This is a genomic window from Planktothrix paucivesiculata PCC 9631, from assembly GCF_900009265.2.
Classification (GTDB): Bacteria; Cyanobacteriota; Cyanobacteriia; order Cyanobacteriales; family Microcoleaceae; genus Planktothrix; species Planktothrix paucivesiculata.
In genome coordinates, this window is record NZ_LR735025.1 from 1 (window position 1) to 107,385 (window position 107,385).

The following is a 107,385-nucleotide window of genomic DNA, read 5'->3' on the forward strand; positions in this document are numbered from 1 at the left end:
CTATCAATAGTAGGGGTAATTCATGAATTACCCCTACATCTAGGGTTACATCCCCAAATTTGCGTAAGTCCTGTTTAAATTTGTTATATTGACTTAAAATAAAAGATCTGTACAGTCTGGGGAATAGGTCATCCCTGAACCCTTCGGGGGCTATTTATCTCTGACTGAGGGAAATCAGAATCTCAAAAACACAGGTAAGTAATTTTACGGATGCTCCATTTAACTCGGTAGCAAAACTACTATGAGTTTTGTCTATCCTCGGATGACAACCGCGAATTTTAGTAGCTCGATAAATTACAGATTTAGAAAATTATGATAAATTGCTTGCAGTACACCTATGAAAACTGAATGTGGTTAAAAATGTAACAAATGAAGGATATATATAGTAATGCACTTAAACAAACCCTCTATTTCAGAATTTCCTAACTCATCATTGGTTGCTCTGTCTCAGGGAAAAAAATCAGAACAGCCCAACCTCTCTGACGCGATGGGAAAAAAATATGACCGAGAACTATCATGGAAAATCGCTTCTAATTTATGGGTTAGCTTTAAATATGCTTGGACAGGAATTAGTTATGCTTTTAGAACCCAAAGAAACTTTCGGATTCATACTATCATAGGAACCCTAGCAATTGGCTTGGGTCTTTTTTTGCAGTTAACCCGGGTGGAAATTGCCATTATTGGCCTGACCATTGGTGCGGTTATTACTATGGAATTATTGAATACAGCCATAGAATCGGTGGTTGACTTAACCGTCGGTCAGTCTTATCATGATTTAGCCAAAATTTCTAAGGATTGTGCGGCGGCGGCGGTTTTAATCTCCGCTTTAGTGGCATTATTTGTAGCGGTAATCTTACTTTTCCCCCCGCTATTCATCTGGATTCAAGTTATAGTTTCAGGAGTTTAACCATTGATTATTGTTATTGATAATTACGATAGTTTTACATACAATATTGTTCAGTATTTAGGCGAACTAGGGCAAGAATTACCGATTGCGGCTGAAGTTCAGGTATTTAGAAATGATCAGATTTCCCTAGAACAAATCCGTCAGATGAAACCCGATGCAGTAGTTATTTCTCCGGGGCCAGGTCGTCCCGAAGATGCCGGAATTTCCCTAGAATTAATTCGAGAATTGGGGCCGACTTTACCCATTTTGGGCGTATGTTTAGGTCATCAAAGTATCGGTCAAGTATTTGGGGGTAATATTATTTCTGCACCCGAACTAATGCACGGAAAAACTTCTCCTATCCATCATACAGGTGTTGGTGTGTTTGAAAATTTAGAGAATCCCTTAACCGCAACTCGCTATCATAGCTTAGTAATTGAACGAGAAACCTGTCCCGATGTTTTAGAAATTACCGGATGGGTAGAAGATGGGACAATTATGGGGGTTCGTCATCGGGACTATCCCCACATTCAAGGCGTACAATTTCACCCAGAAAGCGTTTTGACCCAGAATGGAAAACAACTTCTAAGAAACTTCCTAGAACGAATATAATTGTCATTTAATCTATTGATAGGTCAACCTAAATAATATGAAACGGCGAAAATTAATTCAATTAACAACTACAACACTATTAACCACCTTAGCAACTGGGTTAACGTCTCAATGGCAAAGTTCTTCCGCACAATCTACTTCTGAAAATACCTTAACTGTAAAATCGTTAGGACATACTTCTTTTTTATTTACCGGAGGAGGATTAAGAATTTTAGTTAATCCTTTTCGCCCAATTGGATGTACCGCAGGTTATCGCAGTCCCCAAGAAGTTCAAAGCGATTTAATCTTAATTAGTAGCCGTCTTTTAGATGAGGGCGTGACCGAAGGATTTACAGGAAATCCAGCTTTATTATATGAACCTGGGGTTTATCAATTTAATGGGAATCAAATTCAAGGAATTCGCACAATTAAAGACAGATTTAATGGCCGACAATTTGGCGTAAATGTAGCTTGGTTGTGGAAACAAGCGGGAATTAAAATTTTACATTTAGGTGGATTAGCTGGGCCATTGGGAATGGAAGAACGCATTTTAATCGGTCGTCCTGATTTAATGTTGATTCCGGTGGGAGGAGGAACAAAATCCTATAATCCAGAAGAAGCTAGAAAAACCATTGAATTTCTCAATCCTAAAATAGTTATCCCCACCCATTATCGCACCTTGGCGGCCGATGTAACGGCCTGTGATCTTGAATCCGTTGATAATTTTTTATCTGTAATGGCCGGAACATCAATACAAAGGAAGGAAACCGATACACTGACATTAACAGCAGATAATTTACCGAAACAAGGGCCGATAATTAACGTCTTAAATTATAACTTTGATGTTACTCCTAAAAGTTAACTGAAAGTTGCCTTAATAATTTTGACTGTCTATACCCTTTTAAAAAGGAAAAAAATAGATTCTTATTCCTTTTGATATAGGGAAAAATAGACAGTTAAGGTTACTATCCCTATTGATGTTTTGTAACTATTATGACCACTCAAAATTACTCGCAAAAATTAATCGCTGGGTTTGTAGGTGTTGTTGGGTTGACGCTATTCGGGATTTTACCTGTTCAAGCTCAACTGCATAATTACACCTTAACAAACTCAACCAAAATTACTCAAATTCCGACTACAACTTCCCTGGATATTGTTGATACTATTGTTAGCGCGGGTGAGTTTACAATTCTAACCCAAGCATTACAAGCGGCGGACTTAGTAGATACGATTAAAGGGGACGGGCCATTTACCCTATTTGCACCCACTGATAAAGCCTTTTCCGAACTTCCCACAGGAGTTTTAGAAAACTTACTCAAACCGGAAAATAAAGAACAATTAGTTAAAATTTTGACCTATCATGTGGTCGCCGGAAAAGTATTATCAACTGACCTGAAATCTGGAGAAATTAAAACCGTAGAAGGAGATACGGTTGAAATTCAAGTAGGTTCATCGGTAAAAGTTGATAACGCAACGGTAATTAAAGCCGATGTTCCTGCTAGAAATGGTGTGATTCATGTGATTGATACCGTGATTTTACCTGAATAATTTCAATAATTCACAGATGATAAAACCATGAAAACGTTAACACAAAATCAAACCCAAGGCAAAAGTTTAAGAATTATCAGTCTTTTGGGTTTATTGACATTAGGAACTATTTCCCCCGGAGTCGCCGCAGAAGTTCAAATGTCTGCTAATTCCGAACTAATTTGTCGCCAACCTAGCCAAGATTTAGCTCAAATTCCTATTTCTCCGAAAGTAATTCAAGGTGTGGTCGGAGATTTAGCCACGGTTATTTTATCCGATGGGCGCTTTAAAATCCTAGGGATGATTTTACAATCGATTGGATTATTAGATGCTTTAAAAAAAGGAGAATTTACCATTTTTGCGCCCACAGATGAAGCTTTAGCCAAGTTACCGCAACAAATTTTAGATGCTATTCTAAAATCGCAAAACCTCAACCGATTTACGGAATTATTAGAATATCATGTAATTCCGGGTAAAGTCACAACAACGGAGTTAAAATCAGGGAAAATCAAAACTTTGGAAGGAGATTCTGTTACTATTAAGACAAAGCAAAATCAAATTAAGGTAGGAAATGCCACGATAATTGATTCTGATATTCCGGCAAGTAATGGGGTAATTCATGTCATTGACCAAATATTAATTCTACCTCAATAAGTTAAAATAGTTATCAGTTGTAGGGGCGGGTTAGCCTTCACCTTCGATATGTACAATAAATCTACCTAAACCCGTCCCGAATTAACCTTGGATATGTACAATAAATCTACCTAAACCCGTAGAATTAATTATCAATTGAATATTAATGGTGGGGTGGGGCGGGTTTTTCAAGCTGATATGTGGGAAATACAAATCAATACAGAACCCACCCCTACAAATGATAAACTGATGACATATTGAGGCGGAGTGGGACGGGTTTTTCAAGATTATCTGCGGGAAACAGAAATCAATACAGAACCCGCCCCTACAAATCCTTCTATCTACTAAATAACCAAATTTATATTTATGAAATTAAGCCTTTGCATGATTGTTAAGAATGAACAAGAAACTTTAGCAAAATGTTTAAACAGTGTTAAAGGAATTGTTGATGAAATTATTATTGTTGATACGGGGTCAACGGATAAAACCCCAAAAATTGCTCAACAATTTGGGGCCAAAGTTCATTCCTTTAATTGGTGTGATGACTTTGCCAAAGCCAGAAACGCGGCGCTAAGTTATGCCACCGGACAGTGGATTTTAGTATTAGATGCCGATGAAGTTTTAGCCCCTGGAATTGGGGCGCAACTGCATCAAATTATGGAAAATCGTAATTTAATTGTAGTTAACTTAATTAGACAGGAAATTGGCGCCAGTCAGTCCCCTTATTCCTTAGTTTCTCGACTGTTTAGAAATCATCCGCAAATCTGTTTTTCCCGTCCCTATCATGCCATGGTAGATGATAGCGTAACCGAATTAATTCGCCAAAAACCGCAATGGCAAATCGGAACATTACCCCAAGTTGCTATTTTACATGATGGATACCAAGCCGAAGCGATCGCCAAACGGAATAAATGGCAACTGGCAAAAACAGCCATGGAGCGTTACTTAGCAGAACATCCAACGGACGCCTATGCTGCGAGTAAATTGGGGGCTTTATACGTTGAAATAGGCGACTTAGAGCGCGGAATTGAACTCTTGAAATTAGGATTATCTCAAGAGAGTAATGGAGAAGATGGGGTTTTATATGAACTCCATTATCATTTGGGAATAGCCTATAGTAAACAAGGACAATTTACCCAAGCCAAACAGCATTATCAAACCGCCGTTGATATTAATATTATACCACAATTAAAGCTAGGAGCCTATAATAATTTAGGCAATATTTTCAAACAAGAAGGGGAACTAGAATCAGCAAAAATTGCCTATCAAACCGCCATAGAAATTGATCCAAGTCTAGCGATCGCCTATTATAATTTAGGCATGACCTTGAGGGCAATGGGAGCCTATCGGGAAGCGATCGCCGCCTATCAAAAAGCCCTAGAATTCAATCCCAATTCAGCCGAAACCTTCCAAAATTTAGGAGTTCTATTACTACAAATTGGGCAACTCAACGATAGCTCAATGATGTTTAAAGCCGCCATAGAATTACACGAACAAAATAACTCCCCAGAAGCCCAACGTTTGCGTCAGGAACTCGGGGAAATGGGTTTTCGAGTTTGAGAGATCCTAGAGAAATTCCAAAACATTTTTCCAAACTTTTCCATAATCAGCTATCATGCAGCAAAAGCTTGTCCTGAGCCATGTCCTGAGCCATGTCGAAGGATTGTCGAACGGATTAGATCATTTTTCTAGGAGTTAGGTAATATGGTTAATGCAGAACGGATTCCCGTCGGTATTGTGGGGGCGTCGGGCTACGGTGGTGTGCAGTTGGTGCGTTTGTTACAGGATCATCCCCTGGTCAGAATTGCTTATTTAGGCGGGGATAGTAGCGCCGGAAAACCCTTTTGTAGTCTCTATCCCCATTTGAATGAATCTGTGGATTTAGTGATCGAACCTATTGATATTGATAAAATAGCCTCTAAATGTCAAATTGTTTTTCTATCCTTACCTAATAATTTAGCCTATACCATGGCGCCACAATTAATAGAAAAAGGATGTAAAGTATTAGATTTATCGGCGGATTATCGATTTTCTAATTTAGACATTTATAAAAAATGGTATGGGGGAGAACGCACGGATCAAGCGATCGCCGCAACGGCCGTTTATGGCTTACCTGAATTGTATCGCGATCGCCTATCTACAGCCCAATTAGTTGGTTGTGCGGGGTGTTATGTAACAGCAAGTTTATTAGCTATTTCTCCTCTATTAAAACAGGGATTAGTTGATCCCCATACCACAATTATTGACGCTAAATCAGGCACTTCTGGCGGAGGAAGACAGGCTAAAGTTAATATGTTATTAGCCGAAGCTGATAGTTCAATCGGGGCTTATAGTGTCGGTGGTCATCATCGTCATACCCCAGAAATTGAACAGGTTTGTAGTGACTTAGCCGGACATGATATTTTAGTTCAATTCACTCCCCATTTAATGCCCATGGTCAGGGGAATTTTAGCCACGGTTTATGCAACTTTACGAGATCCAGGGTTAGTTAGAGAGGATTTAATTACCATTTATAAAGCCTTTTATCGCAATTCTCCCCTGGTTAAAATATTACCTGGTGGCACTTATCCCCAAACAAAATGGGCTTGTGGAACTAACCTTTGTTACTTAGGAATTGAAGTTGATCAACGTACCGGACGAGTGATCGTTATGTCGGCTATTGATAACTTAATTAAAGGTCAAGCCGGACAGGGAGTGCAGTGTATGAATATTATGATGGGTTGGGAAGAAACCTTGGGTTTACCCCAATTGTGTTTCTATCCTTAAGTCATACGTTGTTGGGCTTTAGCACAAAGATTGGAGGGCTAAAGCCCAACAACGGGATTATTTTTTCGGTTTCAACTGTTTTTCCAAGGGACGATCAATAAAGGCTCCATAATCTCCAAAACCAGCATTATTAATCAGTAAATCAATCGTTAATCCTTGTTGTTAGATAGCTCTTGTCAATAATTGTAACGCACTCTTAATATTCCGTCGCTGTTGAGATTGTTTTTATGATAACATAGCAATTATAAATTCAGTTGTAATATTTTCATTGACAATTCAGGTAGTCTAACTCATTTGGAATATAAAAAAATCCCTACTGAGCAAAACTATTATTTCTGCTTGAGTTAGTGTTTTGGGCGGTAATGTGGCGAATGCGATCGCCTTTTTTTTAGACTATTTCAATATTGATACTAATATATTTTTGGGATTAACTATTGCTTCGGTTATTCTGATTGGGTTTCTCAGCAGTCAATCAACTAACTCATTTTCTCCTGCCGAAACAAATAGTCCACATTGGTTAGTGGGTTTCGTGCCGATAATCGGTAGTGTAGTCTTATTTTGCTTACTAAAAAGTAGTCTTTTACCTACAAATTTAATTCAATATGTTGGTTTGGCTTTTTTATTCCTATTTGTTGCAGGAACTATTTTACCCGTATTGATAGTATGTCTTGATGTTTGGCGGGGTAATAAATCGCCTGCACCAGTAAACGGGGGGAAAGACTCGCGCCAAGTTTTGCTAAACGTGATGAAAACGGAAGTAGCGAAACGTTTGCAAGATAATCTCCATTATCAGACTAAGATTGATTTGTTAACAGAAGATCAACCCGAATTAGTTAATCGACCTCAAAATTTAAAACCCTTAAAACCTAAGAATAAACCAAAATGGAATATATTATCATTGTTTGGAAAAACTCAAACTGAAGTACCAGAAACAGAAAAAGTTATTAATATTTTTAACCGCTCTGACATTGCTGGCAGACTGTTAATTTTAGGCGATCCGGGTTCGGGCAAAACGACTACTTTATTAGAATTAGCTAAGGATTTGCTGGCAAAGACACAAGAACCTAATAATCAAATTATTCCCTTTATCTTTGAACTTTCTAGCTGGAAAGATGATAAATTATCGATTGCTGATTGGTTGGCGGCTGACTTAAACTCTCGGTTCAAGATTCCTGAAAGCGAGACTAAAAATTGGATTAAAACAGGTCAGTTATTGCCGTTGTTAGATGGTTTAGATGAATTGGGTTTAACGCAGCAAACTCAGTGTATCACTAAGATAGATCAATGTTTACAAGAACATCCAGATTTGCAAGTTGCGGTTTGTTGTCGAGTGCAAGAATATCAAACGGGTGAGGTAAATTTTGAGAAGTTACGCTGGGCGATTAGCATTCAGCCTTTGACCGATGCACAGATTAAAAATTACCTACAAGAACTGAATCGGGCTGATTTATGGCAATCAATTCAAACTGACCCCGAAGGTTTACTGAAATTAGCGAAAATTCCTTTATTGCTGCATTTAATTCCGGTGGCTTATCCAGAGGGATATTTGCAGCCGAATTTAGGGAGACAACGCCACAATCAACAATATTTAGAAGATAGTCGCAATCAATTATTAGCAGCCTATATTGATCGACAATTAGAAAAAAACCACAGTCGCTATTCTGCTAAAGATACCAAACGGTGGTTACAGTGGTTAGCGCGACAATTGAGAGAACGGAATCAAGCGGAATTCTTGTTGGAAAAAATGCAGCCTGATTTACTCGGATCGTCTAAATATAAATTAATTTATCGGCTGATGGTTGGGCTGATTTTGGGGCTGATTTTGGGGCTGAAGGTTGGGCTGATTTTCGGCTTGATTTTTAGCCTGATTTTGGGGCTGAAGGTTGGGCTAATGGTTGGGCTGATTTTCGGCCTGATTTCCGGGCTGAGTAATAGTGAAATAGAACCCGCAGAAACTAACAACACTATAGCTTGGAGTCTTCCTTTAATCAGTGGCTTTGGTCTGGCGCTAGTTTTCAGTATTTTTTTGGGTGGTGACATGGCTGTCATTGAACACTACACTTTGCGATTTGTCTTGTGGTGTAGTGGAGCTACTCCTCTCAACTACGTTGACTTTCTCAGCTACGCCGCCGAACGTCCCCTCATCCAACAAGTGGGAGGGCGGTATCGCTTCATTCACGACTTACTGCGCGAGTATTTAGCAGGGGTGCAACCTTGGCGATGTACCTGTACTCTCACAGGTCATGCTGATATTGTATGGGACGTTGCCCTCAGTCCCGATGGCAAAACTATCGCCAGCGCCAGCAATGACAACACCGTGAAACTGTGGCGTTTATCTGCGTAAGGGCTATTGTTTTTAGTCAAGATGGGAAGTTTATTATCAGTGGTAGTGAGGATAATACGATTAAAATTTGGCAGCAAGTTCCTCTCCCCAGTCAAACTAGAGCAATTTAAACAATCCAACATTCGCTCAAAATAAATCGTTGTTGGGCTTTAGCACAAAGATTGGAGGGCTAAAGCCCAACAACGGGATTATTTCTTAGGTTTAAACTGTTTTTCCACTAAACTAACAATAGTATCTCTAGGGAAAAATCGAGGTAAATTCACAATAAATTGATTAGTGAATCCTCCCGTTACTAAAGTTGAAAAGTCTTTTTCTAAGGCTTTTAATGTGTCTTGAACAACTTCCTCCGCCGTGGCATAATTTTGTCCAACGCCGGAAAGGGTTTTAGGAAATTCTGCCGCGACAAAAAAGTTAGATTCCGTAGGGCCAGGACAGACCACTAAAAGTCTCACGCCAGAGTCTTTATTTTCCGCCCATAATGCTTCAGTAAAATTCAAAACAAAGGCTTTTGTTCCCGCATAAACTGAACAATAGGGTAAGGGTTGATAACCTGCAATTGAAGCCACATTAACGATCGCACCTGAACGCCGTTTTTTCATATCATTTAAGAATAAATGAGTCAGTTCAACTAATGCCGTAATATTTAACTGAATCATTTCCACTTGTTTAGTTAAGGGACGATCGGCAAAGGTTCCATAATCTCCAAATCCCGCATTATTAATCAGTAAATCAATGGTTAATCCCTGTTGGGAAATACTATCAAAAACCGATTGTGTGGCCCCTGGTTGTGTCAAATCTTGAGGAATTATGTATGCTTTAATATTATATTGCGATCGCAATTGTTCAGCAAGTTGTTCTAATTTATCTTGAGAACGAGCTACTAAAACCACATCCATTTTCCGAGATGCTAATTCCTTGGCAAACGCCGCCCCAATACCAACAGACGCTCCTGTAATTAACGCAGTTTTCATTAATTTTCTATCCTAGAATCACTTTCTAGTCAATTATTGTAACGCATTCTTAATATTTTGTTGCTATTGAGACTGTTTTGATGATAAAATACCAATTATAAGTTCAGTTTTAATACTCTCAAATATTGGTTGATGCAAACCTGCTTTTATGCTCAGAACTGTGAAAATCGATAAATTCCGTGGGTTTCCATCTTTCGAGCTTCAAAACCTTGGTAGATTGAACCTATTAGTTGGTACTAATAACAGCGGCAAAACATCTATACTTGAAGCAATTCAACTTCTATGTTCACGCAGTAATCTTGAACCCCTGATCGAAACCATGAGAAAGCGGGGTGAATATTTTGTTGCCGAAGATATAAGGAGACCCCGACGAGAGCTTGATATACGTCACCTTTTCTATAATCATGAGATTGAGCCAGGTAGTCAGTTTTCAGTGTCAGGAGTGAATGCTAACATATCAGAAAGTTTTACTGCATCAATAAAACTTCAAATTCCGAGACGCGATGGTTTGCATACCGATGCTGCCGACCAGCTAACAATTTTTGAAAATGAAGATTTTGATGGTAGGCTAGATGATCGCGTACTAGAATTTACTATCAAATGGATGTATGGAGAAAATGAGGAAATTTGGGATCGCCCATTATCTATAAATGGGGGATTAGATGATGAATACATACGTCGTTTTAGAGCTATAGGTATTGCCAAAAAAAATCAAATAAAAACGCAATTTATTAACTCATCTGCATTAACAGCCCAAAAAATGATTGAGTTGTTTGAGGAGATTGTTTTAACACCTGAAGAAAACCTTTTACAAGAAGCACTTCAGATAGTTGATCCTAATATTGAGCGTATTGCTTCAGTTAGTTCTAAGAATATGCGTTTAGAATCCCGATTGCGTTTAGAATCGCGAGACGGATTTGTTGTGCGTCTCCGTGGTCAAGAGCAACGAGTACCTATTGGCAGTATGGGAGATGGCATCTGGCGAATGTTAGGACTTGCACTGGCAACTGTAGGCGCGGCAGATGGAGTTTTATTTGTTGACGAAATTGATACTGGATTACATTTCAGCACTATGTCTGATATGTGGAGGTTGATTTGGGGGGCAGCAAAAAGGCTGAATGTACAGGTATTTGCAACTACACATAGCAGTGATTGTTGGACTAGCTTGGCCAGTCTTGCCAGTCAAGAAGATACAGAAGAAAACGGGATTACAATTCAACGGATAGAGCGAGATAAGAGTGCAAGTATAGTTTTTAATGAGCGGGAAATTGTTATTGCTGCGAACAGAGGTATTGAGGTGCGTTAGTAATGGTAAGCAAATATATTCCTAAAAAACTTATTGTTGAGGGTGAGCAAGATAAAAGAGTGATCCCGGAGTTAATGGAAAAAAATGGGATTAAATGGGGAGAAAAAAAAGAAACGGCAGTGGTTTATATTGAACCGTATGGCGGTGATGAATTTATAGATATAGATTTTATTTCTACTGAATTGAAAGCATCTGGACTTACTGCACTGGGGCTAATAGTAGATGCAGATGATGATTTGAATGCTCGCTGGGCTAGTGTGAGAAATGCTTGTTTGAAAAGTATTCCTGATATTCCTCTACAGCTACCAAAATCAGGTTTAATCCATTCTACGAGTGCAGGAATTAAATTTGGAGTTTGGATTATGCCAGACAACGAAACAACAGGTATGTTAGAGACTTTTCTCGCCTATCTGGTTCCAGATGAAAGTGAATTGCTTTGGAATTATGCTCAAGAAGTTACTCAATTAGCTAAAAATAAAGATGCCAAATTTATCCCTTCTCATTTTGATAAGGCGTGTATATATACTTGGTTAGCATGGCAAGATGAACCAGGACAACAATTACATAATGCTGTTATGCAGAAAATTCTCGACCCAAATCATGCTAAAGCACAGCCTTTTGTGAATTGGTTCAAGAGCTTATATGACTTGTAATATAGGGCAACTTAAAAACCTTGAAAAATCAAGGAATATGGGATGTGTATTTAAGTATCTATCATGGTAGCTCCCACAAATAGAAAGCAAGATAAGTTCCAATCCTATTACACGAATTGTGATCATATTACTTCCTATATGGTAGGACTTCTCGAATGTGATTATAATATGTCCGTGCTTGAACCTTGTGCGGGTGAGGGTGTGTTTATTGATGAGTTATTAAAACAGCAATTAACACCAGAAATTACTGCTTATGAGTTAAATATTGATGCTGTAAATCAATTAAATATTAAATACAATAACTTCAAAAATATTGAAATTATCCATCAAGATTTTATTGTGGCAATCACTAACAAAAAATTCGATAGAGTGATTGCAAATCCACCCTATGGGGCTTATCAATCACCGGAAAAAAGAAAGCAATTAAAAACAGTCTATCCTAATATATACGCTAAGGAAACCTACAGTTTATTTTTAATTCGGACGCTGGAATTATTAAAACAGGGGGGACACCTGGTTTTTATTATTCCAGATACCTATTTATCACTCCATCATCATCAAGGTTTGCGAAAAGAAATTATTAGTAATTATAAAATAGAATCAATCACGCTTTTTCCTTCCGATTTTTTCCCGGGTGTCAACTTTGGCTATGCGGGTTTAAGTATAATATCTATTGTCAAGGAAAAACCCAATATTGACTATAATTTTCCTGTATATAATGGTCTGCATTCACCGTCAGAGCTTACAGAATTATTAACCAAAGCCAAGAAAAATTATGAAGTTTGTAGACTTTCCTACCATCAGCTTTTTAACAACCCATCCCATGCTTTTTTTCTGTCTTCGAAAGACTGGATTTCTCAAGCTCTGAGTTCTGATAGTCTAACAGTAGGTGATATTTGTTTTGTGGTGACGGGTTTTTATTCGGGTAATGATGGCAAGTATTTAAGGCGATCGCCATTTGTTACTAGGGGAACTAAAAAATATGCTATTATAGAGAATCAGAGAATCTGTAAAGATAATCTTTCTATTAATCCCCCCCTGAATGGCATCAAAAATAATTGTTATTGGGTTCCAATTGTCAAGGGTGGTAATCAAAGATTCTACAAACAATCAGAATGGTTTATGGACTGGGGAGAAGAAGCAGTTAATGATTATAAAGTTACTAATAAGCAGAAAGCCAGATTTCAGAACTCCCAATTTTATTTCCGTCAGGGAATTGCTGTACCGATGATCTCCTCCTCCTCAATTACGGGATCATTGATTGATGGGAGATTATTTGATCAGTCTATTGTGGGAATATTTCCGCGCCCAGATTACCAGGATTTAATTTACTATTTACTGGGTTTTTTTAATAGTAAAGTTTGCAATAATCTGATTAGAACCATCAATACAAGTGCCAATAATTCTGCAAATTATATCAAGAAAATACCTTTAATTATACCACAAAAACAGTTATTAATAACAATATCAAAAGAAGTAGAACGGCTAGTCGTATTATCTAAGTCTAATATTATTAATGATGAAGATTTGCAAAAATTGAATAAATACTTTTATGATATATACGGGGCAACAATATCCTAGATAGCAGTCTTGCCTTGAGTTTCACTTTTTCTAAAAAAAATTATGACTGATTTATATTTAATTCGTCATGGAATGGCGACAGAACGGGGAACTTACGAAAACGATGATCAACGTCCTTTAACCCCAGAAGGCGATCGCAAAACCCACCAAATTGCCGCTCGTTTAAAACAACTCAACTTACAATTCGATCAAATTCTCACCAGTCCCCTGATTCGCGCCCGTCAAACCGCAGATATCCTCAAAACCGTGGGATTATCCTCTCAAGTAGAAGAATTTGCCGCCTTAGCTCCCGAGGGCAATATTGAGGATTGGATCACTTGGTATCAAACGTGGCAGTCCACCGGGGGGAAAAGTTTAGCCTTGGTGGGACATCAACCCAATTTAGGACATTGGGCAGAATTATTAATTTGGGGACACGCCAAAGGAACCCTAATTGTCAAAAAAGCCGGAATTATAGGAATGACTCTCCCCCCCACTTCTCTCATCGGTAATAGTCAACTATTCTGGCTGACTCCCCCTAGATTTTTGTTACCTTAAACCACCGAGGGCAGTCCAGATGTCACCAGGGATATAACAAAATCCTTTGACACTCCTCGCGCTAAAGCGACGAGGATTCTTCGTTCAATGACTCGGCTTGCTGCAATAGGTTTACACCTAAAACAGTAGAGGCTAAGTCTCCCGAAGCGTTCGGATTAAAAATCCAGGTTCCGGTATGACCTACCGTACCCAAGGCTAAATTCAGAATATTAATTGCTGCATTCCAGTCTCTATCTAGTACAAATCCACATTGGCAAATATGTGTTCTAGTAGATAAAGATTTTTTGACTATAGTACCACAACTAGAGCAATTTTGAGAAGTATAAGATGGATTAACGGCAACAGTTATCCTACCAAATTTAACACCAAAATACTCTAACCATTTCCTGAATTGATACCAACCAGCATCATTAATAGATTTAGCAAGACAATGATTTTTGACTAAATTCTTAACCCTTAAATCTTCGTAGGCTACTAAATCGTTAGATTTGATCACGCAACGCACTATTCTCTTGGCGCGTTCTTCACGCTTCCTACTTATATTAAGGTGTGTCCTGCCTAATTTATTAATGGCTTTTTTTCGATTGGCAGAGCCTTTCTTTTTGCGAGAAACGCGACGTTGATAAAATTTCAACCGTTTCTCACCTGTTCTATAAAATCTGGGATTGGGTTCTGTATGTCCGTTACTATCTGTGTAGAACTCCTTAAGTCCTACATCTAAACCAATAGTTTTACCAGTTGGTTTAACCTCTACTTTTACATCAGTTTTAATTAAAAACTGAACATAGTAGCCATCAGCACGACGCACTAACCTAACTCGTTTTATCTGTTCTATTTGGTAGTAGTTTAAGTTCCACGTTCCTTTTAGTTTTAGCTTACCAATCCCTTTTTTATCTGTGAAAGTGATTTGCTTCCTAGTTTCAGAAAGTGACCATCCAGAAATTTTATATTCAACTGAACGGTTGTTTTTCTTAAATTTTGGATAACCTTTTTTACCGGAAACCTGCTTTTTACAATTGTCGTAAAAACGAGCAATTGAAGTGTATGATCTTTCAACCNATGAGCCTTTCTTTTTGCGAGAAACGCGACGTTGATAAAATTTCAACCGTTTCTCACCTGTTCTATAAAATCTGGGATTGGGTTCTGTATGTCCGTTACTATCTGTGTAGAACTCCTTAAGTCCTACATCTAAACCAATAGTTTTACCAGTTGGTTTAACCTCTACTTTTATATCAGTTTTAATTAAAAACTGAACATAGTAGCCATCAGCACGACGCACTAACCTAACTCGTTTTATCTGTTCTATTTGGTAGTAGTTTAAGTTCCACGTTCCTTTTAGTTTTAGCTTACCAATCCCTTTTTTATCTGTGAAAGTGATTTGCTTCCTAGTTTCAGAAAGTGACCATCCAGAAATTTTATATTCAACTGAACGGTTGTTTTTCTTAAATTTTGGATAACCTTTTTTACCGGAAACCTGCTTTTTACAATTGTCGTAAAAACGAGCAATTGAAGTGTATGATCTTTCAACCGCAACTTGGCAAGCGTGAGAGTTTAAGGCTTTAACAAACGGGTATTCGGCTCTTAATGCTGTGTTATGGCGATAAAGCTCTTTCTGTCCTACGCCTCGGTTATCCATCCAAAAACGGATACACTTGTTGCGTACAAACTGAGCAGTTCTAATCGCTTCATCTATAGCAGCGTATTGAGTTGTTTTCCCTTTTGCCTTAAACTCTAGGACTATCATTTGACGTGGAAAAACTCTACGGCAATATCATAACAAAAATAAAGTCGCCCTAGAAGGGCGAGGCTTGTATCCCATTTTTTTGGTCAAAACGAAAACACTATTAATGCTTCTGGTAATGTAGCTTGATAAATATCCACACACATACATAAACTTCTATGACTGCCCTTAGTGAATTTAAACCCGGTCTTGAGGGTGTTCCGGCTACCTTGTCTGGGATTAGCTACGTTGATGGACAAAAAGGAATTTTAGAATACCGCGGCATTGGTATTGAACAACTGGCTAACCAAAGTACCTTTCTGGAAACTTCCTATTTGCTAATCTGGGGAAAACTTCCTACTAAAGAAGAATTAGTCGAATTTGAACACGAAATCCGCTACCATCGACGGATTAAATATCGGATTCGGGACATGATGAAATGTTTCCCGGAAACCGGACATCCCATGGACGCCTTACAAACTTCGGCAGCCGCTTTAGGACTATTCTATTCTCGCCGGGCCTTAGATAATCCCGAATATATTCGAGAAGCCGTTGTCCGGTTACTGGCCAAAATTCCTACCATGGTTGCAGCTTTCCAACTAATGCGAAAGGGGAACGATCCCGTACAACCCCGGGATGATTTGGACTATTCCGCTAACTTCCTTTATATGTTGAAGGAACGGGAACCCGATCCCATCGCGGCAAGGGTTTTCGATGTTTGTCTCACCCTTCATGCGGAACACACGATCAACGCTTCTACATTCTCAGCCATGGTGACAGCTTCCACCCTCACCGATCCCTATGCGGTGGTGGCTTCTGCGGTCGGAACCTTAGCTGGGCCGTTGCATGGCGGGGCGAATGAGGAGGTTTTGACGATGCTAGAAGAAATTGGTTCGGTGGAAAATGTTGGCCCCTATGTGGATCATCTGATTGCCACCAAATCAAAAATCATGGGATTTGGACATCGGGTTTATAAAGTTAAAGATCCCCGGGCTACCATTTTGCAACAACTAGGAGAACAGCTATTTGAAAGGTTTGGCCATGACGAATATTATGAAATTGCTTTGGAATTAGAACGAGTTGTGGCCGATCGTTTAGGGGAAAAAGGCATTTATCCTAACGTTGATTTCTATTCCGGTCTGGTTTACCGCAAGTTAGATATTCCCTCCGATCTATTTACCCCGATTTTTGCGATCGCCCGGGTTTCAGGTTGGTTAGCCCACTGGAAAGAACAAATTACCAAAAACCGGATCTTCCGTCCCACTCAAATCTATACCGGTTCCCACAATGAAACCTATGTTCCGATTCATGAACGCACCTGTGCAATTAACCTAGAAGCAGAAACCCTGTAAACCCTTTTTATCGGCCTGTTCAAACTGAATTTTCACCCGATCAGGCTAAAGTTTTCAGGGCAGTCAAACGCTATACTGGTTTACGGCAAAGATTGATCGCTGATTATACGGATTAACTGATTACTTGATAACTGATAACTGATTTCATGAATCCAGGAATTGATTTACAAGCAAGTTTTGTAGAGGGCCTCACCGGTCTGGGCCTAACGTTAGAGATGGCTAAATTGTTTTGGCTCCCTCTACCCATGGGATTAATGATTGTCTCTGCCACCGTTGGTGTTTTAGGCACGGTATGGCTAGAACGAAAAATTTCCGCCGCAGCCCAACAGCGCATTGGCCCTGAATATATGGGCCCCATGGGGATTTTAGCCCCCGTAGCCGATGGTTTGAAATTACTGTTTAAAGAAGATACGATTCCCTTTAATGCCGACCCCTGGTTATTTACCTTGGGGCCGATTATTGTATCGATTCCCGTGTTTTTGTCCTATTTAATTGTCCCTTTTGGACAAAACATGGTGATTACGGATCTCAGTACCGCCATTTTTCTCTGGATTGCCCTTTCTAGTATTCAACCGATTGGGTTGTTAATGTCTGGTTATGCCTCTAATAATAAATATTCTTTATTAGGAGGCTTACGAGCCGTTGCCCAATCGATTAGCTATGAAATTCCCCTCGCCTTAGCGGTTCTGGCGGTGGTGATGATCTCCAATAGTATGAGTACCTTGGATATCGTGAATCAGCAGTCTGGCTATGGCATTCTAGGGTGGAATATCTGGCGTCAACCCGTGGGCTTCCTGATCTTCTGGATTGCAGCCCTGGCTGAGTGTGAACGCTTGCCCTTTGACTTACCGGAAGCCGAGGAAGAACTGGTGGCCGGTTATCAGACCGAATATTCGGGGATGAAGTTTGCCCTGTATTATTTAGCGTCCTATGTCAACTTGGTACTGTCGGCTCTAATCGTGGCGGTCTTATATTTGGGGGGTTGGGATTTCCCGATTCCTTTGGATGTAGTTGTCCGGGTCTTGGGATTGAGTGAAACCACACCCTGGTTACAGGTTATTTTGGCGATGTTAGGCATCACCATGACGGTTTTAAAAGCCTATCTATTAGTGTTTACGGCGGTTCTCCTCCGGTGGACATTGCCTCGGGTTCGGATTGACCAATTGTTAAATCTAGGCTGGAAATTCCTATTACCTGTTGGCTTAGTCAATTTACTATTAACGGCGGCACTCAAGTTGGTGTTCCCCGTTGCTTTTGGTGGATAAAGCGAGTAGCAGTTATCAGTAATCAGTTATCGGTAATCAGTGTAAGATTTTAATTTGAAAGCTACTGATTACCCACGCTCGTCTGAACTACTGATTGCAGATCACTTAAAACTGATTTTTTTCTTTACTGATAACTGATTACCGTTTACTGATAACTGTTAGAGGGAGACATCATGCTCAAGTTTCTGAACCAAGTCACCGATTACGCGAAGGAAACCTTTCAATCTGCAAAATATATCGGCCAGGGGCTTGGGGTTACGTTTGACCATATGCGTCGTCGCCCCATTACCGTTCAGTACCCCTACGAAAAATTGATTCCTTCTGAACGGTTTCGGGGACGGATTCATTTTGAATTTGATAAATGTATCTCCTGCGAGGTTTGTGTTCGTGTCTGTCCGATCAATTTGCCCGTTGTCGATTGGAACTACAACAAGGAAACCAAGAAAAAGCAGCTTAAACACTACAGTATTGATTTTGGAGTCTGTATTTTCTGTGGAAACTGTGTGGAATACTGCCCCACTAATTGCCTCTCGATGACGGAGGAGTATGAACTAGCTGCCTATGACCGTCATGAGTTGAACTATGACAGCGTAGCCCTAGGACGTTTACCCTATAAGGTGACTAATGATCCAATGGTCACACCGTTGCGGGAGTTCGCTTATTTACCCGCCGGGGAAATTGACCCCCATGATTTACCGGAAACGGCTGTTAGACCTGGGTTACGCCCGGAATCGATTATTGAACAACAGTTAAAAGACAATCAGGATTAACGCTGGTACATCAGTGCATCTAACCACTGATAACTAACTGATGATTGGTACAGGCGCGCCCGGGCGTGCGCGATGCCGAAGGCTATTGGCACGTCTCTACACTGATTAAACTCATTACTGATAAGGATGAAATTGTGAATTTAGCAGAAGGGGTTCAAATTGTTGCATTTGGCTTATTAGCCGTGATGATGATTGGCACAGCTTTAGGTGTGGTGCTGCTCAAAAATATCGTCTATTCTGCGTTTTTACTGGGGGGTGTATTTATTAGCATAGCGGGATTATATATTCTCCTGAATGCTGATTTTGTCGCCGCCGCCCAGGTTTTAATTTATGTGGGTTCGGTGAATGTTCTAATCCTATTTGGGATTATGTTAGTTAACAAGAGAGAAACCTTTAAAGAACTTCCTTTAAACTGGCTGCGTAAGGGGGCAACCGCCATTGTCTGCGGGGGATTATTTGCCCTTTTAGGAAGTATGGTCTTATCGACTTCTTGGTTAATTACTCCGATTGTTGAACCCGTGGGCGGTTCAGTTACATTAATTGGGCAACACTTTTTTAGTGATTTCCTGTTACCGTTTGAGTTAGCCTCGGTGTTTTTATTAATGGCGATGGTCGGGGCAATTATTCTTGCCCGTCGAGATTATATTTCTGATCTTGTACCCACCCAAAAAAGTGAACCTCCGGTTTTAACCTTACAGGAACGCCCCCGGGAGTTGATTTCCGTGGCCAGCGAGCGCGCTGAAAAAGCCGAGTAGGGGAGCATGGGAGCAAAGGGAGCAGGGGGAGCAGGGGAAGCAGGGGGAGCAGGGGGAGGCAGGGGGAGCAGGGGAAGTAAACTCTTTCTATTACCCATTACCCTGTTACTGAGCGAAGTCGAAGTATTACCCATTCGTAATTCGTAATTCGTAATTCGTAATTCGTAATTCGTAATTACCCATTCCATTTCCTTACTTTTGAATTAAAATAAAATCGGAGACAAATAGAGAGTTATGCAATTACAACTGGAGTATTTTTTATTAATAGCGGCGGCTCTGTTTTGTATTGGAATCTATGGGTTAATTACCAGCCGTAACGCCGTTCGAGTTTTGATGTCGATTGAATTGTTATTAAATGCGGTCAACTTGAACCTAATGGCATTTTCTAATTTTTTAGATTCTGCCAATATTCGGGGTCAAGTCTTCACCGTCTTTGTAATTACCGTGGCTGCGGCTGAAGCGGCCGTCGGTTTAGCCATTGTTCTGGCGATTTATCGGAACCGGGATACCATAGATATGGAAGAATTTAATATGTTAAAGTGGTAAACCTAATTAGGATTTAAGGATCAACAAAATCAATATGTTAATCTTTAAATCCTAGGCTTGAACCACCATCACGGCATAATTTTCTAAATTCAGCAGTTCCTTCAAAACAGCTTGCAATTCTAAAGGGTCAAAAGATTGTATTTGAGCCGGATAAGTTACCGATATCTCCGGTTCTGCGACGGTAAAATAATATCCATATAGTCCCGCTAATTGTCCGGGAGTCTCCGTTGAAAACGCATAGTCATTACAGAGAAACCGTTGACTTCTCCTCAATTCGGATTCGGAAATTAGCTCGTTTCTTAACTGATTAATTTCTTCACAAATCAAGGCTTCTACTTTTTTCAAATGTCCAGGTTCTAATAAAGCACTAATCGTAAATAAGCTGGACTCCCGTTGTAAGGAAAAGTCACTAGAAATATCATGGACAAGTTGGAGTTTTTCCCGGAGTTTTTGGACTAATCGAGAGGTTCTTCCTGAAGCAATCACCGAGGAAAGCAAATCTAGTCCATAGGCCTGTCTTAATTTTTCCACCCCTGGCCCAGTCCAAGCTAAGGTTAAACGGGCTTCTTCAACATAGGGTAAACGCAGTTCTCGTCGATGAATTCCCTTAATTCGGGGTTGCACCACTTCATAAAGATGGGTGTAAGTGGTTGGGGGTAAAAAATTACCAAAAGCCTGACTTACCAAATCTAGGGCTTGTTGTTCGGTCACATCCCCAATCATCACCACCGCCATATTGTCGGGTTGGTAGCGACATTGATGGAATCGTCGCATTTCATGGGGTGCTCGCTCCATTAATTTGGCTTCTGTTCCCAAAACCGAACGACTGTAGGGGTGACGTTCATATACCGTTTCCATTAAGACTTGAAAACTCAGCCAGTCGGGATCATCTTGGGCCTGACGAATTTCTTCTAAAACCACATCCCGTTCCCGATTAAACTCACCATCGGGAATACTAGCATGGAGCAGCAACTCCCCCAGGGCGTTTAAGGTTTCCTCTAAATACTGAACGGCGGTTGTAATATAAAAATGAGCATAATCGTGACTGGTAGCAGCATTGGCGACACCGCCGCAACTTTCAATCACTTGATCGAACATCCCCGGCCCAATCCAATCTGTGCCTTTAAAAATCATGTGTTCCAAAAAATGTGCCATCCCTGACCACATATCCGGTTCGTAAATGGCACCCGCCCTGACCCAAACATCCACAACCACAACCGGGGTAGCGGTCATCTGCTGATGAATCACCGTTAAACCATTGTTTAGCTTAAAAGTTCTGGCGGGAAACGTTGAAGTTGTCAAAACTTGAGACAAATTATTTTAAGTTAAACTCCACTTAATTTAGCCTACTCCAAATTAATCAGCAGTAGTAAACAAAATCTGAGTACCTGGATACAAAATTCCTATAGCGCTAGGGAACAGGGAACAGGGAACAGGGAAGACTTGTACCCTGCCAAAAAATATCATCCTAGAGAAGAATTTAACCACTTCTAAGGGTTATTGCTTCTCTAGGATGAAGATTAATTAAACAGATTGATCAATCAATCCATCACCCAATTTAGACAATTGGGAATGCCGGAGTCGGAACAAAGACGTTTTGGTTAACGACTGGAACTCCGGGAATAGGAACCAAAGCGTTTTGGTTAATAGCCGGATTCGGTTCAAAGGTAGACAGACCGATAGCAAGCTGTGAGGCTTGACCGGGGCCTAAGATGACATTAGGAACGGCGGTGGTGAGGAAATCATCCGTTGTCCGCACAACATAATCGTTAGGAGTGGGAAGGTTCAAGAAACCAAAGGAACCAGCCGTATCGGTAATTGAAGTCGGCTCACCAGAATCTAGCTTGGAGTTGTTGTTCAAGTCAACATAGATTTCGGCTCCAGAGCGGTTAGGTTCACCCGGTTGAACAATGCCATCACCATTGAGATCATTGAATACAAATCCGGTAATGCTGTCGGGTAAGACGGCAGTGGATGTCGGAGCAAATGTATACAGGAAGTTAGCCTGAGCCGAACCGCCTGGAATCACAGGAGCATCAATGGTGGCTCCGGGCAGCGGTGATGTTCTAACGTAGGCGGTGGTTGGGGGAACTGAAGCCACAGGGAAGGAGTTAGCTACAGAAAGAGGATCAACTAAAAGTTGGTAGGCGAGATAGGGATTTTGAGCCAAGACTTCGTTCGATTGCTGGCCAACGTCCGTATTTAAGCCTTTGATAATGTAGGCTCCATCAATACCACTGACCGTAGACTTTTCGCCTAAGTCAAAGAAGTTATTTCCGTTAGAGTCGACAAAGACGGTAATCCCGTTAATTCCGGGTTCTGTAGCTTCTGGGAAGCCATTGCCATTGAGGTCATTAATGACTTTACCGTAAACACTATTGGGAACCACAACTCCAAGATCCACTTGGTTGCGGGTTGCGCCGGCAAAGACATCAACAACTAATGGAGTATTGGTTGTTTCTAAATCACCCAGAATAGATATTCCTCCATCTGCCTTATCAAAAGGTTGAGCAATTCTCAACAGGTAGGAGCCAGCAGGTAAAGCGTTAAAGTTATAGAACCCGGCTTCGTTGGTGAGGGTTCTGGGTTCGTTAGCATTCAGGAAACCATCATTATTGAGGTCAATGTAGACCGGAACCCTGGGTAAGGTGGCATCCACTAAGGGATCGTATACCTGATTCAGAGCGGAAAACCCATTGGGATTGACAACCAGGTTGCCATTAACGTCGTAGACGTTGGTGTTGTTATAGGTAACGAGATTGCCCTTATCGTCATAGGCGTAGTTGTAGAGACCCAGTAGGTTGTTATCTACAAAGACAGCCCCACTAATGTTTCCGGTCAAAGACGGAACAATAGGAGTAAAGCCTCCGGTATTGGCAATATTAAATGTAGCTAGATCAGCTCCTCCGGTCAGGACAACTGGATTTGCCGGAGTTGAGCGAGTGAAACCTGGAGGAACAATTTGTCCTACGACGTAACTTCCTGCTGCCAGGTTAGGAAACGAATAAATACCATTAATGTCGGTGACACTAACCTGTTCTAACCCTTCAGGTAAACCATTGCCATTGCTATCTAAAAAGACAGTGACATTAGGCAGTCCCGCGTCTCCAGCATCAAAGATGCCGTTGAAATTAATATCATTAAATGTTGTACCGTTGAGAGTACTCACGATTTGACTCCTCCACCAGAGTGAATTGCGAAACGCATCGAAAACTTAGACTGATTCCGTTTGAATTAGGGTAGAACCCCGTGCTCAACCTTCAACTACAACCCTTAATCGGAATCACCAGGGTGTATCCAGTCCAAGCAAGATATGAATTCTACATTATCGTAGGCAACTATATCAGACTTCCTAGGGATCTGGCAATTTTGATCGCCAGATTGAATTACACCTTGCCCCTAATAGGCATCTTGCAACTCATGGAAATCAGGAGAGATATAATCTTTTCTTAAAGGCCAACCCACCCAATCTTCAGGCATGAGAATCCGTTTCAGATTAGGATGACCTTCGTAGACGATACCATACATATCGTAGGATTCTCGCTCCTGAAAATCGGCTGCTTTCCATATCCAGTAGACTGAAGGGACTCTGGGATCATCCCTGGGAACGAAGACCTTGACGCAGATTTCCTGCGGTTGTTCCACATCATCATCAATCTTGACTAAATGATAAACACTGACAAGGGCATCCCCAGGGCCAGCGTCGTAGGCACACTGACAACGTAAGCAGTTAAATCCGTAAGCATACAGGGCAGTGGCAAGGGGAATCAAGTAGTCTCGATCAACTTTAATGATTTCTACTCCCATGGCATTCGGGCCAAGGGATTCTTGCTCAAAACCATTTTCACTCAACCACTGGGAGACTTTCCCGACTTCAACGAGGGGAGCTTCAGGACTATCCACGTTTTTCCTCCCGGGCTGGTTCAGCAATTAAGGCTGGGGGAATTGCCCCTCCCATTGCTTCGGTCAACTGTTTGGGGGGAACCTGACGGGATTCGGTCACCAAATATTTACCCGTTAAAATCGGCTCCACAGGTTTCATGTTGTGGGGACGGGTGTAATAGCGATGGGTTTGTTGGAGATTGGCCCGCTCCTGGATGGAATCATTAGCCACTTTCTTCCGCAGTTTGATCACTGCATCAATAATGGCTTCAGGACGGGGAGGACACCCGGGAATATAAACATCTACGGGAATTAATTTATCCACACCCCGCACCGCCGAGGGAGAGTCCATACTAAACATCCCCCCGGTCACTGTACAAGCACCCATCGCAATCACATACTTAGGTTCGGGCATTTGATCGTACAAACGCACCAAAATCGGGGCGTATTTCATGGTAATGGTTCCGGCGGTAATTAATAAATCCGCTTGCCGAGGGCTAGACCGGGGTACTAGACCGAAACGGTCGAAGTCAAACCGAGAACCAATTAAACCCGCAAATTCAATAAAACAACAGGCTGTCCCGTACAACAGCGGCCATAAGCTAGACAGCCTGGCCCAGTTATAAAGATCATCCACCGTGGTCAGGATCACGTTTTCCGAGAGTTCCTGAGTCACTTGGGGTCGCTCAACGGGATTAATAATTTTTTCCATTTCGGGTGAAACGCTTTGAGTCATGGTTTTATCACTTTTTATGACCATTCCAAAGCACCTTTACGCCAGGCGTAAACCAGTGCAATGACTAGAATTGAAATAAAAATCAAGGCTTCAATAAAAGCCAAGAGTCCCAAATTGTGGAAGACAACGGCCCAAGGGTAGAGAAACACGGTTTCAACGTCAAAAATGACAAACACCAAGGCGAACATATAGTATCGGATGTTGAATTGAATCCATGCTCCTCCAATGGGTTCGTTTCCTGACTCATAGGTGGTGTGACGGACACCCCTGCGACTTTTAGGCCCTAAGACCTTGGAAGCGCTCAAAGCCAGGACGGGAACTAGGCTGCATAAGATTAGGAAGCCTAAAAAGTATTCGTAGCCACTAAGAACAAACACAATAAATCACAGATCGCTCTAGGTTTGTAACTGATTTTTTACATTTTGACATACTCCCACCGTTAATCTTCGATGTAACGGGGAAATCTTCAACGGGACTTAGGCAACTTTGGGGGTGTAACCCTATAGGTGGGGATAATTAATCCAAGTCGGTTGTTGATCCTAATGTCGGAAGGTCGGTTGTGATTTGCTCAAATTTTGTAATATTATTTAATAGTTATTTTAATAATCTCAAACTCATCCGGTTTTGAAGTTATGAGTGATCCAGCCACAGAAGTTAAGGTTCTTGATCGCCATGAGTGTAGGGCTTGTGGCTATGTCTACGAGCCAACTAAAGGGAGTTCCAATGTTCCGGCGGGAACAGCGTTTACCGATGTGCCGAAAAAGTGGCGTTGTCCGGTTTGTGGCGCTCCCTCCAGCCAGTTTATCAATATTGGTTCTCAGGAAAACCCCTCGGGGTTTGAGGAAAATCAAGGTTTTGGTTTGGGGGTAAATACCCTGACCGCCGAGCAAAAAAATCTCCTGATTTTTGGGGCATTGGCCTTAGGATTTTTGTTTTTTATGAGTTTGTATGGCTTAAGTTGAGGGAGTTAAAATTTCATTGAATCCGATGCACATTGTTAAATTTCTGAAAAAAATCGTTATAGTATTGACAGTATCTCTCATCTGTGTTAGCTGTCGATACTTACCCGAACTCAGTTACAACCCCTGGGAAGTGGTTGCCACGGGAACCCAAGCCAATTTAGCTGATATTGCCTTTACCGGAACTAATCCCCAACGGGGCTGGGTTGTGGGGAGTGATGCTACGCTACTGGAAACGACTGATGGCGGTGACCATTGGGACGTCAAACAACTGGATTTAGGCGGAGAAAAAGTTCGCTTTAACTCCATTAGCTTTAATGGGGCTGAGGGTTGGATTGTGGGACTTCCCTCGATTCTGCTCCATACGACCAATGAAGGTGAAACTTGGGATCGGATTCTTCTGAATGCCAAGTTACCCGGAGGCCCCTATAGTATTGAGGCCCTGAGTCCCAATACTGCGGAAATGACTACGGATTTGGGCGCAATTTACCAAACCGAAGACGGCGGGAAAACTTGGACAGCCCTGGTTGAAGATGCGGTGGGTTTTGTCAGAAATTTATCCCGGGCTGAGGATGGTCGCTATATCAGCGTTTCCGCGAAGGGCAATTTTTACTCGACTTGGGAACCCGGATCTCAAGCCTGGGAACCCCATAATCGTTTTAGTTCTAAGCGATTAGAGAAAATTGGTTTTGGTCAGGATGGTCGTCTGTGGATGATTGCCCGTGGGGGCGAATTGCGGTTTACTGACCCAGAAAATGCGACTGAGTGGGGTGAACCCATTAACCCTGAATATTCAACCAGTTGGGGATTTTTGGATTTAGCCTATCGCACCCCAGAGGAAATTTGGGTTAGTGGTGGTAGTGGAAACCTCCTCTGTAGTTTGGATGGGGGGAAAACTTGGCAAAAAGATGGGTCAGTGCAAAACGTCCCGTCTAACCTTTACAAAATTAAGTTCCTGGACTCGGAACAGGGTTATGTCCTGGGTCAACGGGGGGCTTTACTCCGTTATCAGGGTTCTACTCCGAAAACGGCTTAAACCGATTCGGAGGAAATCCATGGAGTAGGCTTGTTCCACATTCCCTGCTCCCGTATCATTAGATTTAAGTGTTAACCGTTCCTTGAGGAGATTTAACGATGTCAGGTACAACTGGAGAGCGTCCTTTTGGGGATATTATTACCAGTATCCGGTATTGGGTAATTCACAGTATTACTATTCCGGCTTTATTTATTGCGGGTTGGCTGTTTATCAGCACGGGTCTGGCTTACGACACCTTTGGAACTCCTCGCCCCGATGAGTATTTTACTCAACAACGGCAGGAACTTCCGATTGTAAGCGATCGCTTTAGTAGCAAATCACAAATTGGCGATTTTACGAGTAAATAGTTAACATAGGAGTTTAATAAGATGGCAACGGGTAGTAGTTCCAATGAACCCATAAGTTATCCAATTTTTAGTGTTCGTTGGTTAGCAGTTCATACTTTAGCAGTACCTTCGGTTTTTTTCCTAGGTGCGATCGCGGCTATGCAATTTATTCAACGATAGGAGACTAACTATGGATCGCAGTAATAATCCTAATCGCCAACCTGTGGAGTTGAACAGAACTTCACTCTATTTAGGTTTGCTGTTGGTTTTTGTTGTGGGTATTTTGTTCTCCAGTTATTTCTTTAACTAACTGGATTTTTTCTCGATTTAACGATTTTGGATTCACTTCGTGACGCTTCGCGAACGTTGATTGAAGAAACATATTTTTTCTAAAATATTTATCCTAAATCCCATATCCAAAATCTAAAATCCCGTGTCAATTAAACTTTGAATTCACGAGGTAATAATTGTGTTGCAATCAGGTAGACTTCCTTTGTGGTTAGTCGCCACTGTTGCCGGAACTGGCGTTTTAGTGGTAGTTGGTTTGTTTTTCTATGGTTCCTATGTGGGTATAGGTTCTTCCTTCTAAAACCGATGTAGGTGTAGAGGTGCGATATATCGCGTTTCTACCCTATTTATAGATCACTTTCATATTGATCAGAAAATCCCGCTCTTTTTAATTGAGTGGGATTTTTTGTGATTCCGCTACAATAAAAATATAGCTGTCGCGTAGGCGTAGCGGTTCAATGTTCTCTTTTCCGGTGTTCCGGTGTTCCCTGCTATACCTTTCAAGGAGTGTTTTTTGATTAATTCTGTGAGTGCTGCTGTCTTTGATGCTGAACGTTTACTTTTTACTCCGACGCCCTCTAATTTAGATGCTATTCCGATTATTTTTGCCTTTCCCAATGAATATACAGTAGGGATTACCAGTTTAGGTTATCAACTGGTTTGGGCAACCTTAGCCATGCGTTCCGATGTGGAAGTAAGTCGTCTATTTACGGATGTACATGAACCCTTACCCCAACAGCCTAAACTGGTAGGTTTTTCCTTTTCTTGGGAACTTGATTATGTCAATATTTTTGAGCGTTTAGAATTTTTAAATATTCCTTTACGTTCTATTCAAAGAACCGAAAAACATCCTTTAATTTTTGGAGGTGGCCCCGTATTAACGGCTAATCCCGAACCCTTTGCCGATTTTTTTGATATTATTTTACTCGGGGATGGGGAAAATTTATTAGGTGATTTCATCGACGCTTATCAACAGGTTCGTAATGAATCTCGCCTAACTCAATTACGACATTTAGCACAGGTTCCAGGAATTTATATTCCCAGTTTATATCAAGTATCTTATCACAGTTTAGAAGGCGAAATTCAAGAGATTAAACCCCTAGATTCTAGTATTCCTTCCCAAGTCCAAAAACAAACCTATCGGGGCAATATTCTATCCGCTTCAACGGTAGTGACAGAAAAAGCCGCTTGGGAGAATATTTATATGGTAGAAGTGGTTCGTAGTTGTCCTGAAATGTGCCGTTTTTGTTTAGCCAGTTATTTGACTTTACCCTTTAGAACTGCTAGTTTAGAAGCATCATTAATTCCAGCAATTGAAAAGGGACTACAAGTAACAAGACGCTTAGGTTTATTAGGGGCGTCGGTAACACAACATCCTGAATTTGATCAATTATTAGACTATTTAACCCAACCGAAATATGATGATGTGCGGTTAAGTATTGCTTCAGTTAGAACAAATACCGTTACCGAAAAACTGGCAAAAACCTTAGCAAAAAGAGAGACTCGCACCTTGACAATTGCCGTTGAAACTGGTAGCGATCGCCTGCGAAAAATTATTAATAAAAAATTAGAAAATCAGGAAATTCTGCAAGCGATTATTAACGCTAAAAATGGCGGTTTACAGGGCATGAAAATCTATGGGATGGTGGGGATACCAGGGGAAGAATTAGAGGATGTACAAGCCACCGTAGACCTAATGAAAGCCTTAAAAAAATCAGCCCCAGGCTTTAGATTAACCTTGGGTTGTAGTACCTTTGTACCGAAATCCCATACTCCCTTTCAATGGTTTGGGGTGAATCCAGATGCCGAAAAACGCCTGAAATTATTAGAAAAACAGTTAAAATCCCATGGGATAGATTTTAGACCCGAAAGTTATAAATGGTCAGTAATTCAAGCTCTACTTTCCAGGGGCGATCGCCGTCTTTCCCGTCTGTTAGAATTAGTTAGAAACTATGGAGAATCCCTAGGAAGTTATCGCCGCGCCTTCAAAGAATTACGGGGACAATTACCCACTATGGAATATTATGTTAACCAAAATTGGGATTTAGATCAAGTCTTACCTTGGGAACATCTTCAAGGGCCCTTACCCGTCGCCACCCTAAAAAAACACCTCGCAGATTCTCTATCTGGTTCATAAGCAAAGCCCACGCACTTCGGGCAAATCTAAAAGTATGTAATGAAAATTTTATTGATCTTCTTTACATACTTTTGTTTCTTCGTACCTACTGATGGGTAATTAGCCACCAGCCATGTTATTCATGGCGTCAAAGGCTTTGGCGAGACTGTTAACATCAGATGCACCATAAAGCCCGCCACCAAGAGTGAAAACATCTTTAACAGCATTGATCACTTCCAGAGAGCTAATGATGCTGTCTCCTCCAACAGTTTTACCCAGGTTTGCGTCGAAGATTCCATCTACTTTGGTGCTAAGAAATGTTACAACTTCTGGTAATAACAGAGTTGGATCAATGATGTAGTTAATATTAGAGCCTTTGACATTGTTATTTAACTCATCACTGGTAGCATTCAATAAAGCCGCCGTAGCTGAACGACCCAGAGCACTTACATTTCCGTTGAGCTTAACCGCATTAGAGCCCGTACTGCCTTTTAGGTCTTCTGCACTTAAAGCTCCTAACAGACTGTCATTAAACCAATCATAACCGCCATACTTGAACGTAGTAGCACTGGTTGTACTGACACCAAAGGTTGTACTAAATTTGTCGGTAGTTTTGTAAGGCACAGGCCAATACTGAAAATGTTGTGATTGTTTCCAGAAACCAGGGGTTTTACCTAAACCTTTTTCACTAGAGTAGCCACTACCATCAGCACCACTGACTGGTGTTGTATTGCCTAAACTATCGGTGAAACCACCTGTAACTGTACCAATATTGCTGTAGTTGCCTGGTATTGCAGTTCCAGTGGCTGTGTATTTCCAAACCTCGCCTGCATCAAAGATTTTATCACCATTACCAGAAAGTTCTGAATTAAATACGGGGTCATTGGCTGACTCTAACTTGTTATCATCTACATTTACACCAGAGAGAGCAACGTTACCTGTATTAGTAACAGTGTAAGTCCAAGTAATGGGACTACCAAGAAGAACATTTTGCAGATTGTCACCTGTTAGCACTCCAGTAGCAGTATTAGCAGTGGTGACTTTATTAATCTGAATTTGAGGATTAGCTCCAAAGTAATTACTGGGGTCTTGAGCGGTTACAGGTGTTCCGTTGTAGTCACCTGCGACTGTACCCGTATTACTGTAGTCACCAATACCAGCAATTCCTGTTGCTGTATAAACCCATGTTTCACCGGGATCTAATATTTGATTACCATCATCACCATCAGTTAAATTAGTGATTTGACCTTGTTGGTCATCTGTTAATGATACGTTAGACAATGGAACGTTACCAGGATTAGTAACTGTGTAAGTCCAGGTTACATCACTACCTGCTAAGACTTGTAAATTATCAACTCCATTGGTGACTTTATTAATGGCAATAGCGGGAGCCGGAGTAAAAGTACCAGGGGTAGGTATATCTCCAAGATGTCCACCCGTTTTGGCACTGGAACCTCCAGAATTTGTGGATTGTAGTCGTATCCACCAGTCTGTATTTTCGAGTAGTTGCTCTGCATCGAGGCTATTCGCACCTGATAATGATGTCAGAACAAATGTCGTACTCTGAACTTGACCATCTCCCAATCCCTGATTGTTAAGCTGAACACCAACATCATAGGGTGGTAATGCGTTGCCACCATTTGTGGATAAGTCAAAGTCATACAAATAACGATCGCCTACATTATTGGCAGCTATACCTTTTAATACTGGGGTGAGACTTAAAGAAGAAGTCGCGCCTGGAGTGAGAGCCGTTGTGATCGGTTCCACGATCTTCAAATCACTAACAGCATCGTTCTGAATGTCGAACGCCAAGCCAACTATATCCTCTGTACCAGACTGAGAGGTAGGGTCGAGGGCAAGTGTAATTTTGATGTCGTCGAATTGATCGCCCGTGAAGTCAGCACCGTATTCGATCTTAAGATCAATCAATTCGTTGCTAGAGCCATTTTGCTCTGTAAAAGTTGTGTTGTAGGTTGTTAAAGTCATGTTTTTATCCTCTAGTTATTATTTATCTTATTTATCGCTTCCGTATTTTTACGGAACCCTTTGATTATTAAGATTACGAAGCAACTGTGTAAACTTTGTGTAAATAGGGATAAATACAGAATTTTAACCAGAATTTAATAATTTTTTTATAATTTACAGGAATAAAAATCAGGATTTATGGGTTGCAATCTTGCCAATGTATAAGAAAGCACAAGAACACCGCAATCAAGTTAATATATCGGATTAAGTACAGATATTGCTTTAGAATTGAGTATATAAGTATTAGAAAATGAAGCCTAAAAAGTTTTTAGGTAGACCTAAACTTTCCAATTTTTATCAAAATCTTTTTTTAATTTATTTTTTTCGAGGATAAGAATATGTTATTACCTTGTCAAATCTCCGTAGATACGGATTCATGTAGAGTAACTTATCGGGGTGAAATTGTTGACTTATATCCCAAACAATACCAATTATTATTATTGTTTTTAAAAAACCCCAAGTATATCTTAAGCTATGATTTCATAATTGATCGGCTTTGGGATATGGATCATATTCCAACTTATAGTAGCATAAGAACTCATATCAAAGGTATCAGGAAAGCATTTAAAAAAGTCAAATATTCTGAAGATATCATAGAAAATGTTTATGGGATGGGCTATAGATTAAATCCGGCTATTAACAATACAAGTCAAGAACATAATTCCCCCATACCCTCAGTTTCTAGCTTCCAAAATCTCCTAAGTGTTAAAGGAATAGAGTATTTAGTGATCGATGATCAATTTATCATTCAATATCTATCACCCAATTTGATTTATTATTGCGATTATCCCCAACATCTTCAAGTGGGAGTTTATGTGGGAAATCCCTTTCCAGAATTAATAGGTCTGAAAGAAGTCTTTTATGAAATGAGAAAAAAAGAGGATAAAACCTTTACAATCAAGGGAATTGCCAGGGCTTGTCGTCCTAAAAGACCCGAATATATTAACTTATATGTCATCACCGATGAAGATCAAGATATAGGGGATTCAGGAAAACAAATGGTCTTGGTATTCTTTGAAGATGCCTCTGAACAGATGATTTATAGCAATTGCCAGGGTTGTTAGGAAGATCTTATAGGCTATCATTGCCGCTTTTGCTCCGAATCCCTGCGCTAATCGTGATGGCGATCGCTATAGCAATCTGTAATATTGTATTGTAGGGGTTTAGAGGGACTCAACCCCTACAGTTTTTTAATTAGCAAGTTTAAATAAATTGTACAAAAGAATGATCAAGCTAGATGGTGTGGTTTCAATTCTTAACCGCTTATTTTCAACCCAACTTAGGGAGCATATTGAACCCGATAAATCCGACCATTACTTTCTTCTGTAAAAATCAAACTTCCATCGGGTAATATTAATAAACCCACCGGACGACCCCAGGTTTCAGGAATAGCAGGATTAACTAAAAATCCAGTTAAAAACTCCTGATAATATCCTTGAGGGCGACCTTGATTAAAAGGAATAAATACTAACTTATATCCTGTTCCCCTGTTCCGGTTCCAACTGCCTCTAAATGCTACAAATGCACCATTTTTATAGGGTTCTGGGAAAGTGTTACCGTCATAAAATTGTAATCCTAAAGCTGCGGAATGGGCTTGAAACAGAACATCTGGTTTTAGGGTTTGCTTAACTAAATCAGGGCGTACACTTTCACCATTTTGAACATGACGTGGATCAAGATTATTCGGGGTAAAATAACTATAGGGCCAGCCATAGAATTCCCCTGGACGAATACGGGTGAAATAATCAGGAACTAAATCATCCCCTAACCCATCTCGTTCATTAACGGTTGTATATAATTCGTTGGTTTCTGGCTGAAAATCTAACCCTACAGGATTTCTGAGTCCAGAGGCAAAAGTTTGTTGATTAGACCCGTCTAAATTCATCACTTGAACTGATGCCCGGGGAGGGTTTTCTTCACTTACATTTGTTTTTGAACCAATGGAAACATAGAGCTTTTGATTATCAGGAGAAACGATAACATTGCGCGTCCAATGTTGGTTATATCCCCCTCCAGGTAACTCCGCTATTTTTTCTCCTGTTCCGGTCAGTTGCTCTTGATTATTATAGGAATAACGTCTAACTTCGTCTGTATTTCCCAGGAAAAAATAACCGGGTGAAAATGCCATGCCAAAGGGAATATTTAAGCCATTTTTGCTATCTGCAAAAGTTTTAATTTCATCGGCTACGCCATCTTGGTTGGTATCTCTTAATAACCGAATGCGGTTTTGTTTGGTTTCTGTCACTAATACGTCACCCTCGGGAGTTAACGCTAACCACCGGGGATTATCTAAATTTTCCGCAAATATATTAACTTTAAATCCTGGGGGAACATTTAAAACTGGGTTATTAGGAATGGGAATAACTTCTGGGGGTTTAGATGCACTATCACTATGGAAAGGTTGAGGTAATTCCTCTAAATTAATCCGAATCGGTTGGGGGGATAGGGGTTTTGTTATAATGGGTTTAGGTGGTTCAGTCGCCACGGAAATTGTGGGGGATGGACGCTCAGAAATATCGCTATTTTGTTGACAAGCTATTAATAATCCCACAAACAATAACCGAAAATAATGCAACTTAAACATATATAGCAATCCCAAATCATTTATTTATGCTCAAACCCATGATAGAATACTACAACCTCGGCGATGGATGGGGAGAAGATTTTGAAGGAATTATTTTAGCTGGAATTCCCACAACAGTTTGACCGGATGGCACATCCGAAAGCACAACCGCATTGGCTCCAATACAAACATCATCCCCGATGGTTAAATTGCCTAAAATCTTGGCTCCTGCACCAATATTAACCCGTTTTCCTAACTTGGGCGCATCGAAAGGTGTATCTAAATAACGATTTCCTAAAGTCACTCCTTGGCGAATAATACAGTCATCACCAATCACACTATTGCCATGAATAACTATCCCATGTTGATGTTCAAAAATCACACGGCGACCTAATTCAACGGTGTAGGGTAATTCTATTCCGTAGGTATTGCGAACTTTGCGATATAAAGCTCGATAAATAATACTCAAAGGAGCGCGAAAAATTAGAGATTTAACTGTCATTCTCCACCGACCAAAACGTTGAATTGCAACTGCTTGAAACCCTGATTTCGTCCAATCTCGTTCGTGAGCAATCCAATCTTCTTTAATTTGCTCCCAAAGTCCTAACTGCGGGTTTGGAGTTTCTGTTTGTTGAATCTCAATCTTTTGTGCTGTATTCATATCCACCTAAAAAATATTGATTGGGGTGAGTTTGTCAAAATTATCATGACAAACTCATTTTGTTCTGGGCGACAGCCTAAAATCTGGGGTACAGCAATTTGATTTTGTGACTTTAGGCTAATAATTGTAATCTAACACGAACTCAGATAATTTACAATACATTTCTAAAACATACTTGAATGTTACTTGAGTACAAAGGGATGAGCCAAACCGACCATACGGGAGATTAATCTTAATTTTTTCTAATCAATTTTGACTAATTGATTTGTTTTTTAAAAGATTGTCAGGAAATATTGACATTTTATTGAAAATAATTTTCAAATAGTTGACGACAGCATCGGACTTCTGGTAGACTATAAGAAATATAGTCCAAGGGGTTGTTGTGTCTACAAGCAAAAACAGAGGCTACAACCCCTACAATCTCGTCAAATATCTTGATTTCCTGACTAAATTTATGTCCTGCGATGCACGAGTTTTGGGAAAGGAAGGTTCAGCCCTCCACAGCTATCTTGACAAAAATAACAATTTATGCAGTAAGTGACAATATCCAAAAAATCAGGTTGTCGGTCGTTGTTTGAATTTAACTACCTTTGAGCAAAACACTATGGCGAATAAAATCCCGTAATAATTGAGGGGGGTCAGAATCCGGTTTATTTTGCAGTTGGTGACGAACTCGCCAAGTAATAAAACTCAGTATCCAAATAATATCAGTTATGCCTGCATAGAGTTGACCATAATTTTTTTTAAAATAGTATCGGCGGGAATCAAACCAATATTGAGGGAGGCGTTTTGGAGGAGATTTTGTATTAGTGACACCGGAACTTTGTCCGACCAAATGAACTACTCGACTTTCGGGAACATACCAACAATTCCAACCGGCTTTTTTTGCCTGTAAACAAAAGTCCATTTCCTCATAATACATAAAATAATTTTCATCAATAAAACCAATAGTTTCAAATACAGTATTACGGACAATAATACTGGCTCCAGCAACCCAATCGGTTTGACAAGAAATATCGGAAACTGGAGGAGCAACCACCCATTTTTCTAATAGTTTAGAAACGAATCCTAAGCGCAGTCCGCCATCTAATTCTCCCAACAAACTATGGAACCGAAAAGCAGAACGTTGGGGTGTACCATCCGGGTCTTCTAAACGACTTCCGGCGATACCAATATCAGGATTTTCTTCCATAAATTGTACCAGTTTTGTTAAAGCTCCTGAACGCACAATAGTATCAGGATTTAGGAGCAGAAAATAGGGGGGACAATTCTGGGATTCTATCACAGGTCGAATAATAGCGTTATTGCCAAATCCTTAGCCCCCATTGCGGTCTAAGGGAATTAAAGAAACCCAATCTCCCCATTTTTCTTGATCAATAATTGCTTGAATTTTAGGAATAGAATCATCGCCAGAAGCATTATCGGAAACAATAACTTTTGTACCTGGTAAAGCCTGAACTTCATTAACTAAGGAGTATAAACAATCAATAGTTAAGGCGGCTGTTCGATAATTGACAATGACAACTAATAGGGGATAGGAATGATTTATTACGGGGGAATCAACCATGATTAGATAGTCCTTAACTCAATCTGTTTGATAAAAGGTCTGATTTTTTCGCTCAATTCAGTCAACATTCAACAGATATTTTTCTTACTTATATTCAATTAATGGGTTAGATTGTCCCAAGGTTTGGTTAAAGTAAAACTTGATTTGTCCGAATAAACCTGGAAATTTGGCAAAAATACAAGAAACTGCATATAAAGCCGAATCCTGGTTAGAAAATCCGATATTTTTATAATATTGATATATTTTATAAATTAATAAAGGATAGGCTAGAAATAATAGCAAACTTAATTCATGGGTTGGTAACATTAGAATTAAGGCCAGGATAGGAACGATTAATCCCCAGAACCAAATACTACGACTTTCTTTTACCCAATAGTTTTCCGGGGGTTTTCCGTGTAAATAAGCTCCTTCTGCATAAGCATAACCTGCTCTTAAATTGCGTTTCCACCAGTGACTAAACCGGGTCATTTGAGCGTCATGGAGAGCCATTTCAGCATCTAAACGATAAATTTTCCATCCTTTTTGTCGGAGTCTAACACACAATTCTGGTTCTTCTCCTGCGATTAATTTGGGGTTAAATCCCGATACCTTTTGAAAGGCTTGAACTCGCATCATGGCATCCCCACCACAGGCCTTTGTTTCACCGATGGGAGTATTCCATTCAATATCGCAAAGACGGTTATAAATTGAAGCATTTGGATAGCGTTCTCGTCGCCGTCCACAAACTACTGCTAGATCAGAATTTTCTTCTAATTTTTGTTCGGCTTTTTCCAACCATCCTTCAACAACTTCGCAGTCTCCATCAACAAATTGAACATATTTTAATTGAGGATTATTTTGGAGTAAAAATTGAAATCCGGTATTTCTAGCTCGGGCTGCGGTAAACGGAATAGATAGGTCTAATTCTACAATATCTACACCGAGGGATTTGGCTATTTCCACAGAATTATCCGTGGAACCCGAATCAACATAAACGGCATTTTCAACTTTTCCAACAATTGAAGATAAACATTGCCGTAACCGTTCACCTTCATTGCGCCCGATGGCAACTAATCCAATTCTATTCAAAATTCAACCTCCTGATTTGATGTTTTTTGATTAAGTGTTGTTGGGGGTCAGAGAAAGATACTAACTAACCCCAAAGAAAGTTTTTTAAACCCAATTAAAAGCCCGATTTTTTACGATTGATTTAAAATTGTTACAGGATAGTTCAACCCCTAACTGTGTTCCTAAAACCGTCAAATCCCGATCAAAAATCAATTGTAATTTCTCATAATTTTCTGGAGTAAGTTCCGGTTTTTGTTTCATTGCCCACCAACTTCTAATTTTAGTCCGAAAGGATTTAGGAACCAACAACCGTCGCAATTCTCGCAAACCCGGAGTTTCGACTAAAATATCCCTCCAGACACTTTTTCTTATGCGTTCCTGGGATACATTTTGAGCCTCTAGTTCAAAGTTCCAAATCGGTTTTTTTGCATAGCCAATAAATTGACAAACTCGCTCGAGTTCCTCTTGGGGATGGGAGAGCATTCGTTCAAAGAAAATTGGTAAAACCCGTTCTTTGCCAAAGGTTTCAAAATAGGGTTGAAGCTGCATAGTATAGAAACTATAATCAATTAATTCGGGATGGTTAGTAATGGCTGTATTAATATCTTCTGAAATGACTTTTTGTGTCCATTCATGGATATATTGAGAAACTAAACGATCAATCGGATGTCGCATCACATAAATAAATTTAGCTTGGGGTAAATGCTGTTTAATGCGTTGAATGGTTTCGGGATAAGTTGGTAATTTAGTATAATGGGTGCTGGACTCTCCAGATAATGCCTCTATAGGTGCAGATGCAAAATGGGATAGATACCAATTCCAGCCTTTTTGGTATTCTTCATTATTACTAAAAAAGTTAGGTTCTTTAAGTTTACTCATAAAGATCCCGGGTTGCAAAGCCAATTGTTCATGAAGGGTACTGGTGGCACATTTCATCGCACCAATAATAATAAAATCAGGAGTTTTGTTCATATTAATCTTGTTGAGATGGGTTTAAGGGAGTCAGACAGTTGATCCAAATATCTTGACCTTGAAATTCGCAAGTATGGGGTTGTTTGTTCCCGACTAACTCCCGAACCCAAGACAAACTTCGACCAACTAACCAGAGGAGATTTGTTAACCATAAGCCTGTAATGCCATAAAATTTGGCAAAGTATCGAGAACGAGAGGCATAGAGATAGGGACGAGGACGCCGCTGCGCCGCCATATCCGCTTTAACTGAACCACTACCGCCGCGCAAATGCACTACCCTCGCCTCTGGCCAGTGGAGAATTTGCCAACCCGCTTGATGGACTCGGCGACAGTAATCCACATCATCAAAATACATGAAATAGCCCTCATCCATAAGACCAATTTGTTGAATCACCTGTTGGCGAATTAAAACACAAGCGAAACTTGTCCATTCTGGTTCAAAGGGTGTATTAGAGACGGCGATAGGAACGTCATACTGTTGGAATAGTTTTGTAATTGGCCCTGTGGCAGCCGCATCAATCAATTGACTAATAGGGGAATGGTAGCGAAAGCAACTAATTTGGGGTGTGCCATCGGGCCATTCTAAGCGGGGACTAATTATTCCGGCTTCGGGATGGGTTTTCCAAGCGTGGAGTAGAGATGAAATTGCACCCTGTCGGACAATGGTATCACTATTGAGCAATAAATAAGCCTCGGCTTCAATGGCTTTCATGCCTAAATTATTCCCGGCGGAAAATCCTCCATTCACAGGAGAAGCTAGGAGTTTGACCCAAGAAAACCATTGATTATCTATAATTGTTTGTTGCAGAAGTTCAACGGAATTATCCCCAGAGGCATTATCAACAATAATAACCCGATCATGTTCTAATTCAACCTGATTTTCTAGGGATTTTAAACAATCAATTACTAACTGAGGGGTTCGATAATTAATAATCACAATAGCTAACCGAACCTTCTCAACTAAACTATTGTTTTGAACTTGAATTTCCTCCATTAGTTGCTCCTAGGTTATGGGTCAATTTTTATAGTTAACAGCCAATTGTTAACACAACGCTCATCTACTGACATTCCTCCCGCCATCATTATTATCAATAAAATCTTCTAGGGCTTTATATTTGGGTGAAGTCGGTTGATAGACCGATTCTAAGGCTCCCCAACTGCCGTATTTTGTGGGTTTACCGATATCAACAAAGTGCATAAATAAAGTTCCCCCAGCTTGTTTCCAATACTCTAAAAGTTGTAAATAAGCATCATACATTTGAGGATCACGATTCAGTTGAATAAAAAATTTCGAGACCTCTTCTTTATTGGGGTCTTTGGGATGGGGAACCAGATGTTGTCCACCTTCATAAGCTACTAATTTTAAACCTTTAGATTTAGCCACTTCTGCATGATATAAGAAAGTTTGATAATTATCAACTAAGCTATCTTTATCTTTAGGAAGTAACCCGCCTTTTTTTAACTGTTCAAAGGCTTGATTAATCCCTTTATCTCCCTGCTTAATCCATGATTCTACCACACTACTATTTTCCAAATCCCCTAATGAGGCACTAAAATAACCGGCGATCGCATAGACATCAACTCCTTGATAACATGGTTTATTTCCTTCTGCCACCCAATAGGGACAATCTAAAATTTTCTGTTCTTCCCCTTCAGAATTTGTTTGGGTTGCGATCACACAAATTACCCGATTTGCTTGATTGCCAAATTCTTTTTTCCAAATTTCACACATTTGATTAGTTCGCATTCCATACCACTGACGAAAAGCATCTCCTTTATCTTTTCCCCACCGGGCTTGACCTTGTTCTAGGGCATAACGAGTTTGTTTAAAATTCCAATTCCAAACTTCATTAGAAAACTCTACATAAATGTTTAAATCAGGATTTAGTTCGGCTTTAACCTTCTGGGCAAAATTTCTGATATATTCATCCGTTGCTTTATGGGGGATATTAAACCAAGGTTCGGATTTCTGCTGATTAGAAAGGGCAATCATAACTTCTAAAGGAACCCCTGAACCTCTATAGGTTGCTGTTAGAGGTGTTGGTCTATCTTTCCACTCTTTTTGAGGAGAATGATTGGTTTGCATCCAGTCCATAAATCGCAAAGTTTTAAAGGGTTTAATCTTCTCCAAAAAAGCGGGATTAAAGATCTCACCGTCACGATATAGGCTTTCATGTTCCGCTCTAATTATCCGAATATTGCGAAGATAATTTCCAGTTTGATTAGGATCAGTTTCGTTAATTAAAATTAACGCACCACTGGTCTTGGATAAATCAATATTAATCACATCTCGACCGGGCTGAGAAAGGGTCTTATCTTTTTTAGCCGATAAACCATATTCTAGGGTTCCTTCTCCGTCGTACAAAACAAGATATTGTCCAGAAATGGGAGTATCTTGAGGGATATCTTTAAATAAAGTTGTTGCAACTTCTGTGTAACGGGGAGGATCTTCGGGCTTCGGTAAGGATTTAACCCAACCCTGTTCATCTAAATCTAATTGCTCAGATTCTTTTGTATTCCATACCCCTCGACAGTCTGATGTTTTTTTATTACGACAGGTGGTGAACCACTCGTGAGAATTTTTAAAGTAGTCAATAAACGGAAATTGAGTCGATGCACTCCCTAAACCACTCAAATTAATTCCTAACGAGGATTCAGGACGGGATAAACTTGTGCTAACTTCAGATCCTTTTAAACTATTCTGAGAACCCGGAATAACTTTAGATACAGTAATTCCTATGCCTATTAAAAATATTAAGAATAATACCAGATTTTTTTTGGAATACAATCTAAACCCAGCCACTATAAACATGATCAATCACCTTAAAAAATAACGTTTAACGGTTCAAAGATTCAGTCTTCATCAGTTACTTAATTGATGGAGATCGGCGTTTTTTACGATTCAGTTTAGGAATACCATAACTGCGTTTTTCAGAAATAGGAATCGGTCGAGGGTTTTTGCGATTTAGTTTAGTAATACCAGAATTGGGTTTTTTAGAAATGGGAATCGGTCGAGGCTTTCTGCGATTCAGCTTAGGAATAGGATGAAGTGTTTTAGTAGGAATTAGAAGTGCTGGAGAAGGCAGTAGGGGATTGAGTGTCGGATTACGATCAATCGTTTTGGGAGAAACAGTGACAGAGGAATTGAATTCTTGGGGATTGGGGTTCATCACTAATCCAGCTAAACCTCCACTAGCCAAGGTAAAAACGGGATTATACTGATCATTTAAGAGATTATCTAACACATATAAAACCGTAACTACACTAATGGAGGCGGCCCCGGCGACCTGGGGACGAAACCAAGTTTTAGCAGGATATCGTAACAATGAAAAAGTGAGAGCCGGGAGCAAAGATGTTCCAAAGATGCCAATAACACCCATTGCTCCATTCATGCCATAGGCAATAATCCACAAACTATCGGTGGTGGAAATATCAACTTTTTCCCCTGTGGATTGAGCATAGTCATAAACCCGATTTCGTCCCCATCCTCCCCAACCAAACCATATCCGTTGTATGGCTTTTTCTACTAAAATTTCTTCATTCTCAAATCGGAATGCTAAGGACTGCGCTCGGTCAGGGCCAGCTAGATCAGTGGCAACCTGAATAATTTGATCCGCTTGTTCTCCTGTGAAGTTCCCCGTTACCCCTAGATAGAGATAGGAAGATAACATTAAAATTAACAACACTTTGGGAAAACTGGTGCGAAGGAATTTGGCACTAAATAAAATCACCATTCCCAAAGCCATATACAGATAGGCTCCAGTAGAACGAACTAAAAGATGAGTGATATATAGCCCAATGAACCAAAGATTCATCGGGATATTCAAAAACTTTTTTAAAGTTCCTGATTGCCAAAGCCATAGGGCAATTAACAATGCCGCCATCATCCACATCCCCGCAGCTAAACCATGTTTCATAAATACATTGGGTCTATATCCTCCTAAACGATAGGATTGGGAAAATTGATTAATGCCATGAAAGCCATAAACCATTCGATGCAGTTGGGGACTAATAAAACTTTCTACAATGCACAGTGGCGCATAAATCACACCACTGATAAAAATTCCCATGGCTAATTCATGAAGACCTTGAAGATGATTGAGATATACGCGACCTAAAAAATAAGGGATACCATATTTAATGATTTGTGCCAGCATCGATGAGAACCCATCATAAGCTCCCAAATCATTTGTAATGGATGAAATCAAAGGACAGATACACCAGATCAACATCGGAATATCTAACCAGCCGAATTTAAAGGTTTTAAAGGTTTTAAAGCTATATAAACAGGTCGCCAGGATGATGCTGTAACAGGTGGCTGTGGAGCGATCATAATCGGGAAGACCGGGGAAGACAAAGGCAGTACGCTGAGGAAGAAACAACCAAGCCAGAATAAAACCCATCACCACAGCCTTGTCGGAGGGAATTTTTTTAAACAAGTACAAGACAATGGGCAGCAAAATCAACAAACCGAATTGTGCTTGAGGTGTCATAAACTATCGGGGAGGATCTCCTAAGTTTGTATAGTCTAAATCCATCCCGAATTAAGATTTTTGATGGAGGGCGTTGCGGATATCAAAAATAATCGGGGGAATGAATTTTTTTAAGCGGGTTTTGATGGGAACTGGAGCCGGTTTTGAGTTTAAATTATCTCCAGGTCGAGCTTGAAACACAGTGGAGTGAGTTCCAGACACTTCTTCGGCTGGACGACCGTTAGAGTAGTAATAGAGTGCTAAGGATTTGCGAGTCATTCCCTCTGGACAAGTTAAAGGATCGGGGTGTCCATGATAGGAAAAGTCTGTTGTACTAAAGATAACACAACGATTAAAAATGGGGAGAACTTTTTTAGCACATTCGGTCATGTTTCGATCCCACATTTCAAAGTATCCCCCATATTCTTCTTGCCAATTTTTATTTAAGTAGATGAGCAAATTTAATCGTCGATCTAAGTCTAAATTTTTATGTTTATTAAAGTCAACGTGCATTTTTAAAAATCCTCCTGGTTCAATTTGGTGGAGTCCACCTCCTTGAAAGTAAGGATCGGGAATAATCCCTGAAATTCCTGTGAGTTTTTCTAAAAATTTTAGGAAAACTGAAGAATTTAATTGATAAAGTAAAAACCGGGTGGCTTCACCCATTTGCAGTTCTGAAGTAGAGGCTAATTTTTTTTCAGCAGCCGCATCAAATTTTTTCCAACTGATTTCTCCGGGTTGGGGAAATTCTTCTAATATTTGATCTAAAACCCATTCGGGGAGAAAATTATCAATGATAATATGGGGAAAGGGATCGGCTTGAGCATAGGATTGGCAATGTTGTTCTGCCAGAGCATTTAAAAAGTTAAAATCCAAACAAAACCTTAAAGATTGAGTCATTTTTTAAATCCTAAAATTGATAAAAAATTTGATTTTAACGGTTCCAGTGGGACAAATCCCAATTTAAAAACTCAGCAAGTTGCTGATTAGGTTCTCGAAATTTTTCTAATAACATTTGGCGAGTTTCTGAACGCATAGGCGGGGGCATATATTGTTGGGATTTCCATTGTTTATACTTGAAATGGCGTACCCATTGATAGGCTTGATCTTTCAAGGGCTGGGGTAAGAGGGACTTGAGTTGTTCAATCCCGGGAATCTGCTTGAAAGAAGAAGTTATTTGTTTCCGTACAAACCATTCTGGATCATCCTCCGCCTTATTGGCAACCAGGGTGCTTTCCTCCATTAAATTAATAGTGGGATCAGCACCGAGAAAGGTAAGAATTTGGGAAATCATCTGGAGAGGATGTTGAATTAAGTCTTCCATAGGCAGGAACAGAAATGACTCTCGCGGATAAAATTTCAGATACTGTTCAATTTGATAGAAATAAAAACTACTGTCAATAAATTCACTTTGTTTGGCAATGGTTTCTTCAAAGGTTTTTTCCACCGCTAGTTCCGGTTTATGGCGTGATCCTTTGAAGCGATGCACGTAAAATGAATAAGCCCGATCTACCGGATGTCTCATAATATAAATGAGTTTAACCTCTGGTAAGGCTTTTACCAAACGTTCTACGGTATGAGGATATTGTTGTAAGCGGGAATAGGTGGTTGAAGCTTCTCCACAAATCTGATCGGGTTTGGCTTGATGAAATAATGATTCATACCAGTCCATTCCTTGAGCATAATGAGCATCTACAGAAAAGAAGTCTGGCTCTTTTGGCGTAGACATGAACACCTGGGGATGCCGACACAAATATTGATACAGTGTTGTTGTTCCTGATTTGGCTGCACCAATGATAATAAATTGGGGTTTAATCATCACAAAACGCTTTGGGATCAAGGGTTAGGGAAAGCCCGAAAGGGCTGAATACGATAGAGAAAAAGATCGTTAGATCGGATTAAGAACGGAGTGCAATTTCAAAAGCTTGTTCACACAGTCGGGCTGCATCATCCCAAGTGTAACTGGTAGCTTTGGTATAAGCACGATCTGACATCTGGCGCCACTGTTCCTGGGACATTTGACAAATCTTGACAATCGCTTCCGCCATCTCCTCTGGGTCTTCTGGTTTGACTAAGATTCCGATACCGTCATTGAGGAGTTCCGGGGCTGCACCCGATGGCACTCCAATCACCGGAGTCCGACAGGCCATGGCTTCTAAAATCGGACGTCCGAAGCCTTCAAAGCGACTGCCAAATAACCAAGCATCACAACTGGCATAGATATGTTTGATTTGATCCTGTGGAGGCTGACAGAAGAACTCACTCCCTGGGGGTAAGGGTAACTCAGGAACAGGGGGTTTAGTCCCAAAACAGACTAATTTTAAGTTAGGAATCTGTTGAGATGCCAAAGCCAATGCTTTTAAAGTGATATCACATCCTTTCCAAGAGAGGGGAGAATATAACATTCCCACGGTGGGAACAGTTTGTTTCTTCCTGGGTTCGGCATAATATTTTTCCGCATCTATACTGTTAGGAACTAAGGAAACATTTTTATCTCCATATTCTTTCTCCATAATGTCCACTAACCACTGGGAAATCACAATTTTATGGAAAGGCAGCCTATAGGTAGCAGCGACCCGTTCTTTGGGTAAATAATCGTGAGTTTCATGATGGCGAATCATGTAGACTTTTGCTCCCTTCGAGGGGGAAAGATTGGCAACCCATTCGGCTGTTTCCCACCAAGTCGCCACCACAACATCCGCATCGGGAAGATCGGCATCGGTAACTGGGGGTGGATGATCCAAAATCTCGCGAGGTAGATCCATACCATCAAGATGGGAAGGCCCTTGATGTTTCGAGGGAATTAACCCTTTACCTTTTAATAAGGATTTAACCTGCTGAACAACCGTAGATCTGCGTTTTTGAGGACAAACAATATAGACTTCATGACCTCGTTTTTGCAAGTGATAAGCTAGATCTGCATTAGATTGAACCCCTCCTGCTAAACTCACCCAATTGGCTTGAACAAAGGTAATTTTCATTGTCGATTTCCCTAGTTTGAAATACGTTGATCTTGGATTCCTCTAAACGCTACAAGATACTATCAATGGATAATCCACCTCCTAAACTATATCGAATTCCTCCTAGGAGAACAATCATCCCTAGGAGGATGAAAGTTGCCCCTAAATCCTGTTTGAATCCCAAAAGTCCTTCTTGCCAAAGCCCATAGTTAACCACAATATAAGAGGGAATATCATTAAATGCAACAACCAAGATAGCCCCTACTACTCCCATCACAGAAAATGATAACGGAAGTAAAATCACCATGTATAGTAACTTAAATACATTACCCACGGCAATATAGAGGGGTTTTCCAATGGCAAATAGGGCTTTATTAATACTGCTATGTAGGATAAATGGCCACATTCCTAAAGCTAAAATCGGCAGCATCCAAGCGGCTTGTTCATATCTTTGATCATATAAACTCAAAATGAATTGATCTCCAAAGCAAACCAGAATTGCTAAGGGTAAACTCATGAGCAATAATAATAATTTTCTTTTGTCTAAAATATTTTCTCGAAGTTGCGATCGTGGCAGATCCAACTGTTTAGAAATAACCGGAAAAACAACTTTATTCATCACCGCTTGCATTAGGGCTTTGGGAAGATCCGCTAAGGCAAAAGCAACGGTATAAACCCCTAACATTTCTAAGGTTAATAATTTACCCAGGATTAAGCGATCAGATTGAGAGGCAAGGAAAGTCATCACCGTTGAAATAAATATCCAGCGCCCAAAGGAAATTAATTCTTTCAAGGCACTTTGATCCCAAGCCAAACCGTTCCGCATCTCGGTATTTAAACTATGACTCCTAATCAGTCCAAACACAGATGAAATTAAGACTCCAATAATTAAGGCCCAAATTGTAGGACTGATCCAAGCCAAGACAATCATTACCACAAGGCTTAAACCTTGGACAATAAAGTCATAAATGGTCAGTGTTTTTAAGTTTAAATTGCGGTTCAAAGTCGCTAAAGATGTAGATTCAAAACCCGCTATGACGGTTCTAAAACCAACAATTGGCATAATCCATAATAGTTGAGGCTCGTTATAAAATGAAGCAATTGGTGCTGTAATCAACAAACAAACAATCCATAATCCAAAACCTCGGAATACTTGAATTGTCCAAGCCGTATTCAGAAATAATGGGTCTTCCCCGCGTTCACTGCGGATAATACTAGGGCGAATTCCAATATCTGAAAATAGGGTTAAACCGATAATAAAAGTATTAACCAGACCCATTAAGCCAAATAATTCAGGAACCAGAAGACGTGTTAGGATTAAGTTTCCGCCAAATCGTAATACCTGAGCGCCCCCATACCCAAAAAGAGTCCAAATTGTCCCTTGAATTGCCTGTTTACTTAGAGATGACATATTAATTAAAACTTAATCTTTTTGTAGAACTCGCCCGAATAAATTAATGGGTTTTAAGGGTGCAATGTCCTTATCCATCAAGGCAAAAGTTTGTTTTCAACAGAGGTTAATCTGGGAGTAAACTAGAGTAAATTACTAACTGGGATATTTAGATTCCCTAATGCTCAGGATAGAACTAATTCAGCTAGTTGTGCCACCATTATAAAGCCACTTCACAAAACCTTTACATTTTTCTTTACAAAAGCAGAAATAACCTTCCCAAAACCTCTGCTACAAATAAGGGGTGCAGATAAACTGCACCCCTTATTTTGGCGATTTTATATTCAACCTATGATCCGGGTTTTTTTCCAATTCCCAAATGTTGTTTACTCTCTCGAAGTTGTTCCCATAAGGTTTCGATTTGTACATAAGATTCTTCTGTTGACAGTTTTCCCCCGGTTTGCAGGCCAACAATAAAGTCTACCTTTTGAGCAAATTCCTGCAAATTAGCATTAAACACAAGATTCTCAGGTGTGGCATTTCCTCGATAACGAGAACCCCAATAAAATGAACCTAGGTTGGTCATCAGTTTCAGACTCCAGTTTACATGATTGTTTATTTTTACATGGAATGCCAGATTTTCAATCAGCTAATAAAGTATATTTTGATACTTTAATTATAGCCTAATCAATTCCATCGGCTATTTGTTAAAAAGAATACAATTCTATTAATAACTATACAGCCGAACTTAATCACAATCCTGATAGGTTGAAATGGGACTAGAATGGTGATAGTCAGCTAAATAGGCTTCGAGAACTCCAAACTGGCTATGGTTGAGACGATAGTAAATCCAACGTCCCTCTTGCCGACTTTTCAATAATTCGGCTTCCTTCAAAATTTTTAAGTGAAAGGACAACTTAGACTGGTTGACGGCTAACTGTTCACAAAGTTCACAAACACACAATTCTTGTTCTCGTAACAGATTAATGACCTGCAAACGCAGAGGGTCAGATAGGGCATGAAACCTAGCAGCCATAACAGCGTTGGTAACAGGAACCGCAGGAGTTACCATGAGATTATTTGCAACCATTAAGGATATCCTAAATTCCGGCGAATCACTCTAGCTTATCATCTTCGTTTCATTCCCATATAAAGTACAAATCAACCATTCTGAGGTGATCATTCAAGATTGTTGATCCCCTTTTGGAATCTACAGTCCTCTGATGAAAATAAAAACTTGCTTCCTGTCTTTACATAACCCCCTGATTTGTAAAATCAAGTTTTACAAAACCCCCCTATTTTTAAAGCTGCAAGAAAAATTTGCCTATCGGTCTAAAGAATTGTTAAGTTTGCCGAGGATTATATTTGCTCTTAAAAAATAAAAACTACCATCTAAGCATATCAAAAATGTTTTTATAACACCCATTATTTAGGAACTAAGAACATGAAAGTAGCGAATTTAGCCCAGCTTGCTGTCAAGCATATTCGCAGTGATTTTCTTGAGGAATTATATCTCAAAACTGGGTTTGAAGGGACTAAACCCATTGTCATTTATGGGATTGTCAATCAGCGCTGCAATTCTAAATGTCGATATTGCGAATACTGGCGGTTATCAGAGTATCAAGAAGAGATGACAATTGAGCAGTGGAAAAACGCGCTTCTAAGTCTCAAAACCTATATCGGCACCTATCATATTGAGTTTTCCGGGGGTGAACCCTTTATCAAACAAGGATTTATCGATCTCTTAGAATTCTGTGACCGGGAGAATCTCAAGTGGGGAGTAACAACGAATGCTTATTGTTTAACAGAATCTGTTGTTAAACGAGTGGTGGCTGCTCATCCTTTTAATATCAATATTTCAATTGATGCTCACATTGCTGAAATCCATGATTATGTGCGCGGAGTTTCTGGAGCTTTAGAAAAAGTTAAAAAACATTTGCAATTTTTACTAGAAGAACGCAAAGTCCAAAGTCAAGATTTTCCGGTGATGATTAAACCAACAGTTCATGCTCACAATTTGCATATTATTCCCCAAATGGCGGAATGGGTAAAACAATTAGGAGCAACGGCGGTTAATTTTCAACCCATTGATCGTTGGACACCTGAAACCTATAATGAACTCTGGATTTCTGAAGATCGCATGGACGAATTAGAAACCGTTGTTGAAACTTTAATTGAACAAAAACGCCAGGGTTTACCGATTATGAATAGTGAATCTCTGCTGCGAATGTGGCCGGCTCATTTTCGGGAAGAGCAAGCTCCTGCTAGTGTAGGTTCCTGTCGTGTGGGGTTACGCAACTATTTTATTCGCCCAAATGGGGATGTAGAAGTTTGCTGGTTTTATCCTCCCATTGGCAATGTTAAACATCAAAGTACGCGGGAAATTTGGGAAGGAAATGAAGCTCAAGATCGGCGTCAACAAACAACAAATTGCGATCGCCTTTGTCTCTATACCTGCTTATCTCAAAAAACCTTTACTGATAAAGTTAAAATGGGGTTAACTTTATTAACTAATCATCAAAATTAGTTAACTCAATTGCCCTTAATTTCTGCTATAGTTGGCTAAGGTTAACTATAGCAGTTTGGTTTTTATCTTTTATCTTTAAAGGCTTACTCCTTCTAAATCTGCTTCGGTTAACTCATACAAAGATTTTAATTTTTCTAAGGTTTCCCCATCGGTTTCCCAAAATCCGCGGCCATGGGCTTCTAACATTCTACCGACAATATTGCGAAAGGCTTCGGGGTTGGCTTGTCTTAATTGGGCTGCCATTTTTTCATCTAAAGCATAGGTTTTAGAAGCTTGATCATAAACCCAATTTTCTTGAAAATTTGTTGTTCCTCCCCAACCCATTAAGGCGGTCATCCGTTGAGAAATTTCATAGGCACCACCACTGCCTTGATTCACCATAGCTTCTGCCCATTTTGGGTTTAATAATTTAGTCCGATATTCAATTCTTAATAGGTCTTCTAAGGGTCTAGGAGTGGTATCTTTAGAAAAACTTTCGACAAAACTGGCTTTCACTTTTTGACCTTTTTGTGTTTCTGCCGCCCGTTTTAATCCGCCCGTATTGGCATAATATTCTTGAATATCGGTTAATCCATATTCTACGGAATCAATTTCTTGGACAATATTATCCATTGTGTTTAATAATTCTGTCATCACTTCCGGTCTAGCTTGTCCTTGATCTTTTCGTCCATAACTAAATAGATTTCGTCCTTTCCAAGTATTTGCTAATTCGTCTCCTGATTCCCAATTCCCATCAACAATTTGATCATTTACTAACGATCCAAAATCCCCCGAAGGGTTAGAAAATAAACGGGCGGATGGGTTTTCTACTCCTTGCGATCGCAACTTTAAAGCGTGTTTTCTAATAAAGTTTTTATCCTCGGGTTCTTCCGCATCAGCCGCCCGTACAAATAAATCATCCAATAATTCGATAATATTAGCAAAACTATCTCTAAAAATCCCCGATAAATTCCCTAAAATATCAATCCGAGGATGTCCGACTTGCTCTAAAGGTTGTAATTCATAACGCACAATTCGCCCGGTTCCTTCTTTAATGGGTTCGGCTCCCACTAATTCTAAGATAATTCCTAACGACTCCCCGCGAGTTTTAATTGCATCTAAACCCCATAACATCACTGCAACGGTTTCGGGATAATTCCCGGTTTCTGCTAACTGTTGATTAATGATTTTTTGAGCAATTTCTCGTCCTCTCAAATAGGCCGCCGCCGAAGGCATTCGATAGGGATCTAAGGCATGAATATTACGTCCGGTAGGTAACACTCCTGGCCCATCTCGCAGTAAATCCCCGCCGGGGGCTGGAGGAATATATTCCCCATTTAATCCTTTTAATAAATTGGTTAATTCATCAGATGTTTGTAATAATAAATCTCGAATTTGAGTCTCAGTTTCTGGGGTTAACTCATTCATGGATTCCGTGGAATAAGCATTGAGATAGGTGGTTAATTCTTCTTCCGTTGGATTCTCTCCAAATGTATGTAATCCCGATGAAAATAAACGCTGTTCTAATACTTGTAAATAATCATATATTTTGATAAAATAGTTATAAAGAACTTCCAGACTAAATAGTCGAGCGTTTTCGGTTGTAAAGGCAATGCCTAATTTTTTTCCCTCCTCAAAAGCACAATCTACCTCTAAACCCATAGCCACAATTTGCTGACTAATTGATTCTTGAAGGGTAGAATTTCTTTGTGGATCTTCTCGATATTCGGCAATTAACTCCCGTAGAGATACCAATTGTTTATACAGTCCCGCTCGACCGTATGGCGGAATATTATAGGAAATTAACACCCCATAACCTCGACGTTTTGCTAACATTGATTCTGACGGGTTGTTAGCTGCATAAAGATATAAATTTGGCATATTTCCTAATAAAATATCTGACCAAGAATAGCCCGTATTTCCTAACGGTGATCCCGGCAACCATTCTACTGTTCCGTGCATCCCAAAATGAACAATAGCATCGGCTTGAAATTCCTTTTGTAACCATTTATAAAAAGCCACATATTGAGGGTGCGGCGTTAAATCTCTTTCAAACATTAACCGCATCGGATCACCAGATAAACCTAAAGGCGGTTGCACTCCTATCCAAATATTTCCTAATTGAATTCCGCCAATATGATAATCCTCTCCAAAGGTTTTAATCCCGGTTTCTGTTAAGGATTTCCATTGTTTTTGAATTCGACTTCGTTGTAAATAGCCTAACCATTTCTCTAATTTATTGACATTAACTTGATTGGAAATAATAGAATTTTCTGCAAAAATAAAGTTTTGTTGAGCTTCCAATTTCTCATCGGCTATTTTAACTTTTTGAATTAAGGCTTCCCCCGTTTCTGGTAGCTCTCCAACGGTGTATCCTTGGGCTTTTAAGGCTTGCAAAACCTTCAATAAACTCTGGGGAACATTTAATAAAGCGGCGGTTCCTGTGGCTCCATATCCGGGGGGAAATCCATATAAAATAATCGCAATTTTTCGCTGTTCTGGCGGTGTTTGTCGCAATTGAATCCAACTTTTTACCCGTCCAGTTAAACGTTTAACTCGTTCAGGAATTAAATAGATATCTTCCCCCACTAATCCCCCTAAAGGTACGGTATCAATAGCACCATCAAGTTCGGGTAAGGCATATAAAACCACACTTTGTAAACCCCCAATTCCTTGACGAGTCCAAGATAATAAATCCTGAATTAATAAAGGTGCAGCGATAAAATAAGGAACGTTTTTAACCGTTAAAATTTGTTTAGCAATTTCCACTTGTCTTCCGGCTTCCATTGATCCGGCTGGCCCTCCAACTAAAGGAAACCCAATGGTAGAAACAATTGCATCAACGGTTACAGCTTCTTTTGATAAGGATAAGGTTTGAATATTTCCCTGTTCTCGATGATTTAATTCATCCGTTGTTATCATCCAATCTCTAACGGCAACATGACCTTCAACGCCATTAATAAAAATTGGCAATGGAATTAAATTTTCCTGTTGAAAATAACGAATTAATTGGGGGATATAAGTTTGTTTAGTGATCACGTGCTTACGATAAAGTAATATTCCGACAACGGGATTATTAGTAGTTGTTGGATATTGGGTTTTATACCAATCTAAATAGGCTTTTGGTGATTCAAAATAACCGTTATAATCTGGGTGTAATAATCCCATATTTGGGGTTTCTATTGGAGGAGGAATTTCGCCAACGGTTAACCCTAAATAATTACTAGCAATTGTCCAGAACATTGCCGATACATTTTCTGTACCTCCCGCATTCCAATAGCCATAAATAATTAACCAATTGCGGAGGTCTTGAACTTTTTTAACCGGAACAAATTTTAATAATTTCGGGCCTGTTTTCAAGAAACTAATATAACCCGCGAGTTTATCTTCTTCTTTTCCACTAGAAAATTTACTCAGAATAAATTGTACGGGTTTGGGCATTCCTTTGGGTTTATCTCCAATTTTAAACGCTCCAATTTGGGTTAAACTCATTAATTCTAAAGCGGATTCAAAAATTAAACGAATTGGAATATTTTGTACCCTTTCTCGTAACCATAATACTTGATCATAATCAAATACTAAACTAGCAAAAAATACATCGGCATTTTCTAAGGCGGTGGCGACGGTATCGGGTTGCTCAGAAATGGCGCGATCGCTAAATACACAAATTTCTAATTCTGGACAACGAGCGCTGGCTAACTTTGCTGCTGTACGATATAACTCAGCATTAAAAGACTCAAACCCAGCTATTAAAACAATCTTTTTCATAAACTCTATTTTTAAACGATTTGTTTTAATCTATTATTGATAATAATAGCAATTATAACTTAAAATTAAATGACAGAATATCAGACTCCAACTTATATTTTAATTGCGGGAGTGGATGAGGTGGGGCGGGGGGCTTTATTTGGCCCTGTGGTGGCCGCGGCGGTGATTTTATCTGAGGATGGTATGACTCAATTAACGAGCGCTGGAGTTAAAGATAGTAAAAAATTAACCCCTAGGGTTCGTTCTCAGTTAGCCACTGAAATTAAAGCGATCGCCATTGATTGTAAAATAGGTTGGGCTTCCGTTAAAGAAATAGATCGGTTTAATATTTTGCAAGCCACATTATTAGCGATGAAACGAGCAATTTCCAGGTTAAATCCTCAGCCTGAACTCTGTTTAATTGACGGAAATCAAAAGATTCCGCAATTATTAATTCCTCAACAAACTATCATTAAAGGAGATAGTACATCGATTGTAATTGCAGCAGCTAGTATTGTGGCAAAAGTTTGGCGAGATGAATTAATTATCCGTTTATCTAAAAAATATCCTGAATATGATTTAAAGCAAAATAAAGGTTACGGAACCGAAAAACACCGCCAAGCAATCCAAGAGTATGGTATTACTTGCCAACATCGTCAATCATTTGGTTGCTGTCAATTATCCCTACTTTTATAAAATTAGGAACAATTTCCAGCTAACCAATTTAACAAATCTGACTCCGTTTCAAAATCCAATAAAGCTTCCCCTAGTTGTTCAACTAATTCAATCGGAAGACTGCGGATTTGTTCTTAAATTTCAGGGTTAATTGTTCCTAACGCAGTCTTAAAAATACCGTTGCGTGTTGGATATTCCCCGCGCGATCGCTACTACTTAGGGTCAGTGATCGCAAATTATCAAAAAAGGGTTTAGCCGAAAGTTCTACTAATTTAAACAAAGGAAATTGTTGATTAAGGAAATTTCGACTGGTTAGCCAATTGACATAAAAATAACCATCATTAGTTTGAGGTAAAACTTCAATACTTGTCTTAAAGTCGGGGTCTTGAGTAATCAGATTTTCCGTTGTTGACAACCCTAAAACCTCATCCATTGCTTCCACGGAGGTTGTAAAAATTTCATATTTCCCTACGGTTGAATGTATCCCTTTTGCATTCGCTTGAATTAATCTAGTTTGGGTTTTGGCTTTATCTTTTTTCTCCACAAGCATAGGGGTTAACTTTGTCCAGGCTGAAAGGGTATTATTATTAAGATTAAATGATCCCAAACTATAGCCTTGTTCCGTCGCTATTTGATCTAACTTTTCAATTGCTAGATTAGCATTGTCCGAACGTTCTGCCACAAAAACCCAATCCCATTTTTCATTCTGATGGGGAACTACAGCTAAAGCATATTCTCCCGTAACCCAGCTAAAAATATCTTGAGGTAAATCTAAACCCCATAAGGTTTTAATTCCAGCTAGGGGTTGGGTAATAAATTGTTCTAAAGGTTTATTGGCTGCAATAATTTCAGAGAAATCTGTCCAGAGTTGATTTAAGTCTTTTCCCGCAATTAATAACGGACTATTGGAACTAATATAATTTAACGCTTCTCCGGGTTGAGAAAATGCCGGGGATGGGTTTGTTGTATCTTCTTCTAAGGTAGCTACTAAGACAGTTTCTGCTAATAATCCCTGGGAATTAATCCCTAAAGATACGGCTAAAGTCGGTTGCTGACCGAGAAATTCTTGCTGTGGATCAGTGACTAATTGCCAATCTCCTAAATTAAAAAATCCAAACCCCACTCCCCCAGGTTTTAATTCTTTTAAGGCTTTTTGATAGGATTCTGATTGACTTAAATTCAGATTCGCTTGTACCGTATTTAAGGCTTCTTTCATCACCTTGGGATAGTTGGCAAATAACACAAACCGATCATTAATTGTAGCCATAACTAAAGTCGGTGCATCATCAATTGTTCCTTGAAAGGGTCGGCGATAAATCAATTTAACGCCTCGATATTGATCCTGAACAATATCTAAACCCGCATCCACTTGTTTTTGCCAAAATTTATCTAAAACCTCTTGACTTCGTTGAGAATTTTTTGTTGATAAGGCGACAAAATACCCAGGTTGTTGACCATTATTGGCTAATCGATCCAGATCAGGAGTAATTAATGCCCAAGTTATTTCATTCCCTAACCATGGTTGAATATCTCGCCCATAATTTAACCCTGTATTAGCTAAAAGACTTTCTTTAATAGAGTTAAGTTGAATCCGATTATTATTACTTTTTTGAGAAAAGGTTAAAATCTTTCCTACTGATTCTAACCGATCGGGATTTACTAATAATGAAACCATGGCGGGTGCAGTCCGAGGAACAAACATAGCCGCCTCTGGTGCTGTTTTTGTGCTACCTGTGACTAAAGCGGCGGGGTTTTGACCCGATAACAAATAAAACCCCGCAATTCCCAGGAGTCCCACAACGACCAGACCAATGACCAAAATCTTAGGAAATGAGCGTCTTTTCATAAGCTTAACTGTTGAGCGAATACCATTGCTAGATAGGAGTTCATGATCTATTATGCGTCAGTTGTGTACTTGCGATACAAAGGAGACGGATTGAACTAGAGTTAAGTTTAAAATATATACCTTACCTGTATAATTATACTAGATAATTGATGTATGGATCGACTCAATTTTCGATTGGATTATATTTATCCTATTGTTAATCTATTATGACTTCAAGAACACCCGTTTTATCCGCTTGGCAACAACTGAGAAACCAGAATATTACCTGTGAACAAGCCTTAAAAAATTTAGTCGATGATCAAAAAATTTTGAATCTAAAATTATTGGATCGGGATGTTAGTTTTAGATTTTTTCGCGAATTTCCAGATAAAAATATTTTGCCCCCAGTTATTCCGTTATTATTATGGCAAAATTGCTATTATCTGGGATGCCCGGTAGAAGTCTCCATGGACGCACTCACCTTGATGGGCGATCGCACTTTTTCCGATATTAAAATTATCCCCATTGATGATAAAAGTTATCGAGCTTGGTATCATGCCCAACATCTCGATCCCCATCGAATTACGTCCAACCCTTTAATTAACCCATTAACAGGAGAATTAGAATCCGAAAACGTTAGTGAAACCACGGAATTATATTTATCAAAAGCCGCGGATCAACTGACTCGAATTAAAACTTTAATTTCTGGAGCTTTAAGAAATCGTGCCAGTGATATTCATTTAGAACCCTCCCAAGAGGGTCTAAGAGTTCGTTATCGAATTGATGGTTTACTTCGCAATATTACCCTCTTACCTTCGGATATTGGACGTAAAGTTATCGTGGCAATTAAAGTCATGTCAAATATGGATATTGCCGAAAGTCGTCGCCCCCAAGATGGCAGAATTGGGGAGAATTATGTATCAGGACAAGACCTAGAAGTTGCTCTTGATATGCGCGTTAGTACCCTGCCCTGTGTGGGTGGTGAAAAAGCTGTAATTCGATTATTACCCCAAGAAAATCCTTTCTCTGGATTAAAGGATTTAGGCTTCTCGGAAACCACATTAAATATTTATAAAAGTTGGCTCTGTCAACCCCAGGGAATGATTATTTTTACCGGGCCCACAGGGTCAGGAAAAACCAGTACCCTTTATAATAGTTTGTTAGCCGTTGCCACAGAAAATGTTAATGTTGTTACCGTTGAAGATCCCGTTGAATATATCTTATCTGGTATTACTCAAACCCAAGTCCATGAACGAGCCGGGATGACTTTTGCTGCCGGATTACGCGCTATTTTACGACAAGATCCTGATATTATTATGGTGGGAGAAATTCGAGATCAAGATACGGCAGATACCGCCATTCGTGCGGCATTAACTGGTCATTTAGTCTTGACAACCTTGCATACAAATGATGCCATTGGTGCCATTCCCCGTTTAAAAGATATTGGCCCCGATCCGGGGTTAATTAGTGATGCTTTATTAGGAATTGTTGGACAACGTTTAACCCGTCGTGTTTGTCCCCACTGCGCTGAATCTTATCGTCCAACGGCGACGGATTTAGACCTGTTAGGGTTAGAATTAAAAGAAGTAAATACTGACGGTTGGCGCAAAGGTCGAGGCTGTTCTAACTGTTTTTATTCTGGCTATTCAGGACGAGAAGCAATTGTAGAATTATTGGCTGTTGATGATCGAATTCGTCAAATTATTTATGAAGGAACTCTGACAGAATTACATCGTTATTTACATGAAACAGGCTTTTTATCTTTCCGAATTGCCGCTATTGAAAAAGTCACCACTGGCGCCACAACTGTTGAAGAAGTTCAGCGTGTTTTACCGCGCAGTGCTTTAGCGCGAAAATTCTCCATTAAAACTTGAAACTAGGATCATAAAATCCTATTTCTAACAATTACAATTTTATTTATTCTTATCTCCCATTTCCTATGCTTACACCCCTTGATTCTAAAACCCTACGTTGGCAAAAAACTCGATATTCTCCATTAACAAGACAATTGGATGTATTCACCGCCTGTGGGTCGTTTATGTTCTTTTTGTGGTGGGATAAAACATTAGGAAATCAGACCAATAAACAGAAACAAAAACGTGCTGCTTGGTTAGTTAAAACTCTATTAAATTTGGGGCCGACTTTTATTAAAATTGGACAAGCTCTATCAACAAGGGCTGATATTTTACCCCTGGAATATGTTCAAGAATTAGAGAAACTACAGGATCAAGTTCCTCCCTTTAGTACGGATGAAGCCGTGGCTATTATTGAAGCAGAATTAGGGAACTCTTTATTTACATTATATCGAGATTTTGATGAACAACCCCTAGCTGCCGCCAGTTTAGGACAAGTTCATAAAGCCAGACTGCACACGGGAGAGGATGTAATTATTAAAGTCCAGCGTCCGGGTTTAAAACAATTATTTGATTTAGATGTACAAGCTGTACGTCGAATCATTCAGTTTTGTCAACGACATTTTAGTTGGTCAAAACTTTATAATTTGGATGAATTATATAATGAGTTTTTTTTGATTTTATATCAAGAAATTGATTATATAAAAGAAGGTAAAAATGCCGAAAGATTTAGAGAAAATTTTAAAAATTATCCGGGTATTTTGGTTCCTAAAGTTTATTGGAAGTATACCACCCATAAGGTTTTAACTATGCAATATTTACCCGGAATTAAAGCCGATGATCGAGATAAATTAATCGCTTATGGCATTGATGTTAAACGGATAAATCAGTTAGGGATTTGTTGTTATTTAAAACAAATTCTTCAGGATGGTTTTTTCCAAGCTGACCCTCACCCGGGAAATATTGCCGTTAGTGTTGAGGGAAATTTAATTTTTTATGATTTTGGCATGATGGCAGAAGTGAAAGCCTTGGCCAAGGATCAGATGATTAAAGCCTTTTTTGCCGTGTTAAAAAAAGATACGGATGTGGTATTAACTACCTTAGTTGATATTGGATTAATTGAACCTGTTTCTGATATGAAACCCGTTAGAAAAATGGTTAAATTTTTATTAGAAGAATTTACAGAAAAACCAGTCGATTTTCAGATGTTCAATCAAATTAAAGAAGAAATTTATATCATGTTTGAGCAACAACCCTTCCGTTTACCCGCTCAAATGATGTTTATTTTAAAGTCTTTAACCACTTTGGATGGTTTGGCGAGAAATTTAGATCCTAAATATAGTTTAGTTGCTTGCGCCCAACCCTTTGTTAAGAGTTTAACGATTTCTCAAGAGCGAGGTAATTTAGTCGGAGAATTAGCAAAACAGGCGCGAGATTTTATTAAATTTAGATTACAACAACCGAGCAAATCAGAGGTTTTAATACGTCGTTTAGAAGAACGTTTGGAAGAAGGAGAGTTACAAATTCGGGTCAGGTCTGTAGAAAGCGATCGCGCTTTAAGACGGATTAATTTAGCGATTAAAACTTTAATTTATATCTGTTGGACAGGATTTACTTTAATTGCTGGAGCGATTTTGTTAATTGGAAATTATCAAGGATGGGCGGTTTTTGTCTTGGTTTTATCCCTATTTGGGTTATGGATGTCGGTGCGATCGCTCTTTAATTTGGCTATTCGAGAACGTTTAGATCGAATTGCAGAAAGTTAAGGTTTATAGCAGTTTTTGCTTGTATCTTGAGAAGTGTTAAGCCTAATTTAACCACAAAGACACAAAAAAGTTGTAAACACGCTCGTTGTTATAAATAGTCTCATCCTGATTATTCCTCCTGTGCATCAATTTCATTTCGATAATCTTGAATAGCTTCTAAAACTTGATCAAACTGAGGATCATTTTCAAAAATTCCTGCAAATTTCATCCAAGGGTCTTCAGGTTTAGGAAGTTCAATTTCTAAATTAATAATTTCCGTATCCTTTAAAAAATCTTGGAGACGCTGAGATAACTTTTTAATAGCTTCTTCTCGACTATTTCCCGATGCTTTTAAACTCGGGTATTTTAAGACAAACGTTTGATATTTACCCTTTTTGAGTTGCTTAATTCCAATATCATAATTTAATTTATTCCCAAGATTGATAACGGGAGGAGAGTTAGTTACCATTGTTAAATTCAACCTCAATAGTATCTTGATTTTAACAATTTTATTAGAGTTAGTCAAGAATCGGCGAGCGCGCTTTAACAGAACTTACGCACCCAACCAAAGAAACCGGGTTTTTACGAAAATACTTCGTTGTGACTCACATATTATCTAAAAAACCCGGTTTCTCGGGCGACCTGCGTAAGTCCTATTTAATTTAGCTATTCTATAAAAGCCAGTTTGAAATTATCACTAAAATATGTAAAAATACAACTCAGTAAAACCTATAAAAAATTATCAGAATGCTACCTATCCCTATTCCCCCAGAACCCGGCCAAGAATCCGTTTGGGATTATCCCCGTCCCCCTCGTTTGGAAGATGTCAACCAACCGATTAAAGTAATATTTAATGGGATTATTTTAGCCGAAACCCAAGGGGCAAAACGAGTCTTAGAAACCAGCCATCCCCCGGTATATTATATTCCGCCCGAAGATATTCAATTAGAGTATTTACAACAAACTTCTCGCAGAAGTTGGTGTGAATGGAAAGGGGCTTGTAGTTATTATAATATTACGGTCGGTGACAAACAAGCTGTTAATGCAGCCTGGAGTTATTTGAGTCCAGTTCCTGAATTTATTGATATTCAAAATTATTATAGTTTTTATGCTAGTTTCATGGATGCTTGCTATGTGGGAGAAGAATTAGTTCAAGCCCAAACCGGGGATTTTTATGGGGGTTGGATTACTCAAAATATTGTGGGGCCATTTAAGGGAGAACCGGGAACAATGGGGTGGTAATCTATACTATTTAACCTACAAAACCCGCCTAAGCGAGTTCTGTAGGTATAGAAATTTTAATTTGCTGAAACTGATTTAGGGTTTTATTTCAGTAATGATTCTGCTAACTGTTCTAAATGAATTGCACTATTAACTTCATAAAAAGATGTGGTTGGGGCTTTGACAAATAGGGATGACATTTCATTCATAATAGCTTCATAGGCTTCGGTGTGGTTATTGGAAGTATCCATATCACCAATATCTTCCCAGAAAATCAGAGCAATTCCCTTATCGGTTCCAGGTTCTTGAAGTAAATAAGCTCCTTGAAAACCTTCTTTATAGGTAGCTACCGCTTGTTCAAATAATGTTTGAGCTTCTTTAAATTTACCCGGTTTGAATTCACCGATGGCAACGTAGGCAACTTTTCGTCTTAAAAAATCCTGAAATTCAGACATAAGTTAATAAATGTAATAAACTGCAAGTTTTTGCACCAGAGTTAAGACTCAACCCCAAATAATTCTACCAGTTTAATCGCCAAAAACCATAGGGAATAACCGTGACCCTTTGACCCTTGGCAAGAATAACAACAATTGCGATCGCAATTAGTCCCCAGAAAAGCCCCAAGTCTGTAAAATCTTAAAGAAATCAAAAAAACGTTCCTCTAGTAGCGAACCCAATTTCAATTTTACTTGGTGGTGTCAAACGTGAATACAGTCCCCCCGCTCGATCTTAGCCTACAGTACAAAACCATTCAGGATGAAGTCAGCGCTTGTGTGCAAGCGGTCTTGGCTTCCGGTCGTTATATTGGAGGTTCAACGGTCGAAGCCTTTGAACAAGACTTTGGAGAATATATTGGGGTTAGGGAAACCATTGCCTGTAACTCGGGAACCGATGCCCTATTTTTAGCCCTACGCGCCCTGAAGATTGGGCCAGGGGATGAAGTGATTACCACCCCCTTTACCTTTATCGCCACCGCAGAAATGATCAGTGCAGTGGGGGCAACGCCTGTATTTGTCGATATTGATGCCACAACTTTTAATCTCGATATTGAACAAATTCCCAACGCTGTCACCGAAAAAACAAAAGCCATTATTCCCGTCCATTTATTTGGTCAACCTGTGGACATGACCCGATTAATGGCCGTGGCAAAATCCTATAATTTAGCGGTGATTGAAGACTGCGCCCAAGCTACCGGGGCCACTTGGAAGGGGCAAAAAGTTGGAAGTATCGGAGATATCGGCTGTTTTAGTTTCTTCCCCACGAAAAATTTAGGCGCCTGTGGCGATGGTGGGGCCGTAACTACCCAAGATCCGGCCCTGGCCCAAGCCATGAGAATTATCAAAGAACATGGTCAGTCAACCCGTTATAGTTCGGATACCATTGGGATTAATAGCCGTTTAGATGCCCTACAAGCAGCGATTTTACGGATCAAACTGCGTTATCTCGATACCTGGAACCAACAACGGCAAACCCTTGCCAGACGGTATCACCAGTTACTCTATCCTCTCCCAGAAATTATCACACCCCAAGACATTACCTTTGGCGAAAGTGTGTGGAATCAATACACTATTCGGGTACAAACAGACCACAGGGAGCAGGGAGCAGGGGGAGCAGGGGGAGCAGGGGAAGCAGGGGAAGCAGGGGAAGTAAACTTACCCATTACCCATTACCCATTACCCATTACCCATTACTCATTACCCTCCCTCAAACGACGAGATTATCTGCGAAACTACCTGCAAGAACAGGGAATTGGTTCTATGATTTACTATCCCATTCCCCTACATCAGCAACCGGTTTATCAAAATTTAGGCTATCAAGCCAATCAACTCCCGATTGTGGAAACCATTTGTCAGGAAGTCTTATCTTTACCCCTATTTCCCGAACTGTCTCCAGAACAGCAAGATCAGGTGATTACCGCCATCAAAGAAGGAGTGACTCAAATCCCGCAATTTTAGCAACCTATCTGGGCGCGTCTTTGTGGTGCGATTGTTTGTATACTGTTAGGTAACAAAACGATAAAAAAATTCACAATCATCCGTTAAAAATAGGTACAAGATCGCCCTAGACGACAGAAGCAACTGACCGCAGTGTGAGTATCCTCACTAACTAAAGGTTAACGAAGAATCAATAACTAAAGGTCAACTGTCAAAATGCCTTTTTTTCGCTCCCAACTCTAAAAATCTAACCACTAGGAGGAATACAACAAACGTGAACCCACAGCAAGTCAAATCCAGACGACGCTATGACCCAGAGGAAATTGCCCGCTACCACCGTCGTCGCCCCTGGTTGGCGATCGGACGGACAATTATGGTGATTTGGTATTTCACCGGGTTTATTTTGGGGTTATTGTGGGATAAATGGCAACATGGGGACGTGGAACATACCCCCCAACGGGCTACCCACCTGCGCCATGTGCTCACGGATTTAGGCCCTACCTATATTAAAGTCGGCCAAGCGCTTTCTACCCGTCCCGATTTAATTAGAAAAGATTTTTTAGAGGAATTAACCAAACTTCAGGATCAATTGCCGCCCTTTAATCATAATCAGGCGATGGCAATTATTGAAGCGGAATTAGACCAGGATTTAGACAGTCTTTATAGGGAAATTTCTTCCGAACCCGTAGCGGCTGCTAGTTTGGGTCAAGTCTATCACGCCCGACTCAGAACTGGGGAAGAAGTGGCGGTTAAGGTACAACGGCCGAATTTATTACCCGTTTTAACCTTAGATTTATATTTAATGCGTTGGGCAGCGGGATGGCTTTCTCCGTGGCTTCCGTTGAATTTAGGACATGATTTAAGCCTAATTGTCGATGAATTTGGGGTTAAGTTATTTGAGGAAATTGACTATATTAATGAAGGTCGGAATGCGGAACGGTTTGCCACCTATTTTGCCGATGATCCTAATGTCAAAGTCCCCTTGATTTATTGGCGTTACACCACCACTTGTGTTTTAACTTTAGAGTGGATTAATGGGTTTAAATTAACCGATACCGAACGAATTAAAGCCGCTGGATTAGATCAGGATACTTTGATTGAAATTGGCGTGACCAGTGGTTTAAAACAACTCTTGGAATTTGGCTTTTTCCACGCCGATCCACACCCCGGAAATTTATTTGCTTTGCCCGATGGTCGCATGGCATTTATTGATTTTGGGATGATGGATCAGTTACAACAGAATACAAAGGAAACCTTGGTGGATTCCGTGGTGCATTTGATTAATAAAGACTATGATCAACTGGCACTTGATTTCGTGAAATTAGGGTTTTTGTCGCCTGAAACTAATATTCAACCGATTATTCCTGCCTTGGAAATGGTCTTGGGGGATGTCATAGGTACTAGCGTTAAGGATTTTAATTTTAAAACGATTACCGATAGTTTTTCGGAATTAATGTATGAATATCCCTTCCGAGTTCCCGCCCAATTTGCCTTAATTATTCGTTCCTTGGTGACTCAAGAAGGAATTGCTTTGAGTTTGAATCCCGATTTCAAAATTGTGGATGTGGCCTATCCCTACGTCGCCCGTCGATTATTAAATGGTGAAACTCCAGCCCTGCGACGTCGTTTAATCGAAGTCCTATTTAAAGATGGGAAATTACAATGGCAACGATTAGAAAATATGATTGCGATCGCCCGATCAGATCGGAATTTTGATCTGTTACCTACGGCTCAATTAGGATTAAAATATTTAATGTCTGATGAAGGAGATTTCCTCCGCCGTCAAATTATTTCGGCTTTAACCGAAGATGATCGTCTCCATACCACAGAAGTTCAAAGGTTATGGACTTTAATTCAACCCGATTTAAAACCCAGTCGTTTATTTGATGCAGCTTGGGGAGCGATTAGTCAGTTATCAGTGATCAGTGATCAGTCATCAGTTAAAAGTTAACAGTTGTTAGTTAACAGTTATTAGTTAAAAGTTAACAGTTAACTGTTTTTAGCCCACAAATATTAACTATGAACTCTTTACCGTCAACTGATGACTGATAACTCTTACACTGATAACTGATGACTGATAACTGATTACTGATTACCGATTTATGTTTAATTCTGCGAATCCGCCTTTAGTTTTGATTGTTGGGGGTTTATTCATTGGAATAACCTGTTGTACGGCTTTTGTTGTGAATCTCAAACAACTGTTAAAAGAATGGTCAAAAAATCGTTCTAGTCGTAATCTCGCTAACTTGCGGGGGTTTCCCATACTGTTTCCCTTTCTGGGAGTTGGGTTAGGAATTTGTATTTTTCTGGCTTCCTGTTTAGAAGTTTTTGCCTTTTCAGAATCCTTTGCCTATGGGTTTTCTATTCCCTTAACGGCATTAATGGCTGGGTTAGTTTGGTATCAGTTAACTCGATTATTTAACCAATTAGAAGAAAAAGGTTTAAGAGGGATTGATTTAGACGATTTAAGTTTAGGTAAAATCATCCCTCAACAGAATCCACCGGAGAATTAATTGAGCCTAGAAATTAACCCACTAAACGGTTAATATCCTGATTAGAACCCACGACAACAATCATGGTTCCTTTGTAAAGTTTGCGATTAGAAAGGGGGTTAATTTCCATTTTATCCCCTTCATTTTTAATCGCTAAAAGATTTAATCCATAACGGCGCCGCAGTTCTAATTCGGCAATGGTTTTCCCATCAAATTCATCGGGGACAATCATTTCTACAATACTGTGTTCTGCATCAAGTTCAAACTGATCGAGTAAACGGGGGCGAGTCAATTGTCGGGCTAATTGTTGTCCCATTTCCTGTTCTGGGAATACGACTAAATCGGCTCCCACTTTATTTAATAATTTAGCATGGGTTTCCGAAGATGCTTTCGCAATTACATTTGCAACACCCCCTTCTTTTAAGTTTAAAGTGGTGGTAATACTTTCGGCTAAAAAACTACCCACAGCGACAATTACCGTATCAAATTCTAAAATTCCTGCTTCTCGAAGTGCAGAGGTTTCAGTAGAATCTAACAGCAACGCATGGGAGGCTATTTGATCACTTAATGCCGAAGTCACTCGTTTTTCTTCTTTATCAACCGCGAGAACTTCATAACCGCTTTTGTGCAATGTTGAACAAACGGCACTTCCAAACCGACCTAATCCAATCACAGCAAATTGTCTTTTTTCAGTTCGGAGATTGCGTAAAAAATTCCAAGATGAGAAGTTCATATTATGGGTCTTTCAAAACGGCAAAATGTGAGTGGTTTATCCTACTAAAAGGTTTTCTTCAGGATAGTCAATCGACGTGGGTTTAGGATCACCCAAAATAGCCGACATTAATAACAGTACCCCAACCCGTCCCATATACATTGTAGTAATAATAATCAATTGACTCAAGGGGGTTAAACCGCCGGTAATTCCCGTGGATAACCCCACCGTAGCAAAGGCAGAAACCACCTCAAATAAAATCGGCGCAAACGCAATTTCCGGCTGACTTAAAGAAATCAGAATTGCTGAGATACAAATTACCATAAACGAACCAAATAAAACCCCAATAGCTTTTAAAATTAACGGGAGTGGAATTTGGCGTTTATAGCAAATCACTTCTTCTCGCCCCTGTAAAGCCGAACGAGTAGAATTAAATAAAATCCTAACGGTTGTGGTTTTAATCCCGCCTCCGGTTCCCCCCGGACTAGCGCCAATAAACATCAAAATGATTGTGATAAATAACCCAGCAACGGTTAATTCTCCATTATTAATCGTATTAAATCCAGCTGTTCGGGTCGTTACTGATTGAAACCAAGCCGCCATAACTTGTCGAGGAAAATTAAGGGGTTCTAAGGTTCCTGGATTTCGATGTTCAGTAAAGAATAATAAAACTGTTCCTAAGACTAATAGAAAGATTGTGGTAGAAGTAACAACTCGGAAATGAATCGAAAAATCACGACGAAGGGGACGACTAGAGAATCGATTACAAATCCATAAATGAAGTTCTTGAATCACTTGATAGCCCATGCCTCCCCAAATAATTAAAAACGTAATGATAAAATTTAATAAGGGAGAGTTAACATAGCGAATAAAGTTATCAGAGAATAATCCAAATCCGGCATTGTTGAAAGCATTTACACTATGAAAAAGGGCAAACCATAGTCCCTGATTCCATCCCAAATCAGGAACAAACACAAATAACAATAGAAAAACTCCGGTTATTTCAAATAGGGCGGTGGTTGCCACAATAGATTTTAATAAAGGCACAGCCCCCGCTATTCCCGAAGCATCTAAAGATTGTTGCAGGGCTAATTTATCCTTGAGGCGAAACTTTCGACCCAATACCAACAATAAAAAGGTGGTGACGGTCATGTATCCTAACCCCCCGACCTGAACCAGCACCAGGATTATCAACTGGCCCCAAAATGAGTAGAATTTGCCCACATCCACAACGGATAACCCGGTTACGCAAACCGCAGAGGTCGCAGTAAATAAAGCAGTTAAAGGATTACCCCAAGTTCTGGCACTTAAGGAGAAGGGCAACATCAATGAAATTGTCCCAACGGTAATTACCGCCAGGAAACCTAAACCAATTGTTCGAGATACGGTCATGGAGTTAGGGTTAATCTTTAGGTGAAGTTATCAGAAAATTCCGAATCTATAGGATCATACTGTAGGGATGCTTGCCTAATGGCATCACTCAAAAATTCTTCTTTTGATTCAGATGAACTCAACACTCTATCAACAAATTCAGCACTTCTATGATTCTTCTTCCGGTTTGTGGGAGGAGATTTGGGGAGAACATTTGCATCATGGATATTATGGCTTGGATGGCACTCTGAAAAAAGAACGGCGTCAAGCTCAAATTGACTTAATTGAAGAATTTCTCAACTGGGGACTAACACCCACAAATCAAGAGGAGTTACAAGGGTCTCGAATGCTTGACGTCGGCTGTGGAATTGGGGGAAGTTCATTATATTTAGCCGACAAATTTCAGGCCGATGTCACCGGAATTACCCTGAGTCCCGTCCAAGCCAAAAGGGCCACAGAACGCGCCCTAGAAGCTCAGTTACAGGAAAAAACGCAGTTTTTGGTCGGCGATGCCTTAGAAATGCCCTTCGAGAGCAATAGCTTTGATTTGGTGTGGTCTTTAGAAAGTGCCGAACACTTCCCCAATAAAATTCAGTTTTTGCGGGAAGCCTATCGAGTTTTGAAACCCGGCGGAACTTTGTTACTAGCTACTTGGTGTCATCGTCCCTTGGGGGGACAAGCCGGACAACTCACCGAGGAGGAGCGCCGACACCTAGCCGAAATTTATCGGGTTTACGCCTTACCCTATGTGATTGCTTTGCCCGAATATGAAGCGATCGCCACGGATCAAGGGTTTAAAAATATTCAAACAGCCGACTGGTCAAAGGCCGTGGCCCCCTTTTGGCATACGGTGATCGATTCCGCCTTTAACCTGAATGCCATCGTCGGCCTGCTATTGAGTGGCCCCACAACCATTCAAGCCGCCCTAGCCTTACCCCTAATGAGTCGAGGCTATGACACGGGACTGATTCGTTTTGGTTTATTAACAGCAAGAAAATGATAAATAGGGCGGTGTGAATCAACCCCGATCAAAACCGATAAACCTGGCCATCAATTAATAGCCGGGTAATTCCCTTGGCTTGTAAATAGGGAGCCACTTTTCTCAGGAGTCGGCCATCGGGCACTTTAAACACCCGTTGGTTGCGTCCCGAGAAACGACTAGCGATCCGGTGATTATCAAAAACAGGAAGGGTTTGTTCTAGGACTTCTTCCTCTGGAATCGTTCCCAACTCACTAAATGCCCTCAAGGGTTTAGCAATCAATTCCGAGAATCGGTCAATCACTAAATAACAGGTTTTCGGGAGTGCCGTTTCCGTTAAGGGCAAAATTTTGACCGATACGGTCGCTCCACTAGCTAGTCCAGGGGAAAATAGACCCCGAGGCTCTGTATCATCATCCTCATCGTCTTCCTCGTCAGCAAACTCGTCTACATAGTCTTCCTGATCAGGATTCCTGTCTTCCCCATCTTGCTCATCTTCGTCATAGTCCTCAAACCCATGACCCTTGACTTCAAGCCGAGCCGGGGAAAACAGCCCCTCCAGACCCGGAATAGACAACTGATAATTAGACGGAGAAATTTGTATGGAATCGGACTCCAAGGAATCAGAAACATCTGACTTCACAACCTCCGGCGTAGATGAGCGTTTCCGCTTCCGGGGCAAGATCAGGGTCGATTCCTGGCTTACAGGTTCAGGAGTGTCCCGGTGAGCTTCCTCTTGAGCATCATCTCCACCCACCCCATCCTCCGAGGAACGTTTTCCCACACGATGGAGACGCTGTTTTTGGGTCGTCAGAATATCATAGACCTCTTTAGGAACAGCATTTTGCAGGACTCGTCTCACGGTCGAGCTACTGACTCCATAGCGTTCTGCCAGGGTAATGGTTGTTTCCTCTGGCACGTCTTGATAGAGCCTAATAATTTCCCATTTGTCCGATTCAGAAAGTTTCGTGGATGTCATTGAGTTGGGAGTCACTTGATATGGAAGGATTAAGATTTACATAAAGCCAAGGGATTTCCCACCCAGCCTCGGAGTGATCAAAAGAGGACAAAGATTAAACGAGGGTTTGACGGGTCTGGAGGGTTCAGGTCGAAACCTCAAGGGTTTTCCGTATTACCCCTTGGCCGATCGTCTGCTCCGTCGGCTTTGGCGAGAACGGGTTGAGATGTCATACTCCAAAATCGCTCCAACGGCAAATAACACCCCCGTAAATACAAAGAACACTTCTAACAAACCGCCACTTTCATATTCCCCTGACCCTCGGGAATCAGCCCATTTAAAATACATATCCGCAATATACAGAGAGAAAATGGCAAAGGCAATCATCCGCCAGGACTGGGAAAACCGTCCGCCCCAAAAGGCTAAAATCAAAGCCGTTGCTAGAATCAACAGGAAAACATCCCCGATGATATAAAACAAGTTGAACCCAAAAGCCAGAGGTTCAAGTTTGCTATCAATCGCCTCCACCCACAAGGGAGCAGAAGAAGTCTCAGTCTCTGGTTCAATTTTCGGGGAAGTTTGGCTCCCAGAGGGTTCAATTTTGGGCGCGGAGATTCCAGGGGCGGTAACAGCAGGGGTAGGAACCGATTGTTCAATCGCCACAGGATCATCCGGTGAACCCAGCAATCCAAACAAGTTAGGGCTGGCAACCCACATTCCAAAGGTGGTTCCCACAATCGCTACCCCAAGTAACGTTAACCACTGACCCAGATCCAAATCTAAGCGTTTAGAAATGACGGCTAGAATCATTCCTGTCCCCAGAAATAGATAGCTCAGAACATAAAAACCATCGGCGATAGAAACCGCCGGATCTAAATTCCAAGCCAGTTCCCACACCCCAAACAGAACACCCCCCACAAAGTAGAAAAATACCCCTAACCCAATACATAACCAAACATTTCTACCGCTCACCATCTGAGGACTTTGCCAATTTCTATAACAGACAACGGCAGCGGCTAAAAATGCCCCCAATTCAAAAAAGTACGTTCCGATGGAGTACCACAGAGGTAACTCCTCTCCTTGTACAGTCACACTAAACAGCAGAAAAAATAACAAGGCAAGAACAGCCCACACAATTCCAGCAATCACCAGACCCTGTGATGAAAACAAGGTGGAAGATAAAGAGGACTTTGGTTGTGAAGTGCTACCCATAGGATTAAAATACCTAGCAATTTAAAGAATCAAAACGAAGGTTGGCGGCTAGTCGTTGTTAACTTCAGCATTTAAACAATCGTCTTTAGTCTAGCGTCCCATATTTAGGTCAGAACAGCTAGTCTATCTTTTGGTTAATTCATCACCCATTTCTGACTCAAAGACGACTGGTGCAACCAACTGACAAACTGTTCGCGATCATCAACCGCCATATCCTCAAGCACTTCTTCTATTCCCTCTGCAAAACTGGTATTGCCAAAATAGCTTTTTCCCAGGTCATAGAGTTCTTGCAGTAAGGTGCTGAGGTGATTTTCTTGCCAGGAGGTAATTTTGAGGCTCTCCAGGGGACTGACGGTCAGGAGCATTTCTACCGCTTTGGAATCATCAGTCTGGGGAAACTGGGACTGTTTAAAAATTTTGGTCAAATCTTTTTGAAAGGAAACCGCTTGTTTAGATCCTAACAAATCTTCAATATCAAAGTAAACCGCTTGCAATAGCAGCAAGCAGGCTTGAGTCAAAATAGGTAATTTGTTGTCCGTTGAGCCGTGACCTTCTTTTAACAGTTGGTCTAAACGGACTTTTCCCCAGACACTATATCGATCGGGTTCTTCTAATAAAACGCAAGCTTTCCCCTTATTATCAGTCAGATCTCGCCACAAAGCCCTCGCCTCATCTGCATATTTGGCTTCAAACATTTTCATTAGGCGAAATGTCTGCCCCTGATAATTTAAAACAGGAATTTGCTGGTCTCGGCTAGGATGTTGAACCATTGTGATTTCAACATCCGCTCTTTTTAATATAAACATGACACTTCTGCACCTACTCCTGTCATGGCATCCGGCTTTGACACTCTCGGTAAATCGGCTGCGTGCTGATTCACTGAGATTTTTAAGATTCCAAACCCGGATTCTTAAAGGTGTAGTCAAGACACCTGGTGACCACTCCACCCCGATCCAATCCCAATCTCATACGGGTTGTACGATTACAGTCTGCACTAATATTAATAGGGTTTGCAGTTCTGTTTAAAACACCACTGATCATAGCATAGGCATCGACCAGACGGAAATCGACTTGAACCTCCACTGGCTTTTTTTAGGACAATAAACTGCCGCCGTCCTGTTTGTTTTGCGATGACTCAAAAAAAGTCTTTTGAGATGATGTGAAAAATTGAGCACCGAATAAGGTAAAATATTTTTATATTGGGTGTGTAACTCAGGTGGATAGAGTAGCGACCTTCTAAGTCGTCTGTCGGGGGTTCGAATCCCTCCACACCCGTTAAATTTCCAGGGTTCCAGAATAGGCAAAAGTGTAGACAAAGTGGAGAGAGATTTTCTCTACTTTCCGTTTCTGGGGTTGATCATTAACCGATTACTCTCCATGACCGATGACTGGGAAGGTAAGCCCTAGACAGCCAAGGCTACTGCGGACAGAATTAATTTAATTCTTAACTTCTGTCATTTCAATAACACGGTCATCTAAATCTTTCACTAAAAAATTTAACGGTATTTCACTGCGAATTTTATGTTTTACACCGCGCAATTGTACCCGCATTAAAATTTGTTCTAAACAATCTTTATCAAAACAAACATGACGTTCTTGATCTTTAGACCCATAACTAGCCCCCCCAATAATATGTAACTGAGTGTTTTTCATCAGTTGATACCATAACCCCTCCGTACCCTGCATTTTAGACGTTGCAGTCGGCCCCACAGAGGCAGAAAGATACAGGGGATCAATTCCAGCCCCCAATGTTTGTTCATAGTTATAGTAATAATGTAAAGGCACATCTGCCACAGCTAGTCCTAATAAACCTTCATAAAAATCCCGGGCTACATTCAAATCAGAAACCATAATTGTATGTACTTTCGGCGCGCTGGTGAGAAACATCCACATTGCCACGGCATAGGCAGCCAGTAACATCACCATCACTCCCTGGGTGGAAAAAATCCCGTCAAAAACCGGAAATTCAGGGAAAAACGCACTTAACGGTAAAAAATGAAACGAAAAATTCATAAAATTAATGGGTATTAGCATAAATAAATTCAGAAGTAGGAAATAAACTCAATTCCAAGCAATAATCACCTTTATCTCAACGGTCAAGACGATCTGCTAATAGTCATCTTAACAAAAAGTTTTGACAACTCCTGTACAATCATGTCTTTTTAGGCTAGACATTGCTATCGAACCATGAATAATCAGATTGATGTGTTTGTATACGGTACTCTCAAGCCAGGGGAATGTAACTATCAACGCTATTGTCAAGGGCAAGTCATAGCCCAGCGTCCGGCCTTAGCCGTGGGAAAACTCTATGCCCTATCTTTAGGTTATCCGGGGATGGTAGCTGGGGATGGTATCGTGCAGGGGGTGATTTTATCCTTTGCAGACCCTAATATTTTTTTGGACTTAGATCAATTAGAAGATTACCAGCCCCATCGCCCTGCTGAAAAAAACGAATATCAGCGACAACAGATTCCGGTTTTTGATCTTAACCATCAACCTTTAGGCTTAGTTTGGGTTTATTTGATGGATATTAAAACCGTTGAGTCCTATTCAGGGGTTTTAATTCCTGATGGCTGTTGGAAAAATCAATATTGACCTTTAAATAAACCCCAAGGACATTGAAATACAATGTTCTTGAGGTTAGATTTTTTTAATTTATGGGTCTGGAAACTGGAGCTTTAGGAATCGCAATAATCGGTTGATCCACGCTAATACTAACCGCATTAGGAGTAATAATCGGGATCAGCGGCTCATTTAAGGCAATTTGTAAAGGTTCCGAATTGTTCAGACTTTCAGACTGGGCAAAGAGCGGAAAACGCCCGGAATTGACGGAAATTGCACTGGAAAAGGTCATGACTAATAAAGCTGCGATCGCAGTTCCTCCCCAGGTCGCCATTACACGGGTTCTCTGATTTAACCTCTGGAAAACGCGGGTGGTCAGTTGTTGCACCGAGATACTAGAAGCAGGGACAGGAGCGTTTTGTAGGCGCGAACGCAGTTGCAGGAGTTGTAGATAAGTTGCTTTAATCTTGGGATCGGTATCCAGCCACAACTGAACTTGACGGCGTTCTTCAACCGTCGCTTCGTTGTCCAGGTAGGCACTGATTAATTGGGTTTTAGGGTCAAGATCCGAGTGTTCCTCAGATGGATGTCCCCCGATGGTTGAGTAAGTTTGTAGTTCTGGATCAGAATTGTGCTTCATCGGAACACCCCCGTTGACCAAACATCAAATCAGACATGAGAAATTGGGGTTTAACCTATATAACTATTGTATGGGTATTAACAGGAATTGCACCCGCTCACTTGGCAATTGTTTAGGGATTGAGATACACTTGCAGATCGGTTTGTAAGCGTTGACGCGCTCTGGCGATTCTCGATTTCACTGTTCCCAGGGAAACCCCGGTAATTTCAGCGATTTCTTCATAAGCTAATCCTTCAATTTCCCGCAGAACAATCGTGGTGCGGAAGGCTTCGGGTAAATCGGCGATCGCTTCATGAAGATGACTATAGAATTCACGGGTTGCCATATCCTCATCGGGGCCTGGGCCATCGGCAGCGATTTCCCAATCCATTTCCCCATCTTCCACATTCCGAGGGGCATCTAAAGATAGGGGCGGTTTGACCCGTTTGCGCTTGCGGAGTTCGTCGTAAAATAAATTTGTGGCAATTCGACTTAACCAACCCCGAAATTTGACGGGTTCCTGTAGACGTTTAATATTGCGATAGACCCGAATCCAGATTTCTTGGGCGAGGTCGGCTCGATCCTGCCAGTCTGGGGCGAGGTGGTAGAGAATCTTATCAACATGGGACTGATACCGACGCAGGAGTTCTGTAAAGGCTGCTTTATCTGGACAGACCCCCTCTTGACACCGCAGGACTAAATCGGTATTGGGGAGTTGTTCAAGGGGAAGTTGCTCTAGGGGAACAGAGACTTCAGCCTTAGACCAGGAGATGGGGATAGATTGGCTCATGGGTGGAACTTGGTTGATGAAAGATTCCGTTAGTGGTTGACGCGACCCGGATTCATAGTGTTCCTGGGTTCAAACTTGTTAGTTAGGATACCAGGGATAGAGATGAGCTTTTTCACCTAACGGGTGTTTTTCCCTTATATTAGTGGAAGTTTTTTCCTTTGTCATGAAAAATTTCTCATCAAATCCGGGTCATAAGTTATCAGTTATCAGTCATAAGTTATCAGTTATCAGGGTATATGAGGACGCTTGTAATACAAGGGTTTCATGATTAACCAACAACCTATTTAAAGGTTTAAAAGGTTAACTCTTAAACTGATAACTAATTACTGTTTACTGATAACTGATTACTGTGTTTAGATATCCAAATCCGTCAAATTCAAGCGGGGGGCGTGGGTTTCGATGAACTCCCGACGGGGGGCCACCCGATCGCCCATTAATATGGTGAAAATCCGATCAGCTTCGGCAGCATCTTCCACTTCCACCCGTTTAATCATCCGAGTTTCTGGGTTCATAGTAGTTGTCCAAAGTTGTTCGGGCATCATTTCCCCTAACCCTTTAAACCGTTGAATATTGTAGTTAGCATTGGCGGGTAAACTTCTCAAATGCTCCTGCAATTCCTGTTCATTGTAACAGTATTGATGGTTGCGTCCCCGTTCTACTTTGTACAGGGGAGGACAGGCAATATAAATATAGCCTTGATCGACTAATTCCCGTTGATAACGATAGAAAAAAGTGAGCAATAAAGTCCGAATGTGAGCGCCATCAACGTCCGCATCGGTGTTATGACAGCAGAGTCCTCCAGTGCCACAAACAAAGTTTTCATCCCCATCAACGGAGAAGTCATAAACATACTCTCCGACTAATTCAATTTCCTCTGCTTTGACAACTTTTAATCCCATTAAATCTTCACTAATGGGTAAATAATCCATCGGTTTTTGAGTGGGAAGTTGTAGATAGGCGTTGAGTTTTTCCGCCCCTAAATGACGTTGCCAAATTAGACGACAACTTTCGAGTTGTTGTTTGCCACAAAGGGTAAGAGTATAGTAGGGATAACGGGTTTGAATTGGGGCTGTGTGATTCAATTGAGGTTGATGTTCACTGGTACTAGCAATTAATCCCAATTGTCCGAATAAATAGAGTAATCCATTTTTAATTGAATTGGAGTTAGTTGTCCAAGAAATATTCGCCCCACTGGTTGTACCATCTCCTAAGAAATAACCCTCTAAAAAGGCAAGTTGTAAAGGTTCAGTCACCGAGAAAACCAGATCGGGAATTTGTTTTTCATGGGATTTTTTTCCTAATCCCCATGCTTGTAACAGTCGGGCAGCAGCCACACTATTAAAATAGAGTTTAATGCCCTGACTTTCGGGATCATTATAGCGGCGTGGGGTTTCCCCAAATACCTCTTGAATGGCTGTAATTAACTCAGGAATAAATCGTTCATCTTTCGTGCCTAAATTCAGGCTGACTTGATGTTTTGATAGGCTTCCTTCCGCTACATACCAACCCAAAAACCACATCAATTCTGAAGTAATGGGTAAATAGCGATCGAAGGCTTTATTCTGGTGGGCTTGAGGAACAATTTTTAGGTTATCCCCCAACTCAATTAACTCGCTAGGTGTGAAGTATTCAAAGGGTTTGTAATTACTAACTTCTCGCCAACGGGCGTTTTTACTGGTGTCATCTTGAGTCAGGAGTTGATCAATTTTAGAGGGAAGGGTTTGGTAAACAATATTTTCGTTACCTCCAATTGTCTCTAAATAATCTAAGAAATTAGACAAAATTGGTCGATTAATTCCCCGTTCCCAGTGACTAATAGTAATGGGTTGTTTGACTCCAATGGCTGTTGCCAATTGTTTTTGAGTCATGCCTAATGCTTGACGTTGGGCAATTAATTGTTGCCATCCTTCGGCATCTAATTCAACCCTGGTTTCACTGAATAATTCCGGTTTTTCAACCTTCGCTAAAATTCGCCGACTGGCAATTTTACGAACATCTTCTCCTTGTAAATATAAGGATTGATTCACACCCGCTTCGTAGAAGGTTCGGAGTAAATCAATTCGAGTTTGGGGTTCAGTTGAACGGGGCAAACGACGACTGGCAACTAACCAATCTCCGGGTTTAATTTCATTGCCTTTTTTGAGTTTAACTTCCCCGTTTTCATACACAAAAACACTATGGGAAGATGTGACTTTAATCTGACGATTATAGCGAGTCGTCAGTTGATACATGGGTTCTTCATGCCCGTGACGAATTACGGCTTTAATCGGACGAAAACGGGTGGCATGGGTTACGGGATCAAAAGCAACCACTTGATAGCGTTCTGGGGTACGTTTCCCCTTGATACACTCATCAATAAACTTGCCAATTTCTACAAATTCAGTTTTTCCGGTATCTTCCATTACTAGGGTTGGTTCATCACCCGCAACGCTCATAATTATGACTTTATGATACCGCAATTGAGAAGCATCAAATTCTTCTCCTTTTATCCCTAATCCTAATGCTGTAATTAAGGATTGAATTTCATTATTTTTGTAGATTTTGGCGTCATCGGTTTTCTCGATATTGAGGATTTTTCCGCGTAAAGGAAGAATGGCTTGGGTACGGCGATCGCGTCCTTGTTTTGCACTATTATGCACAAATATACCCGCCGATAATGCGAAGTTATGGCTATGGGGAACTTCAATATCATAAACATCATGACGTTCTTCTAACCATTCGATAGAAACTACCCGATGATTGTAGTTCCGAATAGCAGTTCTGGTGGCAACTTCATCCCCTTCAAAATAGCGATCGCAAAAGGTTTTAAAGGTCTGATCTTTTTGCGGTTTAAGAGAGTTTGCTGACGGGTTATAGATCTGATAGAGTGATGCTAGGGTTCGAGCATAATCGCTTTGATATTGAGATTCTAAACGCTCTTGATCTTCCCGTTGTTTGAATTGATAGGTATTAGCTAATACAGGGGGATCAATCCATTGATCAGAACCGGGATTCCAAACCTTTTGATTACTCTTTAATTCCCCATTATTTTCCGAGTAATGAAACGGCATTAAGGAATCTTCTGGGGTTAATTCTGCTGCTGCTTTGTAAGTGCGATCGCGCAACATAAACGGGTGATCGGGAGTACAAATCAGGGTTTCCCCGTTATCTAAAGTTAATTGCACGACTTGGGCATTTTGTTTCGTAAGTCGGGCATGAATTACCCGCTCAATCCCTATATTTCCACTATTATTAATCGTATAGCAAAAATGCTCTTTCCCTTGATTTTGTTCCTCAACAATTTCTTGAAATGTTTTCTCTGAACCATCGGCTAACCGAATCAAAGTAGAACCCAAAAAACAGCCTCCGGCACTATCGCCTTCAACTAAGAAAATCTCGGATTCTTGAGGATCACGGGTACTACAATCCGCTAATTTACCAGGTAAAGGAGAGGATTCTAAAACCGATTTCCGACGGACTAAATCCCGAGCTCGTCGAGCGGCTTCTGCGGCTTTAAATGCTTGAATTGCTTTTTCAATTACGGCATCAGCAACCCCGGGATTAAATTCTAAATATTCGGTTAAAGCTTCCCCCACCAAGGAGTCAACAATTCCCCGAACCTCTGGATTTCCTAATCGGGTTTTAGTTTGTCCTTCAAATTCAGGATCGGGGACTTTCGCAGAAATAACGGCGGTCAGACCTTCTCTGATATTTTCCCCGCCTAAATTTGCATCTCCTTCTTTGAGTTTATTCCGTTTACGGGCGATCGCATTTAAGGTTCGAGTCAGAACGGTTTTTAACCCTTCTAAATGAGTTCCCCCATCGATAGTTCTAATATTATTAGCAAAGCCTAAAACCGTATCACTATAGGCATCGGTACACCACTGCAAAGCAACTTCTATTTGAACATTACTCCGTTCTCCACAAGTATAAATAATATCTTCATGGAGGGGTTGTTTATCGTTGTTCATGTAGGCGATATACTCCCGAATTCCGCCTTCATAACGGTAGGTTTCTATCCGGGGATTTTCACGATTTAAGAGTTCTAAACGACTATCTGTCAGAGTAATTTTAACTCCCGCATTCAAATAGGCGAGTTCCCGTAAACGGGAAGCAATGGTATCACAATCAAACTCAATTCCGGTAGTAAAAATTGACGTATCAGGTAAAAAGGAAACGGAGGTTCCGGTGCGGGCTTCTTTGATCGGTTTTGAGGTGAGTTCCGTGGCAGGAGTTCCCCGTTCAAAGCGTTGGGAATATTCTTTTTTATCCCGAAAAACCGTAACTTCTAACCATTCTGATAAGGCGTTAACAACGGAAACCCCGACCCCGTGTAAACCCCCCGAAACTTTATAACCACCCCCCCCAAATTTACCCCCGGCGTGGAGAACGGTTAAAACCGTTTCTAAAGCGGACTTTCCGGTTTTAGAATGGGTATCGACGGGGATACCGCGACCATCATCGGTGACGGTGACGGAACCATTGGCGTTGAAATCGATTTCGATGTGGGTGCAATAGCCAGCCAGCGCCTCATCGATCGCGTTATCTACAACCTCATATACTAAATGGTGGAGTCCTCTTGGCCCTGTGGAACCAATGTACATTCCAGGGCGTTTGCGAACGGCTTCCAAACCTTCAAGGACTTGAATTTGGTCGGCGCTGTAATTGCTGGTCATTTGATCACGACTCCAGTATTGGTTGAGTAAAAACGTCCCTTATGACGTTATTACAGTAAAATGATAAAACTTTCAAAAATTGTAGCATAAATAGGTTGGAGAGGATCTTAGGGCATTCTCAAATGATATTTGGAAGGGGTATCTACCTGCAAGATTTAGTTAGGAGTGAGGCGTTGAGGAGGAAAGTTGACTATTTGTAGAATACCACAGTCACCTGGGTTAATCGTTATCTGTGGTGCGACGGCTACGGGGAAATCGGGTTTGGCGATTCAGTTAGCGGAGCGTTTGGGGTCGGTGGTTTTGAGTGCGGACTCCCGTTTGGTGTATCGAGGGTTTGATATCGGGACGGCTAAACCAACACTTGAAGAACGTCGGGGGATTCCCCATTATTTGATTGATATTTGTGAACCAACGGAGACTTTAACGGTAGCAGATTATCAGGATCAAGCGCAAGAATTGATTAATCATACTTCTAATTCTGCTCCTATATTATTAGTTGGCGGGACGGGTTTATATATTAAATCTATTGTGCGGGGGATGAAAATTCCCCGGGTTGCTCCGAATCCAGAATTGCGATCGCAACTTGAAACTTTAGGGCAACTGCAATGTTATCAGATGTTAAAACAAATCGATGCGATCGCGGCACAGAAAATTCATGCCAATGATCAGTTTAGAACTCTACGAGCGTTAGAGGTTTATTATATTACGGGTCGTCCGATTTCTGAACAACAAGGAGAAAATCCTCCCGATTATCCGATTTTACAAATAGGTTTAAATTGTGAATCAGAAGCATTAACCCATCGGATCAAAAAGCGAACAAAAGATATGATTGAACAGGGGTTTGTGCAGGAAGTTGAACAGTTATGTCAGAAATATGGCACAGATTTATCGTTATTAGAAACTTTAGGATATCAGGAAATTAGACAATATTTAGCGGGGTATATATCTTTAGAAATAGCCCAGGAATTAATAGTATTACACACCCGACAATTTGCCAAACGCCAAAGAACTTGGTTTCGGGCTGTTTCCGAAATTCAATGGTTTGATGCTGATAGTTCTAATTTGTTAGATCAGGTTTGGCAAGCTATTCTTTAGGATGGGTGAAATAATCTTGAAAATTTGCTTAATTTTCCCAAAGTGACAGAAAAATGCTATGGTTAAACTAAAAAAACTCAATAAAAATGCCATGAATCTTAATCTTTCCTCTCTAAAATTATCTCCGTCGCTTCCTGTGAAATTTCATATTTTGCTTGACCGTTCAAATTCAACGCAAATACGCGCATCTTTTATAGAACTTCCTAACTTGCAGGTTGAAGCTGCAACGCGGGAAGAAGCCCTAGAAAATTTAAAAACGTTGTTGTATACTTATTCTGATAAACTAGAAATTATTCCTTTTGAAATTGAAGAAGTATCTCCTCAAAAATCGGAAAATCCTTGGTTGAAATTTGCGGGTGTTTTTCAAGATGATTCTGACTTTGCTGAGATTGCTAAAAGTCTTAGAATTGAACGATATGATGATATTAATAGGATGTATGAGGAAAGAATTAATACTGATTATCAAATCATCAATAAAACTGTTAATATTGATAATGATAATTATGAAAACATAGGTTAACTATATAACAATTCAGAATAACACAACTAATGACAATTTGGGTACTGGAAAAGATTTAGTTAGACTGTACACTAAACTCTCGATAACTTTAGACTTTTTTAAAGCAGTGAGGGTACTTAATTTTGATCAAAAGGCTTCCAGTGTTCATGAAAACTTAATCAGCGAGAATAAGGAACTTAAGTACAAAAGACTTAAAAACGATTTGCGAATCGCTGCAATTGCTCTTTCTGTCAATGGGATTATGGTGACGGCTAATGAGCGAGATTTTTCCTTAATCCCTGGTTTAGTTATTGAAAATTGGACATAACTAAAGTTTAGATTTTAACTTATAAGTACCTAAACAAAATTATGGGAAAGGTTCACAAAGGTCTGAACAATTAGCTGTACACGGAAAAGCGGACGATGGGACTCGAACCCACGACGTTCAGCATGGGAAGCTGACATTCTACCACTGAATTACGTCCGCGCTTGGGTTTTTATTTCAAACCTTTATTGATTATAACTCAATTTTCCAAATTTTCAATACCCCAGATTCGCCAAAAAGCGAAAACCCTCGAACAGCAGTGCTAGAATCACGAGTTGGGAGCAGTGCAAACGTCCTGGTTCATTAGATTATCAAGATATTCAGGATAGATACTAGGGAGGGAGGACAGTCGCACTGCAATAGAATTAAAATCGGATTAGGAAAGATTACTAACAATAGGTGCGTGAGGATCACTGGATTTACTGCTAAGAGTCTCAGAATTGATCGGAAGGTTAATCAAGGTTAAAGCCTGCTGTAATGCCTCTTGACGCACCAACATCAGATGATGAGGCGGAAGCATATCTACAATTTTGAACCGTTCTAAACGTTCTTTAATCTTCCCTTTTGCACCGACAATAAAGACGTGACGCCTTTTTTCTACTGCATCTTTAATAGCATTTTCAATGGCTAAACAGGCAGTTACTCCTAACATGGGAACATCACTTAAATCAAAAATTAGCACATCATAATTTTGAATCATTGATTCTTCTCTGGAGATTGCTTTAGCTACCCCAAAGATCATCGGGCCGCTGAGGTAGAATAACAATATCCGACCTTTCCCGGCGGCGAGTAATTGTTTTTCTTCTGGGGTCATCACAATAGCATCATCTTCATCGGTGATGGCTTTCACGTCCTGACCCTGCATATCACTCAAGCGTTCAATTGTAAGAATATTAGCAATAAATACCCCCACACCAACGGCCACAATTAGGTCAACAAAGACGGTTAATAACATCACCCCATACATGATCATTGCCCCTTTCAGGGAAACAGCATGGGCGCGTTTGAGGAAACTCCAATCGAGAATATCAATCCCCACTTTTAGGGCAATTCCTGCTAAAACCGCCATCGGAATATTTTGGGTCAGACTCGCCGCCCCGAGAATTACTACTAATAAAATTAACGCCCGGGTAATTCCAGATAAAGCACTTTTTGCACCGGATTGAATATTAACAACGGTTCCCATGGTTGCCCCAGCACCAGGTAATCCACCACAAACCCCCGAAACAATATTAGCAATGCCTTGACCAATCAATTCTTTATTAGAATCGTGTTGAGTCCGGGTAACACTATCAGCAATAACGGCGGTTAATAACGTATCAATACAACCTAACATCCCTAGCATTACGCCATTGACAAACATGACTGTCATTTGGCTGAAGCTGAATACAGGCATTTGTAAGGTAGGGAGTCCCGTGGGAATTACACCAATTCGCCGAATATCTACTCCTTGAAAAAAGATTAAAGAAACTAATGTTCCAATCACTAATGCAACTAATTGAGGCGGAACAATCCGTTTAAATTTAGAGGGCATTAAGAAGATAATCCCGATAGTTAAGGCGGCTAAGGTAGCATCTACGGGATTAATATTGGCTAATAATTGGGGGATGTTTTGAATTGTTCCTAATACTCCCCCTTTCGGTGTGGCTTGTCCTAAAAACGGCGGGATTTGTAAGATAATTAAAATAATCCCAATCCCTGACATAAAGCCCGAAATCACGCTATAGGGCATCAGGGTAATATATTTACCCAGTTTGAATACCCCAAAAACAATTTGAAATAACCCGGCAATCATCACCACGGTAAAGGCCATTGCCAAACCGTTATCGGGGTCTTTGGCCATGAAACTGGCAACAATGGTGGTCATTACCACGGTCATCGGGCCAGTGGGTTCGGAAATTAACGTGGGTGTGCCACCAAATAAAGCGGCAAACAAGCCGATACAAACTGCACCATAAAGACCCGCCACCGGGCCGACTCCAGAGGCTACCCCGAAGGCGAGGGCCAAGGGCAAGGAAACAATCGCGGCGGTCAGTCCCCCAAATAAATCACCCCGTAGGTTGTTAAAGTTGATCTGATTAAAGACTTGCATAGAGAGAGTTAGAGGAAAGTTATTGTTTTTTAGCTATTATTTTGCAACTAGCTATTGATTTTTATTAATGGATAACATTACCACTACCCCCTAGCGATCGCAAGACATAACAGAAAAATTTTTATCCCTGAATTGCAACGCCCTCGAAACCCTACTCTTATTACCCTAGAGAAACCGCTCCTCCAAACCGAGGGTTGTTACTCCCCCTTTGAATTTCTCGATTTCAATGTTCTCGATTCGAGGATTGATTAATCAAATCATTAGTATCATTCAATCTGATCTAAGCTAAACCTGTTGACTGGCAAGGGTTTTACAGAATTGTTTGATCTGAGTTAATTATATTGTGAAAATTATATGTAATACTATAAAAATATAGACTTATATCTATAACAAAAATCGCGAAAACCATCAAATATTGGGTAAAAGGGGGATATAGAATTTTGATGCAGGCAACACTACACCAACTAAAGGTATTTGAAGCGGTAGCCCGTCATAGTAGTTTCACTAAAGCTGCCGAAGAAATGATGATTACCCAACCAACGGTCTCTACCCAAGTTAAACAACTAACTCAGACCGTGGGTTTACCGTTATTTGAACAAATTGGCAAACAACTCTATCTGACCGAAGCCGGGGAATCTTTATTATCTACCTGTCAGAATATTTTTGAACAGTTAGACAATTTAGAAATGCAGGTGGCGGCTTTAAAAGGGACAAAACAAGGACGGTTACGGTTAGGGGTGGTTTCCACGGCTAAATATTTTGTCCCCCGATTATTAGGTTATTTTTGTCAACAATATCCGGGGATTGATATTGCCTTACAAGTTACTAATCATGCCACCTTAATTCAACGGATGCAAGATAATCAGGATGATTTATATATTCTCAGTCAACCCCCGGAGGATATTGCCTTATCTAGTCAACCTTTTTTAGATAATCCTTTAGTTGTAGTGGCGAGACAGGATCACCCTTTAGTGGGAGAAAAAAATATTCCGATTAAATCTTTAATAGGAGAACCTTTTATTATGCGAGAACAAGGTTCAGGAACCCGACAGGCAATTCAAAAGCTCTTTGATCGTTATAAAATTGATGTGAAAGTTCGGTTAGAATTAGGGAGTAATGAAGCGATTAAACAAGGAATTGCTGGGGGTTTGGGACTGTCGGTTTTATCTAAACACACCTTAATTTCAGAACAATTAACGGGAGAATTAAAAATTTTAGATGTGCAGCACTTCCCGATTCATCTGCGTTGGTATGTCACCCATTTAGAAGGGAAGCAAATCTCTATTATTGCAGAAACATTTTTAAAGTTTTTATTAGAAAATAGTAACCATGTTCCTACCTTAGAAACAATCACTTTACACAATGGAAGTTTGCCAAAAAACGGGAATTCACTCATTAATCATCAGTTAACACTTAACAGTTAACAGTCATCAGTTATCAGTTAACAGTCATCAGTTTTTAGTCCAAAACTATCCCTCTTTTGTCATTCTCTGAGTATAATCAATAGAGAAATCAAAAGAGGGATATTAACAGTGAACTATTGACTGATAACTTTATTACTGATAACTCTTACACTGATAACTGTTAACTGATAACTGATTATTCGTCATCATGGGCAAAACGACGATAGAGGAAATCGAGGGCATAATTTCTCAGGTTATAATATTCGGGATCTTCCATAATTTGAGTGCGATCGCGGGGACGTTCAAAGGGAATTTCTAGGATTTCTCCAATCGTTGCCGAGGGGCCATTTGTCATCATCACTAAGCGATCAGCCAAAAATAATGCTTCATCAATATCATGGGTAATCATTAACACCGTACACCGATGATCATTCCATATTTTTAACAATTCTTCCTGCAATTCTTCTTTGGTAATTGCATCCAAAGCTCCAAAAGGTTCATCTAAAATTAACACTTCTGGACGAATGGCTAAGGCCCGGGCAATAGCCGCCCGTTGTTTCATCCCGCCCGAAATTTGAGGGGGTTTTTTCTCGGCGGCTTCTGATAATCCCACCATTGCCAAATGATCTCTAACAATGGCATTTTTTTCTAGTTTTGACTTACTGGGATGAACCGCATTAACAGCCAAATAGACATTTTCAAACACCGTTCGCCAAGGCAATAACGCATAGTTTTGAAATACCACCATCCGATCTGGCCCTGGTTTTAAAATTGGTTTGGAACGCAATGTTACTTTTCCCTCAGAAGGAATATTAAACCCGGAAACCATATTCAATAAAGTCGATTTTCCACAACCGGAATGTCCGATCACACAAATAAATTCACCCTGATTAATTGTTAAATTTACATCTTTTAAAACCGTATAGGGCTCTTTAGAGGTGGGATAAACCTTAGAAACGTTATCAAAGACTAAATAAGGTTCAGTTTTTCCCGGCGATTTTTTAGTAAATTTTTTCCCAAAGGTAGAGGCAGAAATTTTAGTTGTGGTCATGGTTGATATTTCCTAAATTTTAAATTTCACGATTTAAAGATATAGAAACCGGATTTCTTAGCAAAAATCAAGGGAGAAACCCGGTTTCTGAAGTCAAGCCACCTTAATCCGAGGAGAATCTAATACAATTTCTGTTACAGTAAAATCCCGTTTAATCTTCAAACTATTCAGATAACCAATGGGATCTTCGGTATCAAATTTTGTACCATCAAATAATTGAATCGCGCCCCGACTATAACTAATATCAGAAAGCCCTAATTCCCGGGCTGCGGTACTAAAAGCACCCACCGCACATAACCGTTCTAAAATTTCCACCCAGTTACGAGGGAAAGGCGTATGTCCCCAACGGGCCATTTGAACCATGTGCCAAAGCTGTTCGGTACGACTGGGGCGGTTGACTCCATCCCCAAAAAATTGATGATGGGCATATTGACCCATGGGTTGCTCCAAGTTGCACGCCGCATTATTAGGATCGACTAATTGAATATATTCGGGGCGAGTTCCCAGATAGTGACGTTGGGCCAACAGTTGCCGAATTTCATCGGCATTTTCCGGGTTAGCACAATAGGCGGAAGCCTCTAACAACGCCTTAACTAAGGCAATATGGGTATTGGGATAGGCCGCGGCCCAGTCTTCGCGCACTCCCAACACTTTCCCAGGGTGTCCCGGCCAAATTTCCAAGTCCGTCGCCACCGTAAACCCGACATCCTCCATCATCGCCCGCAGGTTCCAAGGTTCCCCCACACAGAACCCGTCAATAGTGGCACCCTGTAAGTCCACCACCATTTGGGCCGGAGGAATGGTCAACAGTTCCACATCGTTGTCGGGGTCAATCCCCCCAGACGCTAACCAATAGCGCAGTAACAGGTTGTGCATGGAACTCGGATGCACCACCCCCATGCGGTGCTGTTGTCCAGGGGACTGTAACAACATCCGTTTAAAGTCAGCCAGGGTGTAAATTCCTTGGTCATAGAACCGACGGGCGAGGGTAATAGCGTTACCGTTGCGGGTCATGGTCAGGGCTGTAATCACCGTTACGGGTTGGGTATCATCCCCTCCCAATGTCATCCACAGAGGCATCCCCGAGGGCATCTGAGCCGCGTCTAAATAGCCTCCGGCAATACCATCACTGATGCCGCGCCAACTGGTTTCTCGGACAAGATTGATTTCATCGAGGCCGTGTTTTTCAAAAAATCCTAATTCCTTTGCTACGGCCAGGGGAGCGCAGGCGGTCAGGGGAACAAAACCCAATTCTAAGTTGATTTTTTCTAGGCCATGACGGGCAACGACTTTATTCTTTTTCGCCCGCATTTTTTTGATAAGTTTTTGTTGATTGAGGAAATAAATCATTTCACTCCGCAAGCGATAATAACTGGGATGTTCTACCACTTGCATCCGTTGACGGGGGCGAGGAATATCAACTTCTAAAATTTGCCCAATTTTCGATTCCGGGCCGTTAGTTAACATCACAATTCTGTCAGACAGTAACACCGCTTCATCGACATCGTGAGTCACCATTAAGGCGCTGATTTGATTGTCTTGGCAAATCTTCATTAATTGTTCTTGAAGATTGCCCCGAGTTAAGGCATCTAAGGCCCCAAAGGGTTCATCTAATAATAATAATTTGGGTCGTAATGCTAAGGCGCGAGCGATCGCAACTCGTTGTTTCATTCCCCCTGATAATTGGGCGGGATATTTGTCTACAGCGTGGCGTAATCCTACCATATCAATATGGCTTTCAATGATATTTTTTCGTTCTGCTAAGGGTAATCCTTTCATCACGGAATCAACCGCTAAAGCAATATTTTCTCGGACTGTTCGCCAGGGTAATAAAGAATAGTTTTGAAATACTACCATTCGATCTGGCCCTGGTTTGGTAATTTTTTGACCTTCAATAGTAACTATTCCTTCGGAGGGTAAATCTAACCCCGCCACCATGTTTAATAGGGTTGATTTTCCGCAACCAGAGTGTCCAATTAAGGTGACAAATTCACCTTTTTGTATTTGTAGGTCAATTCCTTTTAGGGCAACATATTGACCTCCACCAGATAAGTTAAAGACTTTATCAATTTGTTCGACTTCTATTAAGGGTTTTGCCATGATCTTAACTCCTGATTAATGGTTGATAGTGCGTGGGCTGCGATGAGTGCACCTTAGTTTACTTTTTTTCACCTGGGACAATTAATTGTTGAACGTAGCCAATACCTCGGTCTAAAATCAAACCGACTGCACCGATATAAACCACGGCTAAAATAATGTCACTGATGTAGTTTTGTTGGTAAGCATCCCAGATAAAGAAACCAATTCCCACGATACCGGACATCACGATTTCGGCGGCAATAATTGCTAACCAAGCTAAACCTACGGCAATTCTTAATCCGGTAAAAATGTAGGGTAAGGCGGAAGGGAATAGAATATTTAAGTAATATTCTTTGCGGGATAATTGCAGCACCTTGGCAACGTTATTATAATCATCGGGAATCTGTTTAACACCTTCTTTGGTATTAATTAAAATCGGCCAAACCGAGGTAATAAAAATCACGAAAATCGCGGCGGGTTGGTTTTGTTGGAAGGCAACTAAGGCAATGGGAACCCAGGCTAAAGGAGCCACCATTCTTAAAAACTGAAATAGGGGGTCTAATGCTTTATCTAAAATCGGATTTGTTCCCACTAAAACCCCTACACTAATACCAACAATAGCGGCAATTGAATAACCTTGAGCCACCCGTCCTAAACTAGCTAAAGTTTGCCAAAATAAGCCTTTATCTAATCCTCCGCGATCATAAAAAGGATACATTAATAAAGTTCGGGTTTGTTCATTGGTTACGACACTTAATGGCCCTGGTAAACGGGTAATTCCTGAGAGGGAGAAAAGTTGCCAAACTACTAAAAAACCCAAAGTTCCTATGATGGGAAGAATAATATCTTGACTGTTCTTTTTCCAATATTCACCCAAATTGTCAACAAAGCTATTTCCGTTAGTTCTTTTTTTGGCTGTACTTGTCATTTTGTTAAAACTCCTTTATCAGTAATCAAGTATTCGCATTATCAGTTATCAATTAAGAAAATAGAAAGATGATCCTTTCTATACTTTTTTGATGGTTAAACTTTGAAGATAAGCCTCTGGGTTTGCGGGATCAAAAGTAATTCCATCAAAGAACTTTTCCACACCTCTTGAAGTCGAAGCGGGAATATCAGCAGTAAACCCGGCTTCTTTAGCAGCTTCTCGCCAAATATCCTCACGGTTGACCTTATCGACAATGGCTTTTGCTTGGCCAATATCTTGAATTTGACCATTATGGAAACCCCAACGGATAGTTTCAGTTAAAAACCATAAATCATGGCTTTTATAGGGATAGGAAACACTGCCAATTGGATCTTTCCAATATAACGGCCCTTTATTAAAGTCTTGAATCGGCGGTTTTCCATCTCCCATTTGATAGTTTCCTTGGAAGGGCCCAGTCAGAACTTCTGGAGGCACATTAAAATAATTCCTTCCAGAAACTATGGTGACTAATTCGGCTCGATTTTCCGGTTTATCACACCATTGTTGGGCTTCCATTAACCCTTTTAATACGGCTTTTGTTGCCTTGGGATGTTTATCAACCCAGTCAGCACGAATCGCTAAATATTCTTCAGGATGAAACGGCCAAACTTCCGTTGTTAAACAGGACATAAAACCGATATTATCGCTAACAATTCGATAGGGCCAGGGGTCGCCTGTACTAAAGGCATCCATCGTTCCATTTCTCATTCCCTGAAGGGTTTCTGCTGGAGGAACTGCTATCAAATCAATATCCACATCTGGGTTAATTCCCCCCGCAGCTAACCAATAGCGAATCCAAAAATCTTGGTTAACATTGGGGAAGGTATAAGCAGCTTTAAATTTGCGTCCAGTGGTAGTTGGAAAACTGCGAATATATTCGGCAGCGCCTTTAATATCTAAGCCTATTCCTTTTCCTAAATGGGTATTAGCAATAGCGACACCATTGCCATTTGTATTTAATTGAGCTAAGACATACATGGGGACTTTTTTACCCCCGGTAATAATGCCTTCTGTCAGTAAATGGGGCATGGGCATTTGCCACTGTCCGCCATCAATTCCGCCCCCACCTGAGCCAATGGTAACGTTATCCCGTGCTGAAGCCCAGTTTGACTGTTTGGATACTTCAACATCGCTCATTCCATACTTAGCAAAAAAGCCTTTTTCTTTGGCAATAATTAAGGGGGCAGATTCCACAATGGGAATAAAACCTAGTTTAATTGCTGTCACTTCTGGGGCTTGTTCTGGACTAATATTAACTGCCGGAACTTGTGTTGTCGCTGGTGAACTTCCAGTATTACCAGTGGGCTCAGGCGGGTTGCCTAAACATCCTTTTAAAAATATCGTACTAGCCGCCGAAACTCCGGCGGTAATTAAAAACTTTCTACGAGAATAACCCTGGGAAAATTCAGACATTAAACCTCCTAACAACCTGTCTATTGAACCAATAGGTTGCTACTGACAAAATGAATTTTGTAGTAGTTAAATAATTGAACGAAAAGAATCCAGCTTCTCTGGAGCAATAACCCCAAGATAGACCTTGACTCTGAGGTAAAGATGACTGGGTTTAGGACTTCATCCTTAATTCAGTCGTGCCATAGCCGTCTATAAATACTAAAGTAGCATCATATCCATAGATTGTCACTACCTTTTAGTGCTAAATATGATTTTTTTTTAAATGGTAGTGATCAAGTTTTTCTTATCAATCATGATAAATTTTAAATAAATCTATTCAAAATATAATCAAATCTTATCAAAATAGGGGTTTTTGGCCAAAAATCGACATTTAAACAACAAATTGATTGTTTAACTTGGTAAAATCGGGAGAATTAGACACATTGACTAGAAGCAATGCTTATAAAACTTTCTATATAAAAACGTCAATATACTGAAACCCGGCAGACAGGACTATTTTATAGTGTTGCGTGGGCCAATGGGAGACAGCAGTGGGAGCGTCGTCCCTGGCTCATCTATCCTCTCTTGGGCAGTCTACCCGCCTTAACGCCGTTGTTTGGGAAAAGGAATCCCCAAACTACTATGAAAATCCTGTTGAGTTTTTCCCATGAGACGTCGAGAAACCTGTTTAACAATATTTTTGAGCAGTGCATCCCCGGTTTTTTGAATTAACCCTTCCGACTTAGCCCGAATAAACTGGGGAATTTGTACCCCAACGGCCAAATTTAAGCACCATTGCGCCCCGGTGATTTGAGTCGGACATTCCGTTAATTTAATCCCACGTTCGGCACAAAAGTCCGCCGTAGTTAATTCTACTAACTTCATCGTCGATTGAAAATCCACCTCATAACCGGGAGCCGTATAATTGGGGATGGGAACTGTCCGAATCCGATAAATCCCCTCGGCATCCGGTGGCACTAATTCCAACCCTATCCGCGCTTCCACCCGATAACCCAGGGCTCCAAACCGTCCAATTAATAAATCATAGGCATTATTTCCCAGGGGTTCGGTTTTCATTGGCAATGCACACCGACAAAACCACCCGCTATGTTGTGCCAAATATTCCGCCACCGTCTCCATATCGGCGAACATTTCCATACAGTCTTCAAAAGTGCTGTGAAACCAGATTAACTCCTGAGTGTCTTCCTCGGGGTTGGCCAGAGCAACAGAATCATCAACAAACTCAGATGATGCTCTTGACGGTTGAGGTTCAGAGATATCGGACTGCATAATCTGTTCTCCTACGAGGGTTTCTTCCTACTTCCAGAATGCCTTGTATTGTCTTAAACCGCTATGATAAAAATACAGAACTTTTTATGTTGCTTGCCAAACTTAACACTTACTGAAAAACTTTTAAAACCATGAAAGCATTTGTCGCAGGGGCAACCGGAGAAACTGGACGGCGAATTGTTGCCGAATTAGTGAAGCGGGGAATCCCGGTTAAGGCTTTGGTTCGGAATCTGGAAACGGCTCAAAATATTTTACCCCCCGAGGTGGAACTGGTGGTCGGAGATGTGCTCAATACCGATAGTCTAGCTTTAGCACTTCGGGATTGTACAGTTGTTTTATGTGCCACTGGAGCCAAACCCAGTTTTGATTTTACCGGGCCCTATCAAGTCGATTATCAAGGAACAAAAAATTTAGTCGATGGGGCAAAATCCCAGGGAATTGAACATTTTGTTTTAGTGACTTCCCTGTGTGTTTCGCAATTTTTTCACCCCTTAAATTTATTTTGGCTGATTCTGTTGTGGAAAAAACAGGCGGAAGAATATCTACAAAATAGTGGCTTAAGTTATACCATTGTTCGTCCGGGGGGATTAAAAAATGAGGATAATAATGATAATTTAGTCATGCAGTCGGCCGATACCCTATTTGAAGGCAGTATTCCCCGAACAAAAGTGGCTCAAGTTTGTGTAGAAGCCCTATTTGTTGAAGATTCGCGGAATAAAATTATTGAAATTGTAGCTAACTCAGAGGCTCAACAAAAGCCCTTAGAACAACTATTTGCCAGTGTAATTGATTGATGCAACATTATCAAAGAAAACAGAATCTTAATCGCCGTAAACGGCTATTCTGGAGTGCTTTACTGCTATTTACCTTAACCTTTATTGGGATCAGAAGTTGCCAGGGAAAATCCGACTTTCAACCGTTAGTTGATCAACAGGTAGAAGCAGAATGGCCACCGTTAGTGATGCGGGGAGGAGATCCCTATATTCGGGCTTTGATGCGAACTATTTCCGCTAGTGAGTCCAGTTATTCTGACCCCTATCATGTTTTATATGGGGGAAAATATGTCTCTAATTTACAGAGCCATCCTGACCAATGTATGCGGATTATGGTCGGCCCGAATAAAGGTAAATGTAGTACCGCCGCCGGACGCTATCAAATGTTAAAAACTACCTGGGATGAAAAAGCCGAACGCTATCACCCGAAACCCGCTCAATTTTGGTTTTGGCTCCCCTATAGTTTTGAACCGGAATATCAAGACTCGGTGGTTTATCGATGGTTATTAGATGACAAATTTTGGGGCGTTAGTATTTCTCAATTATTACGGGAAGGAAAAATCGATGAAGTGTTAGAATTATTATCAGGAACTTGGACAAGTCTAGGCTATGGAATTGAAGATAATGTCGTCACGGATTCCTTACCCGAAATTTATGAAAAGATTTTGCAAAATGAACTCAATCATGAGAATGGGCAGTTATTTAAGATGGCTCCCCAACCCTAATCCAGATCAAAATCTGTCCTCTATCATTCCTTGAATTGATCTCCCAGATCAGATAATATTAAGAGTTAAAGACAGAGCTTTTTAGCCAATATGATCAACTCAACTCACTGGCGTTCCCTGTATTCTTCTGCCCAATCTATTCCCGAAATCTGGCCGATTTTGGCTCAAAATGTCGGTCAAATTATTGCCTTAAATGACCCCCACGCCAAGCCAGAAGTCCGTCTGAGCTATTCTGAACTGTGGCAATACATTCAATACTTTGCCGCCGGGTTACAAAGCTTAGGAATAGAAGCCACCACCCAGGGTCTACCCCCACGCATTGCATTGTTTTCCGATGATAGCCCCCGTTGGATTATTGCAGATCAAGGTATTTTAACCGCCGGAGCCGCCGATGTGGTGCGAGGTGGAACGGCTGACCCCTTGGAATTGGCTTATATTCTTAAAGATAGTGGGAGTACCGCCCTCGTTGTCGAAAACTTTGCCCTATTAAAAAAATTGCGATCGCAAATCGAAGATTTACCGATTCAATTTGTGATTTTATTATCGGATGAAACGCCCAATTCCCAGGATTTACCCACTATTCCGGTATTGAATTTTACTCAATTAATCGAAACCGGAAAAAATACAACTCTCAAACCGTCTAAATCTCATCAAGATACCTTAGCTACCCTGCTCTATACTTCGGGAACTACAGGACAACCGAAAGGGGTGATGTTAACCCATAAAAACCTATTACATCAAATTAATGGCATTCCTGATGTGATTCAACCCGAACCGGGCGAAACATTTCTGAGTCTTCTTCCCACCTGGCATACCTTCGGACGCACGGGACAATATTTTTGTTTATCCCAAGGTTGCACGATTGTTTATACGAATATTCGCTATTTTAAACAGGATTTAAAGGAATTTAAACCCCATTATATGATTAGTGTACCTCGAATTTGGGAAGCGATTCATGAAAGCGCCCAGAAACAATTTCGAGAACAGTCAGAACAAAAACAAAAAATTGTTGATTTCTTCTTTTCGTGGAGTGAAAAATACATTTTTGCCCGTCGAATTGCCCAGGGATTAACTTTAGATTTAAAGCCCGTTTCTGCTTCGGAAAAATTTATAGCTCAGGTCAAAACTTGGCTTTATACTCCTTTTCAAATTATAGGCGATCGCTTAGTTTACCAAAAAGTGCGAGAAGCCACCGGAGGACAACTCAAATTTGCCATTAGTGGCGGGGGTTCCCTGGCCATGCACCTAGAAAATTTCTATGAAATTGTCGGGGTTAATCTATTAGTAGGCTATGGTTTAACAGAGACATCCCCGGTGTTAAGTGCGCGTCGAGAATGGCATAATTTACGCGGATCATCGGGTAAACCCATCCCAGAAACAGAACTTTGCATCGTTGACCCCGAAACCCGTCAAATTCTGCCCTATGGTCAAAAAGGATTAGTCTTAGCCCGGGGGCCCCAGGTGATGACCGGATATTTTGAAAATCCCCAGGCAACAGCCAAAGCCATTAACGCAGACGGCTGGTTTGATACCGGAGATTTAGGTTGGTTATCACCGGAAAATGATTTAGTATTAACGGGTCGGGCTAAGGATACTATTGTTTTAACCAATGGCGAAAATATCGAACCCCAAGCCATAGAAGATGCTTGTTTACGCAGTCCCTATATTGACCAAATCATGTTAGTCGGTCAGGATCAAAAAAATTTAGGGGCGTTAATTGTTCCGAATTTAGATGCTTTAAAACAGTGGGCAATTCGACAAAATCTGACCTTAAAACTGCCGGAAGAACCCGTTACCCAAACTCAGGAAATTACCTTAGAAAGTCCCGTAGTTCAAAACCTCTTACGGGAGGAACTCAACCGGGAAGTTAAAAACCGTCCGAGTTATCGAATTGATGATCGAATTGGCCCATTTCAGTTACTTGTAGAACCCTTTTCCATGGAAAACGGAATGTTAACCCAAACCTTGAAGGTCAAACGCCCCGTTGTAATGGAACATTACCGCGATATGATTAACAAAATGTATGAAACCGTCACCCGCTAACGATTGAGCTTCTGTACTCCCTATGCAAAGGTGAATCGGAATCGATCAACTCATGGTGATTACCGTCCTCAACCTTCTTGTAATTAATTGTGTCGGGGTGATGTGCGCGTTACCCTGAGCAGGTGACGGAGGACTGATCACGGAAATAGCATAACCACTTATGGACAATCTCAAACAATTACTGTTAAAACGACCTATCAACGTCAAGGCGGTGGTCACACCCCGTTGGAAAGACGAAGCCCAACAGCAACTTCAAGTCCAAATCAATCAAATTGATAGTCAGTTGCAACAGTTAGAAATGCAAGGACAACGGATGGTAGCGGAAATTAAACGCCAAAGCCTGCAACCCCTTGGCCCGGATGCGATGCAAAAAGTAGACAGTATCCAAGTTGAGGTGAATGAACGTAAAAGTCAACTCTTAGAGCAGAAAAATCAAAACTTGCAACAACTCCAACAGGTGCAAACCCTAGAACTGGAACAGGAAGTTGTTCAAGGACAAATTGAAAGTATTTTTACTGTGGTAGAAGGCGACAATTTGGTTACCAAAATGCAAGTAGAAATTCTTCTACGAGATGGTGTAATCGAAGAAATTCGCGGCGATATTTAAGAGGTTTGAGTTAACGGTTAACTGCTAACTGCTAACCGTTAACAGTTAAAACTCCACCCCTATTGATAACATTTGAACTCTATTTCTTTTAACGCTTATGGCAATTCATGAAGTTTTTATGCCCGCCCTGAGTTCCACCATGACCGAGGGTAAAATCGTTTCTTGGCAAAAATCCCCCGGCGATAAAATTGAAAAGGGCGAAACGGTCTTGATCGTTGAGTCCGATAAGGCGGACATGGATGTGGAATCCTTCTATGAAGGGTATCTAGCCACGATTATTACTCCGGCCGGAGAAGCGGCCCCCGTGGGTAATACCATTGCCTTAATCGCGGAAACTCAAGGGGAAATTGAACAGGCGAAACAAAAAGCCGCCTCTGCTACCCCAGCTACCCCCGCCGCCGTAGCCCAACCCGTTGCAGCTAGTCCCGTAGCAGCCACGGCTGTTGCTGCCACCCCAACCCCTAAAAATGGCCGGATTATTGCCTCGCCTCGCGCCCGCAAGTTAGCGAAGGAACTGAATTTAGATTTAGCCATATTAACCGGAAGTGGGCCGAATGGTCGGATCATTGCCGAAGATGTGGAAACAGCCTCTGGACGTCCGGCCGTGGCTCCGACTCCATCTCAAATCCCGGCTCCGGCTGTTAGTAAGCCCGTGGCAGCCCCGACCCCCGTGGCAGTTCCCCTGGGTCAAGTTGCCCCGATGAATACCCTACAAAACGCCGTGGTCAGAAATATGACGGCGAGTTTGTCGGTTCCGGTATTCCGGGTAGGATATACGATTACTACGGATGGCTTGGATCAGCTTTATAAACAACTGAAATCCAAAGGTGTAACGATGACGGCACTGTTAGCAAAAGCCGTGGCGGTGACGTTACAAAAACATCCGATTTTAAATGCCAGTTATGTAGAAAATGGGATTCAATATCGGGCGGGAATTAATATTGCGGTCGCGGTGGCTATGCCCGATGGCGGTTTAATTACTCCGGTATTAAAAAATGCTGATCAAATTGATCTGTATTCCCTGTCTCGGACTTGGAAAGATTTAGTCGAACGCTCTAGGGCAAAACAGTTACAACCCGATGAATATAGCAGTGGAACTTTCACCCTCTCCAATTTAGGAATGTTTGGGGTGGATAGCTTTGATGCTATTTTACCGCCGGGTCAAGGTTCAATTTTAGCCATCGGTGCGTCCCGTCCCCAATTAGTGGTTTCTGCCGATGGTTCTATGGCGGTTAAACGCCAAATGCAAGTGAATATTACTTGTGATCACCGAATTATTTATGGTGCGGATGCGGCGACCTTCTTACAAAGTTTAGCTAAATTGATTGAAACTCATGTTCAATCTTTAACGATGTAAATTCGTTGTTGGGCTTTAGCCCTTCAATTCTGGGGATGAAGCTCAACAACAAAACTTAATCACTGGTAAATTATGAAAGCAGTTCTCATGATCGAAGTTGGAGAACCCGATGTTTTACAACTTCAAGAAATACCCGATCCTCAAATTAAATCTGATATTGAGATTTTAGTGCGTTTAAAGGCGGCCGGAATTAATCCGATTGATACTAAATTACGCAGTCGAGGCACATTTTATCCCGATCAAATGCCTGCGATTTTAGGGTGTGACGGGGCGGGAATTGTCGAAAAAGTCGGTTCCCAAGTGAAAAAATTTCAAGTCGGAGATGCGGTTTATTTTTGTCAGGGGGGTTTAGGTGCAGAATCGGGCAATTATGCGGAATTAATTGTTGTTGATGAAAAATTTGCCAGTTTGAAACCCCAAAGTTTGAGTTTTGTGGAAGCGGCGGCGGCTCCTTTAGTCTTAATTACGGCTTGGGAAGCATTGTATGATCGGGGACGATTACAACCCGGACAAAAGGTGTTAATTCATGGCGGTGCTGGTGGCGTGGGTCATGTGGCGATTCAGTTAGCCCTATTACAAGGAGCAGAAGTTGCCACCACCGTTAGTTCTGCGGATGCTGCGGCTTTGGTGCAGGAGTTAGGGGCTGATTTAGTAATTAATTATAAAGAAACTAATTTTGTCGAGAAAGTATTAGAATGGACGGGGGGAGAAGGAGTTGATTTAGCCTTTGATACCATTGGCGATGAGGTTTTTTATCAAACAGTTTCTGCGGTTAAAAATTACGGGGATTTGGTAAGTATTTTAGAACCCGATCCAAAATTAGGAAATCTGAAAGAGGCTAGGTTAAAGAATTTACGCATTAGTTTAGAGTTGATGTTAACGCCGATGTTACAAGCTCGGATTCATGATCAATTGGATCAGACTAAAATTCTGCAACAATGCGCTCGGTTAATTGATGAAGGGAAATTAAAAATATTAGTGAATCAAACTTTTCCCTTGGCTGCGGCTTCGGAAGCTCACAAAGTATTAGAAGCCGGAGGAATGAAGGGTAAATTAGTTCTAACAATAGAATAATTGAAATAAACAGTAGAGACAGATGATATGAATTGCACAATATAAATCTCCGTTCCTATCCTCTGTCTAATTTTAGGAGTTGTTGGGGTTCTAATATGAAATTCTGAAATGTATTCCGTGGTTTTTTTCAATTTAGAATTATGGCATAATACTATTCATAATAAACGCAGAAACCATGAGCACAGAAAAGGTGATGGTGACACTGGATCTGGATAAAAAAGCAGCACTTTGTGCGATCGCGACGAAATAGTTAAATAAGCTTAACACTTTAAAAGTGAAACTTAAGTTATGTTAAAGTGTAATCAACAAGACCAATTTTGCACCATACCGCACACCGAATCAGTGCCATGTCTATTTCTAAACCTGAAAAGCCACAGTCTTTAAAACCGGTTAATCTCCCCGATATTAAAATGCGAGCGATCGCCTACAGTTTAGATACTTTAATTCCAGGGTTATACATTTGGCTAGGTGCGATCAAAATTCGGATTGGAGGTAGTTTACCAGAAGACAGTTATCCGGGGACAATTCACAGTCCGGTTGGCATTGCTTTAGTATTCCCTGGATACCGGATTTATAGCACTTATCAAGGTAACTATGACCCTTGATAAGCATAAGCTTGATGGTATCCCTCAAATTACTGTGAAAACTTTGCCATCTACAGAATTTGAGTTAATTCTATTGACAGCAGGTTACGCTAAAATTGGTACGGCTCCGGCTCAGGGAAATCGTCTGAAAGTTTGGTGGACTCATTCTACTTTTAGACGCATTGAAGCTATTTATAGTGCTGATGGAACAATTGCTATTACTGCTTATCATGTTTAGATTTGTAGTTAAAAAAAAGCGCGATCGCTCTTGACCGTTTTGTTAGTCGATTAAAATAGTTTCTTGAGAAGTTTTACGCAGCAAAATACCATCAGTTTTATAGCCTGACAGTCAACCATTTTTGAAAGTGAATTCAGATTTTATTGACCTTTGGCTCCAGATTTACTTTTAGCAAAATAAGTCTGAAACATTGCCTTAGCAATAGGGGCGGCGGATTTAGAACCATAACCGCCATTTTCCACCACGACCGCGATCGCAATTTCAGGGTTTGTGGCTGGCCCAAAAGCCACATAGAGAGAGTGGGAGGTTTGGCCTAATACTTCTGAGGTTCCGGTTTTCCCTCCCGTTAAAGGAATCGAACCATCATTCATTCCTTGGGCTGTGCCATATTGAACCACAGAGACCAGTCCATCTTTAATAACTTGAACCGCTTCGGGTTTCATGCCTGTTCGTTCGGGTTTAGCTGCGGGGGTTTGGGTCAAATCCATCAAAAGATGGGGTTTTACCCGATATCCCCCATTGGCGATCGCAGCCACCATAATAGCCAACTCCAAGGGCGTTGCTAATACGGCTCCTTGACCAATGGACATAGTAACCGTATCGCCCAAATACCAAGGTTCCCCATAGGTTTTTTCCTTATCTTCGGGAGTGGGAATAAATCCTTCCGATCCTTCCTGCAACCCTAACAGTTTTAAACTATTATTCCCAATTCCTAAACGCTTACCCCATTCGGCGATTGCCTCCGGGCCAACGGCCATCCCCAATTGATAATAAAACGTATTACTACTAAAGGCGAGGGCATCTCTAAAACCAATTACCCCGTAACCCCCACTATGTTCGTTAAAGGTAATTCCCCCCACCGTAATTGAACCATAAGTCCCAATCACCGAGTCGGGACTAAATTTTCCCGAACCCATGCCCGCGGCGGAGGAGACAATTTTGAAGGTACTCCCCGGTGGATATCCTTGTAAAGCTCGATTTAAAAAAGGATCATCGCCATTTTGGAGTTCTTCCCATTGTTTTTGACTAATGGGTTTAGTAAACATATTCGGATCAAATCGGGGACTACTAGCCATCGCCAGAATTTCTCCGGTTTTGGCATTTAAGGCGACGGCAGCCCCTCGACGGTCTCCCAGGGTGGCTTCGGCGGTTTTTTGCAATTCCAAATCCAGGGTTAATTTAACATTTTCTCCCCCCTTAGATTCCTTTTCTCCCAATTCCCGTAATTCCTGGTTCATGCTATTGACTTCAATCAAACGGGAACCCCAGACCCCGGAGAGTTTCTGATTAGCCTGGGCTTCAATTCCTAACTGTCCCATAGTCATCCCCATCGGCCATTCTGGGTGTTTTTTCAAATCTTCGCCCGTAGCTTCACCAATGTAGCCAAGGATCTGCGCGGCTAAATTTCCTTGGGGGTAATAACGGTTCGATTCGCTTCTGACTTCCACGCCCGGTAAGGCTTTTTCTCCCAACCAAATAAAAGATTCCGGGGTCACGGACTGACTAATTCGGACAGAGGCGCCGGATTGATATCCAGCTTTTTCAATCGTAGCCAAAATCCGTTCCGGCGGGATATCAATAACCGGACTGATCATTTTGGCAATCTCTTGCCATTTCTCCGGGCTGTGTTCCTTCGGCCAAACATATAAAGCTCGGGTGAGATGATTGGCAGCTAAGGGTTTATCATTACGATCTAAAATATAACCCCGATTAGAGGGAATCGGAATCAGGCGAATCCGGTTTTCCTCGGCTCGTTCTCGGTTTTTGCTTCCTTCTATAAATTGCAGTTGTACCAGACGAAAAGAATGCACACCCATGGCCAGGGTTGCCAGTAACATTAAAAAAACCGCACGATGGAGGGGACGAACTTCTCGTTTTTGCTCTGATCGCCAGGAGATTTCCGTTGGACGAATATCCCTATTCCGACCCCAAGAATAATTAGTTTCCATAATTCCCTAGATTTTAAAAATATAGATTTTTGTTGTAGTCAACCCTAGTTTAATCTTCCAAGCACCAAGAGAGTAGGACTAATAGTACGACTAAACCGATCGAATTGGGTAGGTGTAGTCCTGTAATCAGATCAATGATAGAGAAAATCCCCTCCTCCGTGATCAATACCCCCAAAAACATAATTAAGCAAGCGAATATTAACAACATATTAATTAGTAAAACTTATCTTTTAAAGATCAATGCGGAAACCCGAACCGGAAAAGAACCCCTGGCAAACCCGATCAAAATGCCTTCATCCTCTAAAATAGGAATAGTGGTCTGTATAACAACAACGGGTTATTAATCAATGCTCAAGACCCTTCAACATGACTTCCGCATTATCTTTGAGCGTGATCCTGCCGCTCGCAACTGGTTAGAAGTCTTATTCTGCTATCCCGGTCTTCAGGCTTTATTATTCCACCGCCTGGCACACGGGTTATATGTTTTGGGGCTTCCCTTTATCCCCCGCCTGATTTCCCATCTGGCTCGGTTTTTCACCGGAATAGAAATTCATCCTGGGGCGGTGATTGGCAAGGGCGTATTCATCGATCATGGTATGGGAGTTGTGATTGGTGAAACGGCTATTTTAGGGGATTTTTGCCTGATTTATCAAGGTGTCACCCTGGGCGGCACCGGGAAAGAAAGCGGGAAACGCCACCCCACCCTGGGGGAAAATGTGGTGGTTGGTGCCGGAGCTAAGGTTTTAGGTAATATTCAATTGGGGGAAAATGTTCGGATTGGGGCCGGATCGGTGGTGCTCCGGGATGTTCCGGCTAACTGTACCGTGGTCGGGATTCCGGGTCGAATCGTCTATCGCTCGGGGGTGCGGATTGATCCCCTCGAACATGGTAGTCTTCCCGACTCAGAAGCCCAAGTAATTCGGATGTTAGTGGATCGGATTGAACTATTGGAACAGCAGGTACAAACCCTGCAACAACAATCCTCCGTCGCTCAAAATCAACTCGAAGCGGCTCTAAAATTGGAATACTGTCCTAATCCTGACCGGTTATCGGTTCAGGAACAAGCAACCAATTATGGTCAAGAATACTCGGTTTCGACGGCTAACCATTGTCGGATAAAAGATAGAACAATTCAACAATTTTTAGATGGTGCTGGGATTTAATTCTTGTTGAAGTGCGGTTTTAACTTGCTCAAATTCAGTTTGAATTTGGGCATATATTTTTTCAGTTTCAGATTCAGATAAGGGATTTTGAGTTTGATTACATTGACGGGCTAGGGTTTCTAATTTTTGGCAGTATTCAGATAACCCAAAAGCACCGAGGGTTCCACTAATCGATTTTAAAGAATGCGCCGCCGGTTGTAAAGCCTCAGCGTCGCTTTTGCCGATCGCTTTGGCAATATTTTCTAACAGTTCGGGGGCGGTATCAAAGTAAATCTCAATCACTTCTTCTAGGGCTTCCACCTCTCGTAAACCTTCTAAAACTTTAGCATCTAAAATCGGTAAGTTTAAACCTTGATTTGAGGTTTTATCGAGGGTAATTTCATCCTCTAAATTCGGGCTTGGGTTAATCAGAGGCTGACATTTACTTAAAACATGGATTAATTGTTCCATGCGAATCGGTTTAGTAATATAGTCATCCATACCCGCACTGATACATTCATGGCGATCGCTTTCCATCGCATTCGCCGTCACCGCAATAATTCTCGGTCGCATCGGTTGAGATTTCTCGGAATTGCCATATAATTTTTGAATCTGACGGGACGCTTCTAACCCATCCATTTCTGGCATTTGCATATCCATCAAAATCACATCATAGGGTTGACGACGTAAGGCTTCTAAGACTTCAAAACCATTGCCCGCCACATCGGCCCGATATCCCATCCGTTGTAATATTTGTAATGCTACTTTTTGATTAACTAGATGATCTTCTGCTAATAGAATTCTCAGGGGTAATTTTTCAGCGAGTAAAGGAATATCCTGGGATGCCCGCAAATTTCCCCGATTTCGACTGTGTAAATAGGTTTGACTCTGAACATGAACTTCTAAGGGTTCTTCCCCTAAAATATTAATTAACACATTATAAAGTTGGGATTGTTTAATCGGTTTATTTAAACAGGCTGCAATTTCAATTGATTTAGATTTGCCTAAATTTTCTCCGCCTACGGATGTTAATAAAATCAAAGGTAACTTTTCATAGGCGGGTAACTGACGAATTTTTTTAGCTAACGTCAACCCATCCATCGCCACCATTTGCATTTCAATAATTGCCCCATCAAAGGGTTTACGCTGCAACCATTCCAGCGCCTTAACTCCATTTTTTACCGTTTGGCTTAACATTCCCCAGGCTTGGGTTTGGAGTTTTAACATCTGGCGACTGCTGGCATTATCATCCACAATTAATAACCGTTTTCCTGCTAATTCATTCAGGGTTGACCATTCAGGAGATAAATGAGAACAGGACTGAGTAATAACGGTAAAATAAAACGTTGAACCTGGGCGATTTTGTGCAATTTTTTCGGTTTTATGCTCATCTTCATCTAAGACACAAAAGGAATCTAAAGATTGTTCGAGTTTAAAATTAATCGGCGGATCTCCTGCTGTTTCTCCCTGACTTTCGACCCACATCTGACCCCCCATCAGTTCCGCTAATCGTTTACTAATTACTAATCCTAAACCCGTACCCCCGTATTGACGATTAATGGAGGAATCTACCTGACTAAAAGACTGAAAGAGTCGATCCATTCTATTAGAAGGAATACCAATTCCCGTATCTTGAACTGCAAACCTAATTTCATAGAAAGAAGCATTTAAACCACCATCTTGAGTGGGATATTTTTCTCGAATTTTACCGGATTCAATGGGAGAGTCATTGATTTTTTCTGCTGTTACGGATACCACAACTTCTCCACTTTCGGTAAACTTCACCGCATTACTCAAAAGATTAACCAGAACTTGGCGTAATCTTGCCATATCTCCAACAATTTGATTAGGGGTACAGGGATCAATTAAATAGGCTAAATCCAGATTTTTACTCGCTGCTTTAGTTACTAATAAATCCAAGGATTCTTCAATACAAGTTCTTAAATAAAAGGGATGATTTTCTAAATCTAATTTTCCTGATTCAATTTTAGAAAAATCCAAAATATCATTAATTAAAGAAAGTAAGGCATCACTACTACTGCGAATGGTTTCCACAAAATCTTGCTGCATCGGGGTTAGGGTGGTATCTAATAATAATCCCGTCATCCCAATCACCGCATTCATCGGAGTCCTAATTTCATGACTCATGGTGGCTAAAAATTCACTTTTTGCCCGGGTTGCTGCTAGGGCTTGATCCCGTGCTTTGGCTAAGGCGGTAGCGGTTTCTTGACGTTCAATTTCACCTCCTATCCATTGAGCCATTAATTTTAATAAATCTCGATCCACCGCTTGAAATGGCTCTGATAAGGCTTGAGAACTCCAAAAACAGAGGGTTCCATAAACCTCCCCTTCAACAATCACTGGCGTTCCCATATAGGCTTCAATCGGGAAGATTTTATGGGCTGGACAAAAGGGCAAACCAGAAAATTTTATTGATTCAAAATACAGGGGTTGTTTGGCTTTAATTGTGACTTGACAAAATGTATCTTCTAGTTGATATTTTTGTCCTCTTTGAATTGAGGAATTAGGAGCAATCACCGCTATAATTTTATAGGAATAATATTCTTTTTGCTCACTGTCTAGCCCTAAGTTGGGATCGATTTTAACTTGGGATAAAATCCCATATTCTAAGCCAAATTTTGTACAACCTAATTCTAAAATTTGTTGTAGTCGCGTCTCAAAGGTGAACTCTTGACCGGAGGTAATTTGATAGAGTGTCCTAATCGAAGATTCGCTATCTTGAAGTTGTTGTTCCCGTTGTTTGCGTTCGGTAATATCCCGGGATACCCCGATAATTTCATAGACACTTCCAGTCGTACTATCTCGAATGGAACTACTGGTGGTTTCAAACCAAATATAATCCCCATTTTTATGATAAATTCGATATTCAATGGTGTAGATGACATTTTGTTGTAAAATAATTTTATAGGCTTTAATAATCACATCTAAATCATCGGGATGGATAAATCGGGGTAACTGATTTCCGATTAATTCTTCCGGTTCATATCCTAATAAACTCCGACAGGCGGGGGACGCATATAAAAAGACACCTTCGGGGGAATGACGGGTAATCATATCCGTTGAATTTTCCGCCATTAATCGATAGCGTTGCTCACTTTCTTGACCTTGAACTTGGGCATGGGCTAGGGCTTGCAACATTCCATTAATCGCTTCGGCTAAACTTGATAATTCATCCTCTCCCGTTGCTTCAATTCTTAAACTCAAATCTCCCGTTTTCCGAATTTCATTTACGGAACTATTTAGATGAGTGAGTCGAGCTAAAACCAACTTTTCTAGTAATAATAGGGTAATGGCTCCAAAAATCAATCCGACCCCTAATAAAAATAAAGTAAAATAGGCTAAAGTAGTTTGACCTTGTTGATAAATTGGACGACGAACTTGAACCTGTAAAAGTAATTTAGGCTCCCCATAAATATCTGCTATTGTAGCAGAGGCGATCGCTGTTTCTGCATTCAAAGATTTTAACTGAATTGCTTGGGGATCGATCAAGTTTTCCGTGTAGGGTTGAATTTGAGGAGACAATAAAACCGGATTAATTTCCATCTCCCCAGAAATGGGATTTAGGGTTAACGACTGTTGAGTAATTTCCTTTAATCGTTGAAGTTCTGAGATATCAAGATAACGCCCCAAAATCAAGACTCCTCGACTGGGCCCTGATGCGGAACTGGTTAAAATAGGCCGCGAAACAATCAGTAATGCACTTTCGGGTAAAACAATGATTCCTTGTAGGGAAACGGGCGTTAAATCTGGTTCTTTGAGACTCGCTAACAAGGGGCTACCTAAGACAAGATGGGGGGAAAGACTTGGGGGAATCGGTATTTCCTGACGACGTTGGGAATCAAATCCTTTATTAAAAACAATCTCGCCTTGAGAATTGATCAAAATCAGTAAATTAATTCGCAGGTCAGCGAAGGTGGTATCCAGTAAATTAGACGCAATATATTGATAGTTACGAGCGTCAATAAAGCGATAGGTGTCATCCCATTTGGCTTGATCCTGAGCAATTAAGTCTAAACTGTCTAAATCATCATTAATCGCATTTAAAGCCTGAATAATATCTTGACGCACATACTGATTTTCCAATTGCCTAAAATCATGTACCAGCAGCAAGGAGGCACTAATATACATCGCCACGATTAACCCAATGAGGGCGGCACCAATAATGATCAGTGTTTTTTTTCGTAATTTCATGGCGGTGTTACCTTAGACGTGCTGTTTGGCTGTGGAAGGGAAGGGGTTACAGTTTGCACCCCTCCTTTTTTCAAGATCACAATTCTATACAACCGTAAATGCACCCCATCGATAGTTACAATCAATGCAATGGCTCAACGGGAATCCCACTGAAATCAATTCTATTCTGATTGTATCTTGCTTTTTGGAGTTCGTAGAGAGATCTAAACAGAAGTTAAGGTTAAAAATAATATTTTACTCCCGATTTTATGGAGTTGGGTTAAAAGATAATTATTCCCATGTATCAATCCCCGCATTTAGTATTAATAATTAAATTAAGGTAAATATTTCTGAACAATCACCCACCCGGATAAGGAGACGGCACTAAAAGCAAAAAATAAACCCATATTTAGGCTAAGATGAAGGGGGCGCGCCCAGGTATTTTTAGGATTAATTTGGGTAGCACTCCAAGCCGAACCTAAAACTAAACTGACCACAATTAATCCGGCTGCTAGATGAATTGAATGTCCTAAACTTCCGTAATATCCAAGAGTTCCCACTAAACCAACGGTTAGTAAAATTAGGACTAAACCCACCATCCCGCCACCGATGAGGTAATGAAAAGTTCTGAGTTCTTTAGGTCGAGGTTGTTTGGTTGTGCGGGAATATAGCATCCATCCTCCGGTTATCGCTAACAAAACATAAGCGAAAACAGAAAATCCCATCGACCAAGCTGCAATTTTCCACAACCATAAAAACGAGGGTAAATTCATAAGACAGATTTAAACCAATTAAAGGTATTTTAACTAATATTAATTTGAAGAACTGCCATAGAATTCGATGGCATAGTCCTTAAAACGTTCTAAATCTTTTTGTAGGGTTGACTCCACAACTCCCCCTAAAAATAAATTATCCATCAGTAGTCCTAAAAACCCAGGAATTGCATAGGAAATGGTTAATTTAACAATACTACTTCCATGGCGATCATAAAACCGAATAGCACCACGATTGGGTAAACCATCGACGGATTCCCATTGAATAATTTGATTAGGAATTTGTTTTAAAATCCGTGATAACCAACTAAATTCAAAATTCCCTGTCGCTAATTTCCAACGGGATAAATCAGGATTATCCTCTGAAATTTTAACCGAATCAATCCATTTCATCCACCGGGGCATATGTTCTAAATCTGACCACAAATCCCAGGAAACTTCAATGGGAACAGGAACTTCAACTTGCACACTATGTTCTAACCAATCAGCCATAATATTTACAAATTTAGGGAACAGGGAACAGGGAACAGGTAATGGGTAATGGGTAATGGGTAATGGGTAATAGGTAATAGGGATATAACTTACGCAGAAACCGGGTTTCTGAACGAGAAATCCAGATTTCATCCGCAAAATCAGGGCCAGAAACCCGGTTTCTTTGGTCTTGTGCGTAAGTCCTG

Annotated in this window: 96 protein-coding genes and 2 tRNA genes; 50 read left to right on the plus strand and 48 right to left on the minus strand. The window is 40.7% G+C overall.

All coding sequences use genetic code 11. The features are described 5' to 3' along the window. Nucleotides 1–487: 487 nt before the first annotated feature. The 9 genes from PL9631_RS20165 (at nucleotide 488) to PL9631_RS26315 (ending at nucleotide 8,857) form a co-directional block, all read left to right on the plus strand. Nucleotides 488–907 carry a diacylglycerol kinase gene (locus tag PL9631_RS20165; protein WP_231516800.1) on the plus strand — a complete coding sequence of 140 codons (420 nt, stop codon included), beginning with the start codon at nucleotides 488–490 and terminating at the stop codon, nucleotides 905–907. Nucleotides 908–910: 3 nt separating this feature from the next. Then, nucleotides 911–1,498: an anthranilate synthase component II gene (locus PL9631_RS20170; protein WP_083623144.1), complete on the plus strand. Its 588-nt coding sequence runs from the start codon at nucleotides 911–913 to the stop codon at nucleotides 1,496–1,498. Between the two features lie 37 nt (nucleotides 1,499–1,535). After that, nucleotides 1,536–2,339, plus strand: coding sequence for an MBL fold metallo-hydrolase (locus PL9631_RS20175; RefSeq protein ID WP_083623146.1), 804 nt, complete (start codon nucleotides 1,536–1,538; stop codon nucleotides 2,337–2,339). A 131-nt stretch (nucleotides 2,340–2,470) separates the two neighbouring features. Further along, nucleotides 2,471–3,025, plus strand: a complete 555-nt coding sequence (locus tag PL9631_RS20180) for a fasciclin domain-containing protein (RefSeq protein ID WP_083623148.1) — start codon at nucleotides 2,471–2,473, stop codon at nucleotides 3,023–3,025. Between the two features lie 27 nt (nucleotides 3,026–3,052). Beyond that, nucleotides 3,053–3,658, plus strand: a complete 606-nt coding sequence (locus tag PL9631_RS20185) for a fasciclin domain-containing protein (protein ID WP_083623150.1) — start codon at nucleotides 3,053–3,055, stop codon at nucleotides 3,656–3,658. Between the two features lie 345 nt (nucleotides 3,659–4,003). Continuing rightward, the gene (locus PL9631_RS20190; protein WP_083623152.1) at nucleotides 4,004–5,197 is read left to right on the plus strand and encodes a tetratricopeptide repeat protein; all 1,194 of its coding nucleotides are present in this window, start codon (nucleotides 4,004–4,006) and stop codon (nucleotides 5,195–5,197) included. A 144-nt stretch (nucleotides 5,198–5,341) separates the two neighbouring features. Continuing rightward, nucleotides 5,342–6,403 (plus strand): N-acetyl-gamma-glutamyl-phosphate reductase, encoded by a 1,062-nt coding sequence (argC, locus tag PL9631_RS20195; RefSeq protein ID WP_083623154.1) that lies wholly within the window; start codon nucleotides 5,342–5,344, stop codon nucleotides 6,401–6,403. Nucleotides 6,404–6,755: 352 nt separating this feature from the next. Further along, nucleotides 6,756–8,747 (plus strand): NACHT and WD40 repeat domain-containing protein, encoded by a 1,992-nt coding sequence (locus tag PL9631_RS26310; protein ID WP_197046451.1) that lies wholly within the window; start codon nucleotides 6,756–6,758, stop codon nucleotides 8,745–8,747. Continuing rightward, nucleotides 8,729–8,857 (plus strand): WD40 repeat domain-containing protein, encoded by a 129-nt coding sequence (locus PL9631_RS26315; RefSeq protein WP_197046452.1) that lies wholly within the window; start codon nucleotides 8,729–8,731, stop codon nucleotides 8,855–8,857. The genes PL9631_RS26310 and PL9631_RS26315 overlap by 19 nt, the downstream gene beginning before the upstream one ends. A 78-nt stretch (nucleotides 8,858–8,935) precedes the next feature. On the opposite strand, the gene PL9631_RS20210 is transcribed toward PL9631_RS26315, so the two are convergent. Next, nucleotides 8,936–9,718 carry an SDR family NAD(P)-dependent oxidoreductase gene (locus PL9631_RS20210; RefSeq protein WP_083623156.1) on the minus strand — a complete coding sequence of 261 codons (783 nt, stop codon included), beginning with the start codon at nucleotides 9,716–9,718 and terminating at the stop codon, nucleotides 8,936–8,938. Nucleotides 9,719–9,878: 160 nt separating this feature from the next. Here PL9631_RS20210 and PL9631_RS20215 point away from each other — a divergent pair, with 160 nt between their 5' ends. From PL9631_RS20215 to sixA, 4 genes are all read left to right on the plus strand, one after another. Then, the gene (locus PL9631_RS20215; protein WP_231516796.1) at nucleotides 9,879–11,024 is read left to right on the plus strand and encodes an AAA family ATPase; all 1,146 of its coding nucleotides are present in this window, start codon (nucleotides 9,879–9,881) and stop codon (nucleotides 11,022–11,024) included. 2 nt (nucleotides 11,025–11,026) lie between these two features. Further along, nucleotides 11,027–11,677: a DUF3226 domain-containing protein gene (locus tag PL9631_RS20220; protein ID WP_083623160.1), complete on the plus strand. Its 651-nt coding sequence runs from the start codon at nucleotides 11,027–11,029 to the stop codon at nucleotides 11,675–11,677. Nucleotides 11,678–11,740: 63 nt separating this feature from the next. Then, on the plus strand, nucleotides 11,741–13,258 hold the full coding sequence (locus PL9631_RS20225; RefSeq protein WP_083623161.1) for an Eco57I restriction-modification methylase domain-containing protein: 1,518 nt from the start codon (nucleotides 11,741–11,743) through the stop codon (nucleotides 13,256–13,258). A gap of 42 nt (nucleotides 13,259–13,300) precedes the next feature. Next, nucleotides 13,301–13,795, plus strand: coding sequence for a phosphohistidine phosphatase SixA (sixA, locus tag PL9631_RS20230; RefSeq protein WP_083623163.1), 495 nt, complete (start codon nucleotides 13,301–13,303; stop codon nucleotides 13,793–13,795). A gap of 61 nt (nucleotides 13,796–13,856) precedes the next feature. Here sixA and PL9631_RS26835 read toward each other — a convergent pair whose 3' ends face one another. Then, on the minus strand, nucleotides 13,857–15,539 hold the full coding sequence (locus PL9631_RS26835; protein ID WP_231516797.1) for an RNA-guided endonuclease TnpB family protein: 1,683 nt from the start codon (nucleotides 15,537–15,539) through the stop codon (nucleotides 13,857–13,859). 155 nt (nucleotides 15,540–15,694) lie between these two features. Here PL9631_RS26835 and PL9631_RS20240 point away from each other — a divergent pair, with 155 nt between their 5' ends. The 5 genes from PL9631_RS20240 to nuoK all read left to right on the plus strand — a co-directional run bounded on the left by PL9631_RS20240 (nucleotide 15,695) and on the right by nuoK (nucleotide 20,203). After that, nucleotides 15,695–16,867, plus strand: coding sequence for a citrate synthase (locus PL9631_RS20240; RefSeq protein ID WP_083623165.1), 1,173 nt, complete (start codon nucleotides 15,695–15,697; stop codon nucleotides 16,865–16,867). Between the two features lie 146 nt (nucleotides 16,868–17,013). Then, complete coding sequence (gene nuoH / locus PL9631_RS20245) at nucleotides 17,014–18,132, plus strand: NADH-quinone oxidoreductase subunit NuoH (protein ID WP_083623167.1); 1,119 nt, start codon at nucleotides 17,014–17,016, stop codon at nucleotides 18,130–18,132. Between the two features lie 173 nt (nucleotides 18,133–18,305). Continuing rightward, a complete protein-coding gene (ndhI, locus tag PL9631_RS20250) occupies nucleotides 18,306–18,902 on the plus strand; it encodes an NAD(P)H-quinone oxidoreductase subunit I (protein ID WP_083623169.1) in 597 nt (198 codons plus the stop codon). Between the two features lie 134 nt (nucleotides 18,903–19,036). Next, complete coding sequence (locus tag PL9631_RS20255) at nucleotides 19,037–19,657, plus strand: NADH-quinone oxidoreductase subunit J (protein WP_083623280.1); 621 nt, start codon at nucleotides 19,037–19,039, stop codon at nucleotides 19,655–19,657. A 234-nt stretch (nucleotides 19,658–19,891) separates the two neighbouring features. Further along, the gene (gene nuoK, locus PL9631_RS20260; RefSeq protein ID WP_083623171.1) at nucleotides 19,892–20,203 is read left to right on the plus strand and encodes an NADH-quinone oxidoreductase subunit NuoK; all 312 of its coding nucleotides are present in this window, start codon (nucleotides 19,892–19,894) and stop codon (nucleotides 20,201–20,203) included. Between the two features lie 51 nt (nucleotides 20,204–20,254). On the opposite strand, the gene PL9631_RS20265 is transcribed toward nuoK, so the two are convergent. The 5 genes from PL9631_RS20265 to ndhC all read right to left on the minus strand — a co-directional run bounded on the left by PL9631_RS20265 (nucleotide 20,255) and on the right by ndhC (nucleotide 25,198). Beyond that, the gene (locus tag PL9631_RS20265) at nucleotides 20,255–21,517 is read right to left on the minus strand and encodes a M16 family metallopeptidase (RefSeq protein WP_083623173.1); all 1,263 of its coding nucleotides are present in this window, start codon (nucleotides 21,515–21,517) and stop codon (nucleotides 20,255–20,257) included. Between the two features lie 244 nt (nucleotides 21,518–21,761). Then, entirely contained in the window at nucleotides 21,762–23,372 is a 1,611-nt protein-coding gene (locus tag PL9631_RS20270) for an SdrD B-like domain-containing protein (protein WP_197046453.1), read from the minus strand. 230 nt (nucleotides 23,373–23,602) lie between these two features. Continuing rightward, the gene (locus PL9631_RS20275) at nucleotides 23,603–24,106 is read right to left on the minus strand and encodes an NAD(P)H-quinone oxidoreductase subunit J (protein ID WP_083623177.1); all 504 of its coding nucleotides are present in this window, start codon (nucleotides 24,104–24,106) and stop codon (nucleotides 23,603–23,605) included. Continuing rightward, nucleotides 24,099–24,821: an NADH dehydrogenase subunit K gene (locus PL9631_RS20280; protein ID WP_156090647.1), complete on the minus strand. Its 723-nt coding sequence runs from the start codon at nucleotides 24,819–24,821 to the stop codon at nucleotides 24,099–24,101. Before PL9631_RS20280 ends, PL9631_RS20275 begins: the two co-directional genes overlap by 8 nt. A gap of 14 nt (nucleotides 24,822–24,835) precedes the next feature. After that, a complete protein-coding gene (gene ndhC, locus PL9631_RS20285; RefSeq protein WP_083623181.1) occupies nucleotides 24,836–25,198 on the minus strand; it encodes a photosynthetic/respiratory NAD(P)H-quinone oxidoreductase subunit C in 363 nt (120 codons plus the stop codon). A 255-nt stretch (nucleotides 25,199–25,453) separates the two neighbouring features. Between ndhC and PL9631_RS20290 the strand changes: the two genes are divergently transcribed. The 7 genes from PL9631_RS20290 (at nucleotide 25,454) to PL9631_RS20320 (ending at nucleotide 29,567) form a co-directional block, all read left to right on the plus strand. Further along, a complete protein-coding gene (locus PL9631_RS20290) occupies nucleotides 25,454–25,783 on the plus strand; it encodes a rubredoxin (RefSeq protein WP_083623183.1) in 330 nt (109 codons plus the stop codon). Nucleotides 25,784–25,808: 25 nt separating this feature from the next. Then, nucleotides 25,809–26,816, plus strand: coding sequence for a photosynthesis system II assembly factor Ycf48 (locus PL9631_RS20295; RefSeq protein WP_083623185.1), 1,008 nt, complete (start codon nucleotides 25,809–25,811; stop codon nucleotides 26,814–26,816). 98 nt (nucleotides 26,817–26,914) lie between these two features. Next, nucleotides 26,915–27,163, plus strand: coding sequence for a cytochrome b559 subunit alpha (gene psbE, locus PL9631_RS20300; RefSeq protein ID WP_083623188.1), 249 nt, complete (start codon nucleotides 26,915–26,917; stop codon nucleotides 27,161–27,163). Nucleotides 27,164–27,184: 21 nt separating this feature from the next. Further along, nucleotides 27,185–27,322, plus strand: a complete 138-nt coding sequence (psbF, locus tag PL9631_RS20305) for a cytochrome b559 subunit beta (protein WP_083623190.1) — start codon at nucleotides 27,185–27,187, stop codon at nucleotides 27,320–27,322. A gap of 10 nt (nucleotides 27,323–27,332) precedes the next feature. Further along, nucleotides 27,333–27,452 carry a photosystem II reaction center protein L gene (locus tag PL9631_RS20310; protein WP_071782613.1) on the plus strand — a complete coding sequence of 40 codons (120 nt, stop codon included), beginning with the start codon at nucleotides 27,333–27,335 and terminating at the stop codon, nucleotides 27,450–27,452. A gap of 159 nt (nucleotides 27,453–27,611) precedes the next feature. Further along, nucleotides 27,612–27,731, plus strand: coding sequence for a photosystem II reaction center protein J (locus PL9631_RS20315; RefSeq protein WP_071782612.1), 120 nt, complete (start codon nucleotides 27,612–27,614; stop codon nucleotides 27,729–27,731). A gap of 225 nt (nucleotides 27,732–27,956) precedes the next feature. Continuing rightward, nucleotides 27,957–29,567 carry a B12-binding domain-containing radical SAM protein gene (locus PL9631_RS20320; protein ID WP_083623191.1) on the plus strand — a complete coding sequence of 537 codons (1,611 nt, stop codon included), beginning with the start codon at nucleotides 27,957–27,959 and terminating at the stop codon, nucleotides 29,565–29,567. A 99-nt stretch (nucleotides 29,568–29,666) separates the two neighbouring features. Here the strand turns inward: PL9631_RS20320 and PL9631_RS20325 are convergent, their stop codons facing one another. Further along, a complete protein-coding gene (locus tag PL9631_RS20325) occupies nucleotides 29,667–31,532 on the minus strand; it encodes a DUF7507 domain-containing protein (protein ID WP_083623193.1) in 1,866 nt (621 codons plus the stop codon). 377 nt (nucleotides 31,533–31,909) lie between these two features. On the opposite strand from PL9631_RS20325, the gene PL9631_RS20330 reads away from it, so the two are divergent. Then, a complete protein-coding gene (locus tag PL9631_RS20330) occupies nucleotides 31,910–32,635 on the plus strand; it encodes a winged helix-turn-helix domain-containing protein (RefSeq protein ID WP_083623195.1) in 726 nt (241 codons plus the stop codon). Nucleotides 32,636–32,850: 215 nt separating this feature from the next. Here the strand turns inward: PL9631_RS20330 and PL9631_RS20335 are convergent, their stop codons facing one another. The 15 genes from PL9631_RS20335 to PL9631_RS20400 all read right to left on the minus strand — a co-directional run bounded on the left by PL9631_RS20335 (nucleotide 32,851) and on the right by PL9631_RS20400 (nucleotide 48,293). Next, a complete protein-coding gene (locus PL9631_RS20335; protein WP_083623197.1) occupies nucleotides 32,851–34,155 on the minus strand; it encodes a PQQ-dependent sugar dehydrogenase in 1,305 nt (434 codons plus the stop codon). Between the two features lie 49 nt (nucleotides 34,156–34,204). After that, nucleotides 34,205–34,795, minus strand: coding sequence for a serine O-acetyltransferase (locus PL9631_RS20340; protein ID WP_083623198.1), 591 nt, complete (start codon nucleotides 34,793–34,795; stop codon nucleotides 34,205–34,207). 580 nt (nucleotides 34,796–35,375) lie between these two features. Further along, nucleotides 35,376–36,080: a glycosyltransferase family 2 protein gene (locus PL9631_RS20345; protein WP_331281278.1), complete on the minus strand. Its 705-nt coding sequence runs from the start codon at nucleotides 36,078–36,080 to the stop codon at nucleotides 35,376–35,378. A 30-nt stretch (nucleotides 36,081–36,110) separates the two neighbouring features. Continuing rightward, the gene (locus PL9631_RS27215) at nucleotides 36,111–36,362 is read right to left on the minus strand and encodes a glycosyltransferase family 2 protein (RefSeq protein ID WP_331281279.1); all 252 of its coding nucleotides are present in this window, start codon (nucleotides 36,360–36,362) and stop codon (nucleotides 36,111–36,113) included. Between the two features lie 84 nt (nucleotides 36,363–36,446). Beyond that, nucleotides 36,447–37,430, minus strand: coding sequence for a glycosyltransferase (locus PL9631_RS20350; RefSeq protein ID WP_083623200.1), 984 nt, complete (start codon nucleotides 37,428–37,430; stop codon nucleotides 36,447–36,449). Between the two features lie 84 nt (nucleotides 37,431–37,514). Continuing rightward, entirely contained in the window at nucleotides 37,515–38,381 is an 867-nt protein-coding gene (locus PL9631_RS20355) for a sulfotransferase family protein (protein ID WP_083623202.1), read from the minus strand. Between the two features lies 1 nt (nucleotide 38,382). Further along, nucleotides 38,383–39,375, minus strand: coding sequence for a glycosyltransferase family 2 protein (locus PL9631_RS20360; RefSeq protein ID WP_083623204.1), 993 nt, complete (start codon nucleotides 39,373–39,375; stop codon nucleotides 38,383–38,385). Nucleotides 39,376–39,435: 60 nt separating this feature from the next. Then, nucleotides 39,436–41,193 (minus strand): cellulose-binding protein, encoded by a 1,758-nt coding sequence (locus tag PL9631_RS20365; protein WP_083623206.1) that lies wholly within the window; start codon nucleotides 41,191–41,193, stop codon nucleotides 39,436–39,438. 55 nt (nucleotides 41,194–41,248) lie between these two features. Continuing rightward, nucleotides 41,249–42,874, minus strand: a complete 1,626-nt coding sequence (locus PL9631_RS20370) for an O-antigen ligase domain-containing protein (RefSeq protein ID WP_197046454.1) — start codon at nucleotides 42,872–42,874, stop codon at nucleotides 41,249–41,251. 51 nt (nucleotides 42,875–42,925) lie between these two features. After that, nucleotides 42,926–43,753, minus strand: a complete 828-nt coding sequence (locus PL9631_RS20375; RefSeq protein WP_083623208.1) for a 2OG-Fe(II) oxygenase — start codon at nucleotides 43,751–43,753, stop codon at nucleotides 42,926–42,928. Between the two features lie 34 nt (nucleotides 43,754–43,787). Further along, complete coding sequence (locus tag PL9631_RS20380; RefSeq protein WP_083623209.1) at nucleotides 43,788–44,672, minus strand: sulfotransferase family protein; 885 nt, start codon at nucleotides 44,670–44,672, stop codon at nucleotides 43,788–43,790. A gap of 79 nt (nucleotides 44,673–44,751) precedes the next feature. After that, nucleotides 44,752–45,834, minus strand: coding sequence for a glycosyltransferase family 4 protein (locus tag PL9631_RS20385; RefSeq protein ID WP_083623210.1), 1,083 nt, complete (start codon nucleotides 45,832–45,834; stop codon nucleotides 44,752–44,754). Nucleotides 45,835–45,883: 49 nt separating this feature from the next. Next, nucleotides 45,884–47,224 carry an oligosaccharide flippase family protein gene (locus tag PL9631_RS20390; protein WP_083623211.1) on the minus strand — a complete coding sequence of 447 codons (1,341 nt, stop codon included), beginning with the start codon at nucleotides 47,222–47,224 and terminating at the stop codon, nucleotides 45,884–45,886. 328 nt (nucleotides 47,225–47,552) lie between these two features. Continuing rightward, nucleotides 47,553–47,789: a DUF7219 family protein gene (locus tag PL9631_RS20395; protein ID WP_083623212.1), complete on the minus strand. Its 237-nt coding sequence runs from the start codon at nucleotides 47,787–47,789 to the stop codon at nucleotides 47,553–47,555. 162 nt (nucleotides 47,790–47,951) lie between these two features. Then, nucleotides 47,952–48,293: an ArsR/SmtB family transcription factor gene (locus tag PL9631_RS20400; protein ID WP_156090648.1), complete on the minus strand. Its 342-nt coding sequence runs from the start codon at nucleotides 48,291–48,293 to the stop codon at nucleotides 47,952–47,954. Nucleotides 48,294–48,647: 354 nt separating this feature from the next. On the opposite strand from PL9631_RS20400, the gene PL9631_RS20405 reads away from it, so the two are divergent. Further along, nucleotides 48,648–49,730, plus strand: a complete 1,083-nt coding sequence (locus PL9631_RS20405) for a radical SAM protein (RefSeq protein WP_083623213.1) — start codon at nucleotides 48,648–48,650, stop codon at nucleotides 49,728–49,730. 75 nt (nucleotides 49,731–49,805) lie between these two features. Here the strand turns inward: PL9631_RS20405 and bchH are convergent, their stop codons facing one another. Further along, nucleotides 49,806–53,477: a magnesium chelatase subunit H gene (bchH, locus tag PL9631_RS20410; protein ID WP_083623215.1), complete on the minus strand. Its 3,672-nt coding sequence runs from the start codon at nucleotides 53,475–53,477 to the stop codon at nucleotides 49,806–49,808. A 69-nt stretch (nucleotides 53,478–53,546) separates the two neighbouring features. Here bchH and PL9631_RS20415 point away from each other — a divergent pair, with 69 nt between their 5' ends. Further along, nucleotides 53,547–54,152: a ribonuclease HII gene (locus tag PL9631_RS20415; protein ID WP_083623216.1), complete on the plus strand. Its 606-nt coding sequence runs from the start codon at nucleotides 53,547–53,549 to the stop codon at nucleotides 54,150–54,152. 2 nt (nucleotides 54,153–54,154) lie between these two features. Here the strand turns inward: PL9631_RS20415 and PL9631_RS26840 are convergent, their stop codons facing one another. Beyond that, entirely contained in the window at nucleotides 54,155–54,259 is a 105-nt protein-coding gene (locus PL9631_RS26840; protein WP_269321710.1) for a DUF4351 domain-containing protein, read from the minus strand. 29 nt (nucleotides 54,260–54,288) lie between these two features. Then, a complete protein-coding gene (locus PL9631_RS20425; protein WP_083623218.1) occupies nucleotides 54,289–55,977 on the minus strand; it encodes a DUF3352 domain-containing protein in 1,689 nt (562 codons plus the stop codon). Between the two features lie 206 nt (nucleotides 55,978–56,183). Here PL9631_RS20425 and PL9631_RS20430 point away from each other — a divergent pair, with 206 nt between their 5' ends. After that, on the plus strand, nucleotides 56,184–57,830 hold the full coding sequence (locus PL9631_RS20430; RefSeq protein ID WP_083623220.1) for a GspE/PulE family protein: 1,647 nt from the start codon (nucleotides 56,184–56,186) through the stop codon (nucleotides 57,828–57,830). Between the two features lie 65 nt (nucleotides 57,831–57,895). Continuing rightward, nucleotides 57,896–59,575: an ABC1 kinase family protein gene (locus tag PL9631_RS20435; protein WP_083623222.1), complete on the plus strand. Its 1,680-nt coding sequence runs from the start codon at nucleotides 57,896–57,898 to the stop codon at nucleotides 59,573–59,575. A 109-nt stretch (nucleotides 59,576–59,684) separates the two neighbouring features. Here the strand turns inward: PL9631_RS20435 and PL9631_RS20440 are convergent, their stop codons facing one another. Continuing rightward, nucleotides 59,685–60,023: a hypothetical protein gene (locus PL9631_RS20440; RefSeq protein ID WP_083623224.1), complete on the minus strand. Its 339-nt coding sequence runs from the start codon at nucleotides 60,021–60,023 to the stop codon at nucleotides 59,685–59,687. A gap of 278 nt (nucleotides 60,024–60,301) precedes the next feature. Here PL9631_RS20440 and PL9631_RS20445 point away from each other — a divergent pair, with 278 nt between their 5' ends. Continuing rightward, a complete protein-coding gene (locus PL9631_RS20445) occupies nucleotides 60,302–60,796 on the plus strand; it encodes a DUF427 domain-containing protein (protein WP_083623225.1) in 495 nt (164 codons plus the stop codon). Nucleotides 60,797–60,879: 83 nt separating this feature from the next. On the opposite strand, the gene PL9631_RS20450 is transcribed toward PL9631_RS20445, so the two are convergent. After that, on the minus strand, nucleotides 60,880–61,230 hold the full coding sequence (locus PL9631_RS20450; RefSeq protein ID WP_079681004.1) for an antibiotic biosynthesis monooxygenase: 351 nt from the start codon (nucleotides 61,228–61,230) through the stop codon (nucleotides 60,880–60,882). Nucleotides 61,231–61,479: 249 nt separating this feature from the next. Here PL9631_RS20450 and PL9631_RS20455 point away from each other — a divergent pair, with 249 nt between their 5' ends. The 3 genes from PL9631_RS20455 to PL9631_RS20465 all read left to right on the plus strand — a co-directional run bounded on the left by PL9631_RS20455 (nucleotide 61,480) and on the right by PL9631_RS20465 (nucleotide 65,222). After that, nucleotides 61,480–62,730, plus strand: a complete 1,251-nt coding sequence (locus PL9631_RS20455) for a DegT/DnrJ/EryC1/StrS family aminotransferase (RefSeq protein WP_197046455.1) — start codon at nucleotides 61,480–61,482, stop codon at nucleotides 62,728–62,730. A 253-nt stretch (nucleotides 62,731–62,983) separates the two neighbouring features. Continuing rightward, the gene (locus PL9631_RS20460) at nucleotides 62,984–64,660 is read left to right on the plus strand and encodes an ABC1 kinase family protein (protein ID WP_083623229.1); all 1,677 of its coding nucleotides are present in this window, start codon (nucleotides 62,984–62,986) and stop codon (nucleotides 64,658–64,660) included. A 151-nt stretch (nucleotides 64,661–64,811) separates the two neighbouring features. Next, nucleotides 64,812–65,222 carry a hypothetical protein gene (locus PL9631_RS20465; RefSeq protein WP_083623230.1) on the plus strand — a complete coding sequence of 137 codons (411 nt, stop codon included), beginning with the start codon at nucleotides 64,812–64,814 and terminating at the stop codon, nucleotides 65,220–65,222. A 13-nt stretch (nucleotides 65,223–65,235) separates the two neighbouring features. Here PL9631_RS20465 and PL9631_RS20470 read toward each other — a convergent pair whose 3' ends face one another. Beyond that, nucleotides 65,236–65,934, minus strand: coding sequence for a potassium channel family protein (locus PL9631_RS20470; RefSeq protein ID WP_083623232.1), 699 nt, complete (start codon nucleotides 65,932–65,934; stop codon nucleotides 65,236–65,238). 36 nt (nucleotides 65,935–65,970) lie between these two features. After that, nucleotides 65,971–67,305, minus strand: a complete 1,335-nt coding sequence (locus PL9631_RS20475) for a TrkH family potassium uptake protein (RefSeq protein WP_083623233.1) — start codon at nucleotides 67,303–67,305, stop codon at nucleotides 65,971–65,973. Between the two features lie 112 nt (nucleotides 67,306–67,417). Between PL9631_RS20475 and PL9631_RS20480 the strand changes: the two genes are divergently transcribed. Then, nucleotides 67,418–68,284, plus strand: coding sequence for a methyltransferase domain-containing protein (locus tag PL9631_RS20480; protein WP_083623235.1), 867 nt, complete (start codon nucleotides 67,418–67,420; stop codon nucleotides 68,282–68,284). A gap of 28 nt (nucleotides 68,285–68,312) precedes the next feature. Here PL9631_RS20480 and PL9631_RS20485 read toward each other — a convergent pair whose 3' ends face one another. From PL9631_RS20485 to PL9631_RS20495, 3 genes are all read right to left on the minus strand, one after another. Continuing rightward, a complete protein-coding gene (locus tag PL9631_RS20485) occupies nucleotides 68,313–69,242 on the minus strand; it encodes a helix-turn-helix domain-containing protein (RefSeq protein ID WP_083623236.1) in 930 nt (309 codons plus the stop codon). Nucleotides 69,243–69,395: 153 nt separating this feature from the next. Next, nucleotides 69,396–70,433, minus strand: coding sequence for a hypothetical protein (locus tag PL9631_RS20490; protein ID WP_083623238.1), 1,038 nt, complete (start codon nucleotides 70,431–70,433; stop codon nucleotides 69,396–69,398). Between the two features lie 134 nt (nucleotides 70,434–70,567). Then, the gene (locus PL9631_RS20495) at nucleotides 70,568–71,239 is read right to left on the minus strand and encodes an Npun_F0813 family protein (RefSeq protein ID WP_083623240.1); all 672 of its coding nucleotides are present in this window, start codon (nucleotides 71,237–71,239) and stop codon (nucleotides 70,568–70,570) included. Between the two features lie 395 nt (nucleotides 71,240–71,634). Between PL9631_RS20495 and PL9631_RS20500 the strand changes: the two genes are divergently transcribed. After that, nucleotides 71,635–71,708 (plus strand) — tRNA-Arg (locus tag PL9631_RS20500). A gap of 162 nt (nucleotides 71,709–71,870) precedes the next feature. On the opposite strand, the gene PL9631_RS20505 is transcribed toward PL9631_RS20500, so the two are convergent. Further along, nucleotides 71,871–72,446 carry a VOC family protein gene (locus tag PL9631_RS20505; RefSeq protein WP_407947599.1) on the minus strand — a complete coding sequence of 192 codons (576 nt, stop codon included), beginning with the start codon at nucleotides 72,444–72,446 and terminating at the stop codon, nucleotides 71,871–71,873. A gap of 174 nt (nucleotides 72,447–72,620) precedes the next feature. Between PL9631_RS20505 and PL9631_RS20510 the strand changes: the two genes are divergently transcribed. After that, on the plus strand, nucleotides 72,621–73,028 hold the full coding sequence (locus PL9631_RS20510) for a gamma-glutamylcyclotransferase family protein (protein ID WP_197046456.1): 408 nt from the start codon (nucleotides 72,621–72,623) through the stop codon (nucleotides 73,026–73,028). 55 nt (nucleotides 73,029–73,083) lie between these two features. On the opposite strand, the gene PL9631_RS20515 is transcribed toward PL9631_RS20510, so the two are convergent. The 3 genes from PL9631_RS20515 to PL9631_RS20525 form a co-directional block, all read right to left on the minus strand. Next, nucleotides 73,084–73,635 carry an anti-sigma factor family protein gene (locus PL9631_RS20515; RefSeq protein ID WP_083623243.1) on the minus strand — a complete coding sequence of 184 codons (552 nt, stop codon included), beginning with the start codon at nucleotides 73,633–73,635 and terminating at the stop codon, nucleotides 73,084–73,086. A 112-nt stretch (nucleotides 73,636–73,747) separates the two neighbouring features. Beyond that, complete coding sequence (locus tag PL9631_RS20520) at nucleotides 73,748–74,404, minus strand: sigma-70 family RNA polymerase sigma factor (RefSeq protein ID WP_083623244.1); 657 nt, start codon at nucleotides 74,402–74,404, stop codon at nucleotides 73,748–73,750. A gap of 353 nt (nucleotides 74,405–74,757) precedes the next feature. Then, nucleotides 74,758–79,059 carry an ATP-binding protein gene (locus tag PL9631_RS20525; protein ID WP_083623246.1) on the minus strand — a complete coding sequence of 1,434 codons (4,302 nt, stop codon included), beginning with the start codon at nucleotides 79,057–79,059 and terminating at the stop codon, nucleotides 74,758–74,760. A gap of 186 nt (nucleotides 79,060–79,245) precedes the next feature. Between PL9631_RS20525 and miaA the strand changes: the two genes are divergently transcribed. From miaA to PL9631_RS20540, 3 genes are read left to right on the plus strand one after another with little or no spacing between them, the layout of a single operon-like run. Then, nucleotides 79,246–80,154, plus strand: a complete 909-nt coding sequence (gene miaA / locus PL9631_RS20530) for a tRNA (adenosine(37)-N6)-dimethylallyltransferase MiaA (protein ID WP_231516798.1) — start codon at nucleotides 79,246–79,248, stop codon at nucleotides 80,152–80,154. A 58-nt stretch (nucleotides 80,155–80,212) separates the two neighbouring features. Continuing rightward, nucleotides 80,213–80,674: a type II toxin-antitoxin system HicB family antitoxin gene (locus PL9631_RS20535; protein WP_197046457.1), complete on the plus strand. Its 462-nt coding sequence runs from the start codon at nucleotides 80,213–80,215 to the stop codon at nucleotides 80,672–80,674. 37 nt (nucleotides 80,675–80,711) lie between these two features. Beyond that, nucleotides 80,712–80,981, plus strand: coding sequence for a type II toxin-antitoxin system VapC family toxin (locus PL9631_RS20540; protein WP_083623248.1), 270 nt, complete (start codon nucleotides 80,712–80,714; stop codon nucleotides 80,979–80,981). Nucleotides 80,982–81,068: 87 nt separating this feature from the next. Here PL9631_RS20540 and PL9631_RS20545 read toward each other — a convergent pair. Together PL9631_RS20545 and bicA are read right to left on the minus strand one after the other, a co-directional pair. Continuing rightward, nucleotides 81,069–81,140, minus strand: a tRNA-Gly gene (locus PL9631_RS20545). A 214-nt stretch (nucleotides 81,141–81,354) separates the two neighbouring features. Next, on the minus strand, nucleotides 81,355–83,070 hold the full coding sequence (gene bicA, locus PL9631_RS20550) for a bicarbonate transporter BicA (RefSeq protein ID WP_083623249.1): 1,716 nt from the start codon (nucleotides 83,068–83,070) through the stop codon (nucleotides 81,355–81,357). A 440-nt stretch (nucleotides 83,071–83,510) separates the two neighbouring features. On the opposite strand from bicA, the gene PL9631_RS20555 reads away from it, so the two are divergent. Continuing rightward, entirely contained in the window at nucleotides 83,511–84,494 is a 984-nt protein-coding gene (locus tag PL9631_RS20555) for a LysR family transcriptional regulator (RefSeq protein ID WP_083623251.1), read from the plus strand. 175 nt (nucleotides 84,495–84,669) lie between these two features. Here PL9631_RS20555 and PL9631_RS20560 read toward each other — a convergent pair whose 3' ends face one another. The 5 genes from PL9631_RS20560 to PL9631_RS20580 form a co-directional block, all read right to left on the minus strand. Next, nucleotides 84,670–85,524: a nitrate ABC transporter ATP-binding protein gene (locus tag PL9631_RS20560; protein ID WP_083623252.1), complete on the minus strand. Its 855-nt coding sequence runs from the start codon at nucleotides 85,522–85,524 to the stop codon at nucleotides 84,670–84,672. A gap of 93 nt (nucleotides 85,525–85,617) precedes the next feature. After that, a complete protein-coding gene (locus tag PL9631_RS20565; protein ID WP_083623254.1) occupies nucleotides 85,618–87,624 on the minus strand; it encodes an ABC transporter ATP-binding/substrate-binding protein in 2,007 nt (668 codons plus the stop codon). A gap of 58 nt (nucleotides 87,625–87,682) precedes the next feature. Then, nucleotides 87,683–88,531 carry a nitrate ABC transporter permease gene (ntrB, locus tag PL9631_RS20570; RefSeq protein ID WP_083623255.1) on the minus strand — a complete coding sequence of 283 codons (849 nt, stop codon included), beginning with the start codon at nucleotides 88,529–88,531 and terminating at the stop codon, nucleotides 87,683–87,685. 78 nt (nucleotides 88,532–88,609) lie between these two features. Further along, on the minus strand, nucleotides 88,610–89,983 hold the full coding sequence (locus PL9631_RS20575; RefSeq protein WP_083623257.1) for a CmpA/NrtA family ABC transporter substrate-binding protein: 1,374 nt from the start codon (nucleotides 89,981–89,983) through the stop codon (nucleotides 88,610–88,612). Nucleotides 89,984–90,565: 582 nt separating this feature from the next. Next, entirely contained in the window at nucleotides 90,566–91,252 is a 687-nt protein-coding gene (locus tag PL9631_RS20580) for a DUF1997 domain-containing protein (RefSeq protein WP_083623258.1), read from the minus strand. 131 nt (nucleotides 91,253–91,383) lie between these two features. Between PL9631_RS20580 and PL9631_RS20585 the strand changes: the two genes are divergently transcribed. From PL9631_RS20585 to PL9631_RS20620, 8 genes are all read left to right on the plus strand, one after another. Continuing rightward, complete coding sequence (locus tag PL9631_RS20585) at nucleotides 91,384–92,046, plus strand: SDR family oxidoreductase (RefSeq protein ID WP_083623260.1); 663 nt, start codon at nucleotides 91,384–91,386, stop codon at nucleotides 92,044–92,046. Further along, nucleotides 92,046–92,750, plus strand: a complete 705-nt coding sequence (locus tag PL9631_RS20590) for a glycoside hydrolase family 24 protein (RefSeq protein ID WP_083623262.1) — start codon at nucleotides 92,046–92,048, stop codon at nucleotides 92,748–92,750. Before PL9631_RS20585 ends, PL9631_RS20590 begins: the two co-directional genes overlap by 1 nt. A 90-nt stretch (nucleotides 92,751–92,840) precedes the next feature. Beyond that, entirely contained in the window at nucleotides 92,841–94,793 is a 1,953-nt protein-coding gene (locus PL9631_RS20595; protein WP_083623263.1) for an AMP-dependent synthetase/ligase, read from the plus strand. A gap of 160 nt (nucleotides 94,794–94,953) precedes the next feature. Next, nucleotides 94,954–95,400 carry a YlqD family protein gene (locus tag PL9631_RS20600; protein WP_083623265.1) on the plus strand — a complete coding sequence of 149 codons (447 nt, stop codon included), beginning with the start codon at nucleotides 94,954–94,956 and terminating at the stop codon, nucleotides 95,398–95,400. A 97-nt stretch (nucleotides 95,401–95,497) separates the two neighbouring features. Further along, nucleotides 95,498–96,757: a dihydrolipoamide acetyltransferase family protein gene (locus tag PL9631_RS20605; RefSeq protein WP_231516799.1), complete on the plus strand. Its 1,260-nt coding sequence runs from the start codon at nucleotides 95,498–95,500 to the stop codon at nucleotides 96,755–96,757. 72 nt (nucleotides 96,758–96,829) lie between these two features. Continuing rightward, nucleotides 96,830–97,831: a zinc-dependent alcohol dehydrogenase family protein gene (locus PL9631_RS20610; RefSeq protein ID WP_083623266.1), complete on the plus strand. Its 1,002-nt coding sequence runs from the start codon at nucleotides 96,830–96,832 to the stop codon at nucleotides 97,829–97,831. Nucleotides 97,832–98,178: 347 nt separating this feature from the next. Beyond that, complete coding sequence (locus tag PL9631_RS20615) at nucleotides 98,179–98,436, plus strand: hypothetical protein (protein ID WP_083623268.1); 258 nt, start codon at nucleotides 98,179–98,181, stop codon at nucleotides 98,434–98,436. Continuing rightward, nucleotides 98,426–98,653, plus strand: coding sequence for a hypothetical protein (locus PL9631_RS20620; protein ID WP_083623269.1), 228 nt, complete (start codon nucleotides 98,426–98,428; stop codon nucleotides 98,651–98,653). Before PL9631_RS20615 ends, PL9631_RS20620 begins: the two co-directional genes overlap by 11 nt. A 140-nt stretch (nucleotides 98,654–98,793) precedes the next feature. Here the strand turns inward: PL9631_RS20620 and mrdA are convergent, their stop codons facing one another. Further along, nucleotides 98,794–100,602 carry a penicillin-binding protein 2 gene (gene mrdA / locus PL9631_RS20625; protein ID WP_083623271.1) on the minus strand — a complete coding sequence of 603 codons (1,809 nt, stop codon included), beginning with the start codon at nucleotides 100,600–100,602 and terminating at the stop codon, nucleotides 98,794–98,796. Between the two features lie 347 nt (nucleotides 100,603–100,949). Between mrdA and cysE the strand changes: the two genes are divergently transcribed. Next, the gene (gene cysE / locus PL9631_RS20630) at nucleotides 100,950–101,765 is read left to right on the plus strand and encodes a serine O-acetyltransferase (protein WP_083623274.1); all 816 of its coding nucleotides are present in this window, start codon (nucleotides 100,950–100,952) and stop codon (nucleotides 101,763–101,765) included. Here cysE and PL9631_RS20635 read toward each other — a convergent pair. From PL9631_RS20635 to PL9631_RS20645, 3 genes are all read right to left on the minus strand, one after another. Then, nucleotides 101,745–105,956, minus strand: coding sequence for a response regulator (locus PL9631_RS20635; RefSeq protein ID WP_083623276.1), 4,212 nt, complete (start codon nucleotides 105,954–105,956; stop codon nucleotides 101,745–101,747). The two genes, cysE and PL9631_RS20635, sit on opposite strands and share 21 nt — an antisense overlap. A 314-nt stretch (nucleotides 105,957–106,270) precedes the next feature. Further along, nucleotides 106,271–106,708: a DUF4079 domain-containing protein gene (locus tag PL9631_RS20640; RefSeq protein WP_083623277.1), complete on the minus strand. Its 438-nt coding sequence runs from the start codon at nucleotides 106,706–106,708 to the stop codon at nucleotides 106,271–106,273. A gap of 39 nt (nucleotides 106,709–106,747) precedes the next feature. After that, nucleotides 106,748–107,200: an SRPBCC family protein gene (locus PL9631_RS20645; RefSeq protein WP_083623288.1), complete on the minus strand. Its 453-nt coding sequence runs from the start codon at nucleotides 107,198–107,200 to the stop codon at nucleotides 106,748–106,750. Nucleotides 107,201–107,385: the final 185 nt, after the last annotated feature.

Coding starts and splice junctions, on each gene's coding strand:
- PL9631_RS20475 (WP_083623233.1), bottom strand. CDS start 67,305: ATGACCGTATCTCGAACAATTGGTTTAGGTTTCCTGGCGGTAATTACC.
- PL9631_RS20395 (WP_083623212.1), bottom strand. CDS start 47,789: ATGACCAACCTAGGTTCATTTTATTGGGGTTCTCGTTATCGAGGAAAT.
- PL9631_RS20240 (WP_083623165.1), top strand. CDS start 15,695: ATGACTGCCCTTAGTGAATTTAAACCCGGTCTTGAGGGTGTTCCGGCT.
- PL9631_RS20220 (WP_083623160.1), top strand. CDS start 11,027: ATGGTAAGCAAATATATTCCTAAAAAACTTATTGTTGAGGGTGAGCAA.
- psbF (WP_083623190.1), top strand. CDS start 27,185: ATGGCAACGGGTAGTAGTTCCAATGAACCCATAAGTTATCCAATTTTT.
- PL9631_RS20560 (WP_083623252.1), bottom strand. CDS start 85,524: ATGACCACAACTAAAATTTCTGCCTCTACCTTTGGGAAAAAATTTACT.
- PL9631_RS20415 (WP_083623216.1), top strand. CDS start 53,547: ATGACAGAATATCAGACTCCAACTTATATTTTAATTGCGGGAGTGGAT.
- PL9631_RS20165 (WP_231516800.1), top strand. CDS start 488: ATGGGAAAAAAATATGACCGAGAACTATCATGGAAAATCGCTTCTAAT.
- PL9631_RS20515 (WP_083623243.1), bottom strand. CDS start 73,635: ATGAAGCACAATTCTGATCCAGAACTACAAACTTACTCAACCATCGGG.
- PL9631_RS20390 (WP_083623211.1), bottom strand. CDS start 47,224: ATGTCATCTCTAAGTAAACAGGCAATTCAAGGGACAATTTGGACTCTT.
- PL9631_RS27215 (WP_331281279.1), bottom strand. CDS start 36,362: ATGGTTGATTCCCCCGTAATAAATCATTCCTATCCCCTATTAGTTGTC.
- PL9631_RS20365 (WP_083623206.1), bottom strand. CDS start 41,193: ATGTTTATAGTGGCTGGGTTTAGATTGTATTCCAAAAAAAATCTGGTA.
- PL9631_RS20565 (WP_083623254.1), bottom strand. CDS start 87,624: ATGGCAAAACCCTTAATAGAAGTCGAACAAATTGATAAAGTCTTTAAC.
- PL9631_RS20590 (WP_083623262.1), top strand. CDS start 92,046: ATGCAACATTATCAAAGAAAACAGAATCTTAATCGCCGTAAACGGCTA.
- PL9631_RS20360 (WP_083623204.1), bottom strand. CDS start 39,375: ATGGAGGAAATTCAAGTTCAAAACAATAGTTTAGTTGAGAAGGTTCGG.
- PL9631_RS20430 (WP_083623220.1), top strand. CDS start 56,184: ATGACTTCAAGAACACCCGTTTTATCCGCTTGGCAACAACTGAGAAAC.
- nuoH (WP_083623167.1), top strand. CDS start 17,014: ATGAATCCAGGAATTGATTTACAAGCAAGTTTTGTAGAGGGCCTCACC.
- PL9631_RS20595 (WP_083623263.1), top strand. CDS start 92,841: ATGATCAACTCAACTCACTGGCGTTCCCTGTATTCTTCTGCCCAATCT.
- PL9631_RS20225 (WP_083623161.1), top strand. CDS start 11,741: ATGGTAGCTCCCACAAATAGAAAGCAAGATAAGTTCCAATCCTATTAC.
- PL9631_RS20600 (WP_083623265.1), top strand. CDS start 94,954: ATGGACAATCTCAAACAATTACTGTTAAAACGACCTATCAACGTCAAG.
- PL9631_RS20585 (WP_083623260.1), top strand. CDS start 91,384: ATGAAAGCATTTGTCGCAGGGGCAACCGGAGAAACTGGACGGCGAATT.
- PL9631_RS20370 (WP_197046454.1), bottom strand. CDS start 42,874: ATGACACCTCAAGCACAATTCGGTTTGTTGATTTTGCTGCCCATTGTC.
- PL9631_RS20465 (WP_083623230.1), top strand. CDS start 64,812: ATGTTTAATTCTGCGAATCCGCCTTTAGTTTTGATTGTTGGGGGTTTA.
- PL9631_RS20485 (WP_083623236.1), bottom strand. CDS start 69,242: ATGACATCCACGAAACTTTCTGAATCGGACAAATGGGAAATTATTAGG.
- PL9631_RS20535 (WP_197046457.1), top strand. CDS start 80,213: ATGGTTAAACTAAAAAAACTCAATAAAAATGCCATGAATCTTAATCTT.
- PL9631_RS20525 (WP_083623246.1), bottom strand. CDS start 79,059: ATGACCAGCAATTACAGCGCCGACCAAATTCAAGTCCTTGAAGGTTTG.
- argC (WP_083623154.1), top strand. CDS start 5,342: ATGGTTAATGCAGAACGGATTCCCGTCGGTATTGTGGGGGCGTCGGGC.
- PL9631_RS20340 (WP_083623198.1), bottom strand. CDS start 34,795: ATGAATACAGCACAAAAGATTGAGATTCAACAAACAGAAACTCCAAAC.
- PL9631_RS20640 (WP_083623277.1), bottom strand. CDS start 106,708: ATGAATTTACCCTCGTTTTTATGGTTGTGGAAAATTGCAGCTTGGTCG.
- PL9631_RS20355 (WP_083623202.1), bottom strand. CDS start 38,381: ATGAACAAAACTCCTGATTTTATTATTATTGGTGCGATGAAATGTGCC.
- PL9631_RS20645 (WP_083623288.1), bottom strand. CDS start 107,200: ATGGCTGATTGGTTAGAACATAGTGTGCAAGTTGAAGTTCCTGTTCCC.
- PL9631_RS20210 (WP_083623156.1), bottom strand. CDS start 9,718: ATGAAAACTGCGTTAATTACAGGAGCGTCTGTTGGTATTGGGGCGGCG.
- PL9631_RS20610 (WP_083623266.1), top strand. CDS start 96,830: ATGAAAGCAGTTCTCATGATCGAAGTTGGAGAACCCGATGTTTTACAA.
- PL9631_RS20580 (WP_083623258.1), bottom strand. CDS start 91,252: ATGCAGTCCGATATCTCTGAACCTCAACCGTCAAGAGCATCATCTGAG.
- PL9631_RS20605 (WP_231516799.1), top strand. CDS start 95,498: ATGGCAATTCATGAAGTTTTTATGCCCGCCCTGAGTTCCACCATGACC.
- PL9631_RS20440 (WP_083623224.1), bottom strand. CDS start 60,023: ATGGTAACTAACTCTCCTCCCGTTATCAATCTTGGGAATAAATTAAAT.
- PL9631_RS20405 (WP_083623213.1), top strand. CDS start 48,648: ATGAAAGTAGCGAATTTAGCCCAGCTTGCTGTCAAGCATATTCGCAGT.
- PL9631_RS20325 (WP_083623193.1), bottom strand. CDS start 31,532: ATGACTTTAACAACCTACAACACAACTTTTACAGAGCAAAATGGCTCT.
- PL9631_RS20635 (WP_083623276.1), bottom strand. CDS start 105,956: ATGAAATTACGAAAAAAAACACTGATCATTATTGGTGCCGCCCTCATT.
- PL9631_RS20480 (WP_083623235.1), top strand. CDS start 67,418: ATGAACTCAACACTCTATCAACAAATTCAGCACTTCTATGATTCTTCT.
- ntrB (WP_083623255.1), bottom strand. CDS start 88,531: ATGACAAGTACAGCCAAAAAAAGAACTAACGGAAATAGCTTTGTTGAC.
- PL9631_RS20175 (WP_083623146.1), top strand. CDS start 1,536: ATGAAACGGCGAAAATTAATTCAATTAACAACTACAACACTATTAACC.
- PL9631_RS20380 (WP_083623209.1), bottom strand. CDS start 44,672: ATGATTAAACCCCAATTTATTATCATTGGTGCAGCCAAATCAGGAACA.
- PL9631_RS20520 (WP_083623244.1), bottom strand. CDS start 74,404: ATGAGCCAATCTATCCCCATCTCCTGGTCTAAGGCTGAAGTCTCTGTT.
- PL9631_RS20280 (WP_156090647.1), bottom strand. CDS start 24,821: ATGACTCAAAGCGTTTCACCCGAAATGGAAAAAATTATTAATCCCGTT.
- PL9631_RS20575 (WP_083623257.1), bottom strand. CDS start 89,983: ATGTCTGAATTTTCCCAGGGTTATTCTCGTAGAAAGTTTTTAATTACC.
- PL9631_RS20180 (WP_083623148.1), top strand. CDS start 2,471: ATGACCACTCAAAATTACTCGCAAAAATTAATCGCTGGGTTTGTAGGT.
- PL9631_RS20450 (WP_079681004.1), bottom strand. CDS start 61,230: ATGTCTGAATTTCAGGATTTTTTAAGACGAAAAGTTGCCTACGTTGCC.
- PL9631_RS20400 (WP_156090648.1), bottom strand. CDS start 48,293: ATGGTTGCAAATAATCTCATGGTAACTCCTGCGGTTCCTGTTACCAAC.
- PL9631_RS20290 (WP_083623183.1), top strand. CDS start 25,454: ATGAGTGATCCAGCCACAGAAGTTAAGGTTCTTGATCGCCATGAGTGT.
- PL9631_RS20310 (WP_071782613.1), top strand. CDS start 27,333: ATGGATCGCAGTAATAATCCTAATCGCCAACCTGTGGAGTTGAACAGA.
- bicA (WP_083623249.1), bottom strand. CDS start 83,070: ATGCAAGTCTTTAATCAGATCAACTTTAACAACCTACGGGGTGATTTA.
- PL9631_RS20470 (WP_083623232.1), bottom strand. CDS start 65,934: ATGAACTTCTCATCTTGGAATTTTTTACGCAATCTCCGAACTGAAAAA.
- PL9631_RS20510 (WP_197046456.1), top strand. CDS start 72,621: ATGAATAATCAGATTGATGTGTTTGTATACGGTACTCTCAAGCCAGGG.
- PL9631_RS20295 (WP_083623185.1), top strand. CDS start 25,809: ATGCACATTGTTAAATTTCTGAAAAAAATCGTTATAGTATTGACAGTA.
- PL9631_RS20190 (WP_083623152.1), top strand. CDS start 4,004: ATGAAATTAAGCCTTTGCATGATTGTTAAGAATGAACAAGAAACTTTA.
- PL9631_RS20375 (WP_083623208.1), bottom strand. CDS start 43,753: ATGACTCAATCTTTAAGGTTTTGTTTGGATTTTAACTTTTTAAATGCT.
- PL9631_RS20495 (WP_083623240.1), bottom strand. CDS start 71,239: ATGTTTATATTAAAAAGAGCGGATGTTGAAATCACAATGGTTCAACAT.
- sixA (WP_083623163.1), top strand. CDS start 13,301: ATGACTGATTTATATTTAATTCGTCATGGAATGGCGACAGAACGGGGA.
- psbE (WP_083623188.1), top strand. CDS start 26,915: ATGTCAGGTACAACTGGAGAGCGTCCTTTTGGGGATATTATTACCAGT.
- ndhI (WP_083623169.1), top strand. CDS start 18,306: ATGCTCAAGTTTCTGAACCAAGTCACCGATTACGCGAAGGAAACCTTT.
- PL9631_RS20335 (WP_083623197.1), bottom strand. CDS start 34,155: ATGTTTAAGTTGCATTATTTTCGGTTATTGTTTGTGGGATTATTAATA.
- PL9631_RS20445 (WP_083623225.1), top strand. CDS start 60,302: ATGCTACCTATCCCTATTCCCCCAGAACCCGGCCAAGAATCCGTTTGG.
- PL9631_RS20385 (WP_083623210.1), bottom strand. CDS start 45,834: ATGAAAATTACCTTTGTTCAAGCCAATTGGGTGAGTTTAGCAGGAGGG.
- PL9631_RS20620 (WP_083623269.1), top strand. CDS start 98,426: ATGACCCTTGATAAGCATAAGCTTGATGGTATCCCTCAAATTACTGTG.
- bchH (WP_083623215.1), bottom strand. CDS start 53,477: ATGAAAAAGATTGTTTTAATAGCTGGGTTTGAGTCTTTTAATGCTGAG.
- PL9631_RS20425 (WP_083623218.1), bottom strand. CDS start 55,977: ATGAAAAGACGCTCATTTCCTAAGATTTTGGTCATTGGTCTGGTCGTT.
- PL9631_RS20185 (WP_083623150.1), top strand. CDS start 3,053: ATGAAAACGTTAACACAAAATCAAACCCAAGGCAAAAGTTTAAGAATT.
- PL9631_RS20435 (WP_083623222.1), top strand. CDS start 57,896: ATGCTTACACCCCTTGATTCTAAAACCCTACGTTGGCAAAAAACTCGA.
- PL9631_RS20615 (WP_083623268.1), top strand. CDS start 98,179: ATGTCTATTTCTAAACCTGAAAAGCCACAGTCTTTAAAACCGGTTAAT.
- cysE (WP_083623274.1), top strand. CDS start 100,950: ATGCTCAAGACCCTTCAACATGACTTCCGCATTATCTTTGAGCGTGAT.
- mrdA (WP_083623271.1), bottom strand. CDS start 100,602: ATGGAAACTAATTATTCTTGGGGTCGGAATAGGGATATTCGTCCAACG.
- nuoK (WP_083623171.1), top strand. CDS start 19,892: ATGCAATTACAACTGGAGTATTTTTTATTAATAGCGGCGGCTCTGTTT.
- PL9631_RS20330 (WP_083623195.1), top strand. CDS start 31,910: ATGTTATTACCTTGTCAAATCTCCGTAGATACGGATTCATGTAGAGTA.
- PL9631_RS20505 (WP_407947599.1), bottom strand. CDS start 72,446: ATGAATTTTTCGTTTCATTTTTTACCGTTAAGTGCGTTTTTCCCTGAA.
- PL9631_RS20490 (WP_083623238.1), bottom strand. CDS start 70,433: ATGGGTAGCACTTCACAACCAAAGTCCTCTTTATCTTCCACCTTGTTT.